Below are 114212 nucleotides of genomic sequence, written 5' to 3'. Positions count from 1 at the left end.
GCGCAAGGAGCAGAACACGGCGAAGATGGCCGCGCTGCTGGACAAAAATCCGGTACCGATGAACTTCCACAGCGCGCTGCGTTCGATCCGCGACGTGCTGAAGGAATACCCGGACATCAACCTGGTGAACGAAGGCGCCAACACGCTCGACTTCGCGCGCAGCATCATCGACCAGTACCAGCCGCGCAAGCGATTCGATTCGGGCACCTGGGGCATCATGGGCATCGGCATGGGCTTCGCGATCGGCGCCGCGGTCACCAGCGGCAAGCCGGTGGTGGCGGTGGAAGGCGACAGTGCCTTCGGCTTCTCCGGCATGGAGCTGGAAACGATCTGCCGCTACGAACTGCCTGTCACCACCATCGTGTTCAACAACAATGGCGTGTACCGCGGCACGGACGTGAACCCCACCGGCGGCAAGGACGTGGCGCCCACCGTGTTCGTCAAGAACGCCCGCTACGACAAGATGATCGAGGCGTTCGGCGGCATCGGCTACCACGCCACCACGCCGGAAGAACTGGCGCGGGCACTCTCGGAAGCGATCGCCGCCGGCAAGCCGGCGCTGATCAATGCCGTCATCGATGAAACGGCCGGCACCGAAAGCGGGCGCCTGACGAACCTGAATCCGCAAAGCGCCGCGAAAAAGTAAAACCAACGCGTTTGATTTTCCACGACGCCGGCACCACCGCTGCCGGCGCGGGGCCCGCTACGACCTCAGTTACCAACAATTCAAGGAGACTGCACCATGAGCAAGCCATTGGAAGGCATCAAGATCATCGACTTCACCCACGTCCAGGCAGGCCCCGCCTGCACCCAGATGCTGGCCTGGTTCGGCGCCGACGTGATCAAGGTGGAGCGGCCGGGCGCGGGCGACGTCACCCGTTCGCAGTTGCGCGACATTCCCGGCGTCGATGCGCTGTACTTCACCATGTTGAACAGTAACAAGCGCTCGCTGACGCTCGACACCAAGACGGCCGACGGGAAAGAAATCCTGACGAAGCTGATCAAGGAATCCGACGTGCTGGTGGAGAACTTCGGCCCCGGCGCGCTGGACCGCATGGGCTTCACGTGGGAGCACATCCGCGAGCTGAATCCCGGCATGATCGTGGCGTCGGTGAAGGGCTTCAGTGACGGCCACCATTACGAGGACCTGAAGGTGTACGAAAACGTCGCCCAGTGTGCCGGCGGCGCGGCATCCACCACCGGTTTCGACGACGGCCCGCCGACCGTCAGCGCCGCCGCGTTGGGCGACAGCAATACCGGCATGCACCTGGCCATCGGCATCCTGACGGCGCTGCGTTCGCGCGATGTCACGGGCCGCGGCCAGAAGGTGGCGGTATCGATGCAGGACAGCGTGCTGAACCTGTGCCGCGTGAAGCTGCGCGACCAGCAGCGCCTGGACCGCGTGGGCTACCTGGAAGAATATCCGCAGTACCCGCACGGTTCGTTCTCCGACGTGGTGCCGCGCGGCGGCAATGCCGGCGGCGGCGGCCAGCCGGGCTGGGTGCTCAAGTGCAAGGGCTGGGAAACCGATCCGAACGCGTATATCTACTTCACGATCCAGGGCCATGCCTGGGCACCGATCTGCCGCGCGATCGGCAAGGAAGAGTGGATCGACGATCCCGCCTACATGACGGCGCAGGCGCGCCAGGACAAGATCTTCGACATCTTCGGCACCATCGAGGAATGGCTGAAGGACAAGACCAAGTTCGAGGCGGTGGACGTGCTGCGCAAGTTCGACATTCCATGCTCGCCCGTGCTGTCGATGAAGGAGCTCGCCAACGATCCGTCGCTGCGCGCCAGCGGCACGATCGCCGAGGTGGACCACAAGGAGCGCGGCAAGTACCTGACCGTCGGCAGCCCGATCAAGTTCTCGGACCTGAAGGTGGAGATCAAGGGCTCGCCGCTGCTGGGCGAACATACCGACGAGATCCTCGAGTCGCTCGGCTACAGCCAGAATCAGATCGCGGCGCTCCACGAACAGCGCGTCGTCTGACCCCGGGTCGGCTTTTTCGGTTCTTCCCGTTCGCGCGCCCGCCAGAAGCGGGTGCGCATTTTTCATTCAGGAGCCCACATGACCACCGAAATCGACTTCGAACAGCTGGTGCGCGGCATCGGCGACGGCGTCATCGTCTGCGATGCGGCCGGCGCGATCACGTTCTGGAACGATGCCGCCACCCGCATCTTCGGCTTCACGGCGGGCGACGCGCTCGGCCAGTCGCTCGACCTGATCATTCCCGAACGCCAGCGGCAGCGCCACTGGGATGGTTATCACAAGACGGCGGCCACCGGCGAAACGCGCTACGGCAACGACCTGCTGCGCGTGCCCGCGCTGCACAAGGAAGGCAAGCCTCTGTCGATCGCGTTCACCGTGGCCATGCTGTACAACGCCGCAGGCGAAGTGGCGTCGGTGATCGCCGTGGTGCGCGACGATACCGCGCGCTGGAGTGAGGAGCGGGCCTTGCGGGCCCGCGTGCGCGAACTGGGAGCGGCCGCGCGCAGCGAGCCGGTCGCCTCCTGACGGATCACGGCGCCGTGGCGGTGACGTCCCAGCACGCCGCCGTGAAGCGCACCGTGTCGCCGTCGACGAACGGGGCGAAGGCCGCCACGGCCTGCGGCACGATCGCCGCCCGGGCGGCGGCATCGAGCTGGGGCAGCGCGCGGCCCACGGGGCCCATCATCGTCGCGTAGCGGGCCAGCTCGCGCTGCGCGAACGCGCACGGCACATCGCGCGGCGCGATGCGGATATCGCGCCAGCCAGCACCGGCGAGAATGCGTTGCACGCGCTCCGCATCGGCAAACGCGAACTGCCCGGGGTCGTCCGGCTTGCGGGGCGGCGGCGCCGGCAACTTCGCGCCCACCGCCTGCTCGGCGGCCGTCATGAACGGATTCTCCTCGGCACTGCGCCACGCGAAAAAGCGCAGCGTGCCGCCGCTGCGCGCCGCATGCCGCAGGTTCGCAAAGGCAGCCACCGGGTCGTCGAAGAACATCACGCCGAAGCGGGACACGAGCGCGTCGAAGCTGGCCGGCGCGAAGGCGTACTGCCGGGCATCCGCGCACACGAAATCGGCCGGCACGCCCCCGGCGGCGGCGGTGTCACGCGCCACGGCGATCATCGGCGCCGAGATGTCGATGCCGGTGGCGGCGCCCGTGCGGCGCGCCAGCGCGAGCGTGGTGCCGCCGGTGCCGCAGCCCACGTCCAGCACCCGCTGGCCGGTGTCGACATCCTCGACCAGCAGGGTTTCGATATTGCGGAACATATCGTCGAGCGTTTCGCGCAGGTCGACCCAGGCGTTGCCGCCAGTGGTATTCCACAGTTCTGCCTGAGAGGCTGGCTGAAAAGCGGGCTGAGAAGCTGGCTGAGAAGCTGGCTGAGAAGCTGGCTGAGAAGCGGGGACTGCATCCATCGTGGCCTCCTTCATCGGGTGACCCGCCATCATGCCACGCTGGCGCGGTCCGGCGAGCCAGGCTGCGCACGCGCCGCATATCGATATACCGCAAGCGCCTGAGGCGCTTCCCGCATTAGCAAAACCGAAACGATTCGTTTCCACGTCCTGGGCCCGTCGATACCATCCTTGCATCGTCATCACCTGTCATGACAGGGAAAACCAGACATGCAAGGACACCGCACATGACCCCTTTCCGGGCCCTCGAATCCTCCGCCGCGCCGCTGTACTCGCAAGTGCGCGAACGCCTGCGCGAGCGGATCGCCGACGGTACCTACGAGCCCGAGTCGCGCCTGCCGGCCGAGAGCGAGATCGGCGCAATCTTCAGCGTCAGCCGCATCACGGTGCGCCAGGCGCTGGCCGACCTGCAGCACGAAGGCCTGATCGTCAAGGTACCCGGCAAGGGCACCTTCGTGGCCCAGCCCAGGCCGAGCCAGGACCTGGCGCGGCTGGAAGGCTTCGGCGAGGCAATGTCGCGCCGCGGGCATACCGTCGTCAACCGCGTGCTCAGCCACCTGACGGTGCCGGCCGAAGCCCACGTGGCCAGCCGGCTGCAGGTGCCGGCCAGCGCGCGGGTCACCGAGATCCGCCGCGTGCGGCACGTCGACGACGCGCCGGTGTCATATGAGATCACCTACCTGCCGACCCGCATCGGCGACCGGCTGCGCGGCGAGAACCTGGCCGAACGCGACATCTTCCTGATCCTGGAAGCGGATTACGGCCTGGCGCTGTCGCATGCGGACATCCAGATCGGCGCCATCGCCGCCGACGCCGGGCTGGCGGCGGCACTGGACCTGGCGCCGGGCACCGCGCTGCTGCGGATCGAACGCCTGACCTGGACGGCCGATGGCATTCCGCTCGATTTCGAGTACCTGTACGTGCGCGGCGACGCCTTCCAGTACACGCTGCGCCTGCCGCGCCGCACCCCGACAACCACCTAGGAAAAATGAATATGGAGACAATCGAACAGACCGTCGACGTGCTCGTCATCGGCGGCGGCACCGCCGGGCCGATGGCCGCCGTGAAGGCGAAGGAAGCCAATCCTGCCCTGCGCGTGCTGCTGCTGGAGAAGGCCAACGTCAAGCGCAGCGGCGCCATCTCGATGGGCATGGATGGCCTGAACAACGCCGTGGTGCCGGGCTTTGCCACGCCCGAGCAGTACGTGAAGGAAATCACGGTCGCCAACGACGGCATCGTCAACCAGAAAACCGTGATGGCCTACGCCCGGAACAGCTACGCGATGATCGAGGAGCTGGATCGCTGGGGCGTGCGCTTCGAGAAGGACGAAACGGGCGACTACGCGATGCGCAAGGTGCACCACATGGGCACCTACGTGCTGCCGATGCCGGAAGGGCACGACATCAAGAAGGTGCTGTACCGCCGCCTGAAGCGCACCCGCGTCGAGATCACCAACCGCCTGGTGGCCACGCGCCTGCTGCTGGCGGAAGACGGCAGCATTGCCGGCGCGATGGCGTTCGACTGCCGCACCGCCGACTTCCACGTGATCCGCGCGAAGTCGGTCGTGCTGGCCACCGGCGCGGCCGGCCGGCTGGGATTGCCGGCCTCGGGCTACCTGTTCGGCACCTATGAAAACCCGACCAACGCGGGCGACGGCTACAGCATGGCGTACCACGCCGGCGCGGAACTGTCGGGCATCGAGTGCTTCCAGATCAATCCCCTGATCAAGGACTACAACGGCCCGTCGTGCGCCTACGTCACCGGCCCGTTCGGCGGCCACACCACCAATGCAAAGGAAGAGCGCTTCATCGAATGCGACTACTGGAGCGGCCAGATGATGCAGGAATTCTATAACGAACTGCAGGGCGGCAACGGCCCCGTGTTCCTGAAGCTGAACCACCTGGCCGAGGAAACCATCCAGACGATCGAAACGATCCTGCACACCAACGAACGCCCGAGCCGCGGCCGCTTCCACGACGGCCGCGGCACCGACTACCGCCAGCAGATGGTGGAGATGCACATCTCGGAGATCGGCCTGTGCAGCGGCCACTCGGCTTCCGGCGTATGGGTCGACGAGAATGCCCGTACCACCGTCGCCGGCCTGCATGCCGCCGGCGACCTGGCCTGCGTGCCGCACAACTACATGCTGGGCGCCTTCGTGTACGGCAAGCTGGCCGGCGAGAGCGCGGCGGCCTACTGCGCCGGGCACGAGCTGCCGGCCGTCGACGAAGCGCAGGTGGAGGCGGAACGCCAGCGTGTATGGGCACCGCTGCAGCGCGAAGATGGCCTGCCGCCGAACCAGGTCGAGTACAAGCTGCGCCGCATGGTCAACGATTACCTGCAGCCGCCGAAAGTCACGAAAAAGATGGAGATCGGCCTGCAGCGCTTCGAATCGATCCGCCAGGACCTCGACCGCATCCAGGCGCGCAATCCGCATGAACTGATGCGCGCGATGGAAGTGCATGCGATCCGCGACTGCGCCGAGATGGCGGCGCGCGCCTCGCTGTATCGCACCGAGAGCCGCTGGGGCCTGTACCACAACCGTGTCGACTACCCGCAGCGCAACGACCAGGAGTGGTTCGTGCACGTACAGCTGCAGAAGCAGGATGGACTGATGACCTGCTTCAAGCGCGCCATCGAGCCGTACATCGTGCCGCTCGACGACGAAGAAAAAACCGCATACCAACGCCTGCGGGTTGCACAACCGCTGGCCGCCTGAAGGAGAAGCAATGCCCACCACGATCAACATCACCAGCGTGCCAGTCACCGTGGACGCCGACAAGTGCATCGCCCACAAGGGCTGCACCGTCTGCGTGGACGTATGCCCGCTCGACGTCCTCGCCATCGACCTGTCGAAGGGCACGGCGTACATGAAGTTCGACGAATGCTGGTACTGCATGCCGTGCGAGAAGGATTGCCCCACCGGCGCGGTGCACGTCGATATCCCCTACCTGTTGCGCTGATTTTTGCCATAGCTTCTTGGAGAACAAAAAATGAAATTGTCCAGAACCCTGATCGGTGTTTCCCTGCTCGTGGCATTTAGTGGCGCCAGCGCCGAAACGATCCGCGTCGCCATCGGCACGCAGGACACCACGATCAACTGCGCCACCGGCGGCCTGCTGATCCGCGAGTTGAACCTGCTGCAGAAATACCTGCCGAAGGATGGCAAGTACAAGGATGCAAAGTACGACATCGTGTGGAAGAACTTCACGTCCGGCGCACCGCTGACCAACGAGATGGTGGCCGGCAAGCTCGATATCGGCTCGATGGCCGACTTCCCCGGCTCGTTCAACGGTGCCGCGCACCAGAAGGCCGGCAAGAAAAGCATCTTCATCACCGTGCTGTCCGGCAGCACGCTCGGTTCCGGCAATGGCATCGTCGTGCCGAAAGGCTCGAGCGTGCAGTCGCTGGCCGAGTTGAAGGGCAAGACCATCTCGGTGCCGTTCGCATCGACCGCGCACGGCATGCTGCTGCGGGCCGTGAAGGCGCAGGGCTGGGATCCGGAAAAGGACGTCAACATCACCACCCAGGCGCCCGAAATCGCCGGCTCGGCCCTGCAGAGCAACAAGATCGAAGCGCATGCCGACTTCGTGCCGTTCGCCGAGCTGTTCCCGCACCGCGGCTACGCCCGCAAGATCTTCGACGGCTCGCAGGCCAAGGCGCCCACGCTGCACGGCAGCCTGGTCGATTCGGCCTATGCGAAGAAATATCCGGAGATCGTGGTGGCCTACCTGCGCGCCGCGCTGGAAGCGGACCGGCTGATCGCCGCCGAGCCGGAAAAATACAGCGAACTGATCGCCAAGGTGACCGGCATCGAGGCCGAAGTCAATTACCTGTTCCATGGCCCGGTCGGATTGCAGACGCGCGACTTCACGTGGAAGCCGGAGTACCGGCAGGCCGTGGCCACGTCGATCGAGACGCTGCGCCTGCTCAAGCGCACCGAAAGCGACATCGACGTGAACAGCTTCATCGACGACTCCTACCTGCGCACTGCCTTCAGGCAGGCGAACCTGGATTACGACAAGGCGCTGAAAAACTACGCCAAGCTGCCGCTTTCCGCCAAGGATGCGGTGACCGGCAAGCCGATCGCCGACGTCAAGCAGCTCACGCAGATCTGGGTGCAGGGCGAGCCGCTGGTGCGCCACTACGCGAACGCCGGCACGGCATTCGCCGAGCTGCGCAAGCTGGAGCAGGGCGGCAGGAAGGTGCGCACTGTATATGCGCACGACCAGGGCAGCGGCTTGAAGTTGCTGGCGGCCGATGCGTGGTTCGTCGTCAAGGGCAAGGACGTCGGTGCCTTCCTGCTGAAGGCCGATGCCGATGCCTGGTCGAAGAAGAACGGCGGCCAGGTCGTGGATTACGGCAGGCTCAAAGCCGGCACTACGATCTGACGGGACGCCATCGTGAACACGACCGCATCGAAAATCCTGCGCGGCGTCGTCGGGCTGCTGTCGATCGCCGCCTGCGTGGCGGCCTGGCAGTGGGCTGCGTCGCGGCACGTCGACTTCGGGCTCGTCACGTTCCAGAACGTGCCGGCGCCAAGCGACGTGGTGGTGGCGGCGAAGGACCTGGTCGAATCGCCGAAACTGTCGCAGCACCTGTCGGCCAGCGTGTACCGGGTGTTTGCCGGCTTTGCCGGCGCGGCGCTGGCCGGCATCCTGCTGGGCCTCGTCATCGGGCGCTCGCGCTGGGTCGAAGACGTGCTGATGCCGCCGCTGGAAGTGCTGCGGCCGATCCCCGCCGTGGCGTGGATTCCACTGGCGATCCTGATGTTCCCGTCGTCGGAAGCGTCGATGGTGTTCATCACCTTCATCGGCGCGCTGTTCCCGATCCTGCTGAACACGATCCATGGCGTGGAAGCGGTCGACCAGCGGCTGGTTGCCTCGGCGCGCAGCCTTGGAGCGGGGCGCTGGAGCATCTTCGCCGAAGTGATCCTGCCGGCCGCCGCGCCCAGCATCGTTACCGGGCTGGCGATCGGCATGGGCACCGCGTGGTTCTGCCTGGTGACGGCCGAGATGATCTCCGGGCAGTTCGGCATCGGCTATTACACGTGGGCGTCGTACACGATCCAGAACTATCCGGAAATCGTGGTGGGCATGCTGTTCATCGGCGCCATCGGCATGGGCAGCAGCGTGCTGGTGAAGAAGATCGGCAACCTGTTCCTGCCGTGGTACCTGATGACGAGGACGAAATCATGAACCGCATTTCAGCAATCGAAGAACGCGCACTGCGCAGTGATGCCAACCCTGGGGCGCTGGGCGGCATCGACATCGATCATCTCACCATCCGCCTGGGGCAGGGAAAGCAGGCTTTCGATGCCGTGCAGGACGTGTCGCTGCAGATACGGCCCGGTGAATTCGTCTGCGTGCTGGGGCCGTCCGGCTGCGGCAAGTCGACGCTGCTGGGCGGGCTGGCCGGGCACTGGCAGCCGAGCGGCGGCACCATCCGCGTCGATGGCGATACCGTGTCCGGGCCGCACCCGGACCGCGGCCTGGTGTTCCAGCACCACACGCTGTTCCCGTGGAAGAAGGTGCTCGACAACGTGGCGTTCGGCCTGAAGATGAAGGGCGTCGGCCGCGCCGAACGGCATCGGCGCGCGCGCGAGATGCTGCAGCTCGTCGGCCTGGAAGGCTTCGAGGACCGCTACCCGGTGCAGCTTTCCGGCGGCATGCAGCAGCGGGTGGAAATCGCCCGCGTGCTGATCAACGGCCCGCGCGTGATGCTGATGGACGAACCGTTCGGAGCCCTCGACGCGCAAACACGCCTGAAGATGCAGGAACTGCTGCTGGACGTGTGGGGCCGGGTGAAGACGACGATCGTGTTCATCACGCACGACATCGACGAAGCGCTGTTCCTGGCCGACCGCATCCTGGTGATGAGCCCCCGCCCGGGCCGCATCATCGACGAGATCCGGCTCGATTTCCCGCGGCCGCGCAGCGCCGACCTGGTGACGTCGCCGCAGTTCACCGCCTATAAACGCCATTGCCTGGCACTGCTGCACCCGCACGCGAACATCGTGCCGCTCGACCGCCTGAGCCCACTGGGCCCTGCCGGGCCTCATCATGCACAAGGATAACAAGAATGACCGATTACAACGACCCTGAAATGGCGCAGATCGCCGAACGGCTGCGCGAGCCGGATGCCACCGTGCGGCGCATTGCCGTGCTGGCGCTGGCCGACTTCGACGGCGACGAACACTTGCCGCTGCTGGTCGATGCGCTGGCCGATACCGCGGCGGAGGTGCGTGCCGAAGCGGCCCGGGCGCTGGAAGCGTTCGAGACGCCGGACAGCGTGGCCGGCGTGGCGAAACTGCTCGACGATGACGACGAGGACGTGCGCGATGCCGCCGCGCAAAGCCTGGCGCAGTTGAAACTGGCCGCGTCGGCCGTTGCGCTGCTGCCATACCTTGCCAGCGGCGACAGTTTTGTCCGGGCCGCCGCACTGCGTGCCGTACGCGAACTGCGGGCACCGGAAACGGCCGCGCCGGCGCTGGCCGCGCTGGACGACGCCGATCCGCTGGTGCGGCGCGAAGCGGTGTCCGTGCTGGGCTGGCTGAAGCACGCCGAAGCCTTGCCGGCGCTGACGGAACTGGCCACCGGCGACCCGCACTCCGACGTGCGCCGGGCCGCCGTGGGCGCACTGGGCGCCGCCACCGACGAAACCGTGCTGCCGGCGCTGCTGTCCGCGCTGCGCGACGCTGCCTGGCAGGTGCGCGAGGAGGCCGCTGCTACGCTGGGCAAGCTGCGCCTGCAGGGCGCCGCCGCGGCGCTGATCGCCGCGCTGGACGACCCGTACTGGCAGGTGCGCCTGCGCGCCGCGCGCAGCCTGGGCCGCCTGCGCAGCGCCGATGCGCTGCCCGCGCTGATCGCCGCGCTGGCGCACACGATCAGCAACCTGCGCAAGGAAGCCGCACTGGCGCTGGGCGAGATCGCTTCGCCGCTGGCGCTGCCCGCACTGCGCGAGGCGGCCAACGACCCGGACCCGGAAGTGCGCAAGTCGGCGCGGCTGGCGCTCCAGCAGACCGAGGCGGCGGCATGAGCAGGGAGCACATTGAAGCCATCGAGAACCGGATGCGCGCCGGCATCCTGGCCGTGCGCTGGGCCGGCGGCGGCGAGCATGCCTTCACGCACGCCGAACTGCGCGCCGCCTGCCCCTGCTCCGAATGCCGCGCGCTGCGGCGTGCCGGCCGCATCGTCGAAGCAGCGCCGGAAGTGCGGCTGACCGTCATCGAACCGGCCGGCACCAATGCGCTGAACCTCGGCTTCAGCGATGGGCATGCGCGGGGCATCTACCCGTTCGCGCTGCTGGCGGAACTGGCTGCCCGCAGCCCGCGTCAGGTCGCCAGCGCGCGCAGTATCAGCCCCGTGATGTACGCACAGTAGGTACCGAGCGCGTAGCCGAGGACCGCCAGCAGCACGCCGACCGGCGCCAGCGCCGGGTGGAAGGCGCTGGCCACGACCGGCGCGGAGGCGGCACCGCCGACGTTGGCCTGCGATCCCACCGCCATGAAGAACAGCGGCGCGCGGATCAGCTTTGCCACCAGCAGCAGCAGGCCGCCGTGCACGCAGATCCAGATCAGGCCGAGCAGGAACAGCCATGGCCGCTCGACCAGGGCGGACAGGTCCATCTGCATGCCGATCGTCGCCACCAGGAAGTACACCATGGCCGAACCGATGGTCGAGGCGCCGGCGCCTTCGAGGTTGCGCGCCCGGGTAAAACTGAGCAGCAGGCCGAACGTGGTGGCGAAGACGACCATCCAGAAGAAGGCCGACGTCAGGCTGTAGTCCTTCAGGTTCCATTCGGCCGGCAGGCTGCCGATCCATTGCAGCACCGGGCCGGTCAGCGCGTGCGACAGGCCGGAAACGCCGAGGCCCACGGCCAGGACGATCATCACATCGGCCAGCGATGGGATGCGCGCATGCGTGGCCTGGTAGCGTTCGATGCGCGCCTTGACGGCGTTGATCGCGGAAAGGTCTGCACCGGTCCAGCGGTCGAACGCATCGGAACGGCCGGCCAGGAACAGCAGCACGGCCGTCCAGATGTTGGCGACTAGCACGTCGACGGCGACGAACTGGCCGAACACGTTGGCATCGACCTCGAATACTTCCTTCATCGCCGCCTGGTTGGCGCCGCCGCCGATCCAGGCACCGGTGATCGTGGTCAGGCCGCGCCACGTTTCGCCGGCCACGGTTTCCGGATGGATGAGGCGCATCGCTTCGAACGACACGACCGCGCCCAGCATGATGCCGGCGGTACCGGTCAGGAACATGATCAGCGCCTTCGGGCCGAGCCGCACGATGGCGCCGAAATCGGTGGCGATGCACAGCAGCACCAGCGCGCCGGGCAGCAGGTAGTCGCGTGCCATCGGATACAGCTTCGAATGGCTGCCGTCGATGATGCCGAGCGTGTTGAGGATGGCCGGAATCAGGTAGCACAGCAACAGCGCGGGCACGTAGGTGTAGATCTTTTTCCAGATGCCGTCGGTGCGCGAGGACGTCCAGAAGACGAGGCCGAGGATGGTGGCGAGTATGCCGAGCACGACGGCATCGTTGGTAACGAGGGGAAGGCTGGTCTGCATGGAATTGTTATCAGGTTGTCGTGGCTTCGGCGGTGGCGCCCGGGTAGGGCACCGGCAAAGGCGCTGCCTTGCGGACTGTGTCCGCGAGCAACGGCATTCTACAGGCGTCGCGGCGCGGTATACTCAAGTCGCCCACTACTACCGACCACCATGGCACCAACCAGCGACAAGCCCGCCGACAGCGCCAGCGCCGTCTTCGACGCGATCCACGAAATCATGCACCTGTATCGCGCGCAGCAATACCGCGCGCTGCGCGACGGGCCGCACGACATCACGCACATGGAGGCGAAGGTGCTCGGCTATTTTGCCCGGCACCCTGGCGCAACGCAGAGCGACCTGATGGCGCACTCCGCCCGCGACAAGGCGCAGCTGGCGCGCCTGGTGCGCGGCTTGCGGGACAAGGGATGGCTGGAAGCCACCGTGGACGAAGCGGACCGCCGCAGCACGCGGCTGCACGTGACGGAGGAGGGCAGGGCGATCGCGCGCAGCCTGCAGCGGGAGGGCGACCAGCTGGCACGGGTGGCCGCCGCCGGCCTCGATGACGCGGAGCGCCGGCAGTTGCTGGCACTGCTCGAGAAAGTGCGCGTCACCATTGACGCGCAGGAGTAAGGCTGCCGTCAGCGCAGGACCAAGGCCAGCGTGGCGGTCGCGCAGGCCACGACCGCGGCGCCGGCTGCCGAGTGGCGTGCATGCTGCGCGGCGTAGGTCATCACCGCCACCGAGCCCCATGCCGCCACCGACAGCACGCCGCACCACAGCACGATCGCCTGCCCCGTGTCATGGACCGCCAGGCAGCACCACAATGAAACGGCCAGCGCGGCGCCGCCGCCCAGTTGCAGCATGCGGCGCAGCCCCGGCGCCGGCATGCTGCCGCGCCCGTGGATGGCTTCCCAGTGCCGGTCCATGGCCAGGCCCAGGCCGCCGAAGCCTGCTGCCGCCGCGCCTAGTGCGGCTATGGTGAAGAAGATGGCGGCGCTCATGCGTTGCTCCCGGCGAGTTCAGGTTCGGATTTCGGAGTGGCCCTGGCGCCTTTCTGCGCCCTGGTCTTGCCCAGGTAGTGGCTGCTGTACAGCAGGAAGGCGCCCAGCAGCAGGACCACGATGTCGAAGCCGGCCACCGGCCACAGGCCCTGCGCGATGGCGGTACCGAGATGCGCGCCGCCGGTCAGGCCGTTCAGCAGCGGCAGCAGGGCGAACGCCAGGCCGCCGAGCGCCAGCTGGATGCGCCACATCGGCCGCCCCGTTTTCACCAGCGCGGCAAGGGCGGCGATGCCCCAGGCCGTGAAGAACCAGCGGATTTCCGCTTCCGGCCGCTGCGCGATGCCCGTTTCGATCAACCGGTTGGCCCAGAAATACACCGCCATCGCCAGCGGCAGGCCGGCCACGGCGCCGATGTTCAGGCCATCGACCAGGCGCAGGCTGAAGCCGATCTTGCCGGCATGGGCCTTCAGGTGCTTCGGCCGTTCCTTCACGGCCCACAGCAGCAGGCCGGTGGCCACCATCAGGCAGCCGGCCAGGCCGCAGATGAAGAACAGCCAGCGCATAAACGAATCGCCGAAGCGGGCCACGTGCAGGCCGTACATCACGCCGCGGGTATCCTTGGCGGCGCCGCTGTGTTCGGCCGGCGCCGATGCCACGCGGCCGGTCACGCCGTCGAAGACGATGGTCGGCACGTCGTAATTGATGGCGTGGCCGGTCTGCTGCGTGATCGAGACGGTGGCATTGGCGTCGTTCGGGAAGGCGACCGTCACGCGGCCGACCGGTGCGCCGTTCCACGCGCGGCTGGCCTGCTCGACCATCGGCGCCAGCGGTGCCAGCGGCGCATGCTGGCGGGCCGCCCTGGCGTCCGACGGCGGGCTGTTGAACAGTTCGGAGAAGAAGGTTTCCTGCTTGTCCTGGTAGACCGCCTGTATGCCCTGGGGGAAGTACATGAACATCAGCGTCAGCAGGCCGGTGTACGTGATCATCAGGTGGTAGGGCAGCGCCAGCACGGCGGAAACGTTGTGGAAATCGAGCCACGAGCGCTGGCCCTTCTTCGGCCGGAACGTGAAGAAGTCCTTGAAGATGCGCTTGTGCGTGACGATGCCGGACAGGATTGCCACCAGCATGAACATGGCGCAGAAGCCGACGATCCAGCGGCCCCAGATCGCCGGCATGTAGTGCAGGTCGAAGTGCAGGCGGTACAGGAATTCCCCGCCGCGCGTCTCGCGCGGTGCCGACAGTTCGGCGCCCGTGGCCGGGTCCAGCGTCAGGCTCTTGAAGTTGCGGCGGCGGCCGCCGCCTTCGCCCGGCGGCGGCTTGGCGTTGTAGCTGACGCGCAGGCCGGGCTCGCGCTCGGTCGGCAGCGTGATGAACCAGCGCTGCGCTGCCGGCGCCTTGGCCTGCAGCGTTTCGACGGCATTGGCCACCGCCGCTGCCTGCGGCACCGCGGCATGCGCCACGCCGTGCAGCTCGGGCTTCATCCACAGCGTGATCTCGTCGCGGAAGTAGCTGGCCGTGCCAGCCGCGAACACCATGAACAGCACCCAGCCGACCAGCAGGCCGGACCAGGTGTGCAGCCATGCCATCGACTGGCGGATTCCCTCTTTCATGCGGCCCCCTTCGACAGCAGCAGGATGGCGGCCGGCAGCGCGCCGGCGACCAGCAGGCCGCCGATGGCGCGCCGCGCGGAGCGGGCGCCGAAGCACCACATCGCCGCGCACGGATAGATCGCCAGCGCGGCCATCGTTCCCGTCAGTGCCGCTTCCACGCGCACGGTTGGCAGGGCCAGCGCCAGCGCCGCCGCCCACGCGGCGGACAGCGCATAGCCGCCGAGGATCGCGGCCAGCGCGCGCACGCCCACGCCGGCGCGGTAGCGCCAGCCGGGGCCGGATTTCCTGGGTTTGGCGGCCGGAGGCGCCATCGGTGATTGTGCTTGCATGGCTGGCTTGTCGAGTGGCGCGCGGCGTCGGGATGACGTGACGGGCATGCGGATCTTTCGGGGGAAGGGAGTAAATACAAATGAGAACGATTCTCAATTATGGCAAAATCGGAACAGATGCGCAAGGCTGAAAACAAGGGACTGGAAATCCTGGGAATTGGTTGACATGGTCAACCAATGGCGCGCAGAATAGGGGACTTTATCAACTAATCGGAGTGGCTGATGGAAGCAGGCAGGGAAACCGCAAGCCGGGTGCAGCGCGTGCGCCACGAACTGAAACGGCGCGAGGTCGAGGTGGCGAAGGTGGCGCCGCTCGGCGCGCACTTCGTGGCGGTCACATTCCGCGGCGAGGAACTGGCGGACTTCGTCTCCGCATCGTTCGACGATCATGTGAAGTTCATGTTCGAGGATGGAACGGGAGAGGCGATTCGCCGCGACTACACGCCGCGCCGTTACGACCGCGCGGCGCGCGAGCTGACCATCGAATTCGCGCTGCACGGCGAGGGCAAGGCGTCGGCCTGGGCACGGCAGGCCGCCGCCGGCCAGCGCGCGGCCATCGGCGGACCACGCGGCTCGATGATCATCCCGGCCGACTATGGCTGGCACCTGCTGGCCGGCGACGCCGCCGCGCTGCCGGCGATCCGGCGCCGCATGGAAGAGCTGCCGGCCGGCGTGCGCGCGATCGTCGTTATCGCCGGTGGCGATGACGTGCAGCTCGCCAGCGCCGCCCAGTTCGACGTGTGGCAGGTCGCCGACGGCGCAGCGCTGGTGGAAGCAATCCGCGCGATGCCGCTACCCGGCGAGGATGCGTTCGTGTGGTTTGGCGGCGAGGCATCGATCGCCGCGCAGGTGCGCGACGTGGTGCATGGGGAAAAAGGTTTTCCGCGCGGCGCCAGCCGGATTTCGGCGTACTGGAAGCAGGGCGCTTCCGATCATCACGAGGACTTGTAAAGCTGCGGCGCTACGCCAACCAGGTCGGCAGCGGCGGCCGGCAGCTTGCCGTGCGCATGGCGCCCGAAGCGTGGCCCGGCCAGCACGCGCATCGCCACTTCGCGCGGCACGCCGCACTTCAGCATGAATTCCAGTGCCGGCGTGACGCCATCGGCCAGCGATACCTTCACGCCCGTGTCGACGCATTGCGCCGTGCGCCAGTCGGCACGGGCTTCGTCGCAGACTGTGTCTTTCATGGCAGCCTCCGTGGTGTCCGGTTGCAGCCATCATATCAAGACTACGATTTGAAGCGCTTACTTCAGAAATTACTTTAACTTTTGGCAGATGGCTGAGTCGCGCAGGCACAACGCGGCGGGAATGCCGGCGCGATTGCAGACCGGTGTCGGACGTTCTTCGGGTGTCCGACACCAATGCCGCCAACGCGGCGGGGCGGCTTAGAACGAGTGCTTGATGCCGGTGATGATGCCGGTCTGCCCCATGCCGGCGCCGACGGAACCCCCGGCGGAGAGGGCGACGGCGGCGGTGCCGTCGTTGTCCAGCCGGCCGCCGGCGATGTAGACGGCGGTGCGCGTCGACAGCAGATACGTGGCGCGGAGCAGGGCCTGCTTCGTGTCGTTGCCGGTGGCGCGGTAGTCGAGCTTGCCGACCTGGCCGTCGATCGTCAGCAGCGGCGTCACGTTGTAGGCGGCGCCCAGGTAGTACAGGCGGCTCTTCGGCTGCGTGGCCGAGCCTTCGTTGTCGCGCAGCAGCACGCCGCCGCCCACTTTCCAGTCGGCGCCTTTCACCAGGCCGCCCACGTGCAGGCGGCTGTCGGTCTTGTCGCTCGTGTTCAGGCCATTGGCCGCCGTCGGGCTGCCGTGGATCCGGTCGTAGGCGACGACGACCGCCCAGGTGGGGCGGTCATAGCGCAGCAGTGCCGACCATTCGCGGCAGGCTTGCGCATCGGTGGCCGATTCGCCGGCGCAGTTCGTGCCGGAGGCGCCGCCCGCGGCCGACGTGTCGCGTCCCAGGCTGTACGTCGCGCCCACCGTCACACCGTTGAACGTGCCCTTGTAGGCGATGGAATTGTCGCTGCGGCCGTTCGGCACCGCCGGATCGAGGGCGCCCAGCCCGTATTGCGACGGCCCGAACACGTCGACGTCGAACGACGACACGTACAGCATGTTGTAGTTGCGGCCGATCGTCACTTGCCCCCAGCTGCCGGCCAGGCCGACCCAGGCCTGCCGGCCGAACAGCCGCCCGCCCTGGTTGATGGTGCCGGAATCGGGCGCGAAGCCGTTCTCCAGCGTGAAGATGGCTTTCAGGCCGCCGCCCAGGTCTTCCGAGCCCTTGAAGCCGATACGCGACGGGAACATGCCGCCGCCCAGGCTCGGGCTGCGCGTGACGCCGTTGCCGGCCGCGTCCGCGTTGGTGTAGTGCTCGACGGCCCCGTCGATCAGTCCATAGACCGAAATCGAACTCTGCGCCAGCGCCGGCAACGCGGCGGCCATCGTGCAAGCCGCGACGGCGGTGGCGATCAGGGTTTTTTTCATGCTGTCTCCTCGAATGAATCGGATGGTTGTTTGTGCGGGATGAGCGGTGCCGCGTCCCGGCCGAAAGGGACGGCGCCGCGAATGGCAGGGGAGCGGGCCGCAGGCCCGCGGCGGGAAAATCAGGACTTCGGCTTGTTCCAGTCGGCGTCCTTGGCGGAGCCGCCTACCGAATACAGCGCCTGCGTGTTGCGCGTTTTCTGGAATGCCTCCAGCGTTTCGCCGCGCATCGCCGCGTAGATATGCAGGTTGGAGACGCCGACGTCCGCGCCCAGCTTCTCGAGCAGGAAGAAGATCACGCCGTAGCGGATCATCGCCTGCCAGTCGCGCGCGGCGATCATCTTCCGCTCCACATCGGTCAGGCCGGCCTCGTCGTACGTCGCTTCGGGCGCTTCCTTGAAGCGGGCGCGGAATTCCGGCTTGATCAGCTGGTGCAGGTACTTGTTGATGCGGTAGGCACGCGAACTGGTCTCCAGCGTGAACGGATAGGTGCCTTCCAGCTCCTCGGCGCCCCTGGTCTGGTGCGCGATGTGCTCGCGATGCCTTTCGATGGCGCGCCGGTGCAGCGCCGGGTCGACCGCCACGGCGTTCTCGTAGATCGATACGGCGATGCCGGTCATCGACGGCAGGTAGTACTCGCGGTGCAGGCAGTTGACCTTGCCGGCCATCGCGCCGCGCATGATCATCCACATCACCACTTCGGCGCTTTCCCAGCCGCCCAGGCGAGCGAAGTCGGCATGCGTCAGGTCCAGCAGCGCTTCCGGGTCGGCTTCGAACATGTCGAGGAAGCGGCTGTCCCATTCTGTGCTGTTGAAGCCCGCGCGTTCGCCGTGCACCTGGTGCGACAGGCCGCCGGTGGCCACGATGGCTACGTCCAGGTCTTCCGGGAAGCTTTCGATGGCGCGGCGCAGTGCCTGGCCCAGCTTGTAGCAGCGCCGACCGGACGGCACCGGGAACTGCAGCACGCCGACCTGCAGCGGCACGATGCTGCCGGGCCATGCACTGGGTCCTTGCTTGCCGTCGTGCGGCCACATGATCGACAGCGGCGAGAAGCAGCCGTGGTCGAGCGGCTTGTCCTGGAAGAACGACATGTCGAATTCATCGGCCATCAGCGACTGGCCGATGTGCTGCGCCAGCCCGGTATGGCCGGCGATCGCCGGCAGGTCGCGCGCACCGCCGCCCTCGTCGGCCGGCCTGTACTCGTTGCCGATGCCCAGTGCGAACGCCGAATAGTGGTCGAAGAAGAACGACGTCACGTGATCGTTGAAGATCATCAGCAGCACGTCGGGCTTCTTTTCCGCCAGCCATTGCTGCACCGGTTCGTAGGCCTTGAAGATGGGAGCCCAGACGGCGTCGTGCTGCTTGTTCGCATCCAGCGCGAAGCCGATCGTGGGGGTATGGGAAGACGCGATCGCGCCGATGATGTTAGCCATGGTTAGTATTCCATTACAGTGGTTCAGGCCAGCAGGGGCAGGACAATCAGGTCAGGCAACTGCCTGGCGTTTCCTGCCCAGCGTGGCCGCGATGATCGCAATGGCGGCAAGGGTTGCCGGAATCGCCAGGATCGAGATGACGGACGAGAAGCCCCAGCCCATCGTCAGCAGCATGCCGCCCAGGAAGGAGCCGGAAATGCTGCCGAAGCGGCCGATGCCCAACATCCAGCTGACCCCGGTGGCACGCACCGCGGTCGGATAGCAGGACGGCGCGAAGGCGTTCATGCCGGTCTGGGCGCCGCTCATGCAGAAGCCGGCCAGCAGCACGAACACGGCGAACAGCAACGATTCCACGCTGGAGGATGCCAGCATCAGGATGAAGGCGGCGCCGCCGATATAGGCGGTGGCGATCACCCTGTTCGGCACCCAGCGGTCCATGAAGTAGCCGACGAACAGCGCCCCCACGGTGCCGCCCAGCTGGAACAGCGCGGTGATGTTGGCGGCGCGCTCGATCGGCAGGCCGGCATCCTTGATCAGTGTCGGCAGCCAGCCGCTCAGCAGGTAGATCACCAGCAGGCCCATGAAGTAGGTGGCCCACAGCGACACCGTGGTTTTCCGGAACTGTGCCGACAGCAGTGCCTTGGCCGGCGCCGCTTCCTTCACGGCCTGCTCGCTGTTCGTGTAGGCGGCGGCTTGCGGAATGTCGTTGCCGCAGACGCGGCGCAGCGTGCGGGCAATGCGCTCGGCCGGGAATTTCCTGGTGACGAGGAACTGCGTCGATTCCGGCACCAGCCACAGATAGAACGGCAGGCAGGCCAGCGGAATCGCGCCGCCCACCATCAGCACCATGCGCCAGCCGTGGTCGGGCAGGATCGCGGCGGCGCCGAAGCCCACCAGCGCGGAGCCCAGGTTGAAACCGGTGAACATCACCGCCAGCAGCGTGCTGCGCGATTTCTCGGGCAGGTATTCGGACAGCAGCGTGGTCGTCGTCGGCATCGCCGCGCCCAGGCCCAGGCCGGTGAGGAAGCGCAGTACCGATAAGGTAATCACATCGGTAGCGAAGCCGCACATCAGGCTGAACAGGCCAAAGCAGAAAATGGCCGACATCAGCAGCTTCTTGCGGCCATAACGGTCCGACAGCGGGCCGACCAGCAGCGCGCCGATGGCCAGGCCGATCGGCGCGGCGCTCATCACCACGCCGAAGGCCGCTTTCGAAATGCCCCATTCCTTCGTGATGGCCGGTGCGAGGAAGCCCATGATGGCCACGTCCATGCCATCGGTTGCCACGATGAGGAAGCACAGCACCAGCAGCAGCCACTGGTAGCCGCTCATGGGGCGGCTGTTGATGGTTGCCCGGACGTCGAGCGATTGTACGGTATTCATTAAGTCTCCAATTGGTAAGCACCTGTTCTGGTCGGGCAGCGCGTGTGGCGGCGCGAACGTGCCCGGTAATGCCATCCGTGAATATCAGGCATCACCGCAAGACAAGTGTACGTTTTGGAGTTGCCGCAAGTATTGCCTTTACCTGCCGCTGCGTTGCAATCTGCTTATCGGCATCGCGAAAGCAGGTAAAGAAATGTAAAGCGCGGGGAGGTCAGCGCCAGCGCGCGGCGCAGGTGTCGATCTCGTCCAGCAGCGCATTGGCACCCGGCGACAGGTGGGCGCCGCGCCGGGTGATCAGGCCGATGCGGCGTTCCAGGCCGGCCATATCGTAGGGCAGCACCGCCAGCTGGCCGGTGGCGATTTCATGGTGCAGCTGGTGCGCGGACAGCACCGTCAGCATGTCGCTGTCCACCAGCAGGCCGCGCAGCAGGGCCAGGTCGCCGGTTTCCACGGCCGGCTGCGGTGGCGCCACGCCGCGACCGCGGAAGAATGCTTCCAGCGATTCGCGCAGCGGCGTGCCGGCGCGCGACAGCACCCACGGATAGCCCGCCAGGTCGGTATCCGTCACGCGGCGCCTGCCGGCAAGCGGATGGCCGCGCCGCGCCAGCAGCGCCACGCGGTCCTCGATCAAGACGCGGTCCTCGAACGCATCGCCGGCGCCCGAGCGCAGCGCGCCGACGATGAAGTCGACGCGGCCCGACAGCAACCCGGCCGTCAACTCTTCGTAGGGGCTTTCCAGCGAGCGGATGCGCAGGCGCGGGTGCTTCTGCAGCACGGCCGCGATCGCGCCCGGCAGCAGTTGCGAGCGCGCCAGCGGCAGTGCGCCCACGGTGACGACGCCTTCCACCACGCCGGCCAGCGCGGCGATATCTTCCGGAATGTGGCGCAATTCGGCCAGCACCCGTTCGAAGCGCTCCACCCAGCGGCGCCCCGCATCGGTGGGCACCATGCCGTGCGCGGTGCGCAGGAACAGCGGCTGGCCCAGCATGTCCTCCAGCCGCGCGATCGCCTGGCTGACCGCCGACTGCGACGTGCCCATCGCATGGGCCACCGTGGGCATGTGGTGCACTTCGGCCAGCAGCGCGGCGGCCTGCAGCCGGCGCTCGTTCAGCAATGCCTCGATACCGCCGACATTGCCACCGGCATTGCCACCGGCATTGCCATCCCGGGCCGCCGCCTTTTCCCGGCTCCTGTCGCGCATGCGCACCGCGTCGTCGCGCACCTCGCGCAACTCCGTTTCAATGCGGTCGGCGCGCAGTTTCGCCAGCTGGCCGGCCGCCGTCAGCAGCATGCCGCGGCCCTTGCGTTCGAACAGCAGCACGCCGAGGCTCGTCTCCAGCGCGGTGACGGAACGCGCCACCGCCGACGAGGCACGGAACAGCGCATCGGAAGAGCGCCGGATGCCGCCAGTGGCGGCAACGACGGAAAACGCGTGCAGGTGACGCAGGCTGACCAGGGGCATCGAAGCAGACCGGGAGGAGGGCGATAAGAGAATTAGAACAAAACGCCGGGCACAACGCAACCACGCGGCAGGCGCCGCCACGGATACTGGGCACATGACATCCCGACAGCCATTCGCTCCACCCACCATGGAATACGCTCCCTCCGACCTGCGCGCCGTACCCTGCATGCTGATGCGCGGCGGCACCTCGCGCGGCCCGTTCTTCGTCGAAGCCGACCTGCCGGCCGACCCGGTCCTGCGCGACAAGCTGCTGCTGGCCGCGCTGGGCTCGCCCGATCCGCGCCAGATCGATGGCCTGGGCGGCGCGCATCCGCTGACCAGCAAGGTCGGCATCGTGCGCCGCAGTACCACGCCGGGTGTGGACCTCGACTTCCTGTTCGCCCAGCTGCAGCCGGACAGCGACACGGTGGACGTGACGCCCAACTGCGGCAACATGCTGGCCGCGGTGCTGCCGTTCGCGCTGGAACGGGGCCTGCTGCCGATTGGTAACGGAACGGGGCACGGCAAGGGCAACGGCACGACCACCGCGCGCATCCTCACGCTGAATACGGGCATGCAGTGCGACGTGACCGTGCCCACGCCGGCCGGACGCCTGCAGTACAAGGGCGCCACGCGCATCGACGGCGTGCCCGGCACTGCGGCTCCCGTCAGCATCGAGTTCCTCGACACGGCCGGTTCGGTCTGCCCGGCGCTGCTGCCGAGCGGCCGCCCGCTCGACCATGTCGACGTGCCCGGCATCGGCACCGTCGCGGCAACGCTGATCGACAACGGCATGCCGATGGTGCTGGTGCGTGCCGCCGATTTCGGCATCGCCGGAGACGAAAGCGCGGCATGCCTGAACGGCCACGCGGCCCTGAAGGACAAGCTCGAAGCGCTCCGCCTCGCTTGCGGTCCGCTGATGGGGCTGGGCGACGTGAAGGCAAAGAACTACCCGAAGATGTGCCTCGTGGCGCCTGCCGCGGCGGGCGGCACGATCGCCACGCGCTGCTTCATTCCCCATGTCTGCCACGACTCGATCGGCGTGCTGGCCGCCGTCACCGTGGCCACCGCCTGCGTGCTGGACGGCACGATCGCGCAGGGCATCGCCAGCGTGCCGGCCGGCCGCACGAAGGCGGTGTCGGTCGAACACCCGACGGGCGAATTCTCCGTCGAGCTGGACGTCGACGGCCAGCAGGTTACCCGCGCGGCACTGCTGCGCACCGCCCGTCCGATCATGCGCGGCGAAGTATTGATACCGGAATAACAACCAGGAACACCGAATGAAACAGCCACTGATCATCGACTGCCACGGCCATTACACGACGGCGCCCAAGGCGCTGGAGAACTGGCGCAACCTGCAGGTCGCCAACCTGAATACGCCGGAGCTGGGGCCGCGCGTGTCGGATCTGAAGATCTCCGACGACGAACTGCGCGAAACGATCGAATCCAACCAGCTGCGCCTGATGAAGGAGCGCGGCTCTGACCTGACGATCTTCTCGCCCCGCGCCAGCTTCATGGCGCACCACATCGGCGACTTCAACACCAGCGCCACCTGGGCGGCGATCTGCAACGAACTGTGCGCACGCGTGGCGCAGCTGTTCCCGGAGCACTTCGCGACGGAGGCGATGCTGCCGCAGTCGCCCGGCGTCGATCCGGCCACCTGCATCCCGGAGCTGGAAAAATGCGTCAAGGAATACGGCGCCGTGGGCCTGAACCTGAACCCGGATCCATCCGGCGGCCACTGGACGGCGCCGCCGCTGTCGGACCGCCACTGGTACCCCATCTACGAGAAGATGGTGGAATACGACATGCCGGCGATGATCCACGTGTCGACCAGCTGCAACGCGTGTTTCCACACCACCGGCGCGCACTACCTGAACGCCGACACCACGGCCTTCATGCAATGCCTGACCAGCGACCTGTTCAAGGATTTCCCCACGCTGAAATTCCTGATCCCGCACGGCGGCGGCGCGGTGCCGTATCACTGGGGCCGCTTCCGCGGCCTGGCGCAGGAAATGAAGAAGCCGCCGCTGGCCGAACACCTGCTGAACAACATCTTCTTCGACACCTGCGTGTACCACCAGCCGGGTATCGACCTGCTGACGAAGGTGATCCCCGCGAAAAACGTGCTGTTCGCTTCCGAGATGATCGGCGCCGTGCGCGGCATCGACCCGGAAACCGGCAACTACTACGACGACACGAAACGCTACATCCAGGCCGCCAATCTGACCGACGAGGAACGCTTTGCGATCTTCGAAGGCAATGCGCGCCGCGTATTCCCGCGCCTGGATGCGCAATTGAACAACAGAGGACAATGAAGATGACCACACCAACGATGAACCAGATGGGTATCGTCAGGCGCAACATCGAGCGCGCCGACCCGGCGGCCGTCGAGCAACTGGCCAGATTCGGCAGCGCCACCGTGCACGAGGCGATGGGCCGCGTGGGCCTGCTGAAACCCACTATGCGGCCGGTCTGGCAGGGTGCCGAAGCGACCGGCACCGCTGTGACCGTGCTGCTGCATCCCGGCGACAACTGGATGATGCACGTGGTGGCCGAGCAGATCCAGCCGGGCGATATCGTGGTGGCCGCCATCACGGCCGACTGCACCGATGGCTACTTCGGCGACCTGCTGGCCACCAGCTTCCAGGCGCGCGGCGCGAAGGCACTGGTGATCGATGCCGGCGTGCGCGACGTGAAGTTCCTGCGCGAGATGGGTTTCCCCGTGTGGAGCAAGTGCATCAGCGCCAAGGGCTGCATCAAGTCGACGCTGGGCTCCGTCAACATCCCGGTGGTGTGCGCCGGTGCGCTGGTGCATCCTGGCGACGTGATCGTGGCCGATGAAGACGGCGTCGTTGTCGTGCCGGCGGCCGATGCCGCGCGCGTGGCGGCCGTGGCGCAGAAGCGCGAAGACCTGGAAGGCGAAAAGCGCGCGAAGCTTGCCGGCGGCGTGCTGGGGCTGGACATGTACGGGATGCGCGAGCCGCTGGCCGCGGCAGGCCTGAAATATATCGACTAGGCTGCGAAATCGGCCTGACTACAATATCGACCAGGCCGCACGGCAAGGCCCGGCCATTGCGCGTGCGTCAGCTTGCGCCGCGCGTGGCAAGGAACTCGCCCTTGCCGACGGGGACCAGGCTGCACGCGAAGCCGTCGGCCTTGACGGCCTGGACGAAACCGGCAATCTCGCCGGCATGCGACACCGCGTTGTCGACCACCAGAAGGCCGCGCGGACGCAGCACGCGCCGGATTTCCGGCCACCAGTCAAGATATTGGGTTCGATCCGAATCCAGGAAGAGCAGGTCGTAGGCCGCATCGCCGGCCATCCGCAATACCTCGCCGGCATCGGCATTGAGCGCGTCGATCCGGTCGCGCAGCCCGGCGCGGGTGAAGTTCTCCAGCGCCATCCGGTACTTGGCGTCGAGCAGCTCGACCGTCGTCACCTTGCCGCCATCGGCCGCCGCGGCATCGGCCAGCCACAGCGCCGAGTAGCCGTTCGACGTGCCGATTTCCAGGATGTCCCGGGCCCGCGTGGCGCGTACCAGCACAGCGAGGAATTCACCGGTATCGCGCGTGACGTTCAGCATGCGCTGCGCGCTGGCCGGATCGCCGCGGCCGATGCCGCCGTCGTTGGCGGCGCCGAATCGTTCGAGTTCTTCCAGCAACAGGTTCAGGTCGGTATTCACGGGGACTCCTCGGGCACTGGGGAGTTGGCATGCTGCCAGAATTCTGGCAGCCATGGCAACGCGGGACAGTGCCACCCGCACCTGGTCACGGCGAATAACGCTCGGGCATTGATAATGATCAAAGCCGCTGTTCACCGTTATGCATCTGGCCGCTGCTGCGACCGGAAGGAATATGGTGCCGGTATATTTCCCGACCGCCGGCGCCGGTAGTGGCGGGTTGCTCCGCCAGGTTGTGCCCCTCTCCACAGAAGCAGGCGTATTCTGCCGCGCGAATGTGACAAGCGTTTGACCTGCGTCAGCTTGCCCGGTCTAATACGGCCATGACGATCGATTCCCTCCTGCGGCAAGCCGTCGCACACCACCAGCGCGGCGCATTCGCCGAAGCCGATGCGCTGTATGGACAAGTCCTGCAGCACGATCCCGCCAACTTCGATGCCCTGCACCTGACCGGCGTGCTGGCGCGCCAGCGCGGCGATGCGCAGCGCGCACTGGAACTGATCGGCCGCGCCATCGCGCTGGACGGAACGCGCGCGATCGCCCATTGCAACCTGGGCGCGGCGCAGCAGGATGTCGGTCGCGATGGCGATGCGCTGGCCAGCTATGAACGCGCGCTGGCGCTGCAGCCCGCCTATCCGCTGGCGCTGTGCAACCGCGCCAATGCGCTGCGCCGTCTCGGCCGCCTGGAAGACGCGCTGGATGGCTACGCGGCCGCGCTTGCGCTGTCGCCACGCTATCCGGAAGCGCTGTGCAACCGCGCGCTGGCGCTGCAGGAACTGGGCCGGCACGATGACGCGCTGGACGGCTTTGCCGCAGCCCTCGCGGCCCGGCCGGCTTATCCGGAAGCGGTCAACGGCGCCGCCGTGTCGCTGCTGGCCACCGGCGATACCGAGGAGGCGCTGCGGGGATTCGACCGCGCACTGCAACTGCGGCCCGGCTATGCCGAGGCCTGGTGCGGACGCGCCGGCCTGCTGCTGTATGCCGGCCAGCCCGACGCGGCGCTGGACAGCTGGCATCGTGCGCTGGCGGCCCGCCCCGGCCATGCGCGGGCACAGCTCGGCCTGGCGAACACGCTGCGCGCGCTGGGCCGGCACGAGGCGGCGGTCATCGCCTACCGGCAGGCGAAGAAAATGGGCGCCGACGCCGCCACGGTCGACTACCTGCTGGCCGCGCTGGGCGCCGCCGCGGCGCCACAGTCTTCTCCGCCGGACTACGTGGCCGCGCTGTTCGACGGTTACGCGCCGCGCTTCGACCGGCACCTGGTCGAGGAACTGCGCTATCGCACGCCGGCGCTGCTGGTCGGGCTGCTGGAGCGGCACCTGCCGCGGCAGGCCGGCAGCGCCACGGCGGCCCTCGACGTGCTGGACCTGGGTTGCGGCACCGGGCTGTGCGGCCCGCTGCTGCGGCCGTTCGCGCGCCATCTGGGCGGTGTCGACCTGTCGCGCGCGATGCTGGCCAGGGCTGGCGCGCTGGCGGTCTACGACGAGCTGGCGTGCGCCGACGCCGTGGCGTTCCTGCGCGACGGCGGCCGCCAGTGGGATGTGCTGGCGGCTGCCGACGTGCTGGTGTACATCGGCGATCTCGATGCGCTGTTCGCTGCCGCGCGGCCGGCGTTGCGCACCGGGGGCCTGTTCGCGTTCTCGGTGGAGGTACTGGAAGACAGTACAGGGCAGGGCCGGGGGCAGGGCAGTGAACAGGGCCGTGACGTGCCTGGATACGTCCTGCGCGCGTCCGGCCGTTATGCGCACGCGGCGGCATACCTCCAGGAACTCGCCGCCCGCCATGGTTTTGCGTTGCGCGTGCTGGAGCGGTGCACGCTGCGTCAGGACAGCGGCGTGGACGTGGCCGGCCTGCTGGCGGTCATGGCACTTGCCTGAGGATGTGGCCGGTCGCCGGCTTGCTTGCCGGCTTGCTTGCCGGGCTGTGCGCCGGCCAGGACACCCGGCCGGCAGCTGGCCTGTGATTCAGCGCGCTGCCTTCGTGGCAGGGGTGGAAGCACCGGCGGATGGCCCGCCGAGCTTGAACACCGCCGTCACCGATTGCGCGAACGGGAGTGCCGGCGGTACCGCATAGGGCTTGATGCCCTGTGCCTGGGGAAGCGACGGCGTGCCGGCATCCGGCGGTGCGAGCAGCGCCGGGCCCATCTTGTCCAGCGGAGCGCGAGCGATCGCCACTGCCGGGCCCAGCTTGCGGCCGAACGCTTCGGCACTCATTCCTTTTCCTCCTTCAGCATCCGTTCGATCTCCTCGCGCTCCTTGCCGATCTCCTCGCGCTCCTTGCGCGAGATGCCGGTCTTCAGCGCGGCCAGTACCAGCGCATTGGCCGAACAGGCGAAGGCGCGCTGCAGCAGGTTTCAGCAGGTTCGTCTGCAGGGCATCGCGCCGCTGCGCCGGCGCATGGACATGGGAGCGCTGGCTGTCGTCGCGGATCAGCAGGCTGCATCAGGCGAAGCACCGTGCCATAGCCCAGGTCGGGCCGGCTGTCGCGCAGCGCATCGTGGACCTGGCGCGCGGTGGCGTAGCCCAGCTGCCATAGCGCCTGCAGCAGTTCCAGTTCGGCCGGCGTGGGCTTCGGCATGTCGGGGGGAGTGGCAGGGCAGGGGGGCTGGGCAGGACCAGGCCCGGGCGTGGCGGCGGCCAGCTGAGTTGCTGCCTGGGCAGGTACGGCAGCAGATCCCGGCTATGGCCGTGGAACCAGGTTCAGGTGCACGTGGATGCGTGCGGCCAGTTCGGCCGGCAGGAACGGCTTGCTGACGAAGTCGACACCGCCGATCGACAGGCCCAGGATCCGGTCTTCCGCCGATTCGGTGCCGCTGACGAAGATCACGGGAATGTCCTGCGTGGCCGGGTTGGCTTTCAGCAGGCGGCAGCAGGTATAGCCATCCATGTCGGGCATGCGCACGTCGAGCAGGATCAGGTCGGGGTGCCGGGACTGCGCCAGGCGATAACCCTCCGCGCCGTTGTAGGCAACGCAGACACGATAGGGCATTTCGCTGAGCAGGTCGGCCAGCAGGCGCTGTTCGAAAGCTGAATCGTCCACGATCAGGATATTGCGGACGGTGGCATCGTTAGTCAGGTACATAACTTGGACATTACGGCGACATAAGGTTGGCGGTGGGGTCCCGGACTGCATATATTATGCACCGTAATTAAATAGAAAATATCGTTCCCAGTGTTGTTCCAACATTTTTTCGCACATAGCAAAAGGCCAGTTGCCCATTCGCTGTGCACTGTAGTGCCTAATGCTGAGTATTTAAGAGAAAAAATGGATCTTTTATCCCGTCGGTGATTATTCGATAGTTTGTTCGACCTCTTTTCAGGGTAAAACGTAGCCTCTGTTGCGCTCGTTCGTTTTTTAATGTGCACAAGTGGGAGGAATAATGAAACATACCGATTTTGGCCTGATGCCCTGTCCGATCGCGCGCAGCCTCGGCAAGGTAGGCGAATGGTGGAGCATTCTCATCCTGCGCGATGCGTTTTACGGGCTTACCCGGTTCGACGAGTTTGAAAAAAGCCTGAAGATCGCTCCCAACATGCTGACCCGGCGCCTGGCGGGCCTGGTGGCGGGCGGCCTGATGGAAAAGCGGCAGTACAGTGCCCGGCCGCCGCGCTATGAGTACCTGCTGACCGAAAAAGGTCGCGCGTTCAAACCAGTGCTGCTGGCATTCGTGGCATGGGGCAATGAACACCTGGCGCCGGAAGGGGCCAGCCTGCTCGTGGTGCACCGGGAAACAGGCCAGCCGGCCGAGCAGATCCTGGTGGATGCGCGCAGCGGCAGCCCGATCAGCGATGAGGATTATGTGTTCGCACCCGGTCCGGCGGCCCCGGAAATCATGCGGGCGCGACTGCGTGAGGTCAGCCAGCGCGTGCCATTCATCAAGCACGTGGGTGGTAACGGCACCGCCAATCCCGGCGCCAACTAGCAGCGCGATCGGCAATTAAGCCGTCAACATAATGGGCCCCGGCCGCTTCGCGCGGCCGGGGCTTTTTTGCCGGCCCCGTCTCCTTCCCGCGTCATTCCACGTCGTTCCCATCCCTTGGCTGCGTAATGTGCGTCTCCACCGCACGTTCCGCCGTAAGATGCATATCTATTTCAATAATCCGCATATGGTCCTGAAAGCGGCCTCTGTCTTTGTTACACAAACCCGACAACCGAACAACCGCAGGGAGAATCGAATGAACAAGGCAAGGATGTGGAAGCGTTACCTGGGCGTGCCGCTGCTGGCTGTCCTGATGGGCATGGGTTCTGCCTACGCGCAGTCGCTGGCGAAAGCCGACGAGAAGGCGCTGAAGGACATGGCGATCGCCAACATGGCCGAGGTGGAAACCGCCAAGATTGCTCTGCAGAAGTCGCAGAATGCCGAGGTCAAGGCGTTTGCCCAGCAGATGGTGGACGACCACACGAAAGGCCTCGATGAAGTGAAGGCCGTGGCGCAGGCCAAGAACGTGACGCTGCCGAGCGAGCCGGATGCGAAGCACAAGGCCATGGCGAAAAAACTGCAGGCCATGTCCGGCGAGAAGTTCGACAAGGCTTACCTCGACATGGCGGGCGTGAAGAGCCACAAGGAAGCGCATGCCCTGGTCGTCAAGACGCAGTCGAACGCCAAGGATGCCGACGTGAAAGGCCTGGCGGCGAAACTGCAGCCGACGATCGACCAGCACATGGGCCACGTCGAGCAATTGGCCTCGACCATGAAGGACACGAAGAGCGGCACCGCGATGGGCTCGTCCGGCTCCGGCAGCACCGGCAGCTCGGCCATGCCGAAAAGCAAGGACAAGATCAGCACCCAGCAGCAATCGAGCGGCAACACCGACAGCCCGGTCAACCCGGCGAATCCGGCGACCAATCCGCCGGCCAAGTAAGCCCACCGCGTCCGGTCTCCGTACCGGGCGTTCCTGCACGAGGCCCGGTCGCTGTACCGGGCCTTTTTTCAGGCGAACCGCATCAACCCTCCGGCTCGATGGCGGGCTCGATCGTGATCTCGGTCTTCAGCGAGTTCGCGATGTAGCACTTGTCGTGCGCCTCGTGGTGGATCGCGGCGATTTCCTCCTCGCCCGGCCAGGCGCCGCCGGCAAACACGATGTCCGGACGCAGCGTGATGTTCGTCATCGCCATCCGGCCGGACGCATCCTTCTCCAGCAGGCCGACAGCATTGTCGACGTAGCTTTCCACGACGTGGCCGCGCCTGGCCGCGATCGACAGGAAAAACAGCATGTGGCAGCTGGCCGCCGCGGCGACCAGGGCTTCTTCCGGATCGATGTTGTCCGCCACCGACATCGGCAGCGGTACCGACAGCGGCGATGACGATGCCGGCACGCTCAGGCCCCCGTCGAAGCGCCATTCGTGGCCGCGGCTGTATTTCTGGTCGAGGAAGGGCTGGCCGTTGCGTTGCCATTCCAGTCGTGCTTCGAATTGCATGATGTCTCCAGGTGTGGTTGGCGATGCCGCGAGTGTAGCGCGGCAAGCGGCCGACGTCCTGCCGGGATGCGCCCTATAATCGTTCGCTGGCCGCTGCAGGCGGCCATCAACGGAGGACATATGCAACTGTTTTTGACGGCAGGTTTCATCCTGCTGATCGTCATCTGGGGCGTGCTTGCGCCCGACACGATGGCGGCGCAATTCGATCTGATACTGGCTGCCATCACGCGCAATTTCGGCTGGCTCTACCTGTGGCTCGTGCTCGGCCTGGTGCTGCTGGCGCTGTTCCTGGCCTTCAGCCGCTACGGCAACCTGAAGCTTGGCGGCGAGGATGAAACGCCGGAATTCTCGACAAAAAGCTGGTTCTCGATGCTGTTCGCGGCCGGCATGGGCATCGGCCTGGTGTTCTGGGGCGTGGCCGAACCGATCTCGCACTTCAACGTGGCGCCGCCGCCGGGCATCAGCCCCGGCACGCCCGAGGCGGCCAATGCCGCCATGCGTCTTGCATTGTTCCACTGGGGCGTGCATCCGTGGGCGGTGTACAGCATCGTCGCGCTGGCGATCGCCTTCTTCCTGTACCGCCGCGACGGCCGCTCGCTGATCAGCACCGTGACCGATGCGCTGCCGTGGCAGTGGCCGAAGCGGCTCGGCGGCCTGTTCAACGCACTGGCCGTGATCGCCACCGCGTTCGGCGTGGCCGCCTCGCTCGGCATGGGGGCGCTGCAGATCAATAGCGGGATGACGTCCGTGTTCGGCCTGCCGAACACGCCGGTAACGCAGGTGGCCATCATCGTCGTCGCCACCGCGCTGTTCATCGGATCGGCCGTGAGCGGCGTCGAGAAAGGCGTGCGCATCCTGTCGAACGTCAACATGATGCTGGCGACGCTGCTGGCGCTGGCCGTGTTCCTGCTCGGTCCGACCGTCGTCATCGTCGACACGCTGACCAACACGGTGGGCACTTACCTGTCCGAATTCGTGCGCATGAGCCTGCGCATGACGCCGTTCCGCGACACCAACTGGGTGGGCGGCTGGACCATCTTCTACTGGGCCTGGTGGGTATCGTGGTCGCCGTTCGTCGGCCTGTTCATCGCCCGCGTATCGCGCGGGCGCACGATCCGCGAGTTCATCATCGGTACCGTCGCGGCACCGTCGCTGGCGGCCTTCATCTGGTTCTCGATCTTCGGCGGCACCGCGCTGTACATGGAAGTGTGGCAGCACGTGCCGCTGTCCGAGGCGGTCAAGGCGGACGTGTCGACCGCGCTGTTCCAGATGTTCGACGCACTGCCCGGGGGCTCGACGATGTCGGTCGTGGCCACCGTGCTGGTGCTGGTGTTCTTCGTCACGTCGGGCGACTCGGCGGTGCTGGTGCTGAGCATGATGAGCACCAGCGGCAACCCGCACCCGCCGGCGCGCGTCAAGGTGATCTGGGGCGTGCTGGTGGCCGGCATCGCCCTCAGCCTGCTGCTGGCCGGCGGCCTGAAGGCGGTGCAGACGGCGACCATCGTGTTCGCGCTGCCGTTCACGGTGGTCATCGTGCTGATGGCGTGGTCGCTGTGGCGCGCCATCGTCCACGACTGGGACGAGGAAGAGCGGCGCGAGCGCGAACTGCGGCGCAAGCTGCGGCAGATGGCGTCGCAGTAAGCGCCAACGCAGCTGGCTCCACCGCAGTTGGCTCCCCCGCAGTAGGCTCTACTATACTGGCGGCTTCTCAACTTGCCGCCAGCCGCCATGTCCACTGTCGTCCGCTGCACCTGGGTCAACCCCGCCAATCCCCGCTACATCGCCTACCACGACGATGAGTGGGGCGTGCCGTGCCACGACGAACGCCGGCTGTTCGAGATGCTGAACCTGGAGGGCGCCCAGGCCGGGCTGTCGTGGGAGACCATCCTGAACAAGCGCGATACCTACCGGGCCGCGTTCGACGACTGGGATCCCGTGAAGATCGCCGCCTATGGCCCCGAAAAGGTGGCCGAACTGCTGGCCAACCCCGGCATCGTGCGCAACCGCCTGAAGGTGGCGGCCGCCATCACGAACGCGCAGGCTTACCTGCGGCTGCGCGAGCAGGGCCAGACGCTCGATGGCTACCTGTGGGGCTGGGTGGACGGCAAACCGGTCCGCAACCATATCGGCACCCCCGCCGACCGCATGGCGAAGACCGAACTCTCCGACCGCATCTCGAAAGACCTGGCGAAGCGGGGCTTCAAGTTCGTCGGCTCGACCATCGTGTATGCCTACCTGCAGGGCATCGGCATCGTCAACGACCACGACGCGGCCTGCTTCCGGCAAGCGGCCTGCTCCTCGCCTGCGGAAGGCGCGCCTTGAGCGATCGCGTCATCCTCGACCTGGCGTTCGACGAGGAGCGCCTGGCCGCGGCCCGCGCCGCCGGCGGCACGCTGCACTACATCGTGGCGATGCGCACGCTGCCGGCGGTAGCCGATCCCGCACTCGCCGCGCACTGGCCGATGAACGTGCCGGGCCTGCACCGGCTCGAATTCGATGGCGGCCGCACGATCCTCGACCTCGCGCTGGGCGAGCCGGAATCGCTGATACCGGAACTGACCGCGCGGGTCGACGAATTCCATGCGCCATCGACGCAGGCGCCGTTGCGGGCCCTGGCCCGGCTCGCGGTACCCGGTGCCCGGCTGTGGACAGCGGCGGGTGACGAGGCCTGGCGCCGCGGCCTGCGCGCCGCCGGTTTCTCGTGGGATGCCGACACCGAACCGCTGGTGGCGCACTACACGAGCCGCAAACCGCAGCCGCCGCGGCCCGCGGCACCACTGCGCAGTGCCGTCGTCATCGGCGCCGGCGTGGCCGGTGCCGCCGCCTGCGAGCGCCTGTGCGCGCGCGGCTGGCACGTCACGCTGGTCGAACGGCACGCCGGACCGGCGCAGGAAGCTTCCGGCAACCGCGCCGGCATCTTCATGCCGCTGCTGTCCCGCGACGACAATATCCCGACCCGCCTGACGCGCGCGGCCTACCTGTATGCGTTGCGCCGCTGGCATGCGCTGGGCGGCATGGCACCCGACGGCAGCGCGCCGATCCTGGGCCAGCAGTGCGGCGTGCTGCAACTGGCGCGCGACGCGGAACATGCGGCGTTGCAGGAAGAGGTGGCCGATGCCTGGCGCTACCCGCCGGAATTCGTGCGCTGGCTGGACGATGCCCAGGCCTCCATGCTGCTCGGCTCGGCCACGCCGCATGGCGCCTGGCTGTTTCCGCAGGGAGGATGGGCCAATCCCGCTTCCGTGTGCCGGGCAATGCTGGCCGCCTGCGGCGACCGGCTGCAGCGCGTGTTCCATGCCGAAGCATTGTCGCTGGAGCGGGCCGGCGAGCGCTGGCTGGTGCGCGGCGTGGACGGCAAGGTCCTGGCCGAAGGCGCCCATGCGATCGTCGCGAACGGCGCCGGCGCAATGCAGCTGGCGCAGACGGCGCCGCTGCCGCTGTACACGATGCGCGGCCAGGTCACGCACCTGGCCGCCGATACGTTCGCGGCGCCGGCGCTGGTGGTCTGCCGCGAGGCCTACATGACACCGGCCGCCGACGGCATCGCCAGCGTCGGCGCCACGTATGACCGCGCCAGCGACCGCACGCTGTGGCCGGCGAGCCAGGCCGAGAACCTGGAGCGGGCGCGCGAGATCCTCGGGGCCGGGCGCGTGCCTGCCGCCCCGCCGCTGGCCGGCCGCGTGGGCCTGCGCTGCATGGCGCCGGACCGGCTCCCGCTGGTGGGTGCGCTGCCCGACCACGATGCCGCGGGCCAGCCGGAGCGCCTGCGCGACGTGGCCAGGCATCCGGGCCTGCATGCGCTGCTGGGTTACGCCTCGCGCGGACTGATCTGGGCGCCGCTGGCTGCCGAGTTGCTTGCCTGCAATCTTGAAGGGCAATCATCGCCTGTCGAAGCCTCGCTGGCCGCCGCACTCGATCCGGGACGGTTCCTGCTGAAATCGCGCCGGAAAACTGTGGCGGCCGCGCCATAGTAAGCCCCGTAAACGCTGGTTTCATGCGGCTTCGCGGCTATAATTGCCGCACTGAAACTTTTGCGGGGTAATGATGGAAGATCAAGGCGGCTCGCCCGAGCTGTTCGTGTTTCTGGCTTCCACGGTGCACGACATGAAAAATTCGCTCAGCGTGCTGGGCGGAACGCTGGAGAACCTGCTGGTCAAGCATCCGCAGGCCGGCGAGGATGCATCGTACCCGCAAATGGCGCACATGCTGTACCAGACGCGCCGGCTGTCCGACAACCTGATGCAGCTGCTGGCGCTGTACAAGGAAGTGGGCAAGCCCACCTATCCGTTCGAGCCGGTCACGGTGCCGCTGGGCGAGCTGGTGCACCAGGTGGCCAGCCAGTCGCGCGTGCTGCTGGAGGCAAAGGAGATCCGGCTCGATCTCGAATTCAGCCAGGAGTTGCTGTGGACGCTGGACGAAGACCTCGTCATCGGCGTGCTGTGCCACGCGATCAACAATGCCGTGCGCTATACGCGCGACCGCATCCGCCTGGCGATCGCGGAGCGCGACGGCATGCTGGAATTCCGCATCGAGGATAACGGCATGGGCTTTCCGCCATCGATGCTGGAAGCCGGCGCGGTGGTGGGGCAGGGCGTCAACTTCCTCACCAACAGCAGCGGGCTGGGGCTGTTCTTCGCCAGCGAAGTGGCGAAGATGCACAAGCGGCGCCAGCGCGGCGGCAGCATCCGCCTCGAAAACGGCGGCCCGCTGGGCGGCGGCTGCTTCGTCCTGACCCTGCCGTAGGCTGCCGGCCATGAGTACCTACATCACGGCAAGCGGCGCGCCGGCTCCCGAGATCTCCAGCGTGGACTGGAGCGAAAAACGCTACCTGATCGTCGACGACTTCGTCGGCATCCGGCAGCTGTTGCGCGAGTCGCTGCGCAATATCGGCGCGCGGCACATCGACCAGGCGTCGTCCGGCGGAGAAGCGATGACGCTGCTCGGGCGCACCCACTATGACGTGGTGCTGTGCGACTTCAACCTGGGCGAGGGCAAGAACGGCCAGCAGGTGCTGGAAGAAGCGCGCGTGCGCAACCTGATGATCCCCAGCAGCGTGTGGCTGATGGTGTCGGCCGAGAAGAGCGTGGAATCCGTGATGGGCGCGGCCGAGCACCAGCCCGATGCCTACATCATCAAGCCGATCACCGAGGGCGTGCTGCTGACGCGCCTGAATCGCGTATGGCACAAGAAGCAGGTTTTCCAGCAGATCGACGCCGCCTATATCGACAAGGACTACCTGCGCGCGGCCCGGCTGTGCGACGAGCAGATCGCGCGCCACAAGGTGCACGAGATCGACCTGATGCGCATGAAGGCGGCGCTGCTGCTGAAGGCGGGCGAGCCGGAAAAGGCGCGCGTGGTCTACGAAAGACTGCTGGAGGAACGCGAATACAACTGGGCCCGCGCCGGGCTCGGAAAGATCCGCATGGCGAATGGCGATTACGAGGCGGCACTCCAGATGTTCCAGGGCGTGATCGCCGAGAACCGTTTTTATATCGATGCCTACGACCAGCTGGCCGCGGCGCTGGAGGGGATGGGCCGCCACGAGGATGCCTGCGGCGTGCTGGAAAAGGCCGCCAGGCTGTCGCCGAATTCGGTGCCGCGCCAGCGCAGCCTGGGCAACGCCGCGCTCCGCACCGGCAATGTGCAGCTGGCCGAGCACGCATTCCGCAAGTGCCTGGCGATCGGCGAATACTCGATCCGCCGCACGGTCGATGCCTACCTGGGCATGGCGCGCGTGTGCGGCATGAAGAACGACACGAAGGAAGCGCTGCGGCTGCTGGCCATTGCGCAGCGCGATTTTCCGGGCGAGGTGGTGCAGCTGCGCAGCAAGGTCACCGAAGGCATGGTCTATCACGAGAGCGGCGACTACCGCCGGGCGCGCAAGTCCGGCGACGAGCTGGGGGCGATGCTGGACGGGGAACGGAAGCGCCCGCACGCCGCCACCTGCATCGAGATGGCCACGCTGCTGTTCGCGGTCGGCGTCAAGGAAGCGCCGGCCGAGCTGCTGTGCCACGTGGTGCGCAACAACCACGACAACGCCGTGCTGCTCGATGACGTGCAGAAGATCTTCGACAAGGCGCGCATGAGCGAGGAAGGGGAGGAACTGATCGCCGCGGCGCGCAAGGAAGCCACCGAGATGATGAACCAGGGCGCGCTGCTGTGGAAGACCGGCCGCATCGGCGATGCGGTGGCCTGGATGCGCGCATCGCGCGAACGCCTGCCGGACAATATGCGCATCCTGTTCAACTCGGCGCAGATGCTGATCAGCCACATGCAGCAGCAGGGCTACGACGAAGCGCTGATGATCGAGGCAAACGGCGTGCTGATGCACGTGGATGCGCTGGCGCCCGGGCAGCAGCGTTTCGCGCAGCTGGTCGAGCAGCTGCAGGAACTGGTGCCGCGGCGCGAGGACGCTGCCGGCACGCCGGCGGAGGAGCCGGCCGCGCCGGCGGAATAAAGGCTGCCCCCGCTCCTGGCGCGGTACTTCCGCCGCTATTCCTTTTTCGGCGCTGTCTTGCGCACCGACGGCTTGCGGGCCGTTGCGGCACCGTCGGGCTTTGCTTCCTGCTCCGTTTCCGCCCCGGTGTTTGCGCCGGCGGCATTGCCATCGTCGCTGGCGGCAGCCGGCGCCTGTGGCTGCGCCGCTCCGGTCGGCGGTTTCGCCTCCGCCGTCATCGCGGTGCTGACTGCCTGCTTGAACTGTTCCTGCAGCATGTTCCACCAGATGGCGGGATTGGCCATCTGCGCGGCGGCGGCGGCGGCCAGGTCCGGCTTCGGCGGCGCTTCCTCGGCGGGCCGGCTTTCCGCCGCTGCCGCCGGCTTCGGCTGGGGTTTGGCTTCCGGCCTCGGCGGTGTCGGCACCGGCGTCGGGGGCTGCCTCGGCGCTGCCTTGGCCGGGTCGAGATGGTTGAAGAACGCGGCCGCGTAAGGATTCGCGTCGAACATCGATTTTTCCGGCCGCCCCGGTTTCTGCTGCATCGTGTCGGCCAGGCTCTGGCCCATCGACTTCAGGGTGGCAATCGTGCCGCGCTGGACTTCCAGCGCCTGGATACTGCTGCGCAGCATCGTGCCGTTCAGGTTCAGCCAGGCTTCCACGGCTTTCAGATCATTGATCTTCTTGTCCAGCTCATCCAGCGACAGCGTGGGCGAGGTCAGGCCGGGCACGCCCATGCTGCCCCACAGCGATTTCACGAAATCCAGCGTGTCCGTCATCACGGCCGCGCCGGGGATGTTTGGCATTTGCGGTGTGCTCATGGCATGTCTCCAAGACTTTTGTGGGATACCTTCGATGGCTAGCGTAGCAGATTTGACACCATCGCCGGCAAAAAACGGAACCGTTTACACTATGGGGCATGACGATCGTTACCTTTATTTCGCAACGGCGCCGCGCGCTGGTGCTGTGCGCGGCCACCGTGGCGCTGCACTACCTGACGATCGGCTGGCTGGCGGCGCGCATCGGCACGGCCGACACGCCACCGGAACAGGTGCCGATGAAGGTCAACGCGCAGTTGCGGCCGGCGCTGCCTGCGCGGGTGGACAGCGTGCCGCGGCAGGAGCCTGTATCCGTTCCTTCTTCCGCACCTCCCGCTCCCGCGCGGACCCGTCCGCGTGCATCCGCGCCGCGCATCGCCGGGCCGGCCGATCCGGTCCCCGGGCCGGTGCCGGAGCCGCTGGCCGAAGCGCTGCCGGCCGCGGTTGCCGCCCCCCTGCCGGCCGGTCTCGTGGCGCCGCCGGTGCAAACCGGCGCTGCGCCGCAGCCTGCCGAAGTACAATCGTCCGCCGAACCGGTGCCGCCGGCGGCAACCGAACCGATGGCGGGCCGGCGCTTCCGCGTCGACCTGCCGCCCACCGCGGCGTTCGAGCTGGAAGTGAAACGCACCGACGCGGACGGCACGCAGTGGACCGGCAGCGCCGACATGCGCTGGCAGACCGACGGCAGCACGTACAAGGTCGGCCTGGAAGTGGGCATCAGCATGCTGATCGCGCGGGTGGTCCTGCTGGAACTGGCCAGCGAAGGCACGATCGACGATGCCGGCATCGCTCCGGTGAAGATGACGGAAAAGCGGCGCAGCCGCTCGATGACGGCCACGCACTTCGACCACGAGGGCAAGCGCATCACGTTCTCGGCCAGCACGGCCGCGGTGCCGATGGCCGCCGGCGCACAGGACAAGGCCACGGTGCCGTTCCAGCTGGCGGCGATCGGCCGCGGCGATGTCAACCAGTTCGGCAGCGATATCGACATCCAGGTGGGCGAAGACCGCGAAGCCACCGTATACCGCTTCGTGCTGGTGGGCGAGGAAGAGCTGGAAACGAAGATGGGCCGGCTCGTGACGTGGCGCCTGGCGCGCCCGCCGCGGCCCGGCAGCTACAACGCGCGGCTCGATATCTGGCTGGCGCCCGGCCTGGACTGGTACCCGGTACAGATCCGGAATACGGAACGCAGCGGCGCCGTGACGACGCAGACCGTCACGAAGATCCTGCGGCCGGCAAGCTGAATGAGAGGAAGACCATGAAACACATCCTGCACCGTGCCGCGCTGGCGGCTTCGCTGATTGCCGCGTCGCTGCCGGCCACCGCCATGGCCGCCGGCCAGGACGACCGGCCGGGTGCCAGGTACAAGTTCGACCTGCCGCCGTCGGCGGAGCTGACGTATACGGTCAAGGCCAGCAGCCATGGCATTCCGCTGTCCGGCAGCGGCACCATCGGCTGGCAGCAGGGCAACGGCAAGTACACGCTGGTGACGGAAGCGCGCTCCGGCATGTTCGGCAAGGTGCTCGAATACCGCAGCGAAGGCACGGTCGACGCCTGGGGCCTGGCGCCGGACACCTACTACGAAAAGCGCATCCGCAAGGGGGCCGGCACGACGACCTTCCGGCGCGACACGAAAACCATCGACCTGGCCGACAGCGACAACACGGTGCCGATCCATGGCGGCGAACAGGATCGCAGCAGCGCGCCCTGGCAACTGGCCGCCATCGCCCGCGCCAGTCCGCAGAAATTCGTGCCCGGCTCGGAATGGAAGTTCTACGTGGCCGGCCGGCGCAGCGCCGACACATGGAGTTTCAAGGTGATCGGCACCGAAACCGTCAAGACCGGCGCCGGCGACGTGAAAGCCGTCCATTTCAGCAAGGCCCCGCCGAAAGGCAAGGGCCAGCAGGTCGACCTGTGGCTGGCGCCGTCGCTCGAGTGGTACCCGGTGCGGCTGGTGTTCATGGAAGACGATGGGGATTCTTTCGAGCAATTACTCGATAAAGTATCAAAAAAATAAGCACCATCCCCTAAAAAAATGGGGACGGACCCTGTTTTTAGGGAAATCTTTCCTAAGAAACAGGGTCCGTCCCCTGTTTTTTGTGAGATCGCCGGCCGCCTGTTTTCTGAAAAATATTTCCTGAAAAACAGGGTCCGTCCCTGATTTTGGCAGTGAATGGCTTGCCGTCAGCAACGGTTTTGCTAGCCGGAACTGGTATACTCACGTCCCCGCCTGAGTTCGCAAGCCTTTGAAGGTTTAAGCAGCAGGGCGCCCAGAACCCCGGAGCGCGATGAGTAATACCGCACATGCGGCAGCCAGCACAGCCACGGCCGCCGAACACAATCCCACCGAGCAGGAACAGGCACTGCAGGCGCATTTCCAGCCGAACGTGTCGGTCGACGAGATCGAGCAGGTCTTCCACCTGAAGCGCGCGCAGCCGCTGCTGCAGGTGTTTACAGCGCTGTTCCACGGCGGTTTCGAGAGCGTGCTGGTGCGCCTGCTGGTGCTGCGCGAGCTGGCCAACGACACCACGTCTTCGGCGTTTTCGCGGGCCGACATCAATACGCGCCTGGCCTACCTGCTGCCGGAGAGCCTGGAAACGGTGCTGATGCGCCTGCGCACGAACGGCCTGCTGGCCTGGGATGCGCAGCAGGGCGTCTACCGCGTGACGCCGATGGCGCGCAACGTGCTCTCCTCGATCGATGCCTTGCTGACCCTCGGCCAGGACCACGACGAAGCCGAGATGGGCTTCCTGCTGTCGCAGGTGGCCGGCGCGCAGGCGGTGGGCGGCGTCACCGGCGAACAGCTGCAGCACCTGCTGGGACGCCTGACCGACCTGACCGACGAATTCCGCGATGCGATCGCCTCCGGTTCCGAATTCCGGCTGCGCGAATCGCAGGCCAAGTGGCACACGGCGTGCGACTGGGTGGAGAAGGGTTCCGAGATCCTGCGCGCCATCACCAGCGACGAAAACGCCGATGCGGCCACGCACCGCGCCGCCCAGGCGATTGGCCGCGCTCAGAGTTCGCTGCTGAACATGCAGGGCATGTTCTCGCGCGCGCTGAACCAGATCGAGCGGCAGCGCGTGCACCTGGGCCAGTCGGGCCTGTCGACGACCGACATCAAGCGCTGGCTGCTGGCGCACCCGGACCTGGCCTCGCTGGCCGAAGACGCCATCGAACAGCCGGTGAAGCCGCTGTTCATCACGCCGGCCGAGATGATCGACGTGGCCGAGACCGAGCTGATGGCCGAGCGCGTGGCAGTCGTCGCCTCCGGCCTGCCGTCCGGCGAGGATGCGCCGCTGACGGTCAACGAAGACCAGGACATGCAGCGCGAGCTCGACGACTGGCTGGCGCGCCTGTCGGACTTCGCCACGCTGAACAACTTCCCCAGCATCGCCGACGAGTCGCCGAAGGACATCAAGGTACACGAAGCGCTGCTGCCGGCCAGCTTCGCGGTGGCGTCGTACCGCGCGTCGATGCTGCCGCTGCTGGGCGACGAGGGCGAGGCAAGCCTGCAGGGCGCTACCGCCGCGCTGGCGCGCCTGCCGCTGCAGTTCGCTCCCACCGACATGATGGTGCAGCTGGATGACATGGAGGTGGCCGCGATGACGCTGGCCAGGCTCTCACTCGATTTGAACGATAGCGACAAGGCCGCGAGCTGACCTATGCGAGTTACCCGATGAATGACGATTCCCAAATTTTGATCGCGCGCCTGCTGACGCACCAGACGCTGCGCCGCGACGACCGCCTCGTGAAACGCGCGCTGTCCGACGAGCAGTTCCGCCAGGAGGTCGATGCACGCCTGCTCGCCACCGGCCTGAAGCTGCTCGACAACGTGTACGCCGACCACGTGACGCTGGCGCTGCACCGCGCCATCGAGCCGAAGATCTTCGGCGCGCGCGACACGTGGCAGAACAATAATTTCGGCCTGGCCCGCGACGGCGTGGCGCTGCTGGTGGTGCTGTGGGCGCTGATCATCCTGCCCAAGCGCGAGCGGCAGGAAACCCACCAGCATGCCGATGACGACCAGGACGACATGTTCGGCAACGATAAGCCGGTGCCGCGCGCGGAAGACACGTCGATCGGCATTCCGTACAAGGCGCTGCTGGCCGACTTCGGCGACAAGCTGGGCAAGAAGACGCGCATGGACATGAACCTGGGCATCCTGTCGAAGCTGGGCTTCATCGAACGGCGCGGCGACATCCTCGTCGAAGGCCCGCTGCTGGACCTGCTGATGGATACCGACCTGCTGAAGGAACGCATCATCAACGGCGCGCTGGCCGAAGTGTTCAAGCGCGCGCCGGCGCAGGTCGTGCACATTCCGCGCGCGGTGCTGGCTGCCGCCAACGACACGGCCAGCGCGGATGAAAGCGTGCCCGCCGCCGAGGACGAGGTGGCCGCCGCGATCCGCGACGCCGCCGCATTGGCCAACGATACCGCCACCGATACGGCCAGCGACACGGCCAACGATACCGAAAACCGGAGCTGACGCATGTTTCACATCAAATCGCTGGAGCTGGTCCACTGGGATTACTGGCAGCGCATCAAGAACATCCCGCTGGACGCCAAGATCATCACGATCGCCGGCCAGAACGGCTCCGGCAAGACCACGCTGCTCGATGCGCTGCGCACGCTGTTCGGCCTCGATTGCTCGATGGGCCGCACCTACAAGCACTATGCGCGGCACTCGGGGCAGCAGAGCGCGTGGCTGCGCGCCGTCGTCGACAACCGGGCCCAGGGCCGGCAGCTGTCGAACCGTCCGTTCCGTTCCAGCGGCTTCTTCTCCGAAGACGAAGTCACGCTGTTCTGCCAGATCCAGAAGAACGGCGGCGACTGGAAGCGCCAGTACCTGATGCGGCCGGGTAACGTCGAGATCGAGGAAGTGACGGAAGCGAACGACTGGCTCGGCGTCGAGAACTACCGCAAGCGCCTGGCGAATGCGGGCCTGTCGCCGGCGATGGCGAAGGTGCTGGCGCTGGAGCAGGGCGAGACCGACAAGCTGTGCGAATACGCGCCGCGCCAGTTGCTGGACCTGGTGTTCCAGGTGTTCGGCGACAAGGAAGTGCTCGATGCCTACGACGAGGCGAAGCGCCACCAGCGCGATACCGAGGAAGAGCTGAAGCGCTTCGAGGCGGAACTGGAAGGGTCGCGTGCGAACCTGGAAGGCCTGCGCCTGCGCGTGGCCAACTACCATCAATGGGAAACGCTGCACAAGGAACGCCGCAACCTGCAGGAAGAAGTGCTGCCCACGCTGGAGTACCACGAGGCGCGCGAAAAGGCCAACAACATCGGCCGCCAGCTGCGCGAGGCAAAGAAGCCGCTGGCGCAGGTGGACCAGCAGATTGCCGACCGGCGCCGGGAAGTGGAGCGGCAGGCATTGCTGCTGCAGGAAGCGCAGCAGCAGGAAACCGTGCTGGAACAGGAATCGACGGTGCTGCAGACGCGCCTGTCGTCGCTGAACGCGAAACTGAAGCCGCTGGACAGCCTGATCGAGCAGAAGTCGCGCCTGCAAAAGCTCGCCGCCGAAGCGGGGGCCGATATCGCCGACGTGGCCAAGCAGCTGGAAGAGAAGGAAGCGGAACTGGCGCGCCTGCGCGCATCGCGCGACGCGGTATCGTCGCGCATCGCGGCCGACAAGGCCACCATCTCCGCCCTGCAGGGCAAGACGGCGATGCCGGAGCCGGACAACGTGCGGCAGATGCGCCGCGTGCTGCGCGATGCGAACATCCCGCACGCGATGCTGTCCGACATCGTCGAAGTCACCGATCCGAAGTGGCAGGGCGCCGTCGAGGGCGTGCTGGGCGGCTATGCCTCCGTGGTGCTGCTGGAGAATGCCTCCGATGCGGCCGCCGCGTATCGCCTGGCCGAGAAGGAGCGCTATCGCCACTTCATCGTGCCCGAATGCGTGAAGGCGCACGAGCCGAAGAATGACAGCCTGCTGTCGGTGGTGCGCTTCACGGCGCGGGCGCCGGAGTGGCTGATCGAGCAGCTGTCGCGCATTACCCGCGTGGACTCGGTGGAGCAGGGCGCGAAGCTCGGCAACATCGAGGAATGGATCACGCCGGACGCCTACCACAAGGAACGCCGCGGCGGCCGCTCGCTGTTCGTCGAAGTGTCGCGCTACCGCTTCGGTTCCGCCGGCCGCACGCAGCGCCAGGAAGCCATCGCGCGCAACCTGCCCTCGCTGGAAGCCGAAGAAGACAAGTTCACGCTGCAGATCAGCAAGCTGGCTTCCGAGACCAGCGCGCTGAAGGCCCGCGTGGCCGGTGTCGACGCGGTGAAGGAGCTCTCGGCCCGTGCCGATGAATTCGACGAAGCCGCGCGCACCGCCGTGCCGCTGCGCGCGGAACGCCTGGAAGTGGGCTCGCGCCTGGGCGAGCTGCAGGGCCTGATGAAGAACGCGACGGTCGCGCGTACCCGTGCCGACGGCGCGTGGAACGGCGCGCGCATGTCGCTCTCCGAAGCGGAAGCGGGCATGCGCCTGAACTACAAGCGCCAGCTGGACCAGCGCTCCGACCACGCGCGTGCCTTGCTGGCGCTGCGCCGGCAGTGGAAGCACCTGCCGGCGGCGTGGCGCCGTCCTGCGCGCCGCCAGGCGGTGGTGGCGCAGCACGTCAACGCGCACCAGGTCGACCTGCGCATCGCCAGCCTGCAGGCCAGCCTGGCGCGCGACGACTGGGAACTCGATGCCACCGTCATCGACCAGTACGCGCGGCTGAACGAGCAGCTGTCCTCGCGCAAGAGCGAGACCGAAGAGCGGCGCTACCAGAACAACCGCGCGATCGAAGCCACCGGCAACGCGCGCGGCGCCTATATCGAGCGGCTGCGCTACACGATCAGGCAGTACACGAAGAACATCAAGGAACTGGGCGAGCTGGCCAAGATCGAAGTCAGCGCCGATCCGGTGAAGCTGGAGAACGACGACCTGCTGCTGGCCCAGGCCGGCCTGCACGTGCGCTTCAAGTTCGACGGCAAGGGCGTCATCGGCATGAACGACGGCGAAGCCTCCGGCGGCCAGCAGGTGATGAAATCGCTGGTGCTGCTGATCGGCCTGCTGAAGTCCGACGAAGGCTCCGGCGGCTTCGTCTTCATCGACGAACCGTTCGCCCACCTGGACATCCGCAACATCCAGCTGGTCGGCGAATTCCTGAAGAACACCGACGCCCAGTACCTGATGACGACCCCGCTGACGCACAACACGGACGTCTACGACCCTTCCGAACTTACGCTCATCACCAGCAAGAAAAAGAAGGACACGCAGTGGGCGCAGCCGATCTTCGTGCTGCAACGCAAGAAAACCGACGACAAAGCCGCTGCCTGACGCCAATATTTCCTGAATCCGGGGTCAGACCCCGGTTTTAGGAAATTTTGTTTCTTCAAAAAAGACGATTGTCTGCAGATGCGCGGAAATAGGCGCATTAAGGCTCAGATGATGAGGCTCAGGTGAAAATGTTGCTAAAAATCGGGGACAGTCCCCGTTTTTTAGCAACACTTTTTGTGGCCGGGGTACCACAGGCTGCGAGAGGCTAGAACCGGAACACCACGCCGCTGTACACCGAGAAGCCGTCGCCCGGATAGAAGTTGGCGGAGTCGCGGCCCTGGGCGTTATCGACCGTGCTGGCGGCGGACGCATAGTGCCTGTCGCCCAGGTTGCGGAAGTCCAGGTATGCCTTCCACTTCCTGGCCGGGTGCTCGTAGCCGAACTTGGCGGCCCAGATCACGGCCGATGGCGCCTTCAGGCTGTTGGCATAGTCGACGTAGTAGCCGGACATCGCGCGCGTGCTGAGGCCGGCATAAAAGCCGCCGGCCTGCTGGAACAGCAACTCTCCCTGGTAGACGTGCCGCGGCAGGCTGGGCAACTCATTGCCGTCGTAACGCGGGTCGTCCCGATAGTAAAAATCGCTGAAGGTATAGGCCTGGCGGTAGCTCAGGCGGCTGCCTTCCGCGCTCTTCCACAGCCTGGACGTCAGCGCCGCCTCGATGCCCTGGTGGATGGTCTTGCCGGCATTTGCGTTGGCGATCAGCGCATCCACACCCTGGCTGGCCTGCCGCACGACGGTCGACAGCAATTCGCCGCTGATCCAGGAACGGTAGAGGGACAATGTCCCGTCGTGGCTGTCGCTGCCGGCGCGCAGGCCGATCTCGGCCGTGTTGGCCTTCTGCGGTGCCAGCGGCCGGATATACGGCACGCCGGTGCTGCCCATCTGCCAGGTGACGGGCGGATCGATCGACCGCGACACATTCCCGAACACCAGCAGATCGGGTGTCGCCTGATAGCGCAGCCCGATGCGCGGCGCGATAGCGTGTTCGTTATAGCGGACAGCGCGGGGGAACTGCTCGGTCGTCGCCAGGATTGTGCGGTCGATATGCGCATCGCGGTCCACCTCGATCAGCGACAGGCCCGTCGAGAGGGCAATGGCGTCGGTCAGCTGCAGCTCGTTGGCCAAGGAGAGGACCGTGTCGCGCGAGCCGGTATACACGGTGTACTGGCGTTCGGTGGTGCGCACGGCGGTGGCGAGGTCCTGGTCGTAGGCTTTCACGTCGCCGTGCAGCAATCGTGTATCGCTGAAGGCGATCGTGGTGTCGCTGCGCCTGCCGAACAGGGTATCGCCGCTGCGCAGGTAGCGCAGCGATACGCTGCCATCCGTCGAGCGCCAGTCCTGCGGTGTCGTCGAATACCGCCAGCCGTTGTCCAGTGGGTAGTCGTTGTAGGCCAGGCCCAGTTCGAGCTTCGAGCGGGCGTCCAGCGTCACGGTGGTCTTGCTGGTCACCAGCGTGGTCCCGGGTTTTTTACGTGCACTGGTGGTCGAGTTGCTCTGGCGCGGATCGGCCTCCAGCTGGGCCAGCGTGATCGTGCTGCCGTTGCGCAGCTCTTCGTTGCGATGGCGGACGGTCAGGCGCGTCTCGACGCGGTCGCTGAATTTGTGGCCGAGATTGAGGACAACCTCGTTGCCACGGTTCGGCGTGTCACGCTGGAACCCGTCGCGTTCGTTGTAGAAGTAGGCGAGGTAGTAGTCGGTCCTGTTATCGGCCGAGACACCACCGGTGCTCAGCCCGAACTTGCGGTAGCCGTAGCTGCCGGCTTCGGCGCTGACCGAACTGCCGGGGGCGGAGCGGCCCGTATGCGTGACGAAGTTGATGGCGCCGCCGAGCGACAGCGCGGCATGGGAGAAGGCGTTGGCACCGTTCAGGACCTCGGTGTAGTCGAGCCCATTCAAGGTCAGCAGGTCTTCCTGCGTGCCGCCGGGACCGGTGATCGGCAAGCCGTCGTACAGGTACTTGATGCCCAGCGAATAGCCCTGGTAGAACGCGTTCAGTCCCGAGCCGCGGATCGAGATCTTGTTGGCGCCGTTGCCGCTGGTCGCGGCGGCAAAGACCCCCGGCTGGTAAGCCAGGACATCTTCCGCATTCGCCGCGCGGCCGCGTTCCACGTCGGCATTCTTCACGACGCTGACGGTGCCCGCGATCTGGTCCAGCCGGGCCCTGGCCTTGTCGGATTCGCTCAATGCCTGGCCCGTGACGATGACCGTCGCACCCACCAGCACTTCGGCTGCGCCGCCGCCGTTCGCGGCCTGCTGTGCGGCCGCGGCGCCAGCCGCCAGGCATAACGCCGCGCCTACGTTGTATGTCGAGATACTGCGGTACTGCTTGATCCGATGCCGGGAATTTGCCATTGCGTTCCTTGGTGGCTGTAACACCACATTTCCAGTTGACAGTGGCACAACTTACAAGCTCCGTATCTCCGCGCCAAACAATAAAAAATGCGATCCATTGCAGGATCGTTCTCATATCGACAGTTGCCGAATGCCTTAAGAGCACGCCTGCCTGCGAACCGGTGCCGCATGCCGGGGCACCGCCGATAATCCCACGCGGCGGGTCCGCGCTCACGGCGCCACGAGCGGTTCGCGTTCATAGGCCTTGTGCAGTACCGCCAGCAGCGGCGCGGCATCAGGCATGGGGGCCGCGCCGATGCGGCGCACGGCGACGCCCGGCGTCCACGAGTTCATCACCGCGGCACCGTGCATGCGCGCGGCCTGGCCGGGGGTGATGGGCTGGGTGCGCTGCGGGATGCCCAGGTCGGCCAGGCGCCGCCGCACGATCCGCATCGTGATACCGGACAGCATTGCTGCCTCGGGCCAGACCACCGAGCCGCCATCCCAGAATGCCAGGTTCCAGATGCTCGCTTCGCTGAGATGGCCATCCCGGTCCATGAATGCGGCATCGTCATGGCCCTGCCTCGCGGCCTCGCGCAGGTAGTAGGTCTTGGCGACTTCGCCCACATGCTTGATGTGCGGGAGCATGCGTTCGTGCTCGAACACGGCCAGCGCAAGCGGTCCGGCGGGGCCGGCCGATGGCGCGGCGGTTCGTACCAGCATGTGCGGTGCCTGCGCGGCTGCGGTGAACTCTCCGGCGGTACCGTGGACGGTGGCGACCAGCGACACGTCGTCCGGTCCGTCGACCAGCGCGGCGCGCAGCAATGCGCGGATGCGGTCATCGGGCAGGGCCTGCCCGAACAGTTCGTTCGAAGCGTTCCGCAGCCGGTCCAGGTGCAGGTCGAGGCCGCGCAGGCGGCCGCCGCGCACCTGCATCGCGGTGAAGTGCGCGTAGCCCGCGAAGGCAAGCGGCGCGAGCGCGTGCCGGTCGGCCAGCTCTCCGTCGCGCTGCACGGTGTGGAAGCCTGCTGTCATCGTTCATTCCTCGTCGTTGGTGGAGGCACCACTGTCGCGGATTGACGGCCGATTGGGAAACGCGTAGTTTTTGACGAATCATCAAATTTCGTTTGAAGATCATGAAACGCATATTGCCCGGTACCCGCGCCCTGCGCATCTTCGAAGCGGCCGCCCGCCACCTCAACTTCACGCGCGCGGCCGAGGAGGTGGGATTGACCGCGGCCGCGGTGAGTCACCAGATCAGGGAAATGGAGGACCAGCTGGACCTTGTGCTGTTTGCCCGCACCAGCCGGTCGATGCGCCTGACGCCGGCCGGAGCACGGCTGTACGAGGCCACCAGCGCAGCGCTCGAATCGCTGCACCGCGCAGCCGGAGAGGCGCGCCGGCTGCACGACGGCGCGGGGCCGCTGCGGCTGACGCTGGGGGCGCGCTTCGCCACCAACTGGCTGCTGCCACGGATGCCCGCATTCCATGCCATGCATCCCGGCGTGCCGCTATCGTTCGATGTCACGGACGAGCTGCGCGACCTCGATGCCGGCGATGCCGACGTTGCCATCCGCTTCGGCGCTGGCCACTATGGTGGTACGGAATCGCTACGGCTGTTCGGCACCGAACTCGTCGCCGTGTGCCATCCTTCGCTTGCTGCCGGCGGCGAACTGCGCGAACCGCGCGACCTGCAACGTTTCACGCTCTGCCACGTGGCGTGCGAAGCCGGCGGGCGCGCATGGCCGCGCTGGCGTGACTGGATGGACGCGGCGGGCCTCGCCGGTTTCGACGATGCCGGCTGCATGACGTTCGAGGAATCGAGCCATGTGGTGCAGGCTGCCGTGGACGGCGGCGCCATTGGCCTCGTCGAGCTGCCGATGGTCGCCAGGGAACTGGGTGAGGGAAGACTGGTACGCCTGTTCGGCGTGGCAGTCCCGGTCACGGACGATTTTGCCTATCATCTGGTGTATCCGGCCGGCGCCGGACAGGACCCCCGCATCGCCGCGCTGCGCGACTGGCTGCGGTCGCAGGTGCGGGCGGCGATACCACATGACATGCTCAGCGCAGCTTGATGTCCACCACCGTGGGATCCTCTTTCACCTCGATCGCCGCATCCTCGAACTTCGGCGGCCCGAACATGGCGGCGGGGTCGCGCGACATGCCCCAGCTTTCGTTCGGGATGCCCAGCACGCGGTCGAGCTCGCCATTGTCGTTGGCATCCTCGTAGGCCAGCACGGCGAAGGTGCCCGGCGGGACGTCCGGCACGGTGACCTTCATCGTGCCGGCTTCGGCGGGCACCGAGGCCGTGTATGCGCACTGCTTCAGGAAGCGCTCGCGGTCGCAGACGGCCACGCTGACCTTGCCCTTGCCGGTCACGTTTTCAACCTTGATGTCGACGGTGGCCGCGGTGGCCGGAGCGGCATGCAGCAGCGCGGCGCAACCCAGCGCCGCCGAGTAGAGGAAGGCGCTCCAGACGCGCCGGTTCAGCAATGTCATGTGAAATCCTTTCGTATGCGTGGTCATCAAGGCCCGTTTGACGCGCTGTCTCCAAGGCCATTGTGGTAGTCTCGACAACTTCGAATCCTGGTAGCCAAAGCCCTCATGCTGTTCAATGCGCTCATCGTCGCTGTCACCGTCATCGGGATGGAACTGTTCTCCATCTTTGCGCACAAGTACGTCATGCACGGCTTCGGCTGGGGATGGCACAAGTCGCACCACGAGCCGAGGACGGGATGGTTCGAGAAGAATGACCTGTATGCGGTGTTCTTCGCGGCCATCGCCATCGCGCTGATCTATGCCGGCACGCGTGGCCATCACCCGCTGGAGTGGATCGGCGCCGGCATGACAGCCTATGGCTTGCTGTATTTCGTCGCCCACGACGGCCTGGTGCACCAGCGCTGGCCCTTCAAGTACGTGCCTCGCCGCGGCTACCTGAAGCGGCTGTACCAGGCGCACCGCATGCATCACGCGGTGCAGGGCAAGGAAGGCACGGTGTCGTTCGGCTTCCTGTACGCCCCGCCCGTCGACCGGCTCAAGCGGCAGTTGCATGCGTTGCACCAGGGCCGGCCCCAAAGGCGCGCGGCCGCTGCCACAACCCTGCCGGACGAGCCGCCAGCCGCCGGGACGGGGGCTTGAACCGGGAGCCGAGCGCCAGCGCGCCGCCCTTCGCCAGCAGCCACAGTTTCATGGCCTTCGACGTGCCCACCCGTTCATCCCAGGCGCGCGGGCCGCGCCGTTTCACTTCGATGCCGATCTGCCGGTACACGTAGCGCGCCGTGGCGATCGCCCACGCCGAGCGTAGCGGCAGTGCCGCGATGCCGGCCGCAGCGGAGTCGTAATATGGTTCCGCCTGGTCGACCAGCCGGGCCGCCACATTCGCCAGCGCCGCGCGGTGCCGCGGCTGAGCGATCTCCTCGGGAGGAATGCCGGCCTCGCGCAGCCATTGCGCCGGCAGGTAGACGCGGCCGACGGCGGCGTCGTCGACGATGTCGCGCGCGATGTTCGTCAGCTGGAACGCGAGGCCCAGGTCGCAGGCATGGTCCAGCACCGTTTCGCTTTTCACCCCCATGATCGATGCCATCATCAGGCCCACCACGCCGGCCACGTGGTAGCAGTAGCGCAGCGTATCGTCGAGCGATTCATAGTGCTCGCCGTGCACGTCCATCGCGAAGCCGGCCAGGTGGTCGAAGGCGTAGCGGGGCGCAATCGCGTGGCGCAACGCCACTTCCTGGAAAGCGGCGAATGCCGGCTCCGTCATCGTCTCGCGTTCGTAGGCGCGCTGGGTCAGGTCTTCCAGCATGGCAAGGTGCCGCGCCGCTTCGTCCTGCGTGGGAGCGGCGCTGCCGAAGCCGAGTTCCTGGCCGTCGACCACGTCGTCGCAATGCCGGCACCATGCGTACAGCATCAGCACGCTGCGCCGCGTGGCCGGATCGAACAGCCGTGCCGCCGCCGCGAAGCTCTTGGACCCGACGTTGATGGTATTGGTCGCATGGTCGAGCAATGCGCCATCGTCGCGCGCGCTCATGCCACCACCCCTGCCGGCACCCCTGCCGCCGCTCCTTCCGCGACTCCTTCCAGCATCAGCCCCGCGGTGGCCTTGGCCGAACCGATCACGCCCGGCACGCCGGCGCCCGGGTGCGTGCCGGCCCCCACCAGGTACACGTTGGCCAGTTCGGCATCGCGGTTGTGCGGCCGGAACCAGGCGCTCTGCGTGAGGATCGGCTCCAGCGAAAAGGCCGAGCCCACGTGGGCATTGAGCTCGTCGCGGAAGTCGAGTGGCGTGAAGATGCGGCTGGTGACGAGCTGGCTGCGCAGGCCCGGCATGTAGTGCCGTTCCAGGTAATCGAAAATGCGGTCGCGGTAGCGCGGGCCTTCGACGGTCCAGTCGATCGGCGCATTGCCCAGGTGCGGCACCGGCGCCAGCACGTAGTGGCTGCCGCAGCCCGGCGGCGCCAGCGAAGGATCGGTGACGCACGGCGCGTGCAGGTACAGCGAGAAGTCGTCGGCAAGCTCCGAACCGCCGAAGATCTCCTGGATCAATTCCTTGTAGCGCGGGCCGAAGCATACGGTATGGTGCTGCAGCTGCGCGTGGTGGTGGTTCAGCCCGAAGTACAGCACGAACAGCGAATTGGAAAAACGCTTCTTCTTCAGTGCCTCGGCCTGCGCCGCGCCGCGCGGGTGCTGGCCCAGCAGCGCGGCATAGGTATGCACCACGTCCGCGTTGGATGCCACCGCGTCGGCGGGAAAGAAGCGGCCATCCTGCAGCCGCACGCCGCTGGCGCGCGCGCCCGAGGTTTCGATCTGCGCCACCGGCGCATTCAGTTCGATGCGCCCGCCGAGATCCTGGAACAGCCGCACCAGCCCGTTGACGAGCGCTCCCGTGCCGCCGCGCGGAAACCATACGCCCCATTTCCGCTCCAGCGCATGGATCAGCGTGTAGATCGACGAGGTGGCGAACGGGTTGCCGCCCACCAGCAGCGAGTGGAACGAGAAGGCCTGGCGCAGGTGCTCGTCCTTGATGAAGCGCGAGACCAGGCTGTACACGCTGCGCCAGGCCTGCAGCTTCGCCAGCTGCGGGCCGGCCTGGATCATCGAGCGGAACGACAGAAACGGCACCGCGCCCAGCTTGATGTAACCTTCCTCGAAGGTGGCTTTCGAGTAGGCCAGGAAGCGCTGGTAGCCCTGCACGTCGGCCGGGTTGCGGGCGTGGATCTGGCGGTCCAGCGCTTCCTGGTCGTTGGCATAGTCGAACCGGCTGCCGTCTTCCCAGCACAGCCGGTAGAACGGCGCCACCGGCAGCATCTCCACGTAGTCGGCCATGTTCCTGCCGGCGACGGCGAACAGTTCCTCGATGGCGGAAGGGTCGGTGATCACGGTGGGCCCGGCGTCGAACACGAAACCCTGGTCTTCGTACACGTAGGCGCGGCCGCCCGGCTTGTCGCGTTTTTCCAGCAGCGTGGTCTGGATGCCGCTGGCCTGCAGGCGGATGGCGAGCGCCAGGCCGCCAAAGCCGGCGCCCACGACCACGGCGGTTTTCGATCGGTTCATGCGGGAGTCCTGATTGTTCGGTTGATGCGGGAAAGGATCTGGGCGGGGTGGGTACGGAAGGCGGCATCGACCGCCGCGCCGACCGGTACCGGCGGCTTGCCCGTCAACACGCGCGCCATGTCGGCCAGCGTCGGCCTGCCGGCATAGAAACGGGCGACCAGGCCGGGCGGCAGCGTGTAGAAACGCTGCATCACGCGCCAGCGGCGATCCGGTTCGCCGGCCAGGAACAGCATGCGGTTCAGCAGCCGGAAGAAGCGCTGGCCGCGCCATGCGGCCTGTGCCTCGTGCCGGATCGCCGCGAACAGCGCCGGCGCATCGGGCTCCGGTATTTGCGCGATGCGTTCGGCCAGCCGTACCGCATGCGGCAGCGAATAGCCGGTGGTGGGGTGGAACAGTCCGGCGCGCAGCCCCGTGCAGGGCTGGCCGGCCAGGTCGTTCCAGTAACCCTCCACGTCGCCGGCCAGCACGATCGGCAGCGAGCCGTGTTCCTCGCGCAGCACTTCGGCGATGCGCCAGCCGCGCGCTTGCGCATAGGCCGCGATATTGGCGCGCAGCCGCTCGGGCTCCCAGGCGGCGGTGTCCACGTAATGCGTGTCCTCGATCAGCAGCCGGTCCGGCGCGAACGGCAGCAGGTAGACGAAACGGTAGCCGCCCTGCTGGGCCACGCCGGCATCCATGATGACGGGCCGCGCCAGGCCGTGCGGCGCATGCAGCCGCACTTCCTGGCCGAGGAAGGTCTGGTAGCCGAGCGCCAGCCGCGCGCTGGGGCGCATGCCGCGGCCGTCGATCACCGCGCGGGCCGACAGCAGTTCGCCGCCGGCGAGGCGCACCGTGGTCGGCGTCACGTCCTCGATCCGTGCACCGAGCCGCAGGGCAGGGCCCAGCGCGGGTTCGATCACGCGGGCAAAATCGCCCGAGGCGATGCTGGCGTAGCCGCTGTCCAGCGTGCGGGCATACTCGGGAAAGACCACGTCGTAGCCGGGCCAGCGCGCGCCGATCAAAGGTGCCAGCCAGGCCTGCTGCGCCGCATCCAGGTCGCCGTCGTGGAACGACCATGTGTGGTTGCCGCCCAGCGCATCGCCCTGTTCGAGCAGCAGGATGCGCAATTCCGGGCGGTGCGTGCGCAGGCGCCAGGCCAGCAGGCCGTTGGCAAGGCCGCCGCCGGCCAGGATGATGTCGTAGGGATTCATGCCGTGCGCGCCAGCAGCGGGTCGGACGGTTGCGCGCGATCGAAGCCAGGCGCCTGAGCGAAGCCAAGTGCCGATTCGATGATGTCCACGGCACGCCGCGTGCCGCCTGCGCGCGCCACATTGCCGGCCAGGGTGTCCAGCCGCGGCGCGAACGACCCGTCTTCCAGCAGCCGGCGCAACTGCCTGGACAGCTGCCCGGCGGTGGCGAAGCGGGGCGAAGCCAGCAGCCCTACGCCGGCATGGCGAACCCGTGCCGCCGAGCCGGGATGGTCGAAGGCGATCGGCAACGCCAGGATCGGCGTGCGGGCCTCGATGGCATCGAGCACCGTGTTCACGCCGGCATGCGAGATCAGCGCATCGGCGCGCGCCAGCGCTTCGCGTTGCGGTGCGAAGGCGCACACCCAGGTGGCGCCGGCGCGTTCCAGCTGGCGCGACTGCCGTTCGTCCAGGCCGCCACAGTGCGCCGCCAGCAGTTGCACGCCGGCCGCGCGGCATGCCCTGGCGATGCGCAGGAACAGCCCGAGGCGGTGGCCCTGCATCGTGCCGAGCGAGGCAAACACGAATGGCTTGCCGTCGTCGATCGGCGGCAGCGGCTGCTGCACGATCTCCTTGCGGGCCGCGGAGCGGAACGGCCCCACGTGATGGAAGTGCGCCGGCAGCGCGCGGCGCGGAAAGTCGTAGCCCTCGACCGTCTGGCTGACCTGCGCCAGCGGCGACAGGCATTCGTGCAGCCCGTCGCGCGCGGGCAAACCGAAGCCGCGCGCATGGCGTTCGATCGTGCGGCGGTGCGGTGTCATCATCCAGTCGTAGACGCGGGTGCTGCCTTCGTACATGCGCAGCGACCGTTCGTCGGTGCCGTAAGCAAACGGCATCACCGGCAGCGGAATGCCGGGCTCGCGGTTGACGGGCAGCGCGCACGCCACGGAGACGAACGGCATGCCGAGCGCTTCGGCCACCAGGCCGCCGGCCGCTTCCATCTGGTCGCAGATCAACGCATCGACCTGGTTCGCTTCCAGCGCGGCCGGCAATTCGCGGCACAGCATGTCGGTGCTGCGCGCCATGTCGTCGATCACGCGGCGCAGTCCCAGCGGGCTGCCGGGATTGGCCGCGCGGCGCATCACGGCGGCCAGCGTGCCGGGAGGGTGGCTGGCGGCGCCCAGCGCATGGAAACCGAGCCGGGCATCGCCCAGGTGGGCGCCGGCATCGGGTTGCTGGAAATAGGTGACGCGGTGGCCGCGCGCGACCAGTTCCAGCGCCAGCGCGGCGAGCGCGTTGAAGTGGCTGTAGAAGGCCGGTGCGACCACGCCGAAATGTGCCATTGGTGCGCTCCGTGCCGCGGGTCAGCCGGCGCGGCTGTCGAATCCGGCCTGCGCGGCGCCGTTGATCGTGGTCGATGCATACAGGTGCGGCCGCGCGGCCGGCCGCGGCTGCGGTGCCTGGCTGGCGAACATGCGCTGCACGAAGCGGCGCGTGCGCTCGGCGCCGGCCAGCGCGTCGGCCAGATGGCGTTCGACTTCGCGCAGGTGGTCGGCAAGGCGGCGCTGCGCCTCGTCGGCACCGCAGGTGTTGAGCAGCGTGGCCTTGCCCAGGTCCAGGCCGGTGTCCTTGCCGGTGATGGCGCTGTCGGTGCCCGGCAGGTCCTGGAAGTCGTCGCGGATCTGGAAGGCGTGGCCGGCGGCGAGCGCAAAGGCACGCAGCGAGCGGCCCACGCAGTCGTCGACGTCGGCCAGCACGGCAGCCATGTCCACGGCGGCGCCGAGCAGCAGGCCGGTCTTGCGTTCGTTGGTGGTGGCGATCGCCTCCGCGGAGCGGCCGGTACCGCCGTGCAGGTCTTCGTACTGGCCGCGTACCAGTCCCTGCTCACCGACGGTGTCGGCCAGCGTGGCCACCAGCCTTGCGCGGGTGATGGGCGGGATGCCCGGCGCCGCGGCAAGAATGCCGAACGCTCGGCTCAGCAGGGCGACCGATGCGAGAATCGCGACATCCTCGCCGAACTGCCGGTGGATCGTCGGCTGGCCGCGGCGCAGGGTAGCGTTATCCATGCAGGGCATGTCATCGAGGATCAGCGAGGCGGCATGCACGATCTCGACGGCGCAGGCCACGTCGGTCACGGCCGGCGATGCGCAGTCGAGGTCCGCCGCCACCAGCATCAGCAGCAGCGGGCGCATGCGCTTGCCGGAACCCAGCACGGCGGCGCGCATGGCGGCGGCCAGGCGGTCGTTGCGGTCGCCCTCGGCCGCCAGCAGATGGCCGAGGCGCTCATCGAGCATCTGGCGCATCGCATCGAGTTCCGCGGCGGAATGCTCATGGCCGGCCTCGTGTTGCGGCCCGGCGAACCGTCTTTTCTGGCTAGTCATGCCCGCTTCCTTCCGTGATTTCCCGATGGGCCATCATAGCGGAAAGACAATAAGATGCGGCACGGAATTCAATCGTGCGGACGTCCTGGACAATAGCGGGTCAATAGCGACGGCCGATGCCGCGCCGCGCCGATGATGCGAGCGCTTACTCCACCAGGGACATGACCAGGCGGCTCATGCCGCTGGCCTGCTTCAGCATCGCCGTGCCGGCCTGCGTCAGCATCTGGTTCCGGGTCATGTCCGCGACCTCGGTGGCGTAGTCGGCATCGACGATGCGGCCGGCGGCGGCATCCGTGTTGAGCTTCATGTGGCTGAGGTTATTGAATGCCGACTCGAACCGGTTGCCAAGCGCGCCAAGTTCGGAGCGCAGCTCCAGCACGGACTGCTGGGCCAGGGCCAGTTTGCCCACCATCAGGTTCGCGGACTCGGCCGAGGTGAGTTCGGTATCGGGACCATCCACCGGATAACCATCCAGGTGGCCGTTATCGATTGCGTAGTACAGGGTACTGTTGATACGGCCCAGTGCCGGGCGGAAGTCGACCGTGACGCTTTCCTCCGCGCTGCCGCCGGTCTGGAATGTGACGGGCCCCAGTCCGAAAGTGCCTGGTCCGCCTGGCCCGGGGGGCGCGACGATGTAGCGGAACAGGTAGGTGCCTGCATAACGTGATTCGTTCACCACATCGAGTATTTGCTCGCTCAGGCCCACGTACTCGGCATGCATGGCTTCCCGGTCGGCCGAAGTCGACGACGCATCCGCCGCCTGGATCGCCAGATCGCTCATGCGGCCAAGGATATTGTTGACCTCGCCCAGCAGTGCGTCACCGGTCTGCAGCATCGAGATACTGTTTTGCAGGTTGCGCATCGCCACCGCCATGCCGCTCGATTGCGATTTCAGGCGGGTGGCGATCTGCAGGCCGGCGGCGTCATCGCTCGCCGAATTGACGCGCTTGCCGGTGCCGAGGCGCTCCTGGGCCGTCGCAAGCCGGCCGGTAGCTGTATGCAGGCCGTTCAATGCCGCATTGGCCGCATGATTGTTGTGAAGACTGAGCACGCCGGGTTTTTTTTAGTGGAGTCGGCTGAGTAGAGCGACCGGACAGGCAATATTATTAATCTTTTTGGAATAACTACTCTAAAAGTGGTTATCGTGCCGGATGGAGTACTGGTCATGCATTGCCATTCCTGGCAACGCGGCAATTTCCGAGAAAGGGGGAGCAATGCATGCACCTCGACTGAACAATGGCCCTTGAACCGCTGGCATTCGGCACGCCTGGCCAGGTGGTGCTTGTCACCGGCGCCACCGGCTTCGTCGGCCATCGGCTGGTGGCGGCGCTGCTGGCCGACGGCCAGCGCGTGATCGCCATGAGTCGCGACACGGCGCGGGCCGCGCGGCAGCTGGGCAGCGGCGTGCGCTGCATCATGGCGACCGCCGACCTGGCACCCACCGAACGGATCGATATCGTCATCAACCTGGCAGGCGCGCGCATTGTCGGCCCGCGCTGGACGGCGAAGCGCCAGGCCGCGCTGCGCGCCAGCCGGGTGGCGCTGACGAACCGCCTGGTCGACTGGATCGCCGGGGCGGAGCACAAGCCGCGGTTGCTGCTGTCGGCCTCCGCCATCGGCTACTACGGCGTGCAGCCGCAGGGGGCGATGGTGCCGCTGGCGGAGGACAGCCCGCCGCAACCGGTGTTCATGTCGCAGCTGTGCCGGGAATGGGAGGTGGCGGCGCAGTGCGCGGCGCAGCATGGCGTGCAGGTTGCCACGACCCGCTTCGGACTGGTGCTTGGCCACGGCGGTGCACTGCCGGCAATGCTGCTGCCGGTGAAACTGGGCGCCGGCGGCCCGCTTGGGGGTGGCCGGCAGGCGCTTTCATGGATCCACGTGGAAGATCTGCTGCGGGCACAGGCCTGGCTGGCGCAGCGCAGCGAACGGACCAGCGTGCAGGGCGCGTGGAATTTCACGGCGCCGCAATGCGTGACGCAGCGCGAGTTCATCGCTACCGCGGCGCGGCTGCTGCATCGACCTGCGTTCCTGCCCACGCCGGCGTGGCCGGTGCGCCTGCTGCTGGGCGAACAGGCCGACCTGCTGCTGGAAGGGCAGTGCGTGGAGCCGGCCAGGCTGCAGCGTGAAGGCTTTACGTTCCGCTACCCGAGGCTGGACGCCGCACTGGGCGAGCTGCTGTGAATCGCCGCCACCGTCAGGCGGCGCGCTGCTGCGAGACCGATACCTGCAGCGTGGCCAGCAGGCCGTTTGCCTTGCCCAGCAGTTCGAGCGCCCGCACGTGGCCCAGGTCGCCCGCACGGCGGCCCCGGTCGCGATACTGCGCGCACAGGCCCAGTGCCTCGCTGCGGCCCTGCGCCGCGTCGGCCGCGGTGACGATGTCGGCCTTGCGCAGCGTGTCCGCCACCAGCCCGAACAGGTCGGGCGGCATGGCCGGGCCGTTCAGCACGTCCGCGCTGGACGTGAATCCGCTCGCCAGTGCCAGTTCGTGCATGTAGGCGGCATCGGCTTCGATGCGCACCGAGCCGCCCGGGATCAGCATGATCAGCGGCGCGTACGGCGCGAGTGCCGGCAGCACGTGGTTCGGATAGACGGTGGCCTGCCACGCGCTCGCCGCCAGCAGGGAGAAGTGGCGGTGGTCGCGCACCGGCGTGAAGCGCGCCTGCCGGAACGGCACGATGTCGACCCTGCCGCCGCCACCGATCGCATCGGCGGCCACGTCCACCAGCAAGGTGCCGAACAGGAAAGCATGATGGAAGCGCGTGCCGTGCAGCGCACCCCAGACGTGGCGCAGGCTGCCGCCATGGGCATTGAAGGCGGCCAGCGCCGCGAAGCCGTCGGCGGCCCGCGCCGGCAGCGTGCCGGCATCGAGCTGGCGCAGCGTCTCGTGCATCGCCTTGGTGATTTCCAGGGCCTGGCCGCGCGGATAAGGCTGGCCCAGCTTGACGGGCAGGCGAGCGGCGAGCGCCGGATCGATCCGGGCGCGCAGGTCTTCCAGCAATGCCCGCAATGCCGGCAATGCGGGCAGCAGGAAACGTTCGGTCAGGGTTTGCTGGAGCGGGTCCGCGATGCGGGGCTCGTTCGGCAGCAGGGTATCGGGCAACAGGTTCATTCAAGCTCCGGCAGTGGCGGCTGTGCGCGGCGCCAGCGCAGCATGCCGATCGAAAAAGTGGCGAGGTAGCCGGCCAGCAGGCCGAACGCGACGCACGACAATGGGTGGCGCAGCACCATGTCGCGCGTGATCAGTTGCGGGAATTCGGATTGGCGGTTCATGTACAGCTCCACGCCGATCTGCAGCACGCGCGCGGCGAACAGCATGCAGATGACAATGCCGAAGCGGTCGTAGGGCTTGAAGAAGTAGCGGCGGCCCACCGTCTCGAAGCGCGTTTTCCTCAGCGTGAAGAATGCCAGCCAGCCGCCGGCCACCGCACCTCCGGCCAGCGAGGCCAGCGCCGGCGCATCCGCCAGCAGCGAACCCGCGGTTGCCAGCAGCAGTAGCGAAAACAGCACGGCGCCGGTCCAGTGCTTCCACATCAGCGATTCCTGCCGGGCGAAGAATGGCCGCAGCCGCAGGTAGACCCGCCAGATGAGCAGCGGGATCAGGATCAGCAGGGCCAGCGTGGTCAGTTCCATGGAAGATATCGTTCGGGAAAAGCAAAATTGTAACGCTGCGGCGCGATTCCGGGGGGCGTGGTACGGTGAACTTCCAGACCACAGGAGGAATCATGGACCGATTCATGGAGCGTGCAGCCCTGCCGATCCACGCACACCGGGCGCCGGACCTGCCGGTACCCGTCGACGAACCGATGCCCGATCCGCAGCCGAATCATCCGCATCATCCGGATGCGCCGGTGGAGCAGGACGATCCGGTACCGCACCGGAATCCGGAGTAGGGGGCCTAGCAGGGGCCGTCCCCGGTTTTTGCCGGCAGGTCGGCAGCATGAGCAAAAAACCGGGGTCGGTCCCCTCGATACGCCGGCATCCCGCGCCGACGCTATCGCTTACCGGGGACAGACCCCTGCAGCTCTGGCGTTCTCTCGACATCGGCCATCGCTATCCGGGCAACGTCAGCGCCAGCAGGGTGGCACGTCCTCAGCCGTTCAATCGAACGCCCACGTATACAGCACATCGAGCGCGTTGTTCGTGCCGGTCTGGAACTGCAGCGTGATGCGCTGGTTCAGCTTGTAGCGCAGCTTGACCAGCGAGGTGGCGCTGCCGGCACCCTGTTCGAAGCCCAGGTAGGCGCGCGACGACAGTTTCTTGCCGACGGTGACCACGGTATTTTCCAGCCCGGTGGCGTTGCCGCTGCCTTGCGATACGCCCAGTTCGTCCAGCCCGACCTTGTTGGCGAAGCTGCCGCCGCCCTTGCCGCCGAACAGTGCGCCGGCGGCGGTGCCGAGCAGGCCCATTTCGTTGCCCTGCATATCGTCCATGCCGTGGCCCAGCACGAGCCATGACAGCTTCTCGCTGTCCGGCACGGAAGGCGTGGAGACCAGCCGCGCGGTCGGCGACAGCACCGTGCCGCGCACTTCGACACCGGCCTCCACGTTGGTATCGGACAGCTCGGTGCCCTCCGGCCGCTTGCGCACCGCGAGAATGTTCAGGCCGGGGTTGTCGTAGGCACCCGTGAAGTTGATCACGCCGCGTTCGATCGCCAGTTTCTGGCCATAGGCCGCGTAGGTGCCGCTGGCCACGCGGATGCTGCCGTTGACGCGGGGCGCGCGGCGATCGGCGATGCGCACGTGCACGCCGCCGGCCAGGTAGGCGTCGAGCCCCTTGCCCTTCAGGCGGAAATCGTTGCCCAGGTCCGCTTCCAGGTCCACGTCCAGCGGCATCGACTGCGCGGTTTCCTTGATCGTCGGCTTGCTGCGGCCGAGGATCACCACGTCGTCGCTGATCGTCGGCGAATTCTCGTCCGGCAGTTCGATGTCGGCGCGGTCGGCACGGAACTTGCCATTCAGCTGGAAGCGCTTGGCGTCGCGGATCACCGCGGTGGAGCCGGACAGCACCAGCGTGCGGTCCGGGCGCGACAGCGCTTCGAGCTTGTCCGCCGTCAGCTTCAAGTTCATCGTCATCTCGTTGCCGGCCAGGCGCACCCAGCCTTCCGCATCGGCGCGGCCGGTGCGGCCTTCCAGGTGCAGCTTCTGCAGCGTCAGGCGGTCGCCGTCGACGCGCGCCTGCAACTGGCCATTGCGCAGGCGAACGCCCTGGTCGGCCCAGTTGATCACCAGGCCGTTGCCGGAAACCTCGCCGTTCAGTGCCGGATTGGCGACGGTGCCGCTGCCGGCGATCGCCGCTTTCAGGGCACCTTCCAGTTCCAGCCCGCTCATGCCGGTCAGCGGCGCCATCCAGCCGATCGACGGCACGTCCACGCTGCCGGTCACGGCCAGCGGGCTGTCGCCGGGAATGCGGCCATCGCGCAGTTGCGCCGTGGCGTCCAGCGCGATGCGGCCGGCACGCGTGCCGACCATGCCGGCCTGCACTTTCAGCGTACTGCCGGAGACATTGACGCCGGCCTGCAGCTGGGAGAGGCCCAGCCGCAACGGTGCCGCGCCGCCGGTCACGGTGATGTCGCCTTTTTCGCGGAACACGCGCACGGAGCCGTCGAGCGCCGGCGCAGCGCCGGGGGCGGCGGGCAAGGTCATGTCGAGGCCCCAGTTCGCGCCCAACGTCAGGTCGCTGACGACGCGGCCGCGCCAGGCATCGGAGAGTTGTGCGAGATACGTGGCGGGCACGCCGGCGGCCGTACCGCGGCTGCGCCAGCGCGGGCCGTTCTTTTCCAGGTTTTCCACGCGCAGGCTGCCTTCCGGCAGGCCGATCACGGCGCCGGACAGCGCGATGCGCTCCGGTGACGCCAGGCCCGCCACGCCGCTGCCCTTCGGCGCCGCGATCGTCAGGGGCGCGGGAGACTGCAGGCTCAGCGCGAAGCGGCCGCGGTTCTGCAGGGTGTCGATGCTGCCGGTCCATGTGTCGTTGGCCCAGCCGCCCTTGATGCGCAGCGCCGCGTCGAAGTCGGGATTGGCGGCGGACAGGGCGATCGTGTGCGCCGTGCTGGAGCCGCTGCTTTGCAGCCGGGCGCGGTCGATCGTGATCGCCGGCGAGCTGTAGCCCGTCACGCTGACGTCCGCCACCAGCGCGTCGACGTTGCCGAGCGTGCCGGTGGCCTTGATCGCGCGCACCTGGTGCTGCGTCATCAGCCGCAGCGAATTGCCCTCGATGCCGAACGACAGCGTGGGCTTTTGCATGGTGCCGCCCAGCGTGCCGGTACCGCGCAGCACGCCGCCGAAGCCGGCGCCCAGGCTGGACAGTTGCGGCGCATCGAGCTTCCAGTTCAGCCGGTCGGCCGGCGCGCCGAATGCGCCCTTCGCCAGCAGGCTGTTCGGGCCCAGGCGCAGGTCGACGTCGGCATTGTCCACGTGGCGATGGTCGGCGGTCAGTTTGGCGTGGCCGGTCAGCGGCGCATCGACCAGCGTCGATGGCGCGAAGTCCAGGTTCATGTTGGCGCGCCAGTCGGTCGCCAGCCGGGCGTTGCCCGCGAACGTGGCGTTCAGGTTGCCGGCCGGTGCCGACGCCGCGAAGGCCGCCGGGTTCACGCGCCGCATGCTGCCGGACAGGGTGACTTCCGGCGACTTGTCCTTGCCGGCCAGCGCGAACTGGCCGGACGCGCGGATCACGCTGTCCAGCGCGCGCACTTTCGCGCCCGTCAGGCCGATGCCGCGCGCCTCGACATCGAAGCTGGTGCGCGGCGCGGCGTAGCCGCCGGTGGCAAGGCCGCTGCCGTTGACGGCGCCGGCCAGGCCTGGCTGCAGCGCCGCCAGGTCCTTCGCGTCGACCTTCCAGTTCAGTTTGTCGGCCGGCAGGCCGAAGGCGCCGCGCGCCTCGACCTTGTTGCGGCCCATCGCCACGCTGGCGGCGATGTTCGTCAGGTGCTGCGCATTCGCATCGAGCTTGCCGCTGCCGGACAGCGCCTGGCCGGCGAACTTCGATGGCCGGATCGTGAAGCCGACGCTGGCATCCAGTTCGGGCACCAGCTTGCCGGCCACGTTCGCCACCGCATTCAGGTCGGCTTTCGGGAAGTCGCCCAGCGCCGCCGGGTCGAAGTGGTCCACCGCGACCGCCGCCTTGAAGGCGCGGTCGTCCGCCAGGCTGGCCTGGCCCGTCACGCCGATGCTGCCGCGGCCGGCCTGCAGGCGGGCGCGCTCGATCGTCACCAGCGTGTCTTTCAGGTTGGCGTGCGCGTCGAGGCGCATGTTCTTCTCGGCCAGCGCCACGTCGAACGTCTGCACGGTCGCGGCGCCGCTTCCCGTACTCTTCGCCGCGATGTCGCCGGCGATCGCCGTGGCATTGGCCGCGCCGTGGATGTGGCGCAGGTCGATGCGGTCCGTATGGAGGCGGATGTCGGCCGTTTCGATACCGCCGTCCGGCCCGGTGCGCTCGACCCGGCCGGTGCCGGTGAAGCGGCCGGCATTGCCCAGGTCGATCAGCAGATTGTCCAGCGTGGCGGTGGTGAGGTTGCCGCCCAGCCGTGCCGTGACGGCCTTCAGCGGCAGCAATTGCTGGTCGATCGGGCCGGGTGCCGCGGTGTTGGTCAGTTCCAGCAGGCCGCTTACCTGCTGTTGCGTGCCGATGTCGGCTTTTACACGCAGATCGAGACTGGCCTTCGGCCACGCCGACTGGAAGCGCGACGGATCGACGCCGTATGCGCGGATGTCCGCGGCCCGCAACGGAATCTTCTCGAACGGCGTCAGCGTGACCGTGCCGTCGCCGTTGGCGTTCGGCGACGTGCCCTTGATCCCCAGCGTCATCAGCGACAGGTTGCCGGTGGCGGCCACCGCCAGCTGCGCGGACGGCTGGCCTGGCGCGATGTGCACTTCGGTCAGCGCGGCCTTCGCCTCCAGCTTGAACGGCTTTTGCGCGCCGACCGTGCCGCCGGCCGCCACCCGGCCGAATGGCGTGACGGCGCTGGCGCTGGTGAGCTGCCATTGCGTCTTGTCGCCATACAGCTTCGCGCGCACGTCGGTGATCTCGGTGCGGGTGCCGGTCAGGCCAACCATCGTCAGCTTCAGCAATTGCGCATCGCCGACCGCGATGCGGAACGGCGGCGCCAGCGTTTCCGGCAACGTGGCCGGTTCGTCGTCCTCGCCGGTGGTCTGCATCAGCACCGACTGCACGCGCAGCTGGCTGATCTCGATGCCGGACGAGAAGAACTGCAGCGGCGACCAGTCGATGTCGATATTGTCGGCGGTGATCGTGCTGGTCTTGCCCTTGTAGACGACGCGGCCGATGTGCATGTGGTTGTACAGCGAGCCGGTGACGCCGGTGATCGTGATCGCGCCGCCGCTGGCCTTCGCCACGCGCTCGGCGATCTGCTGCAGCGTGGTTTCGCGGCCCAGCAGCCAGATTGCGCCGCCGAGAATGACAACGGTGATGCCGGTGCCGATCAGCGTGCGGCGCAGCCAGCGGCGTTCCTTGCGGGGCAGCGGCGCGTCGTCGCTGGACTGGCTGGCCGGATTGTCGGGGGTGTTGGTATCGTCGGCCATCAGAACGTGAATCCAAGTGAGAAGTGCAGGCGAGCCTTGCGCGTCGCGTGGCCGAAGGCCACGTCGACATTGATCGGGCCCACCGGGCTCTTGTAGCGGGCGCCGACGCCGTAGCCGGATTTCGGATGGATCTCCGACAGCGAATCGGCGGCATTGCCGGCGTCGTAGAACACGGCGGCGCCCCAGGTGGGACGGAACCAGTACTGGTATTCGGCGCTGGCGGTGGCCAGGTAGCGGCCGCCCACGGTGGCATCGCCTTCCTGCACGCCCAGCTCCTGGTAGGCGTAGCCGCGCACGGAATTGTCGCCGCCGGCGCGGAACAGGTAGGTGGCCGGCACGCCGTCCTTGCTGCCCGAGCGCAGCGCGCCGATCTCGCCGCGGAAGATCAGCAGGTTCTTTGCATCGAGCGGGCGGTAAGTGATGCCGCGCGCCGTGACGCGGATGAATTTCTCGTCGGTGAGGATCGGCAGCAGCGCGCCGCCGGCCGTGGCATTGAGCACGTACCCCTTGGTCGGGAATATCAGGTTGTCCAGCTTGCGCCATGTGACGGCATACGTGATCGGCAGGCTCATGGCATGGGTGGGTTCGGACCCGGCGATCGTGCGGCTCTCGTTCAGGTACTCGGCCGAGATGCTGCGTTCGAGCAGCGGCGTGCCCCAGGCGCGCTTGGCGTAGACCGAGGCGGTGCGCGTCACTTCGCCTTCGATGTCGTTGCGCTCCAGCGCGGCGCCGAAGCTGTCGTTGTAGCCATCCGCCGTGGTCGGGAAATAAAAGTCGCCGCGTGCCGTCTGCTTCTTCTGTTCCACCGTGAGCGCGCTTTTCAGGCGCAGGCCCCAGATGGCCAGGTCGTCATAGCTGACCGACGTGCGGCCGCCCGTGTTGGTGGAGAAGCCGACACCGACGCTGACATGCTTGCTCTTGTTTTCCACCACATGCACCAGCAGCGGTACCGGCGGCAGCGTGGCCGGCTGCGGCGCGCCGGCGCTCTGTTCGGCCTGCGCTTCCTGCCGTTCGCCGATCAGCGTGTTCAGGTCCGCCGTCACTTCCACGTACGAGAAATAGCCGGTATCCTGCAGTTTCGACTGGAAGGCCTGCAATGCCGCTTCGCTGTACAGGTCGCCCGGGTTGATCTTGTTGAGGTTGCGGATGACGGCTTCCGGGTAGCGTTCGAGACCTTCGATGCGAATGTCGCCGAAGCGCATCTCCGGGCCGCTGTCCAGCGCCACGCGCAGCAATGCGCGCTTCGTGTCCGGATCGACGGTGGCCACGCTTTCCGTCATCTGCGCGCGCGGGTAGCGGGTCTGCACCACGGCGCGCAGCATCGCCCGCTTGGCGCTTTCCCAGTCGGCCTGGCGGAACACCTGGCCTTCCGCCAGCGGCCAGCTGGCCTTCAGCGCTTCCTTGTCGAACGGCGATTCGGGATTCGAGGCAAAACCGTTCAGCACGATTTCGACGCCGCCCACCAGCACCGGTTCGCCGGGCGTCACGTCCACCGTCACCTGCGGCGAGGTACCGCTTTCGTCGAGCTGCACGTTGACGGTGGGCGAGTAGTAGCCTTCGGTGGCCAGCAGGGTATTGGCCTGCGCGGGAGCGGTGCGCACCATGCGGCGCAGCTGTTCGATATCGGTGCGTGGATTGCCGCGGTACTTCAGGAGGTCGAGGTTTTCCTCGAGCAGTTCGTCGAGATCGCCTGGCGCATTGATCCGCACGTTGTACTGCAGCCCCTCCGCCGCATAGAGCGCGAGCGGCGCCGCCAGCACCGCCGCGCAGGCCAGCCGCATTACATTTGTGACGAGTTGTGCCAAAATTCGTGACCCCGGTGATGGATGGTTGATTATTATCGGGGCGATGTTACCGGATCGGTAGAAAAGATGGCGTACTTATAAGATTTTTTGGTTTTCGAGAAGGATTCAATGATGACACGCGATGCCGCCCTGGTGCTGTTCTCCGGCGGACAGGATTCCACCACCTGTCTGGCCTGGGCCCTGGACCGCTACGAACGGGTCGAAACGATCGGCTTCGACTATGGCCAGCGCCACGCGATCGAATTGACGATGCGCCCGCAGCTGCTGGCAAAAATGCGCCTGCTGCGCCCGGACTGGGATGCCAGGCTGGGAGAGGACCACATGATCGACCTGGGGCTGATCTCCCAGCTGTCGCACACGGCGATGACCGAGGACATCGAGATCACGATGCAGGCCAACGGCTTGCCGAATACCTTCGTCCCCGGCCGCAACCTGATGTTCATGATGGTGGCGGCCACGCTGGCCTATCGCCGCGGCATGAACGTGCTGGTGGGCGGCATGTGCGAAACCGATTTCTCCGGCTACCCGGACTGCCGCGACGACACCATGAAGGCGCTGCAGGTGGCGCTGAACCTGGGCATGGACACGCGCAGCAAGCTGGAAACGCCGCTGATGTGGCTGGACAAGGCGCAAACCTGGGAACTGGCCGAAGATCTCGGCGGCCAGCCGCTGGTCGACCTGATCCGCGCCGACACGCACACCTGCTACAAGGGCGAGCGCGGCGCGCTGCACGACTGGGGCTATGGCTGCGGCGAGTGCCCGGCCTGCGCGCTGCGGGCGCGAGGGTACCAGAACTACGTCGCGGCCAAGGCGGCGTAGAAAGCAAAAAGGGCCGCAATCGCGGCCCTTTCGTCTTGCGTCATGCGTCGTTCAGACGGCCGCTTCCTTCATCGCCGCCGTGCGCCGCTTGCCGCGGCGGTTGAAATACCACACCAGGCCGATGACGATCGCCAGCGGCAGCAGCAGCGGCGACAGGGCGGCGGCCAGCGCCACGCCCAGCGCGGCCAGGCCGAACACCACCAGCACGCCCAGTCCGGCGAACAGCAGGCCGACCAGGATGGCCACGCAGACCACGACGACAGCGCCGACCAGCAGCCCGCCGCCGGCCAGCAGCACGCCCAGCACCCAGCCGAACGGCCCGTCGAATTCCTCGCCGTCGACGTTCACGTAGAAGTCGTGGCCCCACGGATGATCGAAGACGTTGCAGGCTGCGATGAACAGCAGCACGACGATGGTAACGGCGAGTAGTTTTTTCATGATGGCTCCAGGGGAGTGGCTGTGGCGATGGTTGAACTTTACGCGGCCATGGCTGGAGATGCGGGCTGAAAGCGACGAACGGTTGGATTTGCGGGGTGAACGGGAAAGAACCGGCACCCAACAAACCGGTCTTGCCGCCCGCCTGCGTCAGCGGCAGTCAAAAACTGTGGCGCAGTCCGAACGAGGTGGCCGAGATGTGCGCGCCGGTCAGCGGGCTGCCCAGCGCGCCCACGCCATTGATCGGGAAGTCATACGCCGCATTGGCGTCGTTGCGCAGCCGCGTGTGGTACGCATACACCGTGGTCCGGGGCGAGAACAGGTACTCGTAGCCGGCGGTGGCATGCACGGCACCGGTGTCCGTGCCGCCGCGCACGAAGCCGACGGTGCCGCTGCCGTGGCCATCGCCGGCACGGCCGAGGCTGGCGCGCAGGCCGTGCCGTCCGGCCTGGTGGCTCAGCGATACATACAGCGCGTTGCGGGCCAGCCGGCCGGCCGGCAGCTCGTAGGCGAGGCGCTCGGCGACCAGCGCCAGCCGCGTGGTGCCGAAGGTGTAGCCGACGGCTGCCTTGCTGCCGGTATCGGCGCTGCCGGGGCCGTGATACGCGCGATGGCGCTCGTGGGCCAGCGCCACATACAGCGGCCCCGCGTCGTGGATCAGCGCCAGCGACAGCAGCGACGGCTTCGCGCCGCTGGCCGGGCGTTCTTCCGACAGGCCGTGCGTGGCGCGCAGCGTCCAGCCGCGCCAGCGCGGCGACCACCAGTGCACGCTGTTGGCCTGGCGGCGGTCGAACGACGCCACGTCGGTCACGTTGTCGGTCGATGAGGCCGAACCGTTGGCGAGGATGCTCATGTAGCCGGCCGTGGTCGGATAAAACGGATCGAGGCCCGACGTGGCACCGTTGTACGCCGTGGTCCAGTGGCCGGCGAACACGGTGCCGAACGGACCTTCCAGCCCGACGCGGGTATCGCGCCGGGCAATCTCTCCGGCGCCGGTGTCGGGCGCCAGCGTGCCCTCGACCTGGAACAGGGCCTTCAGGCCGTCGCCCAGGTCTTCGCTGCCCTTGAAGCCCAGCACCGAGCGGTTGTTGACCATGCGTTCGACGTGCACGCCGGGAGCGCGCGCCGCTTCCAGCGAGACGTTGAGCCGGCCATAGACCTGCACCTGGGCGTGGACGAAGGGTGTGGCCGCGACACCGGCGGACAGGGTAAAAAGGCGAATCAGAGTGGATGTCTTCATGGCGGCCATTGTCCGGCGGCGGCTCCGGGACGGCATCCCCCAAACGTGGCGCCCGGCGGGCTCCCATTTTTCCCTCTGAAGCTGCTATAGTACTGGGTATTCATACAGTAATTTGCCGAGAGGACCCATGGAAGATCTGATCGAGGAAACGTTGATGGACCACCAGGAACACGAAGAACACGAAGAGCCCGAAGATGCGCCGATCCAGGAAGACCGCGTCTGGCAGGGGCAGGGCTGGACCGCCCGCGTCATCAAGAACGAGGATGACGACGGCTGGGCCGTGGCGATGATCAAGGATGGCGAACCGGAGCCTGCGCTGGTAGGGCCGTGGACGATGGGCCGCGACAAGAAAAATCCCAAGCCGCTGGATATTTCCGCCTTCCACACGCTGGTCAAGACCGCCAACGAGGTGATCCGCCGCCATGAACAGCAGTTGCACGCGCGGCTGCACAAGTCGGTGCGCGTGGTCACCGACGAAGGCGCGGCGATTACCGTCAAGCTCGTCATCACGCCGGACGAGGATGAACCGTTCGCCACGCTGACCGCGGTCGACGAATATGGCGACGAACTGGCTTCGGTGCGCACGCGGCCCGATTTCCGGCTGTCCACCACCAGCGCCACCGACTGGATCGAAGGCGGCTACCGCAAGCCATCGGGCGGCTGACGGCCTGCCGGGCCGTTGCATCCCTTGGCTGAAGATTTTTTGCACGCCTCTGTTGCATTTTTGTAGCGGCGCTGGCCCTCGGCGGAGGCGCCTGCTATATTTCCTGATTGCATTTATTTACCTCGGGAAATTCGATGGAAGATCGTCTTCGCCGCCTTGAAGCCGTCCAGGCCGTGCTGCTGGAAATCGGCCAACTGTCCACGCGCTGCACCGACATCGTCGGTTTCCTGCGCGCCGTGCACGGTGCGCTGGGCCGCATCATGTATGCGGCCAATTTCTATGTGGCGCTGAACGACCGCGATGGCGCACCGAACGCGGTGCGCTTCGTCTACTACGTCGACGAAGCCGATACCCCGCCCGATCCGTCTGAACTGATGCACCTGGCGTCGCCCGACGAATCGCCCACCGCCTGGGTGATCCTGAACCGGCAAAGCCTGGTGATGACGGCGGCCGAGCACATCTCGCGCCGCAAGATCGCCGCCTTCGGCGTGGGCACGATCGCCGAGCACTGGATCGGCTGCCCGCTGATGGACCAGAATCACCAGCCGCTGGGCGTGATCGTCATCCAGAGCTACGACAGCGAACATACCTACAGCGGCGAAGACCAGGCGCTGTTCGCGCTGATCGCCAACCAGGTGTCGTCCGCGCTGCAGGGCTTGCAGAGCATGGACCGGCTGGAGCGCGCGGTGCAGGAACGCACGCTGCGGCTGGATACCGCGAGGGCGGCACTGGAGCGGCAGAACCAGGCGCTGAACCATGCGCTGACGCAGCTGCAGGATGCGCAGTCGGAACTGGTGCGGCAGGAAAAGCTGGCGTCGCTGGGCCGCCTCGTCGCCGGCGTGGCGCACGAGATCAATACGCCGCTGGGCATCTGCGTGACGGCCACCTCGCATCTGGTGGAAGAACTGAAACTGACGCGGCGCGACCTGGCCGAAGGTCGGCTCGACGAAGAGGGCCTGAACCAGTTCTTCGATACCGTCGACCAGTCGCTGCGCATCATGACGGGCAATACGCAGCGTGCCGCCGCGCTGGTGCGCAGCTTCAAGCAGGTGGCGGTAGACCAGTCGTCGGAGAACATCCGCCATTTCAACCTGGCGAAATACCTGGCCGAGGTGCTGCTGTCGCTGCAGCCCAAGCTGAAGGGCAACCCCGTCAAGGTGCAGGTTGAATGCCCGCCGGACATCCACCTGGACAGCTTCCCGGGCGCCATATCGCAGATCGTCACCAACATGATCGAGAATTCGCTGGTGCACGGCTACGAGGAAGACCAGCCCGGAACCATCCGCATCACCGGCCGCCTCGATGGCGACCACGTCACGTTCGACTACAGCGACGATGGGATGGGCATGGACCAGAGCCTGCTGACCCAGCTGTTCGACCCCTTCTTCACGACCAAGCGCGGCAGCGGCGGCTCGGGGCTGGGCGCGCACATCCTGTACAACCTGGCCACCGGCCCGCTGGGCGGCACCATCAAGGTCAGCAGCGCACCGGGCATGGGCTTGCACTACAGGCTGCGGTTCCCGCGCGACCAGCGGAAACGCAGCCAGGGCTGAATGCCAGTGCCGGGCGGTCAGTGTCCCGGATCAGGGATACAGGACACTAGTCCGGCAGCCGCGCCGTAATCGCCAGCGCTTCGTCCACGTTCTCGATCAGCAGTTCGACGAAGCGCGGATCGAGGTGCTTGCCGGCGACTTCGCGCAGGTAGTCGATCACGCGCTCGACCGGCCAGGCATCCTTGTAGACGCGCTTGTGCATCAGCGCGTCGAACACGTCGGCCACGGCGACGATGCGGGCGTACAGGTGGATGTCTTCGCCCTTCAGGCCCTGCGGGTAGCCGGTGCCGTCGTATTTCTCGTGGTGCTGGTGGGCGATGACGGCAGCCGCTTTCAGGATCGGGCGCTGCGATCCGTCGAGGATCGATGCGCCCACGGCCGGGTGCTGCTTCATGATTTCCCACTCTTCCGGGGTGAGCTTGCCGGGTTTCAGCAGCACGGCGTCGGGCGTGGCGATCTTGCCGATGTCGTGCATCGGCGCGGCATGCTTCAGCACCGCCGTTTCATCCTCCGGCAGGCCGGCCGCGCTGGCCAGCAGGTGGCACACCTCGGACATGCGGCGCACGTGGTTGCCGGCCTCGTTCGAGCGCGATTCGACGACGTCGCCGAGGCGCATGATCAGCTCGGCCTGGGTATCGGTGATTTCCTGGCTCAGCAGGATATTGTCGAAGGCGATCGCCACGTCGCTGCAAAAGATCTCCAGCAGCTTGGTATCGATCTCGGAAATCTCGTCGACCCCTTTCAGCACCAGCAGCGAAGCCTTGCCGCTGTGGTTCGGGAAGTAGCCGACATAGGTATCGCCTTCCAGCCGCGAAATGCGGTTGCGTTCGGCCGCGTGCAGCTGGGCGATCAGGTCCTGCGTCAGCAGCGTTTCTTCGCCGATCTGCGCCAGCACCTCGAATTCGCCTTCGCCTTCGCCGGCGATCGCGGTGGCGCCGCGCAGGCGCAGCAGCATGCTGTGCTCCAGCCGCAATAGCGCTACCACCTGCTGCAGCAGGCCGTTGGCGAAGTCCTTCAGGTTGCGCTGCTTGAAAATATGCGTGGAAGCCGCGATCACCCGTTCCAGCCCCTCGCGGTAGTGCACCTGCTGCTGGCGCGCTTCCTCGACCTTCATGATGTCGCGGTAGGCGCGCAGCGCTGCGAAGGTGGTGGTGAACAGCTTGGTGCGGTCTAGTTCCGTCTTTTCCTTGTAATCGTTGATGTCGTAGTCGACGATCACGCGTTCCTCGGGCGCCTGGCCCGGCTGGCCGGTGCGCAGCACGATGCGGGTAAACTGGTTGTCCAGGTCCTGGCGCATCCAGCGCGCCACTTCGAGGCCGCTGTCCTCGCGTTCCATCACCACGTCCAGGAACACCAGGGCGATATCGCTCTCGCGCGCCAGCACTTCCTTGGCTTGCTGGCCGCTGTAGGCATGCACGAAGGAGAGGCTGCGGCCATCGAGCCGGAAACGCGCCAGCGTCAGTTTGGTGATGTCATGGATGTCGGGCTCGTCGTCGACCAGCAGGATTTTCCAGGGTGGCAGCTTGGGCGATGCTGAAGACAGAAAGGACATGGCGGTTCGTCAATAAGGTCAGGAGACCGTGCATTTTCGGGGTACGGGTCAGCCGATTGTATGCGGCGCTTTGATTATTAACAACAGGAAATAGTCTTTGCGCTACGGCTTTACAACACCGGGCCATATCGTTTCTGGCAGCGTTCGCACCAGAAAGTGCGCCGCCTGGTCTTGCCCAGGTGCGCCTTGTGCAATGCAATATTGCAGCGCGGGCAAATCCGCTTCGTGTGCACCAGCCAGTGCTGTTTCAGCACGAAAGCCTTTTTCCATTCGAGGAACTCGAAACTGTATTGCCGTGCCTGCTTGACGAGTTCGCGCAATTTGGCGGCCGGCAATGCCCCCACCGTGGAGGCCGGATGGATTTTCAGCCGGAACAGCACCTCGTTCTTGATGATGTTGCCGACTCCGGAAAAGACGGTCTGGTCGAGCAGCGCATCGCACACCAGCGTATCGGGCATCGCGCGCAGCTTCTTCAGCGCGGCGGCCGGTTTCCAGGCATCGGCCATCACATCGGCCTGCCATTCGTAAGCACTGTCGAGATCACCCTCGATCAGCTGCACCGCACAAGTATAGAAATTGAGCTCGCCGCCTTCCTCGAATGCCAGCCCCAGCCGCTCGGGACTGTTTTCCTTGCGCTCGTCGATCCGGTAACTGCCGAACATCAGGAAATGGATGCGGATCGTGTACAACGGCAATTCGATCAGGAAATGCTTGCCCCAGGTGCGCAGCGACAGGATCGGCTGGCCGGGCAGTTCGTCGAACTGCACCGCCTTGCTGTTGCCATGCGCCGCGGCGATCGTACGGCCTTCGAACGGCTGTGCCAGTTCTTTCAGGATGACAAGGGAAGGACCTTCGGGCATGCCGTGCTCCAGTTTGGTGTGAAGAGCAAAGTCTGCCTCCCTGACCAAGGCCTGGCAGTTAGCACGCGTACAAAACCAGCGACAAAAAAAACCGCACGCGGCGCGAGCCGGGTGCGGCGAAGGATAGCGCCGTGAGCACGACGCATCAGGACTCCGTTTGCGGGCTTGCCGCCCGCGGGCCTCCATCGGGAGACATTTCCACACGCGAAGTGCGGAGAAGATGCCAGCATGTTAGTTGCGATCTGTTACAACATCGTGACAGCTGAAACGATCGTCTTGCGTGATCGGCGTATAGTCAAAAGCTGATGACAGGACCAAATCGAGGAAAGGAAACATCATGCGACTGCAAGCACGCTTCTGGCTGGCCGCGGCGCTACTGGCGGTGACCGGCGCTGCCAGCGCCGAAGCCACGGTCAACTACGTCAAGCCGGATGAATTCATCGACATGCCCCGTTCGCCGCAGGACCGCGAACAGGTGTTGAAGGAAATGGCACGGCATTTCGATGAACTGGCCAAGGACCTGCCGGCCGGGCAGGAACTGAAAATTAACGTGACCGACATCGACCTGGCGGGCCGCGAGGAACCGCGCCGCTGGGCGATCAGCGATATCCGCATCATGCGCGGCGGGGCCGACTGGCCGACGATGAAGCTCAGCTATACGCTGGAGCAGGACGGGCAGGTGCTCCGCAGCGGCGAGGAAACGCTGAAGAACATGATGTACCAGCAGCGCATCAACCGGTACTCGTCCGGCGACCCGCTGCGCTATGAAAAGCAGATGGTGGACGACTGGTTCCAGAAAACGATCCTGGGCAGCCAGGTGAGCAGCAGGTAACTGCGGGGAAGGGCGGCGGCATGCCGCCCGTATCGCGGAAGGTCAGTGACCCGCTGGTCATTCGATCCAGTTCACCCGCGGGAATTTCGCCCGGAAGTCGTCCGGCATCGGCACCACTTCCTTCAACCGGTAGTTGAAGAACACAAACCCGTATTTCGCCAGCGCCACCAGCGTGCCGTCGGCCGGGCGGGTGATGCGGAAGATGATGTCGCCGCCGTACTTGTTGAAATCCATCACGCCTACTTCGAACACCAGCAGATCGCGCGCATGGGCTTCGGCGCGGTAGGTGGTGGCCAGGTCGGTCACGATGATGCCGCTGCCGTCGCTTTCCGTTTCGCGCACGCCGTATTCGTACAGGAACCGCGCGCGCGCCTCGGAAATCATCGAGATCATCGAGTCGTTGGAGAGGTGGTTGCCGTGATTGATGTCGGTGACACGCACCGACATCTGCGTCGAATAGACGAACTGGTCGTCCGGGAATGCAAGATTGAGTCTGGCCATGGTGGAAGCGGCGCCCGCTCCGGGCGCCAGGGATTAAAAAAATATTGTAGCGCGGCCGCCGCCCTTACAGGTTTTCGGCGAGGAACAGCAGCGTGTGCCCATGCGCCTCGGCGGACGAGCGCTGGTGGTAGCTGCCGCGGTGCGAGCAGTTGAAGCCATGCTCGGCTTCGGGGTAGACGTGGATTTCCACGTTGTCGCGGTCGCCGAAGCGCTCGGCGATACTTTTCACGGCATCGTTCGGAATATGGCTGTCCCTGCCGCCGAAATGCATCAGCAGCGGCACCGTCACGCCGTCCGCCTGGTCCAGCTGGTTCTGGATGCCGCCGCCGTAGTAGGCCACGGCCGCGTCGACATTGCCGGCCGCCGCCGCCAGGTAGGACAGCAAGCCGCCGAAGCAGTAGCCGATCGACGCCACTTTTTGCACGCCATCGAGGCCGCGCAGGGCGCGGATGGTGGCGGCCACGTCGGCCACCGCCTTCTGCGTATCCGTGGCGCCCTTCAACGCCACGGCCTTTTTCCAGTCCGTTTCGTCGTACGTGAGTTCGATATGGGCGCCCTGGCGCCAGAACAGGTCCGGCGCCAGCACCACGTAGCCGTCCGCCGCGTACTGCTCGGCCACGCTGCGGATATGCGCATTGACGCCGAAAATTTCCTGGATCAGCACGATCCCGGGACCGGTACCGCCGCGCGGCAATGCCTGGTAAGCCTGGAACGTGCCGTCATCGCCCTGTATGTCGATCCATCGCGTATCGTTGTCCAATCTATCCTCCTGTGTGATGTCGGCTGCGTAATATTGACCAATGAGTATAAGCCGGCGGCACCTTGCACGTCGCGCCACAGCCGGGCGGGGATGTGGCTCCAACCGTGCTACTCTGGTGCCCCGTCCAACCTGATATGCAAGGTGGCCCGAATTAGTGACAGGACTGTTCTTGCGCGGGCCAGGAATGCACGGCAACATGCGCCGGCGCTGCTGGCGTTGCTGTGTGGACTCGGCCTGACGGCCCTGCTCTTTGCCGGCATCAGCCGCCTGGAGCAGGACCGCATCGTGCTCACGTTTACGCAACGCGCGCATGTGAGGGTGTTCGCCCTGTCCGAAGGCATCAACAACGTGATCGACAGCCTGCGCAGCGTCAACAGCCTTTATGCCAGCCAGCCGGTCGTTTCCCGTGATGAATTCCGCCGTTTCGTCGAACCGCTCACGGCGCGCTATCCGTTCGTGGTGGGCATCAGCTACCTGCGCTTCGTCGACGACGCCGGGCGCCCGGCGTTCGAAGCGGCGCTGCGGGAAGTGCTGCCCGGCGCGCGCATGACGGAATTGCGCGGCAATATCCTGGTGCCGGCCGAGCGGCGGCCCCGCTACCGGGTCATCGAATACGTGGAACCGTTCGCCGCGAACGCGGCCGCGCTGGGCCTGGACACGATGTATTCCGGCGACGAGGCCACGCGCCAGCGCGCCTACGACAGCGGCCTGCCGGCTGCCGGCCGCCTGACGGCGCTGGCGCAGTTGCCGGGGGCGCTGTCCGGCATGGTGGTGGCGATGCCGGTGTACCGCTTCGGGGCCCCGCTGCGCAGCGTGGCCGAGCGGCGCGCGGCGCTGGTGGGAGAAACCTCGGTAGCCATCGATCCGGGCGCGATGGTGGCGCACGTGCTGCAGCCTTCCGGCTTGCCGCAACTCATGCGCGCGCGCGACCAGCGGCTGCAGCGCGTGGGACTCCATGTGTATGCAGATGGCAGCGATTCCCCCGAAAACCTGGTCTACCATATGCCACCGCCGGGGCTGGACCAGCCGGCCGTGCTGCCGCCGCTTTCCTGGCTGTATCCGCGGCCGCCCGCGCCGCTGACGCTGACGATCGATGTGGCCGGCCGGCCCTGGCATGTGGTGGCCGAAATCGACGACGCGGTAGGGCTGTCCGACCATCTCGCCTCGCTGTCGGCGCTGGCGCTGGGGCTGGTGATGACGCTGCTGGGCACGGCCTGGGTGCGTACGCTGGCCACGCGCAACCGCACGATCACGGAGCAGGTGCAGGAGCGCACCGCCCAGCTGGCCGAGGCGAACCGCTCGCTGCTGCTGCGCGACCGCGCCATCGAATCCTCGACCAACACGATCATGATCATGGAAGCCGGTGCCGGCAATCCGATCGTCTACGTCAATCCCGCATTCGAACACCAGACCGGCTACACGCGCGACGAAGTGCTGGGCAAGAGTGCGCGCCTGCTGTGCCGCGACGACGTGGGCCAGCCGGGCGTGCTGTCGATCGCCGCCGCCATCCGCGAGCAGCGCGACGGCCACGCGGTGCTGCGCAACTACCGCAAGGACGGCACGCTGTTCTGGGTCGAGACCTACGTGTCGCCGGTGCGCGACGAGGGCGGCCGGGTCACCCATTTCGTGTCGGTCCACTACGACATCACGGCGATGAAGGCCTATGAAACGGAGCTGCACCACCAGTCCACGCACGACGCCCTGACCGGCCTGCCCAACCGGCAACTGCTGCACGAGCGCCTGCACGAGGCGATCGGCCGGGCCATGCACGACGGCCACAGCCTGTGGGTGGTGTCGCTGGACCTGGACCGCTTCAAGTTCACCAACAGCCGCGTGGGCCACCGGGGCGGCGACCGCCTGCTGCAGGTGGTGGCGGACCGGTTGCAGGACGCGCTGCGGCCGGGCAGCACGCTGGCCCGGCTGGGCGGCGACGAGTTCGCGCTGACGCTGCTGCCGCACCCGGGCGAGCGCCAGCCCCGGCCGGAACAGGTGCAGGGCCTGCTGGCCGCGCTGGCCGCGCCGCTGATGCTCGACGACAAGGAGCAGTTCATCTCCGGCAGCGCCGGCGTGGCCGTGTGCCCCGACGATGGCACCGATGCCGCGGTGCTGGTCGAACGCGCCGACATCGCCATGTTCCGCGCCAAGGAAATGGGCGGCAACAACTTCCAGTTCTATACCAGCGCGATGCGCGAACGGCTGGGCGAACGGGTGCAGATGGAAACGGCGATGCGCCGCGCGCTGGAACGCCGCGAGTTCGTGCTGTATTACCAGCCGCAGGTGGACATCGCCTCCGGCCGCATCGTGGCGATGGAAGCGCTGGTGCGCTGGCAGCACCCGGAACTGGGCATGGTGGCGCCGGGCCGCTTCATCCCGCTTGCCGAGGAAACCGGCATGATCCTGCAGCTGGGCGCGTGGGTGCTGGACAGCGCCTGCCGGCAGCTCGTCGAATGGCAGCGCGAGGGGCGCAGCTACCTGCGGGTGGCGGTCAACGTGTCGGCGCGGCAGATGGCGGAGCAGGACTTCGTGCAGATCGTGGCGCGGGTGCTGGATGAAACGGGCCTGGCCCCGGCCTCGCTGGAACTGGAGTTGACCGAAAGCGCGGTGATGAACGACGTCGAACACGCGATCGACGTGATGCGCGAACTGAAGAAGCTCGGCGTGAAGCTGGCGATCGACGATTTCGGCACCGGCTATTCCAGCCTGGCCCACCTAAAGCGCTTCGCGGTGGACGTGCTGAAGATCGACCAGGCCTTCGTGCGCGACCTGACGGTCGACCCGGACGACGCGGCGATCGTCACCACCATCATCGCGCTGGCGGCGAACCTGAACCTGCAGGTGATCTCGGAAGGCGTGGAAACGCTGGACCAGATGTCGTTCCTGCGCGAGCACGGCTGCTCGCAGATGCAGGGCTACTACTTCAGCCGGCCGGTGCCGGCCACCGCCATCGGCACCGTGCTGGACGAAAACGAGGCGCAGGTGGTGGCCGGCAACGGCGCACCGGCCGATGTCGGCACCTGAGCAATCAAAATCAGGGACAGACCCTGTTTTTGAGGCAACACTGGCAACACCGGGCAAAACTGGGGACGGACCCTGTTTTTGAGGAAATACCGTCTACCCACCGCTTCACCGCGCCGCCCTCGCGCCGCGCTGCCGGAGCCGGTGGCATTCCTGGCGTCAGCGGCCGTGGCGAATGTTCCCGGAAGACAGGGGCTGTCCCCATCTTTCGTTTCCTAAAAACAGGGGTACGTCCCCAGTTTGTTTACTGGGACAGTGCCTGCAGCAGCGCCTTGTGGAACCCGGCCGGATCCTCGATCTGCGGCGCGTGCCCCATGCCCGGGAACTCGATCAGTTTCGCGTTCGGGATGCGCTTCACGGTTTCCTTGCCCAGCACCTTGTAGTTGCCGATCTTCGCCTTCACTTCCGGCGGCGCGATATCGCTGCCGATCGCGGTGGTGTCGCCGTCGCCGTTCATCAGGATGACGGGCACTTTCAGCTGCGGGAATTCGTGCACCACAGGCTGGGTGTAGATCATGTCGTAGATCAGCGCCGAATTCCACGCCACCAGCCGCTGGCCGGAGCCGGCGTTCAGGCCGGCCAGCATGTCCACCCATTTTTCATATTCGGGCTTCCAGCGGCCCATGTAGTACGTGTTCTTTTCGTAGGTGCGCACGCCGTCCGCGGTCAGTTTCAGCTCGCGCTCGAACCACTGGTCCACCGTGCGGTACGGTACACCGAGCTGCTTCCAGTCTTCCAGGCCGATCGGATTGACCATCACCAGGTGCGACACGTTTTGCGGATACATCAGCGCGAAGCGGGTGGCCAGCATGCCGCCGGTCGAGTGGCCCACCAGCACCACCTTGTCGACGCTGGCCTTCTTCAGCAGTTCCATCGTGTTCGCCGCCAGCTGCTGGAAGCTGTACTGGTAGTGCGGCGGCTTGGTGGAGGCGCAGAAGCCCACCTGGTCGGGCACCACCACGCGGTAGCCGGCCTGCGACAGCGCGGCGATCGTGCCTTCCCACGTGGCGCCGCAGAAGTTCTTGCCATGCATGAGCACCGCCGTGCGGCCGTTCGCCTTGCCGGCGGGTTTCACGTCCATATAGGCCATCTGCATCGTCTGGCCCTGGGAATTGAAGCGGAAGTGCTGCACCGGATACGGGTAGCGGAAGCCCTGCAGTTCGGGGCCGTAGGCGGCGCCGGCGGCGCTGGCGGTACCGGAAGCGCTGGCGCCGAGTGCCAGCGCCAGGAGAATCGAAGTCGACAGTTTGGACATGCGTGGTTCCTGCAAAAAAACCTGCGAAATAAAGATTGGTCGAGGCCTGGCCACGTGGGAAGAGGGGCCGGCAACCGGCCAATATAGCGGAAAAACGGCTGAGCTGACGCCGGCCAGCTGTCATCCGTGAGACGTCCACTGCGCGGACAGGGTAAACTACGCCCTTTCCTGTCGCATTGGGCGATTCGAACAATAACTTATCGCGAGTGCCGCAATGACCGCTACACCCCTGCTGTTTTCCGACCTGAACCTGTCTGCTCCGCTGCTGAAAGTCTTGAGCGAGGTAGGCTATGAGGCGCCTTCGCCGATCCAGGCGCAGACGATTCCCCACCTGATGGCCAACCGCGACGTGCTCGGCACCGCGCAGACCGGCACCGGCAAGACGGCCGCGTTCGCGCTGCCGATCCTGTCGCGGCTCGATATCCGCCAGAGCTCTCCGCAGGCACTGGTGCTGGCGCCCACGCGCGAACTGGCGATCCAGGTTGCCGAAGCGTTCCAGCGCTATGCCGCGCACATCCCGAACTTCCACGTGCTGCCGATCTACGGCGGGCAAAGCTACGGGCCGCAGCTGTCGGCGTTGCGGCGCGGCGTGCACGTCGTGGTCGGCACGCCGGGGCGCGTGATCGATCACCTGGACAAGGGCTCGCTGGACCTGTCGAAACTGAAAACGCTGGTGCTGGACGAGGCCGACGAAATGCTGCGCATGGGCTTCATCGACGATGTCGAGCGCATCCTGAAGGAAACGCCGGCGTCGCGCCAGACGGCGCTGTTCTCGGCCACGATGCCTGCGCCGATCCGCCGCATCGCCAACACCTACCTGCGCGACCCGGCCGAAATCACGGTGGCGGCGAAGACCACCACGTCCGAGAACATCACCCAGCGCTACTGGCTGGTGTCGGGCATGCACAAGCTCGATGCGCTGACCCGCATCCTGGAAGCGGAGCCGTTCGACGGCATGATCATCTTCAACCGCACCAAGCTGGGCACCGAGGAACTGGCCGAACGCCTGTGCGCACGCGGCTTCTCGGCCGCCGCGATCAATGGCGACATGCAGCAGGCCGCGCGCGAACGCACCATCGGCATGCTCAAGGAAGGCAAGATCGACATCCTCGTTGCCACCGACGTGGCCGCGCGCGGGCTGGACGTCGAACGCATCAGCCATGTCGTCAACTATGACGTGCCGTACGACGCCGAAAGCTACACGCACCGCATCGGCCGCACCGGCCGCGCCGGCCGCAGCGGCGACGCGATCCTGTTCATCACGCCGCGCGAGCGCACCCTGCTGAAGACGATCGAGCGCGCCACGCGCCAGCCGATCAAGCCGATGGAGCTGCCGACGCTGCAGGCGGTGAACGACGTGCGCATCGCCCGCTTCAAGGACCAGATCACCGAGACGCTGGCCGCCGGTGGCCTGGAACAGTTCCAGGCGCTGATCGGCGATTACGAGCGCGAGCACGATGTGCCGGCCATCGAAATCGCCGCCGCGCTGGCCATGATGGCGCGCGGGAACACACCGCTGCTGCTCGACAAGAAGGCCGAGAAGGGCTGGCACGAGGACGGCCGCCCGGCCGCCCCGCAGCGCGAAGAGCGCAGCCCGCGCGGCGACCGGGGTGACCGGGGTGACCGTTTTGAACGGCCCGAGCGCGCGGAACGCCCGGCGTATCCGAAGAAGGAGCGTATCGCCCGCGAACCGGAACCCGGCATGGCCACGTACCGGATCGAAGTGGGCTACGAGGATGGCGTCAAGCCGGGCAACATCGTCGGCGCGATCGCCAACGAGGGCGGCGTCGACTCGAAGTTCATCGGCCGCATCGAGATCTTCGAGGATTACACGGTACTCGACATGCCGGCGGACCTGCCGGCCGACGTGCTCGATACGCTGACCCAGGTGCGGGTGGCGGGCCGGCCGATGCGCATCCGCCGCGATGGCGAACCCGCCGCGGCACCGGTCCAGGCTGCCGCCCCGGCAGCGAAGCCCGCGCCAAAAGCGAAAGTGGAGCGCGAGGAGCGGCCGGCCGCACCGAAAGCCCCGCGCGAGGAACGGCCAGCCGCACCGAAAGGCCTTGATGCCATAGTCGCCGACGCGGTCACCGAGGAAGAAGCGCCGAAGAAAAAGAAGCGCGAGCGGGCGCAGGACGGCCTGGCCATGCGCGCCTACCGGATCGAGGTGGGCAGCAAGCACGAAGCCACGCCGTCGAACATCGTCGGCGCGATCGCCAATGAAAGCGGACTGGAGGCGCGCTACATCGGCCGCATCGAGATCTTCGAGGACCATACCGTGCTGGAAATGCCGGACGGGATGCCGGACGAGATCTTCAAGCACCTCGGCAAGGTCTGGGTCGGCGGCCAGCAGCTGAAGATCAGCAAGGCCGATGCGATGCCGCCGCTGTCGGGCAAGCACACGCCGCCGAAGAAGCCCGCCGCCAAGCCGAAAACGAAACGCTGAGCGGCACATGCGCCCGGCCGGTGCACGGCCGCGGTGCCATTCCTGCACCACAATAACGCCGGCCGCGGTCCGGCGCGTGCCATGGCCGGCATTTCAGCCCTGAAATGCCGTGCGATGAGCCCTGAACGAGCTGGCCCGGTATTTGCATAGACATCCGTATTTACTTCTCATCAGCGAGGAGGGCGGATGTTGCTGCACACCTTACTCCGAAACGATTTACTCCAGTACGGCGCGCCGCGGCGGCGCACCGTGCGTGTCCTGTGGATCGACCCGGCGCGCACCATGGCCTGGCTGTTCGACATGGACGGCAAGGGCTGCGACGTGGAACCGGCGCGGCTGGCCGACCTCGAAGCCGACCTGGCCTCGGGCCGCGCCCGGCGCCTGGCGGACGACCCATGGCTCGTCGTGGCCGACCAGGAAACGATCAAGCCGAGCCATATCGCACTGCGCGAGCGGGCCTGGGCCATCGTGGCAGAGCTGACCGGCGACGAGCCGGGCATCTACGAATCGCGCCGGCGCGGCCAGATGATCGCCGACTACACGGCGCGCCATGGCGTATCGCATCCCACCATCTACCGCTACCTGCGCCGTTACTGGCAGCGCGGACAGACGCCGAACGCGCTGCTGCCCGATTACTCGAACAGCGGCGCGCGCGGCAAGACGCGTTCTTCCACCGCGGGCATCAAGCGCGGCCGGCCGCGCCGCGACGGCGCGCCACCCGGTATCAATGTCGACGAACCGATGCGCCGGGTGTTCCGCGTGGCCGCCGCCACCTACACGGGCATGCGTTTTTCGCGCCGTGGCGCCTACGAAGCCATGCTGCGCGAGTTCTTCTGCGAGCGCCACGTGGTACCGGAGACGCTGCAGGTGGTGCGATCTTCCGCCAGCGACGCGGTACCCAGCTTCGGCCAGTTCAGCTACTGGCTCGACCAGGGGCGCATCCTGCGCCCCGCACCGCGCCCGCTGCCGTTGGCACCGCACGCGCAGGTGGAAGCCGAAGGGCGCCCGGGCGCCGCGTTCCAGGTCGCCGCCGTGCGGGCCGACCTGCAATTGCTGGGTGGCGGGGAGCGCCGCCGGCTGGCCGGCCGGCCCGTCATCTATCTCGTCAGCGACATGTTTTCCGGCATGGTCACGGGATTCCATGTCAGCCTGGAAGCGCCGGCATGGCGGCATGCGCTGATGGCGCTCGCCAACTGCGTGGCCGACAAGCCGCGCCAGGCATTGCGCCACGGCCGCGTGATCGCCGCGCAGGACTGGCCCTGCCGCCACCTGCCGGAACGGCTGCTGGTGCCCGGCACGCTGGCCGGCGGCGATGGCGGCCGCGCGCTGCAGGACAATTTCGGCGTGCGCTGCGTGACCGGCATTCCGGCCGAGGTGCCGGCACGGGCCGCGCTGGAGCGCCGTTTCGGGCTGCTGCGCGCCGAAGCGCCGGCCATGGCACCGTCCATGCCGAGCGAACTGGGGCCGCTGGACGGCGCACTCGACATCCACCAGTTCCGCCGCCTGGTGATCGATGCCATCCTCGAACACAACCTGCAGGGAGTGGATGGCGACCGGCACAGCGGCCCGGCACCGCTGCAGCTGTGGGACTGGGGCATGCGCGAGCGGGGTGCCGCGCTGAAGCAATACGCGGAAGATGTGGTGCATTGCGCACTGCTGCCGCTGCACGATGCGCTGGTGACCGAGGAAGGCATCAGCCTGAACGGCCAGTTGTACACCTGCGCCAAGGCGGTGGAAGAGCGCTGGTTCGACCGGGCGCGCCAGCGCGGCCGCTGGGTCGTGCGCGTGGCACATGACATGCACGGCGAGTCGATGAGCGACTGCGTCTATCTGCCCGATCCCGCCGCGCCGATGCGCTTCCACACGTGCCAGCCGATACCGCGCGGTACCACCGCGGCCCAGCCGTTCACCCGCCCGGAGACCCCGGTGCGCCGCGCCCAGCCCGCGGGGCAGCACCCCAGCTTCGAACGCATCGTCGCCGGCTTCGTATCCTGATTTCCTTCACCCTCGTTGTATTTTCAGCGCGCCGCCCGGCGCGCTTTTTTTTTCGCCGCAAGTCATTCGCCGCAAGTCATTCGCCGCAAGTCATTCGCTGCAAGTACTGCCGAGCCGGTGCCTCCGTGCAACCCGGCAGTGATTCATCGTGCGTCGCACTGGTGCAGTGCGCAATGCCGCAGCGACTTTGATGCCGCGCCGTCCGTCAAACAATGTACGACGCTGGCAGGGCCGCCATTGCAGGGGAGCCGGCGATGTGGCGGCTTCTGTCGTCGCCCTGCCCGAAACCACTTCATTCGCCTCGTCAAAAAGAGTGCTTACCAAACGGGCAATGGCACACCGATTGCTAGATACCTATGTGCAAGCATGTTCACCAACACAAAGGGGCAGCAATGAAGAAAGGGTTGATGAAGGCGGTGACGCAAGGCGCGGTAACGCGGCGCGATTTCCTGTACCGTGCCGCCGCGGTGGGCGGTACCGGCCTGCTGCTGAACGCCATGAATGCCTGGGGCATGGGCATCGCATCGACGATGTCCGGCCCGCCGGCGCTGACCGGCAGCGGCAAGGGCAAGTCGGTGGTGATCCTCGGCGCGGGCCTGGCCGGCATGACGGCCGCGTATGAAATGGCGAAGCTGGGCTACCGCGTGCAGGTACTGGAAGCGCGCGGCTTCGCCGGCGGTCGCTGCCAGACGGCGCGCAACGGCTTCGAGCTGACGGAACTCGGTGGCGAGACGCAGCGCTGCGCTTTCGAGAAGGGCGAGTACATCAACCACGGCCCATGGCGCATCCCGCTGCACCACCAGTCCACGCTGCACTACACGCGCCTGTTCGAAGTGCCGCTGGAAGTGATGGTCAACGATAACGATCACTCCTTCGTCTACCTGGAAAACGGCGGCCCGCTGTCGAAGCAGCGCCTGCGCCCGGCGCAGATCAAGGCCGACATGCGCGGCCACGTCGCCGAGCTGCTGGCCAAGTCGGTGCAGGACCACCAGCTCGACAAAGCACTCTCCAGCGACGACCAGCGCGCGCTGCTCGACTACCTGAAGCACGAAGGCCACCTGGCCGCCGGCGATCTCAGCTACAAGGGCCGCAGCGGCCGCGGCTTCGCCGTCAATCCCGGCGCCGGCGTGAGCCCGGGGCCGGGCGCGTTCTCCGACCCGCTGGCCTTCCATGACCTGCTGGCTTCCGGCGTGGGCAAGATCTATAGCGCGGTGCAGGATTACCCGATGCAGAACACGATGTTCCAGCCGGTGGGCGGCATGGATGCGATCGCGAAGGCGTTTGAAAAACGCGTCGGCCGCCATATCCGCTACAACGCCGAAGTGCGCAAGATCAGCCACGGCGAGAACAACGTGACGGTGGCCTTCAAGGATACCAAGACCGGCAAGGAGAGCGCCGTGACGGCCGACTTCTGCCTGTGCACGATGCCGCTGTCCACGCTGCGTATGGTCGACACCGATTTCTCGGACGGCTTCAAGGCCGCCATCAAGTCGGTGGCCTATGCGCCCGTCGGCAAGATCGGCCTGCAGATGAAGCGCCGCTTCTGGGAAGAGGACGACCACATCTACGGCGGCCACGTGCTGACCGACATGAAGGGCATCAACACGATCTCGCTGCCGTCGACCAGCTGGCAAAAGAAAAAAGGCGTGGTGCTGGGCTACTACAACTACCAGACCGCGGCGATCGAGGTCAGCGGGCTGACACCGGCCGAGCGGGCCGAGTTCGCGCTGGCCGCCGGTGAAAAGATCTTCCCGGCCTACCGCGATGCGTTCGACAACGCGTTCTCCGTGGCCTGGCACCGCGTGCAGTACAACCTGGGCGGCTGGGCCGAGTGGAACGACGACAGCCGCAAGAACGCCTACCCGGCGCTGCTGGAAGGCGAGGGCCGCGTGCTGCTGGCCGGCGAACACCTGTCGTACCTGACGGGCTGGCAGGCCGGCGCGATCGAATCGGCATGGCAGCAGATGGCCCGCATCCATGAAAGGGCGATGGCATGAACCACAACGCCGCATTTTCTTCGCTATTGGCGCTCGTCGGCTTCACGGCGGCCACGCCGATGCACGCGAGCGCCGCCGACGGCAAGGCCGTCTACCAGAAAAACTGCGCGGCCTGCCACATGGCCACCGGCCAGGGCATTCCCGGCGCGTTCCCCGCGCTGGCCGGCAACGCGTTCGTGCAGGGGCCGGCCAGGGACCCCGCCACCGTGCTGCTGAAAGGCCGCGGCGGCATGCCCGATTTTTCCCAGAACCTGACAGACGGCGACATCGCCGCCGTTCTGACGTACGCGCGCTCCAGCTGGGGCAACCAGGCGCCCGGCATTCCCGAAGGGGACGTGGCCGCACTGCGCACCGAGATTTCGGCCGGGGTTGTCTCGGCCGGCCAGATGTCCAACAAACACTGAAAGAGAGACTTCATGAAACAGCATATCGCCGCCACCCTGCTGATGGCCGCCGCCGCCGCCGTTACCGCTTCGGCCACCGCGCAGGACATCGTGCGCCACAAGATTCCCGGCTCGGATTTCCCGATCGCGCAAGCAGTCACGATTCCGCCGACTGCCACGATCCACTTCATCAGCGGCCAGGTGCCGCCGATGATCGACAAGTCCGCCAACCCCGACACCATCGCCGCCTATGGCGACACGAAGACGCAGACCGTGGGCGTGCTGAAGAAGATCGAGGAAATCCTCAAGGGCATGAACCTGACGATGGGCGACGTCGTGAAGATGCAGGTGTTCCTGGTGGGCGACCCGTCGAAGGGTGGCCGCGGCGACGTCAAGGGCTTCATGGAAGGCTACACGCAGTTCTTCGGCGGCCCGCAACCGAACCTGCCGGCCCGCGCGGTCATGACGGTGGCCGGGCTCAATTCCGCCGGCTGGCTGGTCGAGATCGAAGTCGTCGCCGCCAAGAAATAATCCGGCTTCAACACCTGACGCAGTAAGGGCCGAAAGGTCCGGGGAAGCTGCCGCCATCCGTGCCGGCAGAGGGACCCTTTACGCCCTTTTTTTCGCCGCACCCGTTTTTCCATATTCACTACAAGAAAAGGAATCACCATGCACAAGGCCATCATCACAACGGGCGCCGCCGCCATGCTGCTGCACTCCGGATTGTCGCTCGCCGCCGATCCGGGCGGCGCACCGGAGCCCGAACCGCAAGCGGAAAACATGGCCGGTGCCGCCGGCGCACCGGTCTCGATGAGTGCCGTGATCGTCACCGGCACCCGCGCCAGCGGCCTGAAGGCGGAAAACAGCGCGTCGCCGATCCAGGTGCTGGATGCAGCCTCGCTGCAGCGCACCGGCCAGCCGGACCTGATCCAGGCCATCGCGCAGAACATCCCGTCGTTCACCGCCCAGGCCTTCGGCGGCGATACGGCCAACCTCACGCTGTCGGCCCGGCTGCGCGGCCTGTCGCCGAACAACACGCTGGTGCTGGTGAACGGCAAGCGCCGGCACGGCACGGCCAACCTGGCGGTGCTGGGCGGCCCATACCAGGGTGGCGCTGCGGCCGACCTGAACTACATTCCGGTGGCCGCGATCGACCATATCGAGGTGCTGCAGGATGGCGCCGCCGCGCAGTACGGTACCGATGCCATCGCCGGCGTGGTCAACATCATCCTGAAGTCGAACAACCGCGGGTTATCGGGCAACGTGAACGGCGGCGCCTATGTCGATGGCGGCGGCCATACGGGCGACGGCACCGCCAACATCGGCTTCGCGCCGAACGACAAGTCGTTCATCAGCATCACCGGCGAATCGCGCTACCACGGCTACAGCGACCGCGGCAACATCGACCCGCGCGTGACGGCCCCGCAGAACCTGGCCAGCATGCCGCTGCTGCAGGCACCCGGCTATCCGCACCTGAACAAGATCGCCGGCGATGCGCAGTACCACCTGAACACGCTGGCGGTGAACGCTGGCTACGACATCGACGACGACACGTCGCTGTACGCGTTCGCCACCTGGGGCAAGAAGGAAGCACGGGCATATGAAAACTACCGGATGCCGAACCGGCTGCCGGAAGTCTACCCGCTCGGCTTCAGCCCGAAGGAAACGATGAAGGAGATCGACTACGCGTTCACGGCCGGCGCGCGCGGCAAGTTCGGCACGGCGTGGAATTGGGAAGTATCGACCACCTATGGCCGCGACAAGGCGGAAATCGGCGTGATCGATTCGGCCAACGTCTCGCTGTACAACGACACAGGCTTCACGCCCACCGTGTTCCATGCGGGTACCTTCATCGCCAGCCAATGGACCAACAACTTCGACGTCTCACGCGAGATCGAGATGGGCTGGGCGAAAGCGTCGACGTTCGCGATGGGCTTCGAGCACCGCGTGGACGAGTACGAGATCCAGGCCGGCGACGAATTCTCGCGCTACAAGGAAGGCTCGCAGTCGTATCCCGGCTTCTCGCTGACGGATGCGGGCAAGCATGACCGCAACAACAAGGCGGTGTACGCGAACTTCATCATGTTCCCGATCGCCGGCCTGACGGTCGACCTGGCGGCGCGCTACGAGCACTTCAGCGATTTCGGCAACGCCAAGGTGGGCAAGCTGACCAGCCGCTACGATTTCACGCCGACATTCGCGGTGCGCGGTACGTACTCCAACGGCTTCCGCGCCCCCACGCTGGCCGAGTCGTACTATTCCGCCACCAACGTGGGCCCGACCAGCGCCTTCGTGCAGCTGGCGCCCAATTCGGCGGGCGCGAAGCTGGTCGGCATCGACGGCCTGAAGCCGGAAGCGTCGACCAACCTCTCGGCCGGCATCGTGCTGAACCCGGCGAACAATGTGTCGCTGACGGTGGATGCCTACCAGATCAAGATCCGCGACCGCATCGTCGGTTCCGGCTCGGTATACGGTTCGGGCGGCGCGGTGAATTCGCCGGCGGTGGTGGCGGCGATCCTGGCCAATGGCAACATCCTCGATCCGACGGTCAGCGAAACGGGCATCAACATCTTCACCAACGCCGTCAACACCCGCTCGCGCGGGCTGGAACTGGTGGCCACGCTGAACAGCAACTACGGCCAGTATGGCCGCGTCGACTGGTCGCTGGCGGCCAACTGGAACCAGGTGCGGGTTACCAAGATCAACCAGGCGCCGACGCAGCTGCAACCGCAGACGCTGCTGGACCGCACGGCGATCTCGAACCTGGAAACCGCGTCGCCGAAAACCCGCGTCAACATCGGTGCACTGTGGCGCTCGGGTGACTGGACCGTCAACCTGCGTGAGGCGATCTACGGCAAGTCCCACACGTGGGAGTCGCCGAATGGCGGCACGTACTACAAGAACGAGATCGGCACCAAGGCGATCACGGATCTCGAGGTGAGCTACAAGCTGAATCCGAACTGGACGCTGTCGGCCGGTGCCAACAACCTGTTCAACGAATATCCGGATGAAGTGAATGCGGAGCTGATGGCCGTGTACCGTGCGAACCTCGACAACGCCGGCGTGACGAAGTACCCGTCGTTCTCGCCGTTCGGCATCAACGGCGGCTACTACTACGCGCGCGCCAGCTTCAAGTTCTAAGGCGGCGTGCCATGGCGGGGCAGGGCGCTATACTGCGCCTTGCCCCGTTTTTCATTGGCCCCCCATGACCGCTCCGATGACCCTGCAGGATTACCTCGCGCTGTCCGGCCCCGCGCCGGACAGGCGGATCGCCTATGGCGGCGCACCTTCCCAGTTCGTCGAACTGTTTCTGCCTGCCGCGGAAGGTCCCTTTCCCGTGGCTGTGCTGATCCATGGTGGCTGCTGGACCGTGCAGTACGGCGGTATCACGCAGATGCGCAGCATGGCCGGCGCGCTGGCCGCGCAGGGCATCGCCGTGTGGAATATCGAATACCGCCGGCATGACGAGGAAGGCGGCGGCTACCCCGGCATGTACCGCGACGTGGCCGCCGCCGTCGACCTGCTGCGCGGCCAGCCGCGGATCGATGTGCGGCGCATCGTCGTCGTCGGCCATTCGGCCGGCGGGCACCTGGCGCAATGGGCGGCGTCGCGCCACAGGCTGCCGCGATGGAGTCCGGCCTGGGTGGCCGATCCGCTGATGATTCCCACCGTGGTCAGCCTCGGCGGGCTGGCGGACTTGCGCCACCAGGCTTCGCTGATCCGCTCCAGCTGCGAACGCGAGACAGCCCAACTGGCGGGCGTGCCGAGCGCGGACCGGCCGGATGTGTTCGCGGACACCTCCCCGGCCGAGATGCTGCCGGCCGGGATCCGCACGGTACTGATCCACGGCGAATGCGATACCGTGTCGCCGCCGTCGGTCGCCGAGGCCTATGCGCAGCGCGCCCGCGCCGCCGGCGACCCGGCCGAGGTGATCGTGCTGCCGGGTGCCAGCCACTACGACGAGGTGGCGGCCAGTTCGCCATGCTGGCCTCTCGTCGAAGACGCGATCCGGAACGCGCTTGGGCTGAAGTAAAGCCTAAGGGGCGATGCCGAACAACTCGATCCGCAGGCCCTTCATGCCACTCGGCGCATAGATCGCGATCGTCTGCGCCTTCAGCATGTTCTCGTACAGGTTGCCCCTGGCCGTCAGCGAGAAGTAGTACATGTTGGGCCGCACCGGCACTTCCCCCGGCACCTGCGCCATGTGCACCAGCTCCACACCCGGCATGGCCGCGCTGATCATGCGCTCCACGTCGTCCGGCGAACCGATCTTGAAGCGTAGCGGTGCGGCCGCCACCAGTTCTAGCGCCGGCATGTCCGCGCTGATGGCGAGGCACAACTCGGTGCGGCGCTCCACGCGGGCCGGATCGAGCACGCCGCTGTGGATCGTGATCCTGGCGGGATCGTTCACCAGCGGGATCGTGAAGTAGCGCGACGAGATCACGGTGTCGATCAGGTCGCGGATCATCTGGTCCAGCTTGTGGAAGGCGGGCCCCGGATCGTCGTGCTGGTATGACGGCAGGTCGGCCAGCGCGTATTTCGGCGAGAACGTCATCAGGCCGCCGGCCAGCGCGGTCAGCTTGTCGAACACGTATTCCGGATGATGCTGGCGATAGCGCGCGCAATGGGTGAGCGGTGCCGCCGCGGTGCAGATTACGTTGAGCATCCAGAACGACGACGCATCGCCCGTGTGCACCTCGAAGGCCTGTCGGCCATTCTGGCGATGGCGTTCGTACAGCGCCGCGATCTTGGCATTGAGCTTGGCCAGCAGGGCATCGAGCATGGCCGGCAGGCCGGCTGCGGTGGCCAGCGTGACCGAGGGCGGGATGAAGGTGGGGTCGAGTTCGAAGCCGCCGGTGGGGGAGCGCTTGATGCGGATGACGGGGAAGGAAACATAGCCGGTTCGCGCCGTGGACTCCGGCAGGAGGCAAACGTTTTTCGTCAGGTAAGTCACGTTGAGGGCCAGGCCGTTGGAGAACAGGTCGGCCGTCGAGGCATCCTCGCGCACATAGCGTGCTTCATCCGCCATATTTCCACCGTGCATATTCAGCATCGGCAGCGCCGCGTATTACGTGAACGTCGACTGCTCCGCCGGCAGTTTTGAAAGATCCACCGCCTTCGGTGGCGCATCGGATACGGGGGCATCGTAGATCTCGCCATCGGGGAACAGCAGCGACAGCACGTCCGTGTGCAGCGTGTTGTTGGTCAGTTCGTCGGTTTTCCAGATGACCCGCCGAACGCCCCACAGGCAGGGGTTGATGGTCATGGCCGTCTGTTGCAGCCGCATTTCGTGATAGCGGTCCTGCTGCTGCTTTTGCTGGGGGCCCACCGGCAGGCCTCTGGCCCACAGCAATTTCGAGGGGATGCTCATGGTTCTCCTTTCGAGTGAAACCACAGCATGAATGTTTCCATGTGGAATTTCATTGATTGTGCGCAACTCGACTGGCGGCGGGCCAAAGAATAATGGGCTTCCCATCGATCCAGGACGCATTTCATGAAAGACCTGCTCATTCATTACGAACGCAATCTCGTGTTCCTGAGGCGTTATGGCAAGGAATTCTCGGCCCGCTTCCCCCGTGTCGCTAGTGCCCTTCGCATGGACGGTGGAGATCCGCAAGGCGAACGTGTGCTGGAGGGCACGGCCCTGCTGGCGGCGCGCATCGACAAGCGGTTCGAGGACGGCTATACGCAATTTACCGAGGGACTGCTCGAAGCGTTGTATCCGCACTCCCTGAGGCCGTTCCCGTCCTGTACGATCGCGGCTTTCGAGGCGACTGCAGCGAGCGCACCACGCGTGATCCCGCGTGGTACGGAATTGAAAGCAAAGCAGCTGGTGGCTGGCGTGCAATGCCGCTTTCGTACCGCGGCGGACCTTTCGCTTGCGCCGGTTGCCATCGAGGCTGTGTCGTTCGATCCATTCATCAAGGCCCCCGCCGGGACCAGTCTGGCAACGGATGCGACAGCCGCCTTGTCGATGACGATCGCATCGATATCCGAAACGATGCCGTTGCGCGAGCTGCCGCTCGATAAGCTCAGCGTCTTCATCGATGGCGATCCGTCGCTGTATGCGGCCTTGCGTGATGCACTGTTCATTCATGTCAGCGGCGCGTTCGTCGAGTCGGCGGATGGCCGCTGGCAGCCGCTGGCGAGCGTGCCGATAAGCCCTGCGGGTTTCCGCGAAGAAGAGCCGCTGATCCCGTTCGGCAAGCGCTCGCACCCGGCGTGGCGCGTGCTGCTCGAGTACTTCTGTTTCCCCGATAAATTCCGTTTCGTCGATGTCGACCTGGCCGCGCTGCGGCCCTTGCTGCCGGACGGTGCACGCAGCGTGACGCTGCACCTGGCGCTGTCGCGGCTCCGGCCCGATGGTGGTTCCGCGCGAATCCTGCGCACATTGCTGCCTTCGAACTTCAGGCTCGGCTGCGTTCCGGTGATTAATCTGTTCGCGCATCATGCCAGGCCAATCGCCGTCACAGGCACCAAGGCCGACTATCCGCTGGTGCCGGATGCCACCCGCCCGGAAGGGTACGAGGTCTATACCGTCGACCGCGTCTGCAAGCAGATGAAGGGAGGGGAAGGTATCGTCGAATTCACGCGCATGCATGCGCGCCGCAATGGCACGGTCGCCAAGGGACATCACTGGGTAATGCGCCACGACGACATCCTGGCCGAGATCAGCCCGGGTTATGAAAAACGCCTGTCCCTGATCGATGCGGACGTGGCGTTCGAAGAACGCAACACTGTCAGCGTCGATATCACGTGCACGAACCGCGACCTGCCGCTCCAGCTGGCATGTGGCATGGCAAGTGGAGACCTGTCGATGTCCGACACGCCGGATGGAGGACAGATCGGCTTCGTGACCGCTCCCACTCCGGCTTGCCGCTTTCCCACGGGGGAGGCGCAGTGGGACTTGATCGGCTGCCTTTCGTTGAATCACCACGCCCTGATACCGGATGGCCTGAAGGCATTCACCGATCTGCTCAAGCTGCATAACCTGCCGCAATCCTTGGTGGCCGAGCGATTGATTGCCGGCATCGTCGGCCTCGATCACAAGCAGAAGATGGCCTGGATGCCTCATGACTATGGTTCATCGCCGGTCTACGGCATCGAAGTCCATATCACCGTGGAGGAAGAAGCCTTCAGGGGCAGCGGCATTCACCTGTTCGCCCAGGTCATGGACCAGTTCCTGGCGCTGTACGTTCAGGTCAACAGCTTTATCGAACTGGTGCTGCTGTCGCAGCGCGACAAACGGGAGATCCTGCGATGCAAACGGCGCAGCGGATACGCAAGCCCGGCCTGATCGGCCGCCTTTTCAAGGAACCGTGGCGATTCGAGTTCATGCCGGCGGTCACGCTGCTGATCCGCTGGCTCGGTTCGCGCAATGTGCCTCACGATGAAGCGCTCACACAGGCGGTGCGCTTCGAGAATAGCCTTGCACTGGGATTTCCTGCCGCCGAAGTGGAGGCGTTGCGCGAGGTGGAACGCGATGACCAACTGCGGGTCGTGCTCACGCCGACCTGTTTCGGCCTGCTGGGAACGGCGGGCACCTTGCCCTTGCATGACACGGACCGCTGTGCCCATGCAGCCGCGGAAGGCAATCCGGCGCCACGTGCCTACCTCGACATGTACTCGACCCGCATGGTCGCGCAGTTATGGCAGGCGTGGGCAAAGCCCCGGCTCGAACTGGCGCCAGTGGCCGAGGGCCGCGACGCGTCGGGCCGCATGCTGAGAAACCTTGCCGGAAAGTGGGATGTGAAAAGCGAGGTCACCCCGTGGTATGCCGGATTGCTGCGCGCCCGCCCGGTCTCCGCCGCCGCGCTTCAACAAATTATCGCCTGCGAACTGGATCTCCCGGTAGTCGTCGACTCGCTTGCGGGTTTCTGGGCGGTCATTCCTCCCGAGCAGCAGTTCATCCTGGGCGATGAGCGCTGCCAGCTCGGGGATGTCGTGCTGGGAACGGAAATATGGGACGTGAAACGGCGCCTGCGCATCGTCATCGGTCCGCTTTCCCGGCCGGATTTCTATCGCATGTTGCCGGAAGGCCCGGGCGCCAGGTTGCTGCACGACCTGCTCATCCTCGCCACCCCCGAGGTGGTGCTCGAATTCGAAGTCTGCCTGCTGCCGGGGCCTGATTGCATCCGTCCGTGGACGCTCTCGGACGACCCGGAAGAGATGTGCCGGCTCGGCGAAGACACCTTCCTGCTCGGTGAACCCGAAACGCGCCCTGAAATCCGCTACCTGCTGCAACTCGAACCGAGAGGAGTCATTTCATGTCACTGAATGATGCCGGTCTTCCGCGCCCCGCCATCGTCCGCGTGCTGGAGCAGAGGGGCCGCCTGCTGCGGTCGCACTTTCCACGTAACGATGGGCCCAATGCGACGCTGGTCGTCAACACGCTGCAGGCGCAGGAGGAACTGTCGCGCGGGTTCCGCTTCGATGTCGAACTGCTGTCCGACGATGCCTCGATCCCGTTGAAGGAGATGATCGGCAAGATGATGACGGTGTCGCTGGTGCGCGACAACGGTACCGAGCGCCACTTCAATGGCTACGTCACCGAATTCCGCCTGATGAAGACCGACGGCGGCTTCGTGTACTACAACGCGGTACTCGAACCGTGGCTGGCATTCACAAAGCTGCGCAAGAACTGCAAGGCATTCAAGGGCAGCACCGTGCTGGAGATGACGGAGAAAATCTTCTCTCACTACCAGCAGCGCGACTGGAAAGTCAGCATGAATACTGCGGCGCCGACCATCTCGTACCAGGCCCAGTACAACGAAACCGACGACAATCACCTGCACCGGCGCTGGGAAGCCGCCGGCTTCTATTACTGGTATGAGCACCGCCCGGATGGCCACACGCTATGGCTGTCGGACGACAGCACACTGGCCGATCCTATCGATGCCTGCGGCACGCGCGAGGTCGCGCCAGGCACGATGCCATACCGCGCCGATGCCGGATCGCTTGAACATGATGGCATCAGCCAGTGGCAGGCCGTGCGCCGCATGGGATCGGGCGCGACTGCGCTCGCCAGCTTCGACTACAAAAGGCCGGCACCGTTCGTGTCCGGCCGTGAGTCCGAAAATCATCAGGGCGATGAGGTGCCGCCGTACGAGCTGTATGAAAACCTTGGCGAATACGGCTATCCGGAAGGCCGCGAGGGCGAGGCACTGGCGCGGCGGCGGATGGAGGAGGCGGACAAAAGCACGCAATATTTTGAAGCCGTCGGGAACGACCGCGCCGCAATGCCGGGCCGCAGCTTCGCGCTGGCGGATCACCACAGTGGCAAAATGATCTGGCCGGTGCGGAATGTGGCACTGCACGATCCCATCGGCAAGCGTGACTACCTGATCACCGTGGTCCGCCACTGGGCCGGCAACAACATCCACTCCGCCAAGCGCGAGCCATCGTACTACCGCAATGAGTTTACCTGCCTGCGCCGGACGATCCGGTGGCGGCCAGGTCTTCACTACAACAGCAGCCCGCCACCGGCGCCGGGTGTGCAGACGGCCATCGTTACCGGCCCGCCGGGAGAAGAGATTTATACCGATGGCTACGGCCGCGTAAAGGTCCAGTTCCATTGGGATCGCGAAGGCAAGAACGATGACAACAGTTCGGCATGGGTGCGCGTGGCGATGCCGATGGCGGGCGGGCAGTTTGGACAGATCGGCGTGCCGCGGGTGGGGCAGGAGGTCGTGGTGCAGTTCCTGGGCGAGAACCCGGATCGGCCGATCATCACCGGCGTTGTCTACAACGAGCGGCAGAAGGCACCTTGGGAATTGCCGGGCCAGCGTGCGCTGTCCGGCCTGCGGTCGAAGGAGATCGCGGGATCTCGTGCAAATCAGCTGGTGCTCGATGACACGAAGGGCGAGATACAGGCGCAATTGCGTAGCGATCATTTGAATAGTCAGCTGTCGCTGGGGAGGATTCATCGGATTGACGGAAATCCCGGACATGCGGAAAAGCGCGGCGACGGTTTTGAGCTGCGTACGGACGGCCACGGTGTTGCGCGTGCTGGGCAGGGGTTGTTGCTAACGACCGAAGCGCAACCGGGTGGGACAGGCGGCATGAAGGCTATTGCGGCGACCGCGATGCGATTGTCACAGGCCCACGGACAGCACGACTCGATGGCGGAACTGGCCCATCAGCATGACGCAAGAGACCCTGGAGTCCAAGCCAGCACTGTAAAGGCATTGTCGAACCTGAACGCGAGTATTAAAGGCCGCGGCGGCGAACTTTCCGAGTTAGCCGCACCACACGTCGTGTTGTCCAGTGCCGCAGGAATCGCAGCCACTGCCACCCAGTCGGTGCACATAGCGGGTGGCGAGCACGTAGCAGTGACGGCAGGAGCGAACCTTTCGGTCGCAACGCAAGGCGGACTGTTCGCCAGCATCCGCCAAGGAGTGCGGATGTTCGTGCACAAGGTTGGGATGAAGCTGATTGCCGCGTCTGGCGATGTGGATGTGCAGGCACTGACGAACAGTATCAATTTGCTGGCAAAGCTGAATATCACGCTGAATGCAGAGCGGATCATGATCACGGCGAAGGAGGAAATCCTGCTGAATAGTGGCGGGAGCTATTTCATGCTGTCTGGGAGAGGAATAGAACAAGGGACGAATGGGAATATCGTATTCCATGGGGCTGCGCACAAATTTCTGGGGCCAAAAAACGCAGACATAGCAACCTCAATGCCTCCGCAGGAGATGATGAAAGGAAAAGGAATACTCAATCTTGGTAGTCATTACTCTGCAGCAGGGGCGGCGTCTGCAGGCGTGCCTTTTCGCCTTTATAAAAACGGAGACTTAGCCCAGGAGGGAAAAATCGATAACCTTGGAAACATAAAATTCGATCATGAAGTAGATGCAGGTGCAGAATATACTCTGGAGTTACCTCATGGCCAAAAACATGTAATTTCCTTTTCTGAGCTGTTGGATAAAGAGTCTATATCTTCTTCTGGCGGATCACTTTTTGAAAGTTTTGGTGGAATGCATGGGGCGAAGTAGCTACGCGCACTAAATAGCGAGGAATAATATGAATGGTATGCATGAGAATGCGTCGCTTTATGTGGCAAAAAGGCAATATCGACATTCTTCTGGACCTTATGAGTGTTTGTGGAAGCATTGGTGGGTAAAAAGCTTAAAGCACAAGGTATTTATACCACGGAACAAGTGCGAACTTGAAGTCCTGAACTGCGGCGAAGATGTTTTTGGACGAATCGAAAAGGATGTGGAAAATGCGCGAAGAACTGTGGATATTATAACTTGGGGATTCGATCCGGGAATGGTGTTAACCCGAAATGGCTCATCCGGGAATGGAATGCGATATGGTGAGATCCTGAAAAGGATCGCTACGCGAGAAAAGGATCCAGTATTGGTTCGTATTCTGGTTTGGCATGACGATGTTTTTGCGCATTTAAAAATGAAGAATATTCCAAGCTATTATGGTGGTCGATTCCCCACTATAGGCGTATGTGCGGGATATCTGAGTGACGAGCATGAGAAATATAATACCAAATGGTTCAGTGAGATTTTGCAGGGAGAGTATCCAAATATCCGTTTCCATGTTAGGGAAGTGGCCCTTGAGCACAGAAAGGAAGCCCTTTCAACAGAAAATTATGATATTGGCATAAGTGGGTGGCTTGGCTCGCTTTATCCTACGCATCATCAAAAAATGATGCTGATCGATTACGAATTGCCATCACGCGCCGTTGGGTATGTTATGGGTCATAATTCCATAACTGACTTTTGGGATACTGCTGCACACGTGTTTCGCGATCCGCGGCGCGAGACCTTCTACAAAAGGAATCCAAAGGAAATGACGAAGGATATGGCATCCTGGATTGATGAGGTAGGCTATTACCTCCATGGCGGGGTCTTTATGGGTGAAAAGCCGTACTCATCTCGGCAGCAGCAGAGGTTGAGCGAATTTATGGAAGTGAATGCGTTAACCGCCAAACCTTACCAAGATGTATCAGTAAGAGTGCGAGGACCTATCCTTTATGACTTGAATTTCAATTTTTGTGAGGGGTGGAGTGAATCAGAGTTCATCAAATCCCGGATTCGGCATGCTGTTGCAATCGTTGAAAATGCACTTCCACCGCTCGTCCGTACTCTAGTGAAATCCCTTCCGGACTCAAGGCGGCATGGTACGAAATTGGAACGACATGTCTATCCGGATCCGGATCCAGGCTTTATTAAGCGGCGAGCGCGATTGGACGCTTCAGCTTTCTCAATCGAATGGGGAAAGCATAGCGCGCAACTGTTGCGCACTCAGCCAATGCACAAGGAAAAGGGAATAAAAGAGTGCTATGCGAACCTTACGCGGCAGGTTGAGAATTATTTCTTTCTACAAAACCAATATATTCAATATGAAGAATGGACTGCCTACCTCAAAGAGTGTGCTGCGAGGCTAAGGGAAGCTGGATATGTTAAGCCTATCAATGTATTCATTTTGACATCTACGCCGGAGTCAGACGGCATGGATATTCCAACTTACGCGGTTGCAAAGGAAATCGGGCAGAGTGGAACAATGGTTTATGAACACGAAGAGGCGAAAAAGCTGGCCAAGCAAGGCAAAGCTCCGCTACCTCTTGGTCCAGCGGAATTAAGCAGGTTCGGCATAAATGTTGTAATGGGGTCAATGTGGACTTGTGCACCGAAGCCCAGATCTCCAGATGACTATGAAGAAGTCTATATCCACGCGAAAGTTGCGATAGTCGATGACGTTGCATTTACCATCGGCTCGGCTAATCTTAATGTCCGTAGTATGGCACTCGATAGTGAGCTTAATATTCTGAGCCAAGCAATGGATGTAGCGTTAGATTTGCGGAGGAAGCTATTTCTGCAATGCACAAACAATGAGGGACCGGCCGCGTTTGCCGATATGTCGGGAAGCCTGCAGGAATGGCAAGATATAGCGGAAAACAATTTGGCAGCCATGCGAGACGGCTTGCCGCTGACTTGTCAACTGGTGGCATTTCATGTTAATAGAAAGCCTTCTGCTCCGGTTATGTAATCTATGAATATCCTACGATTCCGAAACTTCATGCTTGTGTTCGTAGTACTATCTGCTTTTGTATATATATTTATAAATTATAGGGAATATTTCGAAATGGAACAAAACCCTTTGAAAATGAAAGAATTCAATATTGACGATTCTCCGCCGAAGTGTGCGCAATGGAGGAATCATATGCCAAAGATTCGGGATCAAGATACATATAAACTATATTATCAAGCGCGAAAACTATGGCGTAGCAAGATTGAGTGGCAGTTCACAAAGGATGAGTTGCATAGCATATTTCGAGACGTAGACCTTGCCGCAAAGCGCGGCGATTGGGGCGCTCGTGCATTGTTAGCGAAATTCTATAGAGAGGGACTTGGCCCTCTTGATGCCAACCATATACTTGACTCGCAGCCAGAAAAGTCTATCGAACTTGTAAAGATGGCGGTCGAGGCCGGCCAGCCATGGGGGTATTATGACCTCGGCGTGGCTCATGAATATGGTTACGGTGGTGTTTCGCATGATAAAGGACTGGCATGGGTTTATTATTTAAAAGCAGCAGAGCTCGGTCATCCTGATGCACAGATGGCACTTGCTGAAGCGTATAAAGAACGAAAGCGTTGGGATGATGAGAAAAAAATGCTGATCTGCGCTTACCAACAACAGCACGGCCCTGCTGCTTATCGTTTGGGAACATACGCCAATATCCACAAGAATTTCAGCGAAGCCATCGAATTCTACCAGCAGGGTACAAAGTTCGGCAGCCGTCAATGCGCCTTTGCACTCGTGATTCTATTTAAGCTAGAAAGCTGGCATCGGAAGACTAAGGAGGAGAGAGATTTGCTCATGGAAATTGGAATCCATGCAGACGACGCACGAGCAAATCGATACAGAGTTTTATCGGAATTGTTGGAGGTAAATCCTGATTTAAGGTTTGGGCGTTTGGATAACGTTCTGCCACTTCCTCCATCAGAATTGCCAGATTGGGGTGGGATTGAAAATGCTATGGATCCAGAGCCGAGTGGTCCTATATCGTATTGACGACATCGGATGCATCGCGATGGGAAAGCCTGCCGCATTGAAGGGCGACATGACGTTCTGTCCGCAGTGCAAAGGTGCGTTTGCCATCCAACCCGACGGCAAGGGCGCAAAGCACAAGGGCAAACCCTGCGCATACGATGGAGACATGACCGATTGCGGCGCCAAACTGATCACATCACTGAAATGACCTGTACGAAAAGCAGCCGGTCCGATGCGCTCAAGCGGACCGGCTAAAAACTGCAAAGCTCAATACTCGTCATACTTCCGCGCATCGCCCTTCACGACAGCAGCCGGATACTTTTCCCCATTCAGCCGTAACTTCTCCAGCGCCGCCGCCCGCAAATCCACCCCAGTCGCATCGGCCAACTGCACCAGATACAGCAGCACATCGGCCAGCTCATGCCGAATCCCTTCGCGCTTGCGCTCATCCAGCTCCTCCGGCGAACCAGTGCGCAGCCACTGGAAATGCTCCGCAAGTTCGGCAACTTCTACCGACAAAGCCATGGCCAGATTCTTCGGCGTGTGAAACTGCTGCCAATCCCGCTCCGCCGCGAACGCGCGGGTCAGCTCGCGCAATTCGATTAGGGTGTCGACGGAAGGAGAAGGCGCAGCGGAAGCCGGCCCAGGAGGAACAGACGAAACGCTCACACTACGACCTTTTGCATGAACACGGACAAGGGATCCTCCGGATACTCCCCAAAAGCCCCGCGGTACTTATAGCCCATACGCTCATACAGCGCCAAGGCTTCCGGCATCGTCGGCCCTGTCTCCAGCATGAACACCGAGCACCCGCGCGCGGCAGCTGCCTCCTCGAGCGTGGCAATCAGCTTGCGCGCCAACCCCTGCCCACGCGCCGCTGGCCGCACATACATCCGTTTGATCTCCCCATATTCCGGCATCACGACGACAGCCGCGCAGCCCAGCGCGGTACCGGAAAGATCGCGCGCCACGGCAAACACCACGTTCGGTTCCAATAGCGAAGCGATGTCCAGCGCATAGACATTCTCGGGCGGGTACAGCGAATACAGGTAGGCATCCAGTTCGGCGATCAGCGCGTGCACGTCCGGCTGGTCCGGGGTTTCAAAGGTGACTTGCATGGACAATTCGGGGATATTTGGGGGATTCGGGAATGTTATCATTCCGCGCCGCCCGCTCGGTGGTCGACTGGGGGCACCACATCTCACAAGGATAACGATGAAACCGCTTTTAACGAAAGCCGTCGCCCTGACTTTTGGCTCGACCATTCTCGGTTCCTCGCTGCTGCTGGCAACGCCCGCCGTGCTGGCCGCCAGCGCGCCCCGCGCCGAAAAGGAATGGCTGTCGCAAGCCGATGCCGAAGCACGGTCCGCGCGCGTGTCGAATGTCGCTTACCAGCTCGACTTCACGCTGACGGGCAAGGAAACCTTCGCCAACACGACCACGCTGAATTTCGATCTCGCCGATGCCTCTTCGCCGCTGACGATCGACTTGAACAAGGCCACCGTCAAATCGCTGACCGTCAACGGCAAGTCGGTCACGCCGCAGTACAACAACTGGTTCCTCACGCTCGCCGCCGCCGACCTGAAACAGGGCCGCAACACCGTCGTGGTCAGCTTCGAGCGCCTGCACAGCACCAATGGCGAAGGCCTGCACCGCATGGTCGATCCGGTCGATGGTCGCGTCTACACCTACTCGCATTTCGAGCCCGCCGCCGCGCAACAGATGTTCGCGCTGTTCGACCAGCCGGACCTGAAGGCCACCTACCAGGTCAACGTCACCGCACCGGCCGATTGGGTGGTGGTGTCCACCATGCGCGAATCGAAGGTGGAGGATGCGGCCGGCGGCAAGCGCTGGACGTTCCCCGTCTCGAAGAAGCTGTCGCCCTATAATTTCTCGCTGCATGCCGGCCCTTATAAAATCTGGGAAGACAACAGCGCCAAATACCCGATGCGCCTGTTTGCGCGCCAGTCCGTGGCGGCGCAGGTCGATCCGAAGGACTGGTTCACGTTCACGAAGCAGGGCCTGGCGTTCTTCGACGAATATTTCGGCATCCCGTACCAGTTCGAAAAGTATGACCAGCTGCTGGTGCCGGACTTCCTGTACGGTGCGATGGAAAACGCCGGCGCCATCACGTTCGCCGAAAAGGGCTTCCTGCACAAGGACAAGATGACCACCGACCAGCGCTACTCGCTGGCCTCCGTCATCATGCACGAGATGGCGCACCAGTGGTTCGGCGATCTCGTCACCATGAAATGGTGGAACGGCCTGTGGCTGAACGAAAGCTTCGCATCGTTCATGGGCACGCTGGGCACCGCCGAATCCACCGAATTCAAGAACGCCTGGCAGTACTTTTACGCGCGCGGCAAGACCGCCGCCTACCGGCAGGATCAGTCGCTCGGCACGCATCCGATCGAAGTGCCGGTGGCCACCAGCGCGAACGCGTTCGACAATATCGACGCGATCACGTACTCGAAGGGCGCGTCCACGCTGAAGCAGTTGCGCCACCTGCTGGGCGAGGAAACCTTCCGGCGCGGCGTGCATAACTACCTCGTCAAGTATCAGTACCGGAACGCGAAGCTCGACGACTTCATCGGCAGCCTGGGCGAAGCCGCCGGCCGCGACCTGTCGCAGTGGACGCAGGACTGGCTGTACCAGCCGGGCGTGAACACCGTCACCGCCAATTACACCTGCAAGGGCGGCAAGATCGATGCCTTCAGCCTGGCGCAAACCGCGCCAGCGGAGTACCCGGTGCTGCGCGAGCAGCGCGTGCAGGTGGCGCTGTTCCGCAACCAGGGCAAGGCGCTGAACCTGGACCGCAAGCTTGCCGTGACCTACAAGGGCGGCAGCACCCCGGTGCCGGAACTGCAGGGCGCGGCGTGTCCCGACCTGGTCTACCCGAACTACGAAGACTGGGGCTACGCCAAGGTCAAGCTGGACACGCGCTCGTTCGGAACCGCGCGTTCGCATGTCAGCAAGGTGGACGAGCCGCTGCTGCGCGCCATGCTCTGGCAAAGCATGTGGGATGGCGTGCGCGACGGCGAGCTGCCGCTGAATGAATTCATGCAGACGGCCCTGAACAACGCGCCGCGCGAGACCGACTACGCGCTGCTCGGCAACGTGCTCGATAACGTGCGCTCGGGCCTCGGCTACCTGCAGAAGATGGCGCCGGACGCCGCGTACACCGGCAAGACCGTGCAGGCGCTGGAGAACATGGCATGGCAGGGCATCACGGCGGCGAAGGACGAGAACTTCCGCCGCCGCTGGCTTGCCACCTACGTGGACTTCGCCGGCAGCAAGCCGGCACTGGACCGCCTTGCCGGCCTGCTGCAGGGCCGTGGCGTGCCGAAAGGCGTCACCGTCAACCAGGACGTGCGCTGGGCGATCGTCAAGCAGCTCTCCGAGCAGGACTATCCGGGTGCGGACAAGCTGCTGGCCGCCGAAGCCGCGCGCGACAAGTCCGATTCCGGCCAGGCCGCCGCGCTGGCGGCGCAGGTGGTGCGGCCCGACCCGTCCGTGAAAGCGGACTGGCTGGCAAAGATCGGCGACTTGCAGACCAAGCTGCCGTTCTCGCGCATCCGCACGGCGATGGCGAACCTGTATCCGTCCGCGCAAGCCTCGCTCAACGAGCAAAGCGCCGCGCAGCGGCTGTCGCAACTGCCCGAACTGGACAAGACCGCCGGCCCGGTCTTCATGCGCAGCTTTGCCGAGTCGATGATCCCGGCCACCTGCACGCCGCAAAGTGTGCAGCGGCTGGCGGATGCCGCCGCCCAGCAGAAAGAGCTGACGGCCGGCACCCGCCGCGCGCTGCTGGAAACGCAGCAGGAGGATGCGCGCTGCGTGGCGATCCGCAAGGCGATGACGGTGCCGCTGGGCTGAGTCATCCGGTCCCCGCAGAAACGCCGGCGCAAGCCGGCGTTTTTATTGATCGGTAGTGAATTGCATGTTTGACGGCACTCGCCGGGCAGCGTATTTTTCTTATCTTCGGACTTACTTTCACATACGCCTGTCATTTTCCGCTGTCACCATTCGAACGAATGGCGAGCGCAGCAGTGACTCGCTGGTTGCCGGCATTCGCCACCACTTCCACCCGCCTGTTCATTCCCTTCCACAACGGCCGGGTTACACCAAGAAATCGCCGCACTGGCAGCGGAAGGGATCATCTGAAAGGGGAAGGCCATGAACATCTACCAGGCAATCTGGGATGCGGACCAGGCCGGCAGCGGCATCAAGCCGCTGCTTGCCACGTCCAATGACGCAGGGCAGAAAGAACACGGATTCATCCGCGTTCTGACGAAGACCGAAACGCTGCGCGACCCGAACATCCTGTTCGATCTCGCGCTGCCGCCGCACAAGCGCACCACGTATGACCTGGCCCACGCGCTGTTCGACAACTACGCGCTGGACGAGCAGCATGGCGAGGCCGAAACGCCCGAGGAAAGGGAAGAGATCCACGACCTGCTGGACGCCGTCGTCGACAGCTCGCCGATGCTGGTGGCCCGCCAGTACGTGGAAGAAGCCACCGGCACCTCGGTCAGCAGCGCGCGCTGGTATGCCACCCTGCTGGAGATGTGGTTCCGCACGTTCGGCGCCGGCGGCGACCCGGCGCTGTCCGGCTTCGAACACGTGTTCGTGGGCGAGCAGCAGGGGCCGAAAGTGCAGGGCTACCACTTCTGGTACAAGTACTACCTGGACGATGGCATGGCGCAGCGCGAAGGCATCCGCGCCGCATTTCCCGGGTTGGACGACGACCGCATCGTCTACCTGCGCGGCCAGTACAAGGATGGCCAGGAGCAGTTCCCGGAGTCCGTCACGATCTCGTACAAATGGATGGCGCCCGACTACGATGCCCAGGTGCTGCGCCCGCTGACGAAGCCGACCGGCGGCTTCTTCGTCGGCTGCAGCGTGGAAGGGCTGATGGCGCTGGGTACCGTGCGCGCCCACCTCGGCGCCCGCGCGCCGAAGGAGGCCGTGATCAACGGCGCGCGCTATGAACTGAAGGTGTTCCGCAGCGAGAACAACCAGCACATCCGCACGTTCTATCCGATCTACCTGGGCCCGGCCGGGGACGTCACGCCGCCGGACGGCCCGCTGCCGGACCCGGTTGAACCCGGCAGGCTGCGCATCCTTGCTGCGCTGGTCAATCCGGCTGGGGATGACACCGGTGGCGAGCGCGTCATGCTGGCCAATGGCGGCGCGCAAGCCGTCTCGCTGGCTGGCTTCGTGCTGCGCGACGTGAACCGGAACCACCTGGCCGTGCCGGACGCATCCGGCACGATCCCCGCCCACGGCGCCGTCACGGTCAGCCTGCCGAAAGGTTCGATGCAACTGTCGAACAAGGGCGGCGAAATCACGCTGCTCACGCCGGACGGCAAGGTGGCGCACCGGGTCAGCTACTCGAAGGCCCAGGCACGGCGTGAAGGCGAGATGATCTACTTCTGAAAGGCAAAACCGGTGACAGGCTCCAGTTCCTTTGAAACATTTCAAAAGATTAGGTGCCTGTCACCGGTTTTCGGGGCGCGCTACAATGCCGGCTTCACCGGAGCCCCACATGACCTACGAAGAATACCTGGACGAAGTCACCACGCTGATCTTCGAGAAATACGACATTCCCGAGAACGAAGCCGTCAAGATCGTCATGGCTGCGCAAGACAAGGAGTTCTTCGTGCCGCACGACAAGAGCGCCAAGCTGCGCAATGTCGACCAGGCGCACAAGGATGCGAAGACGCTGTTCGAAGCCGCCAGCGTCAAGGCGGCAGCCAAGCCCGCAGCCAAGCCCGCAGCCAAGCCTGCAGCCAGGCCCGCAACCCAATCCGCAGCCAAGCCGGCAGCAAGGCCCGCGGCAAAGGGGCCGGCAAAGCCCGTGAAATAAGGCGCTACCCGGCGTTCACCCAGCCGCGGCGCGCCATCCCGCCAGCCCGCCGATCGCCTCTTCCTTCGCCTTGGCCTCGATCTCGATCCATGGCGCGCGGGCATACGATGACGGCATCGTCGTGATCAGGTCCGAATGCTGCCGGTCGTTGAACGCGGTGCGGCCGTTGGAGATATGCACCAGCTGGTGCTCGGGCACGGCCCAGGTGGCGCGTGCCTTGTCCAGCATCTCGCCCACGCTCGGGTCGTCGTAGCTGTCGAGTTTTTCATGCACGATGTGGTGGTGGGCATCGAACACCATCGGCACGCCGCTGCGCAGGCAGATGGCGTGGATCTCGCTGGCACTGTAGGCGTACTCGTCGTTTTCCAGCCCCAGCCGGCAGCGGATCGCGTCCGGCAGGCGGGCGATGTTGGCCACCAGCGCATCGTCGCGGTTGGCCTTGCCGCCATGGATTTCCAGCAGTGCCCATGGCGTGCGCGGTTGCGCCAGCAAATCCATGATGTCCGCATGCATCTGCAGGATCTTCACGCTGTTCTCGACCACGCCGGCCGAGTCGGAGCTCAGCACCACGAACTGGTCCGGGTGCATCACCAGGCGGATGCCCCGTTCCAGGGCCCGCGCTCCGGTGCGCGCCAGCGTTGCCGCGAACGGCGCCAGCACTTCGCGCCCGATATCCTCGTCCGAGAACGGAAAAATGGATGAAGGCATGCGGTACAGCCGGATGCCTTCCGCCTCGCAGTAGCGCAGCGCATTGTCCAGGACCTGGATATTGCTGCGGTACAGCTCGTCGAGCAGCTTGCGCTGGCCTTCGGGCGAATGCTCCAGCAGCCGCTTGCGCGTGACCGTGCGGTACCGCACGGCGGATGACACGGTGATGCAGACGAGGCCGAGGTGTGGAGGCATGCCGGAACGCGAGTGGGATGGAAGTTCCGGATTCTAGCCCGGCCCATGCGGCGCGCGGCGCCACACAGCATGTAACGTGCGAGAAATGCGTGACAATCCATGGTCAAATGCCTGTCCTGTTCAAGCGGAGGATTTCATCATGGCGGACGACTTCAAGGCGGGCGACAAGGTGCAGTGGGAATCATCGCAGGGTACCGTGCATGGCACGGTCAAGAAAAAACTCACATCCCCCACCGACATCAAGGGCCACCACGTCGCGGCGTCGAAGGAAAACCCGGAATATCTCGTCGTCAGCGATAAAACGGGCGCCGAAGCGGCACATAAAGGCAGTGCACTGAAAAAAGCCTGAGAATAACAACGGCGAGCAACGGCGGCGCTTCCGAATTTGCGACCTGCCGCGCGGTTCTTGTGTAAGGTGGTGCCTAACGCCACGACGGACATCACGGACCATGACCAGCGAAGCGCCGCTTTACAGAAACCATGCATTGTTGCTGTCACAGAGCTACTTCATCAAGGACAACAAGGCCGAGCTGCTGCTGCATGCGCACAAGTACGACTTCGACATCGCTTTCTTCAGCGAAGTCAGCGATTTTGCGCAGGCCGTCGAAGCCAGCAGCGGCAACAGCCTGTTCGTGATCGATCTCGATGCGCTGCTGCACATGCAGGCCGATATGCAGTCGGCCCGCAAGACACTGCTGCTCAGTGAATTGCTGGCGCGGCTGCCGGCCGGCCACAGCTATGTCTACCTGCAGTCGGCGCGCCAGGGCGGCCGCTTCCTGCTGCAGCAGCGCCTGGTGGACAGCGACTGCCTGGCCTACGCGGAGAAGCCGATCGCCAACGACGTGCTGGTCGACAAGCTGTTCAACCTGTTCGTGCAGAAGAAGCGCGGCGACCTGGTGCGCCTGATCTTCCTGGGCGATGCGGCGCACGTCGATGCGGCGGCGTTGCTGGCACAGCGTGTCGAGCTGGTTCGCTACGACGATGCCCACACGCTGCACCTGCGCGTCAAGGAATCCCAGCCGGACATGGTGCTGATCGCCGATGTGGAATACGAGGGCACCGAGGCGATCGTGCGCGTGCTGAAGAAAAATATCGAGGCGGACCCGGTGCGCGAAATCATGATGCTGCAGCGCCGTGTCGACGTGGACCTGACGCGCAAAGCGCTGGCCAGCGGTTTCGACGCCATCATTCCCCTGATCACGCCCGAACTGCTGACGGCGCAGCTGGTGAACCGTGCCAACAAGATCCGCGTCAGCAAGGACCTGATCGGCAAGGACCGCGCCACCGGGCTGCTGAACAAGGTGGGCCTGCAAAAGAAAACCCAGGAGCTGATCTGCGACGCCGGCCGCGAAAAGCGGCCGCTGGCGCTCGGCGTGGTCGACATCGACAAGTTCAAGACCATCAACGACACCTGGGGCCACTACTTCGGCGACATCGTCATCAAGCGGCTGTCGCTGACGCTGTCGTCGCATGTCGGCGAGCACGACCTGCTGAGCCGATTCGGCGGCGAGGAATTCGTCATCGTGTTCTGGGATTGCGCGCTCGAGGAGGGCGCGCGCAGGCTCGATGCGATGCGGCTGGCATTCGGCGCGATCCCGTTCGAGGTCACGCCGGGCACCGTGCGCCACTTCTCGTTCAGCGGCGGCGTGGCGGCCTACCCTGAATACAAGACCGGCAATGAACTGTTCCTGCGTGCCGATGCGATGCTGTATGAAGCAAAACAGGCCGGGCGCAACCAGATCCGCATTGCACCACAGGCCACATGACTGCGTTGCATTCGTCTCGCCGTACTGAAGTACTGTCTTCGACGATGCGCCTTGTCCTGCGGCCTGTGCGAGAAGCGCCGGGCGGTGTTCAACCCTCGATCAGGATCGCCCGGAAATCGTTGACATTGGTGAGCGTGGGGCCGCACACCACCGAATCGTCCAGTGCCTGGAAGAAGCCGTGGCCATCGTTGCCGGCCAGGCTGTCGCGCGGGCGGATGCCCAGTTGCCGGGCCCGTTCCAGCGTATCCGGGCCGGCGTAGGCGCCGGCGATTTCCTCCTGCCCGTCGACGCCGTCGGTATCGCAGGCCATCGCATGCACGCCTGCGTGCCCGTTCAGCGCCACCGCGAGGGACAGCAGGAATTCCACATTGCGCCCGCCGCGGCCGTTGCCGCGCACCGTCACCGTGGTCTCGCCGCCTGACAGCAGGATGCATGGCGCCGTGAACGGCTGCCCGCGCGCGGCCACCTGCCGGGCAATCCCCGACAACACGATACCCACCTCGCGTGCCTCGCCCTCGATGCCGTCGCCCAGGATATGCGCCGGCACGCCGGCGCCGGCGGCCACGGCGGCGGCAGCTTCCAGCGCCATCTGCGGCGTGGCGATGAAGCGGATCTCGTTGCCCGCCAGGCGCGGGTCGCCCGGCTTCACGGATTCGCCGCGGCCGCTTTCCAGTACCGCGCGGACATGGGCCGGCACCTCGATGCCGTAGCGGCGCAGCACGGCCAACGCATCGTCGCAGGTGGTCGCATCGGCGCAGGTAGGGCCGCTGGCGATGTCCACCGGGTCGTCGCCCGGGACGTCGGAAATCAGCAGCGTCAGCACGCGCGCCGGGTGGCATGCCGCCGCCAGCCGGCCGCCCTTGATGGCGGACAGGTGGCGCCGCACGCAGTTCATCTCGCTGATCGTGGCGCCGCTGGCCAGCAGTGCGCTGTTCAGGTGCTGCTTGTCGGCCAGCGCCAGGCCTTGTGCCGGCAGCGGCAGCAGGGCGGAACCGCCGCCCGAGATCAGGCAGATCACCAGGTCGTCGGGCGTCAGGCCCGCCACGAAGTCCAGCATGCGTCGCGCGGCGGCGAGGCCGGCTTCGTCCGGCACCGGGTGGGCCGCTTCGACGATCTCGATGCGCTCGCACGGCACGGCATAGCCGTAGCGCGTGACGACCAGGCCGGTGAGGTCGCCCGGCCAGTGGCGCTCCAGCACGCGTGCCATCTCGGCCGATGCCTTGCCGGCGCCGATCACCAGCGTGCGCCCGCGCGGCGGCGGCGGCAGGTGCGGCGGCAGGCACAGCGCCGGCTGCGCGGCCGCCACCGCCGCATCGAACATCGCGCGCAGCAGCTCGCGAGGTTTCACGGTTTGCGTCGATGTCGGCTGCATCATTCTTTTACCGTGTCGCCGATCTGGAAATTGGCCAGAGTTTCCAGCGCGCGCACCAGTGCCGAATGATCCCATGCCGCGCCACCGTGGGCGGCGCAGGCGCTGAACAGCTGCTGCGCCGTGGCGGTATTGGGCAGCGACAGGCCCAGCTGGCGCGCGCTGGCCAGCGCCAGGTTCAGGTCCTTCTGGTGCAGCTCGATGCGAAAGCCCGGATCGAAGGTGCGCTTGACCATCCGGTCGCCGTGCACTTCCAGCACGCGCGAGGCGGCAAAGCCACCCATCAAGGCCTCGCGCACCTTGCCGGCATCGGCACCCATGCGGGCGGCGAACAGCAGCGCCTCGCCCACCGCTTCGATGTTGAGCGCCACGATGATCTGGTTGGCCACCTTGGTGGTCTGGCCGTCGCCGTTGCCGCCCACCAGGGTGATGTTCTTGCCCATCAGTTCGAATAACGGCCTGACCCTGGCAAAAGCTTCGGGCGTGCCGCCCACCATGATCGTCAGGCTGCCGGCGCGGGCGCCCACTTCGCCGCCCGAAACCGGCGCATCGAGGTAGTCGCAATCGAGGGTGTTGATGCGGGCCGCGAACTGCTTGGTCTCGATCGGCGAGATCGAGCTCATGTCGACCACCACCTTGCCCGCCGACAGGCCCTCGGCCACGCCGCTTTCGCCGAACAGCACGGCCGCCACGTGCGGCGTATCCGGCACCATCACGATCACGATCTCCGCATCCTGCGCCACCGCGCGGCCGGAGTCGCGCACCTGGGCGCCCCCGTCCAGCAATTCGGCCGGAATCGGTTTGACGTCATGCACGAACAGTTCATGGCCGCCGCGCAGCAGGTGGCCCGCCATCGGCGTACCCATGATGCCCAGGCCGATGAATCCGATTTTGCTCATAGTGTCTTTTCCTCGTATTGAAATGATTGGTCAGGCAACGTTCTTGAATTTGGCGGCCAGCTGTTCGGCGCCGCGCGCCAGCAGGCCCGTATCGCTGCCGACGGCGATGAAGTCCACGCCCTGTTCGATCCAGCGCCGCGCCAGTTTTTCATCCGACGCCAGGATGCCGGCCGGGACGCCGGTGGCGCGGATGCGCGCCAGGGCATCGTCGATCGCGGCGACGACGTCCGGATGGCCGATCTGGCCGATGTGGCCCATGCTGGCCGCCAGGTCACCGGGGCCGATGAAGATGCCGTCCACGCCATCCACCGCGGCGATCGCTTCGATATTGGCCAGTGCGGTCGGCGTCTCCACCTGCAGCAGCACGCACAGCTGCGCTTCGCAGGCGTGCGGGTAGTCCTTGATGCGGCCGAAGTCCGAGGCGCGGGCCGCGGCGGCATAGCCGCGCACGCCCAGCGGCGGATAGCGGGTGGCGGCTACCGCATTGCGCGCTTCGTCGGCGTTTTCCACGAACGGGATCAGCAGCGTTTGCGCGCCGATGTCGAGCAGGCGCTTGATGACCACGGTGTCGTTCCACGTCGGCCGCACGATCGGGTGGGTGGCGCCGCGTGCCACCGCCTGCAACTGCGCGTGCACCATCGGCAGCTCGTTCGGCGAATGCTCGGTATCGATCAGCAGCCAGTCGAAGCCGGCGTTGGCCAGTACTTCCACCGTCACATGGCTCGACAGGCCGGACCACAGGCCAAGCTGCATCTGGCGATTGAGCAAGGCTTGCTTGAAAGGATTCACAGGCACATTCATGTCTTCCTCCATAAAATGTTATATGACGTCGTACAACCCAGCAATGGATTGCCGGCTTTCCGGAGTCATCTATAAGACATAAGATACTTAAGAAACAAAGGTTAAGCGAAATTTCAGTACTAAAATGTAGTGCGCATGTGCAACATAGAAAGCAAGATACCACGTATTTGTACGACGTCATACAACTTATTTTTTAATTAATTTGATCTGCCTCAACATTGGGCCGTGCGTTTTCTGTCTTAAGATCCGCTTCACCTGGCCGGCGCATGGTCGCCACTTTCGGCATACTTCATCCGTTGTGATCACGTTGTCACCCATTTCCTGCCCGGTTCCCTCATGCGCATCCTGCTGGCCGAAGACGACATTTCCCTTGGCGACACCATCCAGGCCTGGCTGCGCCTGGACCAGCATGCCGTCGACTGGGTGCAGCGCGGCGACTCCGCGCACACCGCGCTGATGACCCACCGCTACGACTGCGTGCTGCTCGATCGCGGCCTGCCCGGCCTGTCCGGCGATACGCTGCTGGCGCAACTGCGCGCGGAAGGCAATCGCGTGCCGGTGATCCTGATCACCGCTTTCAATGCACTGGCGGACCGGGTGGAAGGGCTGGACCTGGGCGCCGACGACTACCTCGTCAAGCCGTTCGAGCTGGAAGAAATGTCGGCCCGCATCCGCGCCGCGGTGCGCCGCGGCGCGGACCAGGCCAGCAATGCACTGGTCCATGGCGACATCTCCCTGAATCTCGACACCCGGCAAGCCACGCTGGCCGGCCAGCCGGTGGCGCTGACGGCGCGCGAATACCACGTGCTGTATGCACTGCTGCTGCGCAAAAACAGCATCGTCACCCGCGCGCAGATCGAGGAAACGCTGTATGGCTGGGGCGATGAAGTGGAAAGCAATGCCATCGAGGTCTACATCTACAACCTGCGCAGGAAGCTGGGCAGCGACAGCATCGTGACCGTGCGCGGCCTGGGCTACCGCCTGAAGAGCGATGGCGACTGACAGCGCCGCGCCAGGGCGGCGGGAACAGGGACCGTGGTCATTGCGGCGGCGCCTGCTGGCCGCCATCGTGGTGGCCAGCACCGTGCTGTGGCTGGCCAGCCTGGGCATCGTTACCGTGATCGCCTGGCAGGAGACCAATGGCGTGTTCGACGATGCGCTGGAGGAATCCGGCTACATGCTGATGGCCGCCACCACCGACTGGGA

Annotated in this window: 100 protein-coding genes and 1 pseudogene (2 of these 101 cut by a window edge); 58 read left to right on the top strand and 43 right to left on the bottom strand. The window is 65.6% G+C overall.

Translation table 11 applies throughout. The features are described from left to right. The 3 genes from oxc to ACY34H_RS05910 form a co-directional block, all read left to right on the top strand. Positions 1-646, top strand: the final stretch of a protein-coding gene (gene oxc / locus ACY34H_RS05920; RefSeq protein WP_464976563.1) for an oxalyl-CoA decarboxylase. Its footprint begins 1061 nt before the window's first position; 646 of the gene's 1707 nt are visible here — the last part of the coding sequence; its start codon lies off the left edge, out of view; the stop codon is at positions 644-646. A 96-nt stretch (positions 647-742) separates the two neighbouring features. After that, positions 743-1993 carry a formyl-CoA transferase gene (gene frc, locus ACY34H_RS05915; RefSeq protein ID WP_464976562.1) on the top strand — a complete coding sequence of 417 codons (1251 nt, stop codon included), beginning with the start codon at positions 743-745 and terminating at the stop codon, positions 1991-1993. Between the two features lie 78 nt (positions 1994-2071). Beyond that, on the top strand, positions 2072-2518 hold the full coding sequence (locus tag ACY34H_RS05910; protein ID WP_464976561.1) for a PAS domain-containing protein: 447 nt from the start codon (positions 2072-2074) through the stop codon (positions 2516-2518). A gap of 4 nt (positions 2519-2522) precedes the next feature. On the opposite strand, the gene ACY34H_RS05905 is transcribed toward ACY34H_RS05910, so the two are convergent. Beyond that, positions 2523-3404 carry a class I SAM-dependent methyltransferase gene (locus ACY34H_RS05905; RefSeq protein ID WP_464976560.1) on the bottom strand — a complete coding sequence of 294 codons (882 nt, stop codon included), beginning with the start codon at positions 3402-3404 and terminating at the stop codon, positions 2523-2525. Positions 3405-3628: 224 nt separating this feature from the next. Here ACY34H_RS05905 and ACY34H_RS05900 point away from each other — a divergent pair, with 224 nt between their 5' ends. The 8 genes from ACY34H_RS05900 to ACY34H_RS05865 are packed head-to-tail and all read left to right on the top strand — an operon-like array spanning position 3629 to position 10783. Further along, entirely contained in the window at positions 3629-4384 is a 756-nt protein-coding gene (locus ACY34H_RS05900; RefSeq protein WP_464976559.1) for a GntR family transcriptional regulator, read from the top strand. An 11-nt stretch (positions 4385-4395) separates the two neighbouring features. Next, a complete protein-coding gene (locus ACY34H_RS05895) occupies positions 4396-6120 on the top strand; it encodes a fumarate reductase/succinate dehydrogenase flavoprotein subunit (RefSeq protein ID WP_464976558.1) in 1725 nt (574 codons plus the stop codon). Positions 6121-6130: 10 nt separating this feature from the next. Further along, complete coding sequence (locus ACY34H_RS05890) at positions 6131-6364, top strand: 4Fe-4S dicluster domain-containing protein (RefSeq protein ID WP_130186406.1); 234 nt, start codon at positions 6131-6133, stop codon at positions 6362-6364. 30 nt (positions 6365-6394) lie between these two features. Next, positions 6395-7792 (top strand): ABC transporter substrate-binding protein, encoded by a 1398-nt coding sequence (locus tag ACY34H_RS05885; RefSeq protein WP_464976557.1) that lies wholly within the window; start codon positions 6395-6397, stop codon positions 7790-7792. Between the two features lie 12 nt (positions 7793-7804). Further along, a complete protein-coding gene (locus tag ACY34H_RS05880) occupies positions 7805-8599 on the top strand; it encodes an ABC transporter permease (protein WP_464976556.1) in 795 nt (264 codons plus the stop codon). Beyond that, a complete protein-coding gene (locus ACY34H_RS05875; protein WP_464976555.1) occupies positions 8596-9477 on the top strand; it encodes an ABC transporter ATP-binding protein in 882 nt (293 codons plus the stop codon). Before ACY34H_RS05880 ends, ACY34H_RS05875 begins: the two co-directional genes overlap by 4 nt. 5 nt (positions 9478-9482) lie before the next feature. Further along, positions 9483-10439, top strand: a complete 957-nt coding sequence (locus ACY34H_RS05870) for a HEAT repeat domain-containing protein (RefSeq protein ID WP_464976554.1) — start codon at positions 9483-9485, stop codon at positions 10437-10439. Then, positions 10436-10783 (top strand): DUF971 domain-containing protein, encoded by a 348-nt coding sequence (locus ACY34H_RS05865; RefSeq protein ID WP_464976553.1) that lies wholly within the window; start codon positions 10436-10438, stop codon positions 10781-10783. The genes ACY34H_RS05870 and ACY34H_RS05865 overlap by 4 nt, the downstream gene beginning before the upstream one ends. On the opposite strand, the gene ACY34H_RS05860 is transcribed toward ACY34H_RS05865, so the two are convergent. Next, positions 10735-11979: a DUF819 family protein gene (locus ACY34H_RS05860; protein WP_464976552.1), complete on the bottom strand. Its 1245-nt coding sequence runs from the start codon at positions 11977-11979 to the stop codon at positions 10735-10737. The two genes, ACY34H_RS05865 and ACY34H_RS05860, sit on opposite strands and share 49 nt — an antisense overlap. A gap of 150 nt (positions 11980-12129) precedes the next feature. Here ACY34H_RS05860 and ACY34H_RS05855 point away from each other — a divergent pair, with 150 nt between their 5' ends. Next, positions 12130-12588, top strand: a complete 459-nt coding sequence (locus tag ACY34H_RS05855) for a MarR family winged helix-turn-helix transcriptional regulator (RefSeq protein WP_464976551.1) — start codon at positions 12130-12132, stop codon at positions 12586-12588. 8 nt (positions 12589-12596) lie between these two features. On the opposite strand, the gene ACY34H_RS05850 is transcribed toward ACY34H_RS05855, so the two are convergent. Genes ACY34H_RS05850 through ACY34H_RS05840 form a run of 3 tightly spaced genes read right to left on the bottom strand, consistent with a single transcriptional unit; the run spans position 12597 to position 14898 of the window. Continuing rightward, on the bottom strand, positions 12597-12959 hold the full coding sequence (locus tag ACY34H_RS05850) for a DUF3325 domain-containing protein (RefSeq protein ID WP_464976550.1): 363 nt from the start codon (positions 12957-12959) through the stop codon (positions 12597-12599). Continuing rightward, positions 12956-14569, bottom strand: a complete 1614-nt coding sequence (locus ACY34H_RS05845) for a PepSY-associated TM helix domain-containing protein (protein WP_464976549.1) — start codon at positions 14567-14569, stop codon at positions 12956-12958. Before ACY34H_RS05845 ends, ACY34H_RS05850 begins: the two co-directional genes overlap by 4 nt. Beyond that, complete coding sequence (locus ACY34H_RS05840; RefSeq protein WP_464976548.1) at positions 14566-14898, bottom strand: iron transporter; 333 nt, start codon at positions 14896-14898, stop codon at positions 14566-14568. The genes ACY34H_RS05845 and ACY34H_RS05840 overlap by 4 nt, the downstream gene beginning before the upstream one ends. A 222-nt stretch (positions 14899-15120) precedes the next feature. Between ACY34H_RS05840 and ACY34H_RS05835 the strand changes: the two genes are divergently transcribed. Continuing rightward, the gene (locus ACY34H_RS05835; protein ID WP_464976547.1) at positions 15121-15849 is read left to right on the top strand and encodes a siderophore-interacting protein; all 729 of its coding nucleotides are present in this window, start codon (positions 15121-15123) and stop codon (positions 15847-15849) included. Here the strand turns inward: ACY34H_RS05835 and ACY34H_RS05830 are convergent. The 5 genes from ACY34H_RS05830 to ACY34H_RS05810 all read right to left on the bottom strand — a co-directional run bounded on the left by ACY34H_RS05830 (position 15834) and on the right by ACY34H_RS05810 (position 21656). Then, positions 15834-16085 (bottom strand): hypothetical protein, encoded by a 252-nt coding sequence (locus ACY34H_RS05830; RefSeq protein WP_464976546.1) that lies wholly within the window; start codon positions 16083-16085, stop codon positions 15834-15836. The genes ACY34H_RS05835 and ACY34H_RS05830 overlap by 16 nt on opposite strands. Before the next feature lie 198 nt (positions 16086-16283). Further along, the gene (locus ACY34H_RS05825; protein WP_464976545.1) at positions 16284-17381 is read right to left on the bottom strand and encodes a porin; all 1098 of its coding nucleotides are present in this window, start codon (positions 17379-17381) and stop codon (positions 16284-16286) included. Between the two features lie 119 nt (positions 17382-17500). After that, complete coding sequence (locus tag ACY34H_RS05820; protein WP_464976544.1) at positions 17501-18811, bottom strand: gallate dioxygenase; 1311 nt, start codon at positions 18809-18811, stop codon at positions 17501-17503. Between the two features lie 51 nt (positions 18812-18862). Then, positions 18863-20194: an MFS transporter gene (locus ACY34H_RS05815; RefSeq protein WP_464976543.1), complete on the bottom strand. Its 1332-nt coding sequence runs from the start codon at positions 20192-20194 to the stop codon at positions 18863-18865. 211 nt (positions 20195-20405) lie between these two features. Further along, on the bottom strand, positions 20406-21656 hold the full coding sequence (locus ACY34H_RS05810; RefSeq protein ID WP_464976542.1) for a LysR family transcriptional regulator: 1251 nt from the start codon (positions 21654-21656) through the stop codon (positions 20406-20408). Positions 21657-21783: 127 nt separating this feature from the next. Between ACY34H_RS05810 and ACY34H_RS05805 the strand changes: the two genes are divergently transcribed. The 3 genes from ACY34H_RS05805 to ligK are packed head-to-tail and all read left to right on the top strand — an operon-like array spanning position 21784 to position 24654. Beyond that, on the top strand, positions 21784-22899 hold the full coding sequence (locus ACY34H_RS05805) for a 4-oxalomesaconate tautomerase (protein WP_464976541.1): 1116 nt from the start codon (positions 21784-21786) through the stop codon (positions 22897-22899). Positions 22900-22927: 28 nt separating this feature from the next. After that, positions 22928-23953: an amidohydrolase family protein gene (locus ACY34H_RS05800; protein WP_464976656.1), complete on the top strand. Its 1026-nt coding sequence runs from the start codon at positions 22928-22930 to the stop codon at positions 23951-23953. 17 nt (positions 23954-23970) lie between these two features. After that, complete coding sequence (gene ligK, locus ACY34H_RS05795) at positions 23971-24654, top strand: 4-carboxy-4-hydroxy-2-oxoadipate aldolase/oxaloacetate decarboxylase (RefSeq protein ID WP_464976655.1); 684 nt, start codon at positions 23971-23973, stop codon at positions 24652-24654. A 67-nt stretch (positions 24655-24721) separates the two neighbouring features. Here ligK and ACY34H_RS05790 read toward each other — a convergent pair whose 3' ends face one another. After that, entirely contained in the window at positions 24722-25321 is a 600-nt protein-coding gene (locus ACY34H_RS05790; protein WP_464976540.1) for an O-methyltransferase, read from the bottom strand. A gap of 320 nt (positions 25322-25641) precedes the next feature. Between ACY34H_RS05790 and ACY34H_RS05785 the strand changes: the two genes are divergently transcribed. After that, positions 25642-27195 (top strand): tetratricopeptide repeat protein, encoded by a 1554-nt coding sequence (locus ACY34H_RS05785; RefSeq protein WP_464976539.1) that lies wholly within the window; start codon positions 25642-25644, stop codon positions 27193-27195. Positions 27196-27282: 87 nt separating this feature from the next. Here ACY34H_RS05785 and ACY34H_RS05780 read toward each other — a convergent pair whose 3' ends face one another. The 3 genes from ACY34H_RS05780 to ACY34H_RS05770 all read right to left on the bottom strand — a co-directional run bounded on the left by ACY34H_RS05780 (position 27283) and on the right by ACY34H_RS05770 (position 28399). Beyond that, positions 27283-27531, bottom strand: a complete 249-nt coding sequence (locus tag ACY34H_RS05780; protein ID WP_464976538.1) for a hypothetical protein — start codon at positions 27529-27531, stop codon at positions 27283-27285. Between the two features lie 82 nt (positions 27532-27613). Beyond that, positions 27614-27895, bottom strand: coding sequence for a BlaI/MecI/CopY family transcriptional regulator (locus ACY34H_RS05775; protein WP_464976537.1), 282 nt, complete (start codon positions 27893-27895; stop codon positions 27614-27616). A gap of 102 nt (positions 27896-27997) precedes the next feature. Continuing rightward, the gene (locus ACY34H_RS05770) at positions 27998-28399 is read right to left on the bottom strand and encodes a response regulator (RefSeq protein ID WP_464976536.1); all 402 of its coding nucleotides are present in this window, start codon (positions 28397-28399) and stop codon (positions 27998-28000) included. A 298-nt stretch (positions 28400-28697) separates the two neighbouring features. Between ACY34H_RS05770 and ACY34H_RS05765 the strand changes: the two genes are divergently transcribed. Next, positions 28698-29240 (top strand): winged helix-turn-helix transcriptional regulator, encoded by a 543-nt coding sequence (locus ACY34H_RS05765; RefSeq protein ID WP_464976535.1) that lies wholly within the window; start codon positions 28698-28700, stop codon positions 29238-29240. A 253-nt stretch (positions 29241-29493) separates the two neighbouring features. Then, complete coding sequence (locus tag ACY34H_RS05760) at positions 29494-30180, top strand: DUF4142 domain-containing protein (RefSeq protein ID WP_464976534.1); 687 nt, start codon at positions 29494-29496, stop codon at positions 30178-30180. A gap of 82 nt (positions 30181-30262) precedes the next feature. On the opposite strand, the gene ACY34H_RS05755 is transcribed toward ACY34H_RS05760, so the two are convergent. Continuing rightward, the gene (locus tag ACY34H_RS05755) at positions 30263-30736 is read right to left on the bottom strand and encodes an OsmC family protein (RefSeq protein WP_464976533.1); all 474 of its coding nucleotides are present in this window, start codon (positions 30734-30736) and stop codon (positions 30263-30265) included. A gap of 120 nt (positions 30737-30856) precedes the next feature. Here ACY34H_RS05755 and ACY34H_RS05750 point away from each other — a divergent pair, with 120 nt between their 5' ends. The 5 genes from ACY34H_RS05750 (at position 30857) to ACY34H_RS05730 (ending at position 37193) form a co-directional block, all read left to right on the top strand. Beyond that, positions 30857-32377, top strand: coding sequence for a BCCT family transporter (locus tag ACY34H_RS05750; RefSeq protein ID WP_464976532.1), 1521 nt, complete (start codon positions 30857-30859; stop codon positions 32375-32377). Positions 32378-32464: 87 nt separating this feature from the next. After that, the gene (locus ACY34H_RS05745) at positions 32465-33058 is read left to right on the top strand and encodes a DNA-3-methyladenine glycosylase I (RefSeq protein ID WP_464976531.1); all 594 of its coding nucleotides are present in this window, start codon (positions 32465-32467) and stop codon (positions 33056-33058) included. Then, entirely contained in the window at positions 33055-34707 is a 1653-nt protein-coding gene (gene mnmC1 / locus ACY34H_RS05740) for an FAD-dependent 5-carboxymethylaminomethyl-2-thiouridine(34) oxidoreductase MnmC1 (protein ID WP_464976530.1), read from the top strand. Before ACY34H_RS05745 ends, mnmC1 begins: the two co-directional genes overlap by 4 nt. Before the next feature lie 70 nt (positions 34708-34777). Continuing rightward, a complete protein-coding gene (locus tag ACY34H_RS05735) occupies positions 34778-35479 on the top strand; it encodes a sensor histidine kinase (RefSeq protein ID WP_464976529.1) in 702 nt (233 codons plus the stop codon). A gap of 10 nt (positions 35480-35489) precedes the next feature. After that, the gene (locus ACY34H_RS05730; protein ID WP_464976528.1) at positions 35490-37193 is read left to right on the top strand and encodes a response regulator; all 1704 of its coding nucleotides are present in this window, start codon (positions 35490-35492) and stop codon (positions 37191-37193) included. Between the two features lie 35 nt (positions 37194-37228). Here ACY34H_RS05730 and ACY34H_RS05725 read toward each other — a convergent pair whose 3' ends face one another. Continuing rightward, entirely contained in the window at positions 37229-37990 is a 762-nt protein-coding gene (locus ACY34H_RS05725) for a PhaM family polyhydroxyalkanoate granule multifunctional regulatory protein (RefSeq protein ID WP_464976527.1), read from the bottom strand. A gap of 98 nt (positions 37991-38088) precedes the next feature. Between ACY34H_RS05725 and ACY34H_RS05720 the strand changes: the two genes are divergently transcribed. From ACY34H_RS05720 to ACY34H_RS05700, 5 genes are all read left to right on the top strand, one after another. Next, on the top strand, positions 38089-39231 hold the full coding sequence (locus ACY34H_RS05720) for a DUF3108 domain-containing protein (protein WP_464976526.1): 1143 nt from the start codon (positions 38089-38091) through the stop codon (positions 39229-39231). A gap of 14 nt (positions 39232-39245) precedes the next feature. Continuing rightward, positions 39246-40004 (top strand): DUF3108 domain-containing protein, encoded by a 759-nt coding sequence (locus ACY34H_RS05715; RefSeq protein WP_464976525.1) that lies wholly within the window; start codon positions 39246-39248, stop codon positions 40002-40004. Positions 40005-40275: 271 nt separating this feature from the next. Beyond that, entirely contained in the window at positions 40276-41649 is a 1374-nt protein-coding gene (locus tag ACY34H_RS05710) for a hypothetical protein (RefSeq protein ID WP_464976524.1), read from the top strand. Positions 41650-41666: 17 nt separating this feature from the next. After that, positions 41667-42476 carry a hypothetical protein gene (locus ACY34H_RS05705; RefSeq protein ID WP_464976523.1) on the top strand — a complete coding sequence of 270 codons (810 nt, stop codon included), beginning with the start codon at positions 41667-41669 and terminating at the stop codon, positions 42474-42476. A gap of 3 nt (positions 42477-42479) precedes the next feature. Continuing rightward, positions 42480-45308 (top strand): ATP-binding protein, encoded by a 2829-nt coding sequence (locus ACY34H_RS05700; protein WP_464976522.1) that lies wholly within the window; start codon positions 42480-42482, stop codon positions 45306-45308. 205 nt (positions 45309-45513) lie between these two features. On the opposite strand, the gene ACY34H_RS05695 is transcribed toward ACY34H_RS05700, so the two are convergent. Beyond that, positions 45514-47661, bottom strand: a complete 2148-nt coding sequence (locus ACY34H_RS05695; RefSeq protein ID WP_464976521.1) for a TonB-dependent receptor family protein — start codon at positions 47659-47661, stop codon at positions 45514-45516. 210 nt (positions 47662-47871) lie between these two features. Beyond that, positions 47872-48675, bottom strand: a complete 804-nt coding sequence (locus tag ACY34H_RS05690) for an aminotransferase class IV family protein (protein WP_464976520.1) — start codon at positions 48673-48675, stop codon at positions 47872-47874. Between the two features lie 101 nt (positions 48676-48776). On the opposite strand from ACY34H_RS05690, the gene ACY34H_RS05685 reads away from it, so the two are divergent. Then, positions 48777-49715 (top strand): LysR substrate-binding domain-containing protein, encoded by a 939-nt coding sequence (locus ACY34H_RS05685; RefSeq protein WP_464976519.1) that lies wholly within the window; start codon positions 48777-48779, stop codon positions 49713-49715. Here the strand turns inward: ACY34H_RS05685 and ACY34H_RS05680 are convergent. Then, on the bottom strand, positions 49702-50139 hold the full coding sequence (locus ACY34H_RS05680) for a DUF2141 domain-containing protein (protein WP_464976518.1): 438 nt from the start codon (positions 50137-50139) through the stop codon (positions 49702-49704). The two genes, ACY34H_RS05685 and ACY34H_RS05680, sit on opposite strands and share 14 nt — an antisense overlap. A 105-nt stretch (positions 50140-50244) precedes the next feature. On the opposite strand from ACY34H_RS05680, the gene ACY34H_RS05675 reads away from it, so the two are divergent. Next, positions 50245-50778 (top strand): sterol desaturase family protein, encoded by a 534-nt coding sequence (locus tag ACY34H_RS05675; protein WP_464976517.1) that lies wholly within the window; start codon positions 50245-50247, stop codon positions 50776-50778. Here ACY34H_RS05675 and crtB read toward each other — a convergent pair. From crtB to ACY34H_RS05645, 6 genes are all read right to left on the bottom strand, one after another. Next, complete coding sequence (gene crtB / locus ACY34H_RS05670; RefSeq protein WP_464976516.1) at positions 50675-51667, bottom strand: 15-cis-phytoene synthase CrtB; 993 nt, start codon at positions 51665-51667, stop codon at positions 50675-50677. The genes ACY34H_RS05675 and crtB overlap by 104 nt on opposite strands. Continuing rightward, positions 51664-53190 carry a phytoene desaturase gene (locus ACY34H_RS05665; protein ID WP_464976515.1) on the bottom strand — a complete coding sequence of 509 codons (1527 nt, stop codon included), beginning with the start codon at positions 53188-53190 and terminating at the stop codon, positions 51664-51666. Before ACY34H_RS05665 ends, crtB begins: the two co-directional genes overlap by 4 nt. Then, positions 53187-54380: a lycopene beta-cyclase CrtY gene (crtY, locus tag ACY34H_RS05660; protein ID WP_464976514.1), complete on the bottom strand. Its 1194-nt coding sequence runs from the start codon at positions 54378-54380 to the stop codon at positions 53187-53189. Before crtY ends, ACY34H_RS05665 begins: the two co-directional genes overlap by 4 nt. Then, a complete protein-coding gene (locus ACY34H_RS05655) occupies positions 54377-55699 on the bottom strand; it encodes a glycosyltransferase (protein ID WP_464976513.1) in 1323 nt (440 codons plus the stop codon). Before ACY34H_RS05655 ends, crtY begins: the two co-directional genes overlap by 4 nt. Positions 55700-55720: 21 nt before the next feature. Then, entirely contained in the window at positions 55721-56737 is a 1017-nt protein-coding gene (locus ACY34H_RS05650; RefSeq protein WP_464976512.1) for a polyprenyl synthetase family protein, read from the bottom strand. A 145-nt stretch (positions 56738-56882) separates the two neighbouring features. Beyond that, positions 56883-57788, bottom strand: coding sequence for a flagellin (locus ACY34H_RS05645; protein ID WP_464976511.1), 906 nt, complete (start codon positions 57786-57788; stop codon positions 56883-56885). A 185-nt stretch (positions 57789-57973) separates the two neighbouring features. Between ACY34H_RS05645 and ACY34H_RS05640 the strand changes: the two genes are divergently transcribed. Then, positions 57974-58918 (top strand): TIGR01777 family oxidoreductase, encoded by a 945-nt coding sequence (locus ACY34H_RS05640; RefSeq protein WP_464976510.1) that lies wholly within the window; start codon positions 57974-57976, stop codon positions 58916-58918. Positions 58919-58931: 13 nt separating this feature from the next. On the opposite strand, the gene ACY34H_RS05635 is transcribed toward ACY34H_RS05640, so the two are convergent. Together ACY34H_RS05635 and ACY34H_RS05630 are read right to left on the bottom strand one after the other, a co-directional pair. After that, positions 58932-59846, bottom strand: a complete 915-nt coding sequence (locus ACY34H_RS05635) for a hypothetical protein (protein WP_464976509.1) — start codon at positions 59844-59846, stop codon at positions 58932-58934. Further along, positions 59843-60367 carry a CcdC protein domain-containing protein gene (locus ACY34H_RS05630; RefSeq protein WP_464976508.1) on the bottom strand — a complete coding sequence of 175 codons (525 nt, stop codon included), beginning with the start codon at positions 60365-60367 and terminating at the stop codon, positions 59843-59845. Before ACY34H_RS05630 ends, ACY34H_RS05635 begins: the two co-directional genes overlap by 4 nt. A 92-nt stretch (positions 60368-60459) precedes the next feature. Between ACY34H_RS05630 and ACY34H_RS05625 the strand changes: the two genes are divergently transcribed. Further along, the gene (locus ACY34H_RS05625; RefSeq protein WP_464976507.1) at positions 60460-60627 is read left to right on the top strand and encodes a hypothetical protein; all 168 of its coding nucleotides are present in this window, start codon (positions 60460-60462) and stop codon (positions 60625-60627) included. Positions 60628-60834: 207 nt separating this feature from the next. Here the strand turns inward: ACY34H_RS05625 and ACY34H_RS05620 are convergent, their stop codons facing one another. Then, on the bottom strand, positions 60835-65274 hold the full coding sequence (locus ACY34H_RS05620) for a translocation/assembly module TamB domain-containing protein (RefSeq protein ID WP_464976506.1): 4440 nt from the start codon (positions 65272-65274) through the stop codon (positions 60835-60837). Then, positions 65274-67055, bottom strand: a complete 1782-nt coding sequence (locus tag ACY34H_RS05615) for an autotransporter assembly complex protein TamA (protein ID WP_464976505.1) — start codon at positions 67053-67055, stop codon at positions 65274-65276. The genes ACY34H_RS05620 and ACY34H_RS05615 overlap by 1 nt, the downstream gene beginning before the upstream one ends. 132 nt (positions 67056-67187) lie before the next feature. Between ACY34H_RS05615 and queC the strand changes: the two genes are divergently transcribed. Next, on the top strand, positions 67188-67898 hold the full coding sequence (queC, locus tag ACY34H_RS05610; RefSeq protein WP_464976504.1) for a 7-cyano-7-deazaguanine synthase QueC: 711 nt from the start codon (positions 67188-67190) through the stop codon (positions 67896-67898). A gap of 51 nt (positions 67899-67949) precedes the next feature. Here queC and ACY34H_RS05605 read toward each other — a convergent pair whose 3' ends face one another. After that, positions 67950-68336, bottom strand: a complete 387-nt coding sequence (locus ACY34H_RS05605) for a hypothetical protein (protein WP_464976503.1) — start codon at positions 68334-68336, stop codon at positions 67950-67952. Between the two features lie 157 nt (positions 68337-68493). Next, the gene (locus ACY34H_RS05600) at positions 68494-69573 is read right to left on the bottom strand and encodes a porin (protein ID WP_464976502.1); all 1080 of its coding nucleotides are present in this window, start codon (positions 69571-69573) and stop codon (positions 68494-68496) included. Positions 69574-69727: 154 nt separating this feature from the next. Here ACY34H_RS05600 and ACY34H_RS05595 point away from each other — a divergent pair, with 154 nt between their 5' ends. Then, on the top strand, positions 69728-70237 hold the full coding sequence (locus ACY34H_RS05595) for a hypothetical protein (RefSeq protein ID WP_464976654.1): 510 nt from the start codon (positions 69728-69730) through the stop codon (positions 70235-70237). Positions 70238-70371: 134 nt separating this feature from the next. After that, entirely contained in the window at positions 70372-71790 is a 1419-nt protein-coding gene (locus ACY34H_RS05590) for an ATP-binding protein (RefSeq protein WP_464976501.1), read from the top strand. A 46-nt stretch (positions 71791-71836) separates the two neighbouring features. Here ACY34H_RS05590 and ACY34H_RS05585 read toward each other — a convergent pair whose 3' ends face one another. Continuing rightward, positions 71837-73342 carry an HD domain-containing phosphohydrolase gene (locus ACY34H_RS05585; protein ID WP_464976500.1) on the bottom strand — a complete coding sequence of 502 codons (1506 nt, stop codon included), beginning with the start codon at positions 73340-73342 and terminating at the stop codon, positions 71837-71839. 110 nt (positions 73343-73452) lie between these two features. Beyond that, positions 73453-74202 (bottom strand): DNA-formamidopyrimidine glycosylase family protein, encoded by a 750-nt coding sequence (locus ACY34H_RS05580; RefSeq protein ID WP_464976499.1) that lies wholly within the window; start codon positions 74200-74202, stop codon positions 73453-73455. A 337-nt stretch (positions 74203-74539) separates the two neighbouring features. Between ACY34H_RS05580 and ACY34H_RS05575 the strand changes: the two genes are divergently transcribed. Beyond that, the gene (locus tag ACY34H_RS05575; RefSeq protein ID WP_464976498.1) at positions 74540-75034 is read left to right on the top strand and encodes a DUF3016 domain-containing protein; all 495 of its coding nucleotides are present in this window, start codon (positions 74540-74542) and stop codon (positions 75032-75034) included. Between the two features lie 57 nt (positions 75035-75091). Here ACY34H_RS05575 and ACY34H_RS05570 read toward each other — a convergent pair whose 3' ends face one another. Together ACY34H_RS05570 and ACY34H_RS05565 are read right to left on the bottom strand one after the other, a co-directional pair. Continuing rightward, complete coding sequence (locus ACY34H_RS05570; protein WP_464976497.1) at positions 75092-75535, bottom strand: thioesterase family protein; 444 nt, start codon at positions 75533-75535, stop codon at positions 75092-75094. Positions 75536-75599: 64 nt separating this feature from the next. Next, positions 75600-76295, bottom strand: a complete 696-nt coding sequence (locus tag ACY34H_RS05565; protein WP_464976496.1) for a dienelactone hydrolase family protein — start codon at positions 76293-76295, stop codon at positions 75600-75602. A gap of 141 nt (positions 76296-76436) precedes the next feature. On the opposite strand from ACY34H_RS05565, the gene ACY34H_RS05560 reads away from it, so the two are divergent. Then, positions 76437-79313 (top strand): bifunctional diguanylate cyclase/phosphodiesterase, encoded by a 2877-nt coding sequence (locus tag ACY34H_RS05560; RefSeq protein ID WP_464976495.1) that lies wholly within the window; start codon positions 76437-76439, stop codon positions 79311-79313. Positions 79314-79554: 241 nt separating this feature from the next. Here the strand turns inward: ACY34H_RS05560 and ACY34H_RS05555 are convergent, their stop codons facing one another. Further along, positions 79555-80565: an alpha/beta fold hydrolase gene (locus ACY34H_RS05555; RefSeq protein ID WP_464976494.1), complete on the bottom strand. Its 1011-nt coding sequence runs from the start codon at positions 80563-80565 to the stop codon at positions 79555-79557. A 214-nt stretch (positions 80566-80779) separates the two neighbouring features. Here ACY34H_RS05555 and ACY34H_RS05550 point away from each other — a divergent pair, with 214 nt between their 5' ends. The 7 genes from ACY34H_RS05550 (at position 80780) to ACY34H_RS05520 (ending at position 91419) form a co-directional block, all read left to right on the top strand. After that, positions 80780-83011, top strand: coding sequence for a DEAD/DEAH box helicase (locus ACY34H_RS05550; RefSeq protein ID WP_464976493.1), 2232 nt, complete (start codon positions 80780-80782; stop codon positions 83009-83011). Positions 83012-83197: 186 nt separating this feature from the next. Then, entirely contained in the window at positions 83198-85006 is a 1809-nt protein-coding gene (locus tag ACY34H_RS05545) for a Mu transposase C-terminal domain-containing protein (protein WP_464976492.1), read from the top strand. A 392-nt stretch (positions 85007-85398) separates the two neighbouring features. Continuing rightward, positions 85399-87003: a flavin monoamine oxidase family protein gene (locus ACY34H_RS05540; RefSeq protein ID WP_464976491.1), complete on the top strand. Its 1605-nt coding sequence runs from the start codon at positions 85399-85401 to the stop codon at positions 87001-87003. Continuing rightward, positions 87000-87407 carry a c-type cytochrome gene (locus ACY34H_RS05535; RefSeq protein ID WP_464976490.1) on the top strand — a complete coding sequence of 136 codons (408 nt, stop codon included), beginning with the start codon at positions 87000-87002 and terminating at the stop codon, positions 87405-87407. Before ACY34H_RS05540 ends, ACY34H_RS05535 begins: the two co-directional genes overlap by 4 nt. 12 nt (positions 87408-87419) lie before the next feature. Continuing rightward, positions 87420-87917 (top strand): RidA family protein, encoded by a 498-nt coding sequence (locus ACY34H_RS05530; protein WP_464976489.1) that lies wholly within the window; start codon positions 87420-87422, stop codon positions 87915-87917. Between the two features lie 138 nt (positions 87918-88055). Beyond that, positions 88056-90527 (top strand): TonB-dependent receptor plug domain-containing protein, encoded by a 2472-nt coding sequence (locus tag ACY34H_RS05525; protein WP_464976488.1) that lies wholly within the window; start codon positions 88056-88058, stop codon positions 90525-90527. Between the two features lie 64 nt (positions 90528-90591). Then, positions 90592-91419 (top strand): alpha/beta hydrolase family protein, encoded by an 828-nt coding sequence (locus ACY34H_RS05520; RefSeq protein WP_464976487.1) that lies wholly within the window; start codon positions 90592-90594, stop codon positions 91417-91419. A 3-nt stretch (positions 91420-91422) separates the two neighbouring features. Here the strand turns inward: ACY34H_RS05520 and tssK are convergent. Then, positions 91423-92757, bottom strand: a pseudogene (tssK, locus tag ACY34H_RS05515) (type VI secretion system baseplate subunit TssK). Between the two features lie 123 nt (positions 92758-92880). Between tssK and tssF the strand changes: the two are divergent. Genes tssF through ACY34H_RS05485 form a run of 6 tightly spaced genes read left to right on the top strand, consistent with a single transcriptional unit; the run spans position 92881 to position 101607 of the window. Then, complete coding sequence (gene tssF, locus ACY34H_RS05510) at positions 92881-94683, top strand: type VI secretion system baseplate subunit TssF (RefSeq protein WP_464976486.1); 1803 nt, start codon at positions 92881-92883, stop codon at positions 94681-94683. Beyond that, positions 94647-95663, top strand: coding sequence for a type VI secretion system baseplate subunit TssG (gene tssG, locus ACY34H_RS05505; RefSeq protein ID WP_464976485.1), 1017 nt, complete (start codon positions 94647-94649; stop codon positions 95661-95663). The genes tssF and tssG overlap by 37 nt, the downstream gene beginning before the upstream one ends. Continuing rightward, positions 95654-98383: a type VI secretion system Vgr family protein gene (locus tag ACY34H_RS05500; protein ID WP_464976484.1), complete on the top strand. Its 2730-nt coding sequence runs from the start codon at positions 95654-95656 to the stop codon at positions 98381-98383. Before tssG ends, ACY34H_RS05500 begins: the two co-directional genes overlap by 10 nt. Before the next feature lie 28 nt (positions 98384-98411). Beyond that, positions 98412-100394 (top strand): phospholipase D-like domain-containing protein, encoded by a 1983-nt coding sequence (locus ACY34H_RS05495; RefSeq protein WP_464976483.1) that lies wholly within the window; start codon positions 98412-98414, stop codon positions 100392-100394. 30 nt (positions 100395-100424) lie between these two features. Beyond that, positions 100425-101420, top strand: a complete 996-nt coding sequence (locus ACY34H_RS05490) for a tetratricopeptide repeat protein (RefSeq protein ID WP_464976482.1) — start codon at positions 100425-100427, stop codon at positions 101418-101420. A 19-nt stretch (positions 101421-101439) separates the two neighbouring features. Then, positions 101440-101607 carry a PAAR domain-containing protein gene (locus tag ACY34H_RS05485; protein WP_464976481.1) on the top strand — a complete coding sequence of 56 codons (168 nt, stop codon included), beginning with the start codon at positions 101440-101442 and terminating at the stop codon, positions 101605-101607. A gap of 59 nt (positions 101608-101666) precedes the next feature. Here ACY34H_RS05485 and ACY34H_RS05480 read toward each other — a convergent pair whose 3' ends face one another. Next, positions 101667-101996 carry a nucleotide pyrophosphohydrolase gene (locus ACY34H_RS05480; protein WP_464976480.1) on the bottom strand — a complete coding sequence of 110 codons (330 nt, stop codon included), beginning with the start codon at positions 101994-101996 and terminating at the stop codon, positions 101667-101669. Between the two features lie 68 nt (positions 101997-102064). Continuing rightward, complete coding sequence (locus tag ACY34H_RS05475) at positions 102065-102517, bottom strand: GNAT family N-acetyltransferase (RefSeq protein WP_464976479.1); 453 nt, start codon at positions 102515-102517, stop codon at positions 102065-102067. A gap of 97 nt (positions 102518-102614) precedes the next feature. On the opposite strand from ACY34H_RS05475, the gene pepN reads away from it, so the two are divergent. The 3 genes from pepN (at position 102615) to ACY34H_RS05460 (ending at position 107268) form a co-directional block, all read left to right on the top strand. Further along, positions 102615-105275, top strand: a complete 2661-nt coding sequence (gene pepN / locus ACY34H_RS05470) for an aminopeptidase N (RefSeq protein WP_464976478.1) — start codon at positions 102615-102617, stop codon at positions 105273-105275. A gap of 300 nt (positions 105276-105575) precedes the next feature. Further along, complete coding sequence (locus ACY34H_RS05465; protein ID WP_464976477.1) at positions 105576-106838, top strand: hypothetical protein; 1263 nt, start codon at positions 105576-105578, stop codon at positions 106836-106838. Positions 106839-106947: 109 nt separating this feature from the next. After that, entirely contained in the window at positions 106948-107268 is a 321-nt protein-coding gene (locus ACY34H_RS05460) for a hypothetical protein (RefSeq protein WP_464976476.1), read from the top strand. 15 nt (positions 107269-107283) lie between these two features. Here ACY34H_RS05460 and uvsE read toward each other — a convergent pair whose 3' ends face one another. Then, positions 107284-108171, bottom strand: coding sequence for a UV DNA damage repair endonuclease UvsE (uvsE, locus tag ACY34H_RS05455; protein WP_464976475.1), 888 nt, complete (start codon positions 108169-108171; stop codon positions 107284-107286). A 139-nt stretch (positions 108172-108310) separates the two neighbouring features. On the opposite strand from uvsE, the gene ACY34H_RS05450 reads away from it, so the two are divergent. Together ACY34H_RS05450 and ACY34H_RS05445 are read left to right on the top strand one after the other, a co-directional pair. Further along, entirely contained in the window at positions 108311-108520 is a 210-nt protein-coding gene (locus tag ACY34H_RS05450; RefSeq protein WP_464976474.1) for a hypervirulence associated TUDOR domain-containing protein, read from the top strand. 136 nt (positions 108521-108656) lie between these two features. Next, on the top strand, positions 108657-109937 hold the full coding sequence (locus ACY34H_RS05445) for a GGDEF domain-containing protein (protein WP_464976473.1): 1281 nt from the start codon (positions 108657-108659) through the stop codon (positions 109935-109937). Between the two features lie 88 nt (positions 109938-110025). Here ACY34H_RS05445 and ACY34H_RS05440 read toward each other — a convergent pair whose 3' ends face one another. Genes ACY34H_RS05440 through ACY34H_RS05430 form a run of 3 tightly spaced genes read right to left on the bottom strand, consistent with a single transcriptional unit; the run spans position 110026 to position 113006 of the window. Further along, positions 110026-111312, bottom strand: a complete 1287-nt coding sequence (locus ACY34H_RS05440; protein WP_464976472.1) for a glycerate kinase type-2 family protein — start codon at positions 111310-111312, stop codon at positions 110026-110028. Further along, positions 111309-112205 carry a 2-hydroxy-3-oxopropionate reductase gene (locus ACY34H_RS05435; RefSeq protein WP_464976471.1) on the bottom strand — a complete coding sequence of 299 codons (897 nt, stop codon included), beginning with the start codon at positions 112203-112205 and terminating at the stop codon, positions 111309-111311. The genes ACY34H_RS05440 and ACY34H_RS05435 overlap by 4 nt, the downstream gene beginning before the upstream one ends. A 30-nt stretch (positions 112206-112235) precedes the next feature. After that, positions 112236-113006, bottom strand: coding sequence for an HpcH/HpaI aldolase family protein (locus tag ACY34H_RS05430; protein ID WP_464976470.1), 771 nt, complete (start codon positions 113004-113006; stop codon positions 112236-112238). A 336-nt stretch (positions 113007-113342) separates the two neighbouring features. Here ACY34H_RS05430 and ACY34H_RS05425 point away from each other — a divergent pair, with 336 nt between their 5' ends. Beyond that, entirely contained in the window at positions 113343-114008 is a 666-nt protein-coding gene (locus tag ACY34H_RS05425; protein ID WP_464976469.1) for a response regulator, read from the top strand. Further along, on the top strand, positions 113998-114212 hold the 5' portion of the coding sequence (locus ACY34H_RS05420; protein ID WP_464976468.1) for an ATP-binding protein. It continues 1162 nt past the right edge of the window; 215 of the gene's 1377 nt are visible here — the first part of the coding sequence; the start codon lies at positions 113998-114000; its stop codon lies beyond the right edge, outside the window. The genes ACY34H_RS05425 and ACY34H_RS05420 overlap by 11 nt, the downstream gene beginning before the upstream one ends.

This window comes from Pseudoduganella sp. jia 9 (assembly GCF_055502615.1).
This window is presented reverse-complemented; position numbering and strand designations above follow the sequence as displayed.

Coding starts and splice junctions, on each gene's coding strand:
- frc (WP_464976562.1), top strand. CDS start 743: ATGAGCAAGCCATTGGAAGGCATCAAGATCATCGACTTCACCCACGTC.
- ACY34H_RS05910 (WP_464976561.1), top strand. CDS start 2,072: ATGACCACCGAAATCGACTTCGAACAGCTGGTGCGCGGCATCGGCGAC.
- ACY34H_RS05905 (WP_464976560.1), bottom strand. CDS start 3,404: ATGGATGCAGTCCCCGCTTCTCAGCCAGCTTCTCAGCCAGCTTCTCAG.
- ACY34H_RS05900 (WP_464976559.1), top strand. CDS start 3,629: ATGACCCCTTTCCGGGCCCTCGAATCCTCCGCCGCGCCGCTGTACTCG.
- ACY34H_RS05895 (WP_464976558.1), top strand. CDS start 4,396: ATGGAGACAATCGAACAGACCGTCGACGTGCTCGTCATCGGCGGCGGC.
- ACY34H_RS05890 (WP_130186406.1), top strand. CDS start 6,131: ATGCCCACCACGATCAACATCACCAGCGTGCCAGTCACCGTGGACGCC.
- ACY34H_RS05885 (WP_464976557.1), top strand. CDS start 6,395: ATGAAATTGTCCAGAACCCTGATCGGTGTTTCCCTGCTCGTGGCATTT.
- ACY34H_RS05875 (WP_464976555.1), top strand. CDS start 8,596: ATGAACCGCATTTCAGCAATCGAAGAACGCGCACTGCGCAGTGATGCC.
- ACY34H_RS05870 (WP_464976554.1), top strand. CDS start 9,483: ATGACCGATTACAACGACCCTGAAATGGCGCAGATCGCCGAACGGCTG.
- ACY34H_RS05865 (WP_464976553.1), top strand. CDS start 10,436: ATGAGCAGGGAGCACATTGAAGCCATCGAGAACCGGATGCGCGCCGGC.
- ACY34H_RS05860 (WP_464976552.1), bottom strand. CDS start 11,979: ATGCAGACCAGCCTTCCCCTCGTTACCAACGATGCCGTCGTGCTCGGC.
- ACY34H_RS05855 (WP_464976551.1), top strand. CDS start 12,130: ATGGCACCAACCAGCGACAAGCCCGCCGACAGCGCCAGCGCCGTCTTC.
- ACY34H_RS05850 (WP_464976550.1), bottom strand. CDS start 12,959: ATGAGCGCCGCCATCTTCTTCACCATAGCCGCACTAGGCGCGGCGGCA.
- ACY34H_RS05845 (WP_464976549.1), bottom strand. CDS start 14,569: ATGAAAGAGGGAATCCGCCAGTCGATGGCATGGCTGCACACCTGGTCC.
- ACY34H_RS05840 (WP_464976548.1), bottom strand. CDS start 14,898: ATGCAAGCACAATCACCGATGGCGCCTCCGGCCGCCAAACCCAGGAAA.
- ACY34H_RS05835 (WP_464976547.1), top strand. CDS start 15,121: ATGGAAGCAGGCAGGGAAACCGCAAGCCGGGTGCAGCGCGTGCGCCAC.
- ACY34H_RS05830 (WP_464976546.1), bottom strand. CDS start 16,085: ATGAAAGACACAGTCTGCGACGAAGCCCGTGCCGACTGGCGCACGGCG.
- ACY34H_RS05825 (WP_464976545.1), bottom strand. CDS start 17,381: ATGAAAAAAACCCTGATCGCCACCGCCGTCGCGGCTTGCACGATGGCC.
- ACY34H_RS05820 (WP_464976544.1), bottom strand. CDS start 18,811: ATGGCTAACATCATCGGCGCGATCGCGTCTTCCCATACCCCCACGATC.
- ACY34H_RS05815 (WP_464976543.1), bottom strand. CDS start 20,194: ATGAATACCGTACAATCGCTCGACGTCCGGGCAACCATCAACAGCCGC.
- ACY34H_RS05810 (WP_464976542.1), bottom strand. CDS start 21,656: ATGCCCCTGGTCAGCCTGCGTCACCTGCACGCGTTTTCCGTCGTTGCC.
- ACY34H_RS05805 (WP_464976541.1), top strand. CDS start 21,784: ATGGAATACGCTCCCTCCGACCTGCGCGCCGTACCCTGCATGCTGATG.
- ligK (WP_464976655.1), top strand. CDS start 23,971: ATGAACCAGATGGGTATCGTCAGGCGCAACATCGAGCGCGCCGACCCG.
- ACY34H_RS05785 (WP_464976539.1), top strand. CDS start 25,642: ATGACGATCGATTCCCTCCTGCGGCAAGCCGTCGCACACCACCAGCGC.
- ACY34H_RS05780 (WP_464976538.1), bottom strand. CDS start 27,531: ATGAGTGCCGAAGCGTTCGGCCGCAAGCTGGGCCCGGCAGTGGCGATC.
- ACY34H_RS05775 (WP_464976537.1), bottom strand. CDS start 27,895: ATGCCGAAGCCCACGCCGGCCGAACTGGAACTGCTGCAGGCGCTATGG.
- ACY34H_RS05770 (WP_464976536.1), bottom strand. CDS start 28,399: ATGTACCTGACTAACGATGCCACCGTCCGCAATATCCTGATCGTGGAC.
- ACY34H_RS05765 (WP_464976535.1), top strand. CDS start 28,698: ATGAAACATACCGATTTTGGCCTGATGCCCTGTCCGATCGCGCGCAGC.
- ACY34H_RS05760 (WP_464976534.1), top strand. CDS start 29,494: ATGAACAAGGCAAGGATGTGGAAGCGTTACCTGGGCGTGCCGCTGCTG.
- ACY34H_RS05755 (WP_464976533.1), bottom strand. CDS start 30,736: ATGCAATTCGAAGCACGACTGGAATGGCAACGCAACGGCCAGCCCTTC.
- ACY34H_RS05750 (WP_464976532.1), top strand. CDS start 30,857: ATGCAACTGTTTTTGACGGCAGGTTTCATCCTGCTGATCGTCATCTGG.
- ACY34H_RS05745 (WP_464976531.1), top strand. CDS start 32,465: ATGTCCACTGTCGTCCGCTGCACCTGGGTCAACCCCGCCAATCCCCGC.
- ACY34H_RS05735 (WP_464976529.1), top strand. CDS start 34,778: ATGATGGAAGATCAAGGCGGCTCGCCCGAGCTGTTCGTGTTTCTGGCT.
- ACY34H_RS05730 (WP_464976528.1), top strand. CDS start 35,490: ATGAGTACCTACATCACGGCAAGCGGCGCGCCGGCTCCCGAGATCTCC.
- ACY34H_RS05725 (WP_464976527.1), bottom strand. CDS start 37,990: ATGAGCACACCGCAAATGCCAAACATCCCCGGCGCGGCCGTGATGACG.
- ACY34H_RS05720 (WP_464976526.1), top strand. CDS start 38,089: ATGACGATCGTTACCTTTATTTCGCAACGGCGCCGCGCGCTGGTGCTG.
- ACY34H_RS05715 (WP_464976525.1), top strand. CDS start 39,246: ATGAAACACATCCTGCACCGTGCCGCGCTGGCGGCTTCGCTGATTGCC.
- ACY34H_RS05710 (WP_464976524.1), top strand. CDS start 40,276: ATGAGTAATACCGCACATGCGGCAGCCAGCACAGCCACGGCCGCCGAA.
- ACY34H_RS05705 (WP_464976523.1), top strand. CDS start 41,667: ATGAATGACGATTCCCAAATTTTGATCGCGCGCCTGCTGACGCACCAG.
- ACY34H_RS05700 (WP_464976522.1), top strand. CDS start 42,480: ATGTTTCACATCAAATCGCTGGAGCTGGTCCACTGGGATTACTGGCAG.
- ACY34H_RS05695 (WP_464976521.1), bottom strand. CDS start 47,661: ATGGCAAATTCCCGGCATCGGATCAAGCAGTACCGCAGTATCTCGACA.
- ACY34H_RS05690 (WP_464976520.1), bottom strand. CDS start 48,675: ATGACAGCAGGCTTCCACACCGTGCAGCGCGACGGAGAGCTGGCCGAC.
- ACY34H_RS05685 (WP_464976519.1), top strand. CDS start 48,777: ATGAAACGCATATTGCCCGGTACCCGCGCCCTGCGCATCTTCGAAGCG.
- ACY34H_RS05680 (WP_464976518.1), bottom strand. CDS start 50,139: ATGACATTGCTGAACCGGCGCGTCTGGAGCGCCTTCCTCTACTCGGCG.
- ACY34H_RS05675 (WP_464976517.1), top strand. CDS start 50,245: ATGCTGTTCAATGCGCTCATCGTCGCTGTCACCGTCATCGGGATGGAA.
- crtB (WP_464976516.1), bottom strand. CDS start 51,667: ATGAGCGCGCGCGACGATGGCGCATTGCTCGACCATGCGACCAATACC.
- ACY34H_RS05665 (WP_464976515.1), bottom strand. CDS start 53,190: ATGAACCGATCGAAAACCGCCGTGGTCGTGGGCGCCGGCTTTGGCGGC.
- crtY (WP_464976514.1), bottom strand. CDS start 54,380: ATGAATCCCTACGACATCATCCTGGCCGGCGGCGGCCTTGCCAACGGC.
- ACY34H_RS05655 (WP_464976513.1), bottom strand. CDS start 55,699: ATGGCACATTTCGGCGTGGTCGCACCGGCCTTCTACAGCCACTTCAAC.
- ACY34H_RS05650 (WP_464976512.1), bottom strand. CDS start 56,737: ATGACTAGCCAGAAAAGACGGTTCGCCGGGCCGCAACACGAGGCCGGC.
- ACY34H_RS05640 (WP_464976510.1), top strand. CDS start 57,974: ATGGCCCTTGAACCGCTGGCATTCGGCACGCCTGGCCAGGTGGTGCTT.
- ACY34H_RS05635 (WP_464976509.1), bottom strand. CDS start 59,846: ATGAACCTGTTGCCCGATACCCTGCTGCCGAACGAGCCCCGCATCGCG.
- ACY34H_RS05630 (WP_464976508.1), bottom strand. CDS start 60,367: ATGGAACTGACCACGCTGGCCCTGCTGATCCTGATCCCGCTGCTCATC.
- ACY34H_RS05625 (WP_464976507.1), top strand. CDS start 60,460: ATGGACCGATTCATGGAGCGTGCAGCCCTGCCGATCCACGCACACCGG.
- ACY34H_RS05620 (WP_464976506.1), bottom strand. CDS start 65,274: ATGGCCGACGATACCAACACCCCCGACAATCCGGCCAGCCAGTCCAGC.
- ACY34H_RS05615 (WP_464976505.1), bottom strand. CDS start 67,055: ATGCGGCTGGCCTGCGCGGCGGTGCTGGCGGCGCCGCTCGCGCTCTAT.
- queC (WP_464976504.1), top strand. CDS start 67,188: ATGATGACACGCGATGCCGCCCTGGTGCTGTTCTCCGGCGGACAGGAT.
- ACY34H_RS05605 (WP_464976503.1), bottom strand. CDS start 68,336: ATGAAAAAACTACTCGCCGTTACCATCGTCGTGCTGCTGTTCATCGCA.
- ACY34H_RS05600 (WP_464976502.1), bottom strand. CDS start 69,573: ATGAAGACATCCACTCTGATTCGCCTTTTTACCCTGTCCGCCGGTGTC.
- ACY34H_RS05595 (WP_464976654.1), top strand. CDS start 69,728: ATGGACCACCAGGAACACGAAGAACACGAAGAGCCCGAAGATGCGCCG.
- ACY34H_RS05590 (WP_464976501.1), top strand. CDS start 70,372: ATGGAAGATCGTCTTCGCCGCCTTGAAGCCGTCCAGGCCGTGCTGCTG.
- ACY34H_RS05585 (WP_464976500.1), bottom strand. CDS start 73,342: ATGTCCTTTCTGTCTTCAGCATCGCCCAAGCTGCCACCCTGGAAAATC.
- ACY34H_RS05580 (WP_464976499.1), bottom strand. CDS start 74,202: ATGCCCGAAGGTCCTTCCCTTGTCATCCTGAAAGAACTGGCACAGCCG.
- ACY34H_RS05575 (WP_464976498.1), top strand. CDS start 74,540: ATGCGACTGCAAGCACGCTTCTGGCTGGCCGCGGCGCTACTGGCGGTG.
- ACY34H_RS05570 (WP_464976497.1), bottom strand. CDS start 75,535: ATGGCCAGACTCAATCTTGCATTCCCGGACGACCAGTTCGTCTATTCG.
- ACY34H_RS05555 (WP_464976494.1), bottom strand. CDS start 80,565: ATGTCCAAACTGTCGACTTCGATTCTCCTGGCGCTGGCACTCGGCGCC.
- ACY34H_RS05550 (WP_464976493.1), top strand. CDS start 80,780: ATGACCGCTACACCCCTGCTGTTTTCCGACCTGAACCTGTCTGCTCCG.
- ACY34H_RS05545 (WP_464976492.1), top strand. CDS start 83,198: ATGTTGCTGCACACCTTACTCCGAAACGATTTACTCCAGTACGGCGCG.
- ACY34H_RS05540 (WP_464976491.1), top strand. CDS start 85,399: ATGAAGAAAGGGTTGATGAAGGCGGTGACGCAAGGCGCGGTAACGCGG.
- ACY34H_RS05535 (WP_464976490.1), top strand. CDS start 87,000: ATGAACCACAACGCCGCATTTTCTTCGCTATTGGCGCTCGTCGGCTTC.
- ACY34H_RS05530 (WP_464976489.1), top strand. CDS start 87,420: ATGAAACAGCATATCGCCGCCACCCTGCTGATGGCCGCCGCCGCCGCC.
- ACY34H_RS05525 (WP_464976488.1), top strand. CDS start 88,056: ATGCACAAGGCCATCATCACAACGGGCGCCGCCGCCATGCTGCTGCAC.
- ACY34H_RS05520 (WP_464976487.1), top strand. CDS start 90,592: ATGACCGCTCCGATGACCCTGCAGGATTACCTCGCGCTGTCCGGCCCC.
- tssF (WP_464976486.1), top strand. CDS start 92,881: ATGAAAGACCTGCTCATTCATTACGAACGCAATCTCGTGTTCCTGAGG.
- tssG (WP_464976485.1), top strand. CDS start 94,647: ATGCAAACGGCGCAGCGGATACGCAAGCCCGGCCTGATCGGCCGCCTT.
- ACY34H_RS05500 (WP_464976484.1), top strand. CDS start 95,654: ATGTCACTGAATGATGCCGGTCTTCCGCGCCCCGCCATCGTCCGCGTG.
- ACY34H_RS05495 (WP_464976483.1), top strand. CDS start 98,412: ATGAATGGTATGCATGAGAATGCGTCGCTTTATGTGGCAAAAAGGCAA.
- ACY34H_RS05490 (WP_464976482.1), top strand. CDS start 100,425: ATGCTTGTGTTCGTAGTACTATCTGCTTTTGTATATATATTTATAAAT.
- ACY34H_RS05485 (WP_464976481.1), top strand. CDS start 101,440: ATGGGAAAGCCTGCCGCATTGAAGGGCGACATGACGTTCTGTCCGCAG.
- ACY34H_RS05475 (WP_464976479.1), bottom strand. CDS start 102,517: ATGCAAGTCACCTTTGAAACCCCGGACCAGCCGGACGTGCACGCGCTG.
- pepN (WP_464976478.1), top strand. CDS start 102,615: ATGAAACCGCTTTTAACGAAAGCCGTCGCCCTGACTTTTGGCTCGACC.
- ACY34H_RS05465 (WP_464976477.1), top strand. CDS start 105,576: ATGAACATCTACCAGGCAATCTGGGATGCGGACCAGGCCGGCAGCGGC.
- ACY34H_RS05460 (WP_464976476.1), top strand. CDS start 106,948: ATGACCTACGAAGAATACCTGGACGAAGTCACCACGCTGATCTTCGAG.
- uvsE (WP_464976475.1), bottom strand. CDS start 108,171: ATGCCTCCACACCTCGGCCTCGTCTGCATCACCGTGTCATCCGCCGTG.
- ACY34H_RS05450 (WP_464976474.1), top strand. CDS start 108,311: ATGGCGGACGACTTCAAGGCGGGCGACAAGGTGCAGTGGGAATCATCG.
- ACY34H_RS05440 (WP_464976472.1), bottom strand. CDS start 111,312: ATGATGCAGCCGACATCGACGCAAACCGTGAAACCTCGCGAGCTGCTG.
- ACY34H_RS05435 (WP_464976471.1), bottom strand. CDS start 112,205: ATGAGCAAAATCGGATTCATCGGCCTGGGCATCATGGGTACGCCGATG.
- ACY34H_RS05430 (WP_464976470.1), bottom strand. CDS start 113,006: ATGAATGTGCCTGTGAATCCTTTCAAGCAAGCCTTGCTCAATCGCCAG.
- ACY34H_RS05425 (WP_464976469.1), top strand. CDS start 113,343: ATGCGCATCCTGCTGGCCGAAGACGACATTTCCCTTGGCGACACCATC.